The organism is Vreelandella malpeensis (assembly GCF_020622355.1).
Lineage (GTDB): Bacteria > Pseudomonadota > Gammaproteobacteria > Pseudomonadales > Halomonadaceae > Vreelandella > Vreelandella malpeensis.
Genome location: NZ_WHVL01000001.1, coordinates 738,899 through 854,241, shown reverse-complemented (window position 1 = coordinate 854,241; position 115,343 = coordinate 738,899). Strand labels below are relative to the sequence as shown.

General features: G+C 62.9%; 102 protein-coding genes and 1 pseudogene (2 of these 103 running past the window's edge). 58 read left to right on the top strand and 45 right to left on the bottom strand.

Going from position 1 to position 115,343, the window contains the following annotated elements; genetic code table 11:
• Nucleotides 1-116: the end of a molybdopterin molybdotransferase MoeA gene (locus tag GEV37_RS03870; protein WP_227388867.1), read on the top strand. 1,090 nt of this gene lie to the left of the window's left edge; 116 of the gene's 1,206 nt are visible here — the last part of the coding sequence; its start codon lies off the left edge, out of view; the stop codon is at nt 114-116.
• Here the strand turns inward: GEV37_RS03870 and GEV37_RS03865 are convergent.
• The 8 genes from GEV37_RS03865 to GEV37_RS03830 are packed head-to-tail and all read right to left on the bottom strand — an operon-like array spanning nt 106 to nt 9,608.
• The gene (locus GEV37_RS03865; protein ID WP_227388866.1) at nt 106-468 is read right to left on the bottom strand and encodes a hypothetical protein; all 363 of its coding nucleotides are present in this window, start codon (nt 466-468) and stop codon (nt 106-108) included. The two genes, GEV37_RS03870 and GEV37_RS03865, sit on opposite strands and share 11 nt — an antisense overlap.
• A gap of 2 nt (nt 469-470) precedes the next feature.
• A complete protein-coding gene (locus GEV37_RS03860) occupies nt 471-989 on the bottom strand; it encodes a chemotaxis protein CheW (RefSeq protein ID WP_227388865.1) in 519 nt (172 codons plus the stop codon).
• Nucleotides 982-2,661, bottom strand: a complete 1,680-nt coding sequence (locus GEV37_RS03855) for a GGDEF domain-containing response regulator (RefSeq protein ID WP_227388863.1) — start codon at nt 2,659-2,661, stop codon at nt 982-984. The genes GEV37_RS03860 and GEV37_RS03855 overlap by 8 nt, the downstream gene beginning before the upstream one ends.
• Before the next feature lie 32 nt (nt 2,662-2,693).
• On the bottom strand, nt 2,694-3,050 hold the full coding sequence (locus GEV37_RS03850) for a response regulator (protein ID WP_227388862.1): 357 nt from the start codon (nt 3,048-3,050) through the stop codon (nt 2,694-2,696).
• Nucleotides 3,051-3,076: 26 nt separating this feature from the next.
• Entirely contained in the window at nt 3,077-5,173 is a 2,097-nt protein-coding gene (locus GEV37_RS03845; RefSeq protein WP_227388861.1) for a hybrid sensor histidine kinase/response regulator, read from the bottom strand.
• Nucleotides 5,163-6,530, bottom strand: a complete 1,368-nt coding sequence (locus GEV37_RS03840; RefSeq protein WP_227388860.1) for a CheR family methyltransferase — start codon at nt 6,528-6,530, stop codon at nt 5,163-5,165. The genes GEV37_RS03845 and GEV37_RS03840 overlap by 11 nt, the downstream gene beginning before the upstream one ends.
• Nucleotides 6,527-7,576, bottom strand: a complete 1,050-nt coding sequence (cheB, locus tag GEV37_RS03835) for a chemotaxis-specific protein-glutamate methyltransferase CheB (protein WP_338035103.1) — start codon at nt 7,574-7,576, stop codon at nt 6,527-6,529. The genes GEV37_RS03840 and cheB overlap by 4 nt, the downstream gene beginning before the upstream one ends.
• Nucleotides 7,577-7,592: 16 nt before the next feature.
• Nucleotides 7,593-9,608 (bottom strand): methyl-accepting chemotaxis protein, encoded by a 2,016-nt coding sequence (locus tag GEV37_RS03830; protein ID WP_227388859.1) that lies wholly within the window; start codon nt 9,606-9,608, stop codon nt 7,593-7,595.
• Between the two features lie 343 nt (nt 9,609-9,951).
• Here GEV37_RS03830 and GEV37_RS03825 point away from each other — a divergent pair, with 343 nt between their 5' ends.
• On the top strand, nt 9,952-10,893 hold the full coding sequence (locus tag GEV37_RS03825) for a hypothetical protein (protein ID WP_227388858.1): 942 nt from the start codon (nt 9,952-9,954) through the stop codon (nt 10,891-10,893).
• A gap of 7 nt (nt 10,894-10,900) precedes the next feature.
• Here GEV37_RS03825 and GEV37_RS03820 read toward each other — a convergent pair whose 3' ends face one another.
• From GEV37_RS03820 to GEV37_RS03795, 6 genes are all read right to left on the bottom strand, one after another.
• On the bottom strand, nt 10,901-12,067 hold the full coding sequence (locus GEV37_RS03820; RefSeq protein ID WP_227388857.1) for a glutathionylspermidine synthase family protein: 1,167 nt from the start codon (nt 12,065-12,067) through the stop codon (nt 10,901-10,903).
• Nucleotides 12,068-12,074: 7 nt separating this feature from the next.
• The gene (locus GEV37_RS03815) at nt 12,075-12,686 is read right to left on the bottom strand and encodes a DUF1190 domain-containing protein (protein WP_227388856.1); all 612 of its coding nucleotides are present in this window, start codon (nt 12,684-12,686) and stop codon (nt 12,075-12,077) included.
• A gap of 10 nt (nt 12,687-12,696) precedes the next feature.
• Nucleotides 12,697-13,107 carry a DUF350 domain-containing protein gene (locus tag GEV37_RS03810; protein ID WP_227388855.1) on the bottom strand — a complete coding sequence of 137 codons (411 nt, stop codon included), beginning with the start codon at nt 13,105-13,107 and terminating at the stop codon, nt 12,697-12,699.
• Between the two features lie 59 nt (nt 13,108-13,166).
• Nucleotides 13,167-13,889 (bottom strand): DUF2491 family protein, encoded by a 723-nt coding sequence (locus GEV37_RS03805; protein ID WP_227388853.1) that lies wholly within the window; start codon nt 13,887-13,889, stop codon nt 13,167-13,169.
• A 69-nt stretch (nt 13,890-13,958) separates the two neighbouring features.
• Nucleotides 13,959-14,648 carry a PspA/IM30 family protein gene (locus GEV37_RS03800; protein ID WP_227388852.1) on the bottom strand — a complete coding sequence of 230 codons (690 nt, stop codon included), beginning with the start codon at nt 14,646-14,648 and terminating at the stop codon, nt 13,959-13,961.
• Nucleotides 14,649-14,663: 15 nt separating this feature from the next.
• Nucleotides 14,664-15,122 carry a DUF2170 family protein gene (locus GEV37_RS03795; protein WP_227388851.1) on the bottom strand — a complete coding sequence of 153 codons (459 nt, stop codon included), beginning with the start codon at nt 15,120-15,122 and terminating at the stop codon, nt 14,664-14,666.
• Between the two features lie 187 nt (nt 15,123-15,309).
• Here GEV37_RS03795 and GEV37_RS03790 point away from each other — a divergent pair, with 187 nt between their 5' ends.
• Nucleotides 15,310-15,921: a cyclodeaminase/cyclohydrolase family protein gene (locus tag GEV37_RS03790; RefSeq protein ID WP_227388850.1), complete on the top strand. Its 612-nt coding sequence runs from the start codon at nt 15,310-15,312 to the stop codon at nt 15,919-15,921.
• Between the two features lie 20 nt (nt 15,922-15,941).
• A complete protein-coding gene (locus GEV37_RS03785) occupies nt 15,942-17,099 on the top strand; it encodes an MFS transporter (RefSeq protein ID WP_227388849.1) in 1,158 nt (385 codons plus the stop codon).
• Here GEV37_RS03785 and GEV37_RS03780 read toward each other — a convergent pair.
• From GEV37_RS03780 to GEV37_RS03770, 3 genes are read right to left on the bottom strand one after another with little or no spacing between them, the layout of a single operon-like run.
• Nucleotides 17,096-18,139: an ABC transporter ATP-binding protein gene (locus GEV37_RS03780; RefSeq protein WP_227388848.1), complete on the bottom strand. Its 1,044-nt coding sequence runs from the start codon at nt 18,137-18,139 to the stop codon at nt 17,096-17,098. The genes GEV37_RS03785 and GEV37_RS03780 overlap by 4 nt on opposite strands.
• A complete protein-coding gene (locus GEV37_RS03775) occupies nt 18,127-19,830 on the bottom strand; it encodes an ABC transporter permease (RefSeq protein ID WP_227388847.1) in 1,704 nt (567 codons plus the stop codon). The genes GEV37_RS03780 and GEV37_RS03775 overlap by 13 nt, the downstream gene beginning before the upstream one ends.
• A complete protein-coding gene (locus tag GEV37_RS03770) occupies nt 19,830-20,807 on the bottom strand; it encodes an ABC transporter substrate-binding protein (RefSeq protein ID WP_227388846.1) in 978 nt (325 codons plus the stop codon). The genes GEV37_RS03775 and GEV37_RS03770 overlap by 1 nt, the downstream gene beginning before the upstream one ends.
• A 206-nt stretch (nt 20,808-21,013) precedes the next feature.
• On the opposite strand from GEV37_RS03770, the gene GEV37_RS03765 reads away from it, so the two are divergent.
• The 4 genes from GEV37_RS03765 to GEV37_RS03750 are packed head-to-tail and all read left to right on the top strand — an operon-like array spanning nt 21,014 to nt 24,591.
• Complete coding sequence (locus GEV37_RS03765; RefSeq protein WP_227388845.1) at nt 21,014-21,880, top strand: putative selenate ABC transporter substrate-binding protein; 867 nt, start codon at nt 21,014-21,016, stop codon at nt 21,878-21,880.
• A 2-nt stretch (nt 21,881-21,882) separates the two neighbouring features.
• Nucleotides 21,883-22,536, top strand: a complete 654-nt coding sequence (locus GEV37_RS03760) for an ATP-binding cassette domain-containing protein (RefSeq protein ID WP_227388844.1) — start codon at nt 21,883-21,885, stop codon at nt 22,534-22,536.
• On the top strand, nt 22,536-24,011 hold the full coding sequence (locus GEV37_RS03755; protein WP_227388843.1) for a PhnE/PtxC family ABC transporter permease: 1,476 nt from the start codon (nt 22,536-22,538) through the stop codon (nt 24,009-24,011). The genes GEV37_RS03760 and GEV37_RS03755 overlap by 1 nt, the downstream gene beginning before the upstream one ends.
• A gap of 37 nt (nt 24,012-24,048) precedes the next feature.
• Nucleotides 24,049-24,591, top strand: coding sequence for a YgjV family protein (locus GEV37_RS03750; protein WP_227388842.1), 543 nt, complete (start codon nt 24,049-24,051; stop codon nt 24,589-24,591).
• On the opposite strand, the gene GEV37_RS17015 is transcribed toward GEV37_RS03750, so the two are convergent.
• Complete coding sequence (locus GEV37_RS17015) at nt 24,592-24,699, bottom strand: hypothetical protein (protein WP_338035101.1); 108 nt, start codon at nt 24,697-24,699, stop codon at nt 24,592-24,594.
• A 26-nt stretch (nt 24,700-24,725) separates the two neighbouring features.
• Nucleotides 24,726-26,663: a sigma 54-interacting transcriptional regulator gene (locus GEV37_RS03745; RefSeq protein ID WP_386111269.1), complete on the bottom strand. Its 1,938-nt coding sequence runs from the start codon at nt 26,661-26,663 to the stop codon at nt 24,726-24,728.
• A gap of 308 nt (nt 26,664-26,971) precedes the next feature.
• Between GEV37_RS03745 and GEV37_RS03740 the strand changes: the two genes are divergently transcribed.
• The 4 genes from GEV37_RS03740 to cynS are packed head-to-tail and all read left to right on the top strand — an operon-like array spanning nt 26,972 to nt 30,653.
• Nucleotides 26,972-28,393, top strand: coding sequence for a CmpA/NrtA family ABC transporter substrate-binding protein (locus tag GEV37_RS03740; RefSeq protein ID WP_227388839.1), 1,422 nt, complete (start codon nt 26,972-26,974; stop codon nt 28,391-28,393).
• A gap of 2 nt (nt 28,394-28,395) precedes the next feature.
• Nucleotides 28,396-29,253: a nitrate ABC transporter permease gene (gene ntrB / locus GEV37_RS03735; RefSeq protein ID WP_227388838.1), complete on the top strand. Its 858-nt coding sequence runs from the start codon at nt 28,396-28,398 to the stop codon at nt 29,251-29,253.
• A 10-nt stretch (nt 29,254-29,263) separates the two neighbouring features.
• Complete coding sequence (locus tag GEV37_RS03730) at nt 29,264-30,220, top strand: ABC transporter ATP-binding protein (RefSeq protein ID WP_227388837.1); 957 nt, start codon at nt 29,264-29,266, stop codon at nt 30,218-30,220.
• Nucleotides 30,213-30,653: a cyanase gene (gene cynS, locus GEV37_RS03725; protein ID WP_227388835.1), complete on the top strand. Its 441-nt coding sequence runs from the start codon at nt 30,213-30,215 to the stop codon at nt 30,651-30,653. Before GEV37_RS03730 ends, cynS begins: the two co-directional genes overlap by 8 nt.
• Nucleotides 30,654-30,779: 126 nt before the next feature.
• On the opposite strand, the gene recQ is transcribed toward cynS, so the two are convergent.
• Genes recQ through GEV37_RS03700 form a run of 5 tightly spaced genes read right to left on the bottom strand, consistent with a single transcriptional unit; the run spans nt 30,780 to nt 37,183 of the window.
• Complete coding sequence (gene recQ, locus GEV37_RS03720; RefSeq protein ID WP_227388833.1) at nt 30,780-32,909, bottom strand: DNA helicase RecQ; 2,130 nt, start codon at nt 32,907-32,909, stop codon at nt 30,780-30,782.
• 55 nt (nt 32,910-32,964) lie between these two features.
• Nucleotides 32,965-33,804, bottom strand: coding sequence for a carbohydrate ABC transporter permease (locus GEV37_RS03715; RefSeq protein WP_227388832.1), 840 nt, complete (start codon nt 33,802-33,804; stop codon nt 32,965-32,967).
• Between the two features lie 13 nt (nt 33,805-33,817).
• Entirely contained in the window at nt 33,818-34,696 is an 879-nt protein-coding gene (locus GEV37_RS03710) for a carbohydrate ABC transporter permease (RefSeq protein WP_227388831.1), read from the bottom strand.
• A gap of 55 nt (nt 34,697-34,751) precedes the next feature.
• Nucleotides 34,752-36,023 (bottom strand): ABC transporter substrate-binding protein, encoded by a 1,272-nt coding sequence (locus tag GEV37_RS03705; RefSeq protein WP_227388830.1) that lies wholly within the window; start codon nt 36,021-36,023, stop codon nt 34,752-34,754.
• A 35-nt stretch (nt 36,024-36,058) separates the two neighbouring features.
• On the bottom strand, nt 36,059-37,183 hold the full coding sequence (locus tag GEV37_RS03700) for an ABC transporter ATP-binding protein (RefSeq protein WP_227388827.1): 1,125 nt from the start codon (nt 37,181-37,183) through the stop codon (nt 36,059-36,061).
• A 232-nt stretch (nt 37,184-37,415) separates the two neighbouring features.
• Here GEV37_RS03700 and GEV37_RS03695 point away from each other — a divergent pair, with 232 nt between their 5' ends.
• From GEV37_RS03695 to GEV37_RS03665, 7 genes are all read left to right on the top strand, one after another.
• Nucleotides 37,416-38,009: a restriction endonuclease subunit S domain-containing protein gene (locus tag GEV37_RS03695; RefSeq protein WP_227388826.1), complete on the top strand. Its 594-nt coding sequence runs from the start codon at nt 37,416-37,418 to the stop codon at nt 38,007-38,009.
• Nucleotides 38,006-39,523, top strand: a complete 1,518-nt coding sequence (locus GEV37_RS03690) for a type I restriction-modification system subunit M (RefSeq protein ID WP_227388825.1) — start codon at nt 38,006-38,008, stop codon at nt 39,521-39,523. Before GEV37_RS03695 ends, GEV37_RS03690 begins: the two co-directional genes overlap by 4 nt.
• Nucleotides 39,516-40,541, top strand: coding sequence for a virulence RhuM family protein (locus GEV37_RS03685; protein WP_227388824.1), 1,026 nt, complete (start codon nt 39,516-39,518; stop codon nt 40,539-40,541). The genes GEV37_RS03690 and GEV37_RS03685 overlap by 8 nt, the downstream gene beginning before the upstream one ends.
• Nucleotides 40,542-40,639: 98 nt before the next feature.
• Nucleotides 40,640-41,842, top strand: coding sequence for a restriction endonuclease subunit S (locus GEV37_RS03680; protein ID WP_227388823.1), 1,203 nt, complete (start codon nt 40,640-40,642; stop codon nt 41,840-41,842).
• 1 nt (nt 41,843) lies between these two features.
• Complete coding sequence (locus GEV37_RS03675; protein ID WP_227388822.1) at nt 41,844-43,550, top strand: TIGR04141 family sporadically distributed protein; 1,707 nt, start codon at nt 41,844-41,846, stop codon at nt 43,548-43,550.
• Nucleotides 43,547-46,861, top strand: a complete 3,315-nt coding sequence (locus GEV37_RS03670; protein WP_227388821.1) for a type I restriction endonuclease subunit R — start codon at nt 43,547-43,549, stop codon at nt 46,859-46,861. Before GEV37_RS03675 ends, GEV37_RS03670 begins: the two co-directional genes overlap by 4 nt.
• On the top strand, nt 46,858-47,574 hold the full coding sequence (locus GEV37_RS03665; protein WP_227388820.1) for a M48 family metallopeptidase: 717 nt from the start codon (nt 46,858-46,860) through the stop codon (nt 47,572-47,574). Before GEV37_RS03670 ends, GEV37_RS03665 begins: the two co-directional genes overlap by 4 nt.
• A gap of 54 nt (nt 47,575-47,628) precedes the next feature.
• Here GEV37_RS03665 and GEV37_RS03660 read toward each other — a convergent pair whose 3' ends face one another.
• Nucleotides 47,629-49,026 (bottom strand): sigma-54 interaction domain-containing protein, encoded by a 1,398-nt coding sequence (locus tag GEV37_RS03660; protein WP_227388819.1) that lies wholly within the window; start codon nt 49,024-49,026, stop codon nt 47,629-47,631.
• A 198-nt stretch (nt 49,027-49,224) separates the two neighbouring features.
• On the opposite strand from GEV37_RS03660, the gene speB reads away from it, so the two are divergent.
• The 4 genes from speB (at nt 49,225) to GEV37_RS03640 (ending at nt 54,770) form a co-directional block, all read left to right on the top strand.
• Entirely contained in the window at nt 49,225-50,175 is a 951-nt protein-coding gene (speB, locus tag GEV37_RS03655) for an agmatinase (protein ID WP_227388818.1), read from the top strand.
• Nucleotides 50,176-50,301: 126 nt separating this feature from the next.
• On the top strand, nt 50,302-51,684 hold the full coding sequence (locus tag GEV37_RS03650) for a YjiH family protein (RefSeq protein WP_227388817.1): 1,383 nt from the start codon (nt 50,302-50,304) through the stop codon (nt 51,682-51,684).
• A 9-nt stretch (nt 51,685-51,693) separates the two neighbouring features.
• Complete coding sequence (locus tag GEV37_RS03645; protein ID WP_227388816.1) at nt 51,694-53,328, top strand: 5-guanidino-2-oxopentanoate decarboxylase; 1,635 nt, start codon at nt 51,694-51,696, stop codon at nt 53,326-53,328.
• The gene (locus tag GEV37_RS03640) at nt 53,325-54,770 is read left to right on the top strand and encodes an aldehyde dehydrogenase family protein (protein WP_227388814.1); all 1,446 of its coding nucleotides are present in this window, start codon (nt 53,325-53,327) and stop codon (nt 54,768-54,770) included. The genes GEV37_RS03645 and GEV37_RS03640 overlap by 4 nt, the downstream gene beginning before the upstream one ends.
• Here the strand turns inward: GEV37_RS03640 and GEV37_RS03635 are convergent.
• Nucleotides 54,767-55,702, bottom strand: coding sequence for a hydroxymethylglutaryl-CoA lyase (locus GEV37_RS03635; protein ID WP_227388812.1), 936 nt, complete (start codon nt 55,700-55,702; stop codon nt 54,767-54,769). The genes GEV37_RS03640 and GEV37_RS03635 overlap by 4 nt on opposite strands.
• 10 nt (nt 55,703-55,712) lie before the next feature.
• Nucleotides 55,713-56,915 (bottom strand): CaiB/BaiF CoA transferase family protein, encoded by a 1,203-nt coding sequence (locus tag GEV37_RS03630; RefSeq protein ID WP_227388811.1) that lies wholly within the window; start codon nt 56,913-56,915, stop codon nt 55,713-55,715.
• A 191-nt stretch (nt 56,916-57,106) separates the two neighbouring features.
• Between GEV37_RS03630 and GEV37_RS03625 the strand changes: the two genes are divergently transcribed.
• From GEV37_RS03625 to GEV37_RS03610, 4 genes are all read left to right on the top strand, one after another.
• A complete protein-coding gene (locus GEV37_RS03625) occupies nt 57,107-58,015 on the top strand; it encodes a LysR family transcriptional regulator (protein WP_227388810.1) in 909 nt (302 codons plus the stop codon).
• Between the two features lie 122 nt (nt 58,016-58,137).
• Nucleotides 58,138-59,124, top strand: a complete 987-nt coding sequence (locus GEV37_RS03620) for a TRAP transporter substrate-binding protein (protein WP_227388809.1) — start codon at nt 58,138-58,140, stop codon at nt 59,122-59,124.
• 84 nt (nt 59,125-59,208) lie between these two features.
• Nucleotides 59,209-59,745 carry a TRAP transporter small permease gene (locus GEV37_RS03615; RefSeq protein WP_227388807.1) on the top strand — a complete coding sequence of 179 codons (537 nt, stop codon included), beginning with the start codon at nt 59,209-59,211 and terminating at the stop codon, nt 59,743-59,745.
• Nucleotides 59,742-61,037: a TRAP transporter large permease gene (locus GEV37_RS03610; protein WP_227388806.1), complete on the top strand. Its 1,296-nt coding sequence runs from the start codon at nt 59,742-59,744 to the stop codon at nt 61,035-61,037. The genes GEV37_RS03615 and GEV37_RS03610 overlap by 4 nt, the downstream gene beginning before the upstream one ends.
• 79 nt (nt 61,038-61,116) lie before the next feature.
• Here the strand turns inward: GEV37_RS03610 and GEV37_RS03605 are convergent, their stop codons facing one another.
• From GEV37_RS03605 to GEV37_RS03595, 3 genes are read right to left on the bottom strand one after another with little or no spacing between them, the layout of a single operon-like run.
• The gene (locus tag GEV37_RS03605) at nt 61,117-62,538 is read right to left on the bottom strand and encodes an FAD-binding oxidoreductase (RefSeq protein ID WP_227388805.1); all 1,422 of its coding nucleotides are present in this window, start codon (nt 62,536-62,538) and stop codon (nt 61,117-61,119) included.
• A complete protein-coding gene (locus GEV37_RS03600; RefSeq protein WP_227388803.1) occupies nt 62,531-63,838 on the bottom strand; it encodes an L-fuconate dehydratase in 1,308 nt (435 codons plus the stop codon). Before GEV37_RS03600 ends, GEV37_RS03605 begins: the two co-directional genes overlap by 8 nt.
• 18 nt (nt 63,839-63,856) lie before the next feature.
• Nucleotides 63,857-65,044: a fumarylacetoacetate hydrolase family protein gene (locus GEV37_RS03595; RefSeq protein ID WP_227388802.1), complete on the bottom strand. Its 1,188-nt coding sequence runs from the start codon at nt 65,042-65,044 to the stop codon at nt 63,857-63,859.
• Between the two features lie 351 nt (nt 65,045-65,395).
• On the opposite strand from GEV37_RS03595, the gene GEV37_RS03590 reads away from it, so the two are divergent.
• From GEV37_RS03590 to nanR, 5 genes are all read left to right on the top strand, one after another.
• Nucleotides 65,396-66,388 carry a sialic acid TRAP transporter substrate-binding protein SiaP gene (locus GEV37_RS03590; protein ID WP_227388801.1) on the top strand — a complete coding sequence of 331 codons (993 nt, stop codon included), beginning with the start codon at nt 65,396-65,398 and terminating at the stop codon, nt 66,386-66,388.
• 63 nt (nt 66,389-66,451) lie between these two features.
• Nucleotides 66,452-66,994, top strand: coding sequence for a TRAP transporter small permease (locus GEV37_RS03585; RefSeq protein WP_227388800.1), 543 nt, complete (start codon nt 66,452-66,454; stop codon nt 66,992-66,994).
• Nucleotides 66,995-67,032: 38 nt separating this feature from the next.
• Nucleotides 67,033-68,412, top strand: a complete 1,380-nt coding sequence (locus GEV37_RS03580; protein WP_227388799.1) for a TRAP transporter large permease — start codon at nt 67,033-67,035, stop codon at nt 68,410-68,412.
• A 33-nt stretch (nt 68,413-68,445) separates the two neighbouring features.
• Nucleotides 68,446-69,534 (top strand): Ldh family oxidoreductase, encoded by a 1,089-nt coding sequence (locus GEV37_RS03575; RefSeq protein WP_227388798.1) that lies wholly within the window; start codon nt 68,446-68,448, stop codon nt 69,532-69,534.
• Between the two features lie 80 nt (nt 69,535-69,614).
• Nucleotides 69,615-70,340 carry a transcriptional regulator NanR gene (gene nanR, locus GEV37_RS03570; RefSeq protein WP_227388797.1) on the top strand — a complete coding sequence of 242 codons (726 nt, stop codon included), beginning with the start codon at nt 69,615-69,617 and terminating at the stop codon, nt 70,338-70,340.
• A gap of 26 nt (nt 70,341-70,366) precedes the next feature.
• On the opposite strand, the gene GEV37_RS03565 is transcribed toward nanR, so the two are convergent.
• From GEV37_RS03565 to GEV37_RS03545, 5 genes are all read right to left on the bottom strand, one after another.
• Nucleotides 70,367-71,227: a fumarylacetoacetate hydrolase family protein gene (locus GEV37_RS03565; protein ID WP_227388796.1), complete on the bottom strand. Its 861-nt coding sequence runs from the start codon at nt 71,225-71,227 to the stop codon at nt 70,367-70,369.
• A gap of 87 nt (nt 71,228-71,314) precedes the next feature.
• On the bottom strand, nt 71,315-72,064 hold the full coding sequence (locus GEV37_RS03560; protein WP_227388795.1) for an SDR family oxidoreductase: 750 nt from the start codon (nt 72,062-72,064) through the stop codon (nt 71,315-71,317).
• 164 nt (nt 72,065-72,228) lie between these two features.
• A complete protein-coding gene (locus tag GEV37_RS03555; protein WP_227388793.1) occupies nt 72,229-73,512 on the bottom strand; it encodes a TRAP transporter large permease in 1,284 nt (427 codons plus the stop codon).
• 2 nt (nt 73,513-73,514) lie between these two features.
• Complete coding sequence (locus tag GEV37_RS03550; RefSeq protein ID WP_227388792.1) at nt 73,515-74,111, bottom strand: TRAP transporter small permease; 597 nt, start codon at nt 74,109-74,111, stop codon at nt 73,515-73,517.
• A gap of 89 nt (nt 74,112-74,200) precedes the next feature.
• Nucleotides 74,201-75,277, bottom strand: a complete 1,077-nt coding sequence (locus tag GEV37_RS03545; protein ID WP_227388790.1) for a TRAP transporter substrate-binding protein — start codon at nt 75,275-75,277, stop codon at nt 74,201-74,203.
• A gap of 258 nt (nt 75,278-75,535) precedes the next feature.
• Here GEV37_RS03545 and GEV37_RS03540 point away from each other — a divergent pair, with 258 nt between their 5' ends.
• From GEV37_RS03540 to GEV37_RS03530, 3 genes are all read left to right on the top strand, one after another.
• Nucleotides 75,536-77,338, top strand: coding sequence for an IlvD/Edd family dehydratase (locus GEV37_RS03540; protein ID WP_227388789.1), 1,803 nt, complete (start codon nt 75,536-75,538; stop codon nt 77,336-77,338).
• Between the two features lie 82 nt (nt 77,339-77,420).
• Nucleotides 77,421-78,197, top strand: coding sequence for a FadR/GntR family transcriptional regulator (locus GEV37_RS03535; RefSeq protein WP_227388788.1), 777 nt, complete (start codon nt 77,421-77,423; stop codon nt 78,195-78,197).
• Between the two features lie 43 nt (nt 78,198-78,240).
• A complete protein-coding gene (locus GEV37_RS03530) occupies nt 78,241-79,167 on the top strand; it encodes a Gfo/Idh/MocA family protein (RefSeq protein WP_227388787.1) in 927 nt (308 codons plus the stop codon).
• Nucleotides 79,168-79,185: 18 nt separating this feature from the next.
• Here the strand turns inward: GEV37_RS03530 and GEV37_RS17010 are convergent, their stop codons facing one another.
• The 6 genes and pseudogenes from GEV37_RS17010 to GEV37_RS03505 all read right to left on the bottom strand — a co-directional run bounded on the left by GEV37_RS17010 (nt 79,186) and on the right by GEV37_RS03505 (nt 84,713).
• Nucleotides 79,186-79,584 carry an NAD-binding protein gene (locus GEV37_RS17010; protein WP_338035106.1) on the bottom strand — a complete coding sequence of 133 codons (399 nt, stop codon included), beginning with the start codon at nt 79,582-79,584 and terminating at the stop codon, nt 79,186-79,188.
• Nucleotides 79,582-80,073: pseudogene (locus tag GEV37_RS17005) on the bottom strand (NAD(P)-dependent oxidoreductase); the annotation flags it as partial. The pseudogene GEV37_RS17005 and the gene GEV37_RS17010, both read right to left, overlap by 3 nt.
• Nucleotides 80,074-80,137: 64 nt before the next feature.
• Nucleotides 80,138-81,205: an Ldh family oxidoreductase gene (locus tag GEV37_RS03520; RefSeq protein WP_227388785.1), complete on the bottom strand. Its 1,068-nt coding sequence runs from the start codon at nt 81,203-81,205 to the stop codon at nt 80,138-80,140.
• A 32-nt stretch (nt 81,206-81,237) separates the two neighbouring features.
• Entirely contained in the window at nt 81,238-82,191 is a 954-nt protein-coding gene (locus GEV37_RS03515) for an NAD(P)-dependent oxidoreductase (protein ID WP_338035100.1), read from the bottom strand.
• On the bottom strand, nt 82,188-83,156 hold the full coding sequence (locus GEV37_RS03510; RefSeq protein WP_227388782.1) for a GntR family transcriptional regulator: 969 nt from the start codon (nt 83,154-83,156) through the stop codon (nt 82,188-82,190). The genes GEV37_RS03515 and GEV37_RS03510 overlap by 4 nt, the downstream gene beginning before the upstream one ends.
• 27 nt (nt 83,157-83,183) lie before the next feature.
• Entirely contained in the window at nt 83,184-84,713 is a 1,530-nt protein-coding gene (locus GEV37_RS03505) for a UxaA family hydrolase (RefSeq protein WP_227388781.1), read from the bottom strand.
• A gap of 303 nt (nt 84,714-85,016) precedes the next feature.
• On the opposite strand from GEV37_RS03505, the gene GEV37_RS03500 reads away from it, so the two are divergent.
• The 6 genes from GEV37_RS03500 (at nt 85,017) to GEV37_RS03475 (ending at nt 91,094) form a co-directional block, all read left to right on the top strand.
• Nucleotides 85,017-86,150, top strand: a complete 1,134-nt coding sequence (locus GEV37_RS03500; RefSeq protein WP_227388780.1) for an iron-containing alcohol dehydrogenase — start codon at nt 85,017-85,019, stop codon at nt 86,148-86,150.
• 106 nt (nt 86,151-86,256) lie between these two features.
• The gene (locus GEV37_RS03495) at nt 86,257-87,243 is read left to right on the top strand and encodes a Bug family tripartite tricarboxylate transporter substrate binding protein (RefSeq protein WP_227388779.1); all 987 of its coding nucleotides are present in this window, start codon (nt 86,257-86,259) and stop codon (nt 87,241-87,243) included.
• A 34-nt stretch (nt 87,244-87,277) separates the two neighbouring features.
• Complete coding sequence (locus GEV37_RS03490) at nt 87,278-88,075, top strand: HpcH/HpaI aldolase family protein (protein ID WP_227388778.1); 798 nt, start codon at nt 87,278-87,280, stop codon at nt 88,073-88,075.
• Between the two features lie 47 nt (nt 88,076-88,122).
• Complete coding sequence (locus GEV37_RS03485) at nt 88,123-89,103, top strand: tripartite tricarboxylate transporter substrate binding protein (RefSeq protein ID WP_227388777.1); 981 nt, start codon at nt 88,123-88,125, stop codon at nt 89,101-89,103.
• Nucleotides 89,104-89,112: 9 nt separating this feature from the next.
• Nucleotides 89,113-89,601 carry a tripartite tricarboxylate transporter TctB family protein gene (locus GEV37_RS03480; RefSeq protein ID WP_227388776.1) on the top strand — a complete coding sequence of 163 codons (489 nt, stop codon included), beginning with the start codon at nt 89,113-89,115 and terminating at the stop codon, nt 89,599-89,601.
• Nucleotides 89,589-91,094: a tripartite tricarboxylate transporter permease gene (locus GEV37_RS03475; RefSeq protein WP_227388775.1), complete on the top strand. Its 1,506-nt coding sequence runs from the start codon at nt 89,589-89,591 to the stop codon at nt 91,092-91,094. Before GEV37_RS03480 ends, GEV37_RS03475 begins: the two co-directional genes overlap by 13 nt.
• 82 nt (nt 91,095-91,176) lie before the next feature.
• Here the strand turns inward: GEV37_RS03475 and araD1 are convergent, their stop codons facing one another.
• Nucleotides 91,177-92,169: an AraD1 family protein gene (gene araD1, locus GEV37_RS03470; protein WP_227388773.1), complete on the bottom strand. Its 993-nt coding sequence runs from the start codon at nt 92,167-92,169 to the stop codon at nt 91,177-91,179.
• Between the two features lie 188 nt (nt 92,170-92,357).
• Nucleotides 92,358-93,302 (bottom strand): LysR family transcriptional regulator, encoded by a 945-nt coding sequence (locus GEV37_RS03465; RefSeq protein ID WP_227388772.1) that lies wholly within the window; start codon nt 93,300-93,302, stop codon nt 92,358-92,360.
• A gap of 152 nt (nt 93,303-93,454) precedes the next feature.
• Here GEV37_RS03465 and GEV37_RS03460 point away from each other — a divergent pair, with 152 nt between their 5' ends.
• The 13 genes from GEV37_RS03460 (at nt 93,455) to GEV37_RS03400 (ending at nt 106,932) form a co-directional block, all read left to right on the top strand.
• Nucleotides 93,455-94,681 (top strand): aldose epimerase family protein, encoded by a 1,227-nt coding sequence (locus GEV37_RS03460; protein WP_227388771.1) that lies wholly within the window; start codon nt 93,455-93,457, stop codon nt 94,679-94,681.
• A 96-nt stretch (nt 94,682-94,777) separates the two neighbouring features.
• Nucleotides 94,778-95,773 carry an arabinose ABC transporter substrate-binding protein gene (locus GEV37_RS03455; protein WP_227388770.1) on the top strand — a complete coding sequence of 332 codons (996 nt, stop codon included), beginning with the start codon at nt 94,778-94,780 and terminating at the stop codon, nt 95,771-95,773.
• A gap of 26 nt (nt 95,774-95,799) precedes the next feature.
• Complete coding sequence (araG, locus tag GEV37_RS03450) at nt 95,800-97,293, top strand: L-arabinose ABC transporter ATP-binding protein AraG (protein ID WP_227388768.1); 1,494 nt, start codon at nt 95,800-95,802, stop codon at nt 97,291-97,293.
• 25 nt (nt 97,294-97,318) lie between these two features.
• Nucleotides 97,319-98,335, top strand: a complete 1,017-nt coding sequence (araH, locus tag GEV37_RS03445; RefSeq protein WP_227388767.1) for an L-arabinose ABC transporter permease AraH — start codon at nt 97,319-97,321, stop codon at nt 98,333-98,335.
• A gap of 55 nt (nt 98,336-98,390) precedes the next feature.
• Nucleotides 98,391-100,136 (top strand): IlvD/Edd family dehydratase, encoded by a 1,746-nt coding sequence (locus GEV37_RS03440; RefSeq protein WP_227388766.1) that lies wholly within the window; start codon nt 98,391-98,393, stop codon nt 100,134-100,136.
• 310 nt (nt 100,137-100,446) lie between these two features.
• On the top strand, nt 100,447-100,764 hold the full coding sequence (locus GEV37_RS03435) for a hypothetical protein (RefSeq protein WP_227388765.1): 318 nt from the start codon (nt 100,447-100,449) through the stop codon (nt 100,762-100,764).
• A 194-nt stretch (nt 100,765-100,958) separates the two neighbouring features.
• Nucleotides 100,959-102,065, top strand: a complete 1,107-nt coding sequence (locus GEV37_RS03430; protein WP_227388764.1) for an acyltransferase family protein — start codon at nt 100,959-100,961, stop codon at nt 102,063-102,065.
• Nucleotides 102,066-102,081: 16 nt separating this feature from the next.
• Nucleotides 102,082-103,197 carry a serine hydrolase gene (locus GEV37_RS03425; RefSeq protein ID WP_227388763.1) on the top strand — a complete coding sequence of 372 codons (1,116 nt, stop codon included), beginning with the start codon at nt 102,082-102,084 and terminating at the stop codon, nt 103,195-103,197.
• Between the two features lie 19 nt (nt 103,198-103,216).
• Complete coding sequence (locus GEV37_RS03420; protein WP_479694302.1) at nt 103,217-103,531, top strand: peptidylprolyl isomerase; 315 nt, start codon at nt 103,217-103,219, stop codon at nt 103,529-103,531.
• An 81-nt stretch (nt 103,532-103,612) separates the two neighbouring features.
• Nucleotides 103,613-104,548 (top strand): ABC transporter ATP-binding protein, encoded by a 936-nt coding sequence (locus GEV37_RS03415; RefSeq protein WP_227388761.1) that lies wholly within the window; start codon nt 103,613-103,615, stop codon nt 104,546-104,548.
• Complete coding sequence (locus GEV37_RS03410) at nt 104,545-105,306, top strand: ABC transporter permease (RefSeq protein WP_227388760.1); 762 nt, start codon at nt 104,545-104,547, stop codon at nt 105,304-105,306. The genes GEV37_RS03415 and GEV37_RS03410 overlap by 4 nt, the downstream gene beginning before the upstream one ends.
• 75 nt (nt 105,307-105,381) lie before the next feature.
• Nucleotides 105,382-106,389, top strand: a complete 1,008-nt coding sequence (locus tag GEV37_RS03405) for a nucleoid-associated protein (RefSeq protein WP_227388759.1) — start codon at nt 105,382-105,384, stop codon at nt 106,387-106,389.
• Nucleotides 106,390-106,473: 84 nt separating this feature from the next.
• On the top strand, nt 106,474-106,932 hold the full coding sequence (locus GEV37_RS03400) for a tellurite resistance TerB family protein (RefSeq protein ID WP_227388758.1): 459 nt from the start codon (nt 106,474-106,476) through the stop codon (nt 106,930-106,932).
• Here GEV37_RS03400 and GEV37_RS03395 read toward each other — a convergent pair whose 3' ends face one another.
• Together GEV37_RS03395 and GEV37_RS03390 are read right to left on the bottom strand one after the other, a co-directional pair.
• Nucleotides 106,933-107,949, bottom strand: coding sequence for a serine hydrolase domain-containing protein (locus GEV37_RS03395; protein WP_227388757.1), 1,017 nt, complete (start codon nt 107,947-107,949; stop codon nt 106,933-106,935).
• 321 nt (nt 107,950-108,270) lie between these two features.
• Nucleotides 108,271-108,585 (bottom strand): hypothetical protein, encoded by a 315-nt coding sequence (locus tag GEV37_RS03390; protein WP_227388756.1) that lies wholly within the window; start codon nt 108,583-108,585, stop codon nt 108,271-108,273.
• A 325-nt stretch (nt 108,586-108,910) separates the two neighbouring features.
• On the opposite strand from GEV37_RS03390, the gene fliD reads away from it, so the two are divergent.
• From fliD to GEV37_RS03370, 4 genes are all read left to right on the top strand, one after another.
• Nucleotides 108,911-110,251, top strand: a complete 1,341-nt coding sequence (gene fliD / locus GEV37_RS03385; RefSeq protein ID WP_227388755.1) for a flagellar filament capping protein FliD — start codon at nt 108,911-108,913, stop codon at nt 110,249-110,251.
• Nucleotides 110,252-110,388: 137 nt separating this feature from the next.
• Nucleotides 110,389-111,249 carry a flagellin N-terminal helical domain-containing protein gene (locus GEV37_RS03380; protein ID WP_227388754.1) on the top strand — a complete coding sequence of 287 codons (861 nt, stop codon included), beginning with the start codon at nt 110,389-110,391 and terminating at the stop codon, nt 111,247-111,249.
• A 179-nt stretch (nt 111,250-111,428) separates the two neighbouring features.
• Nucleotides 111,429-112,283 (top strand): flagellin N-terminal helical domain-containing protein, encoded by an 855-nt coding sequence (locus tag GEV37_RS03375; RefSeq protein WP_227388753.1) that lies wholly within the window; start codon nt 111,429-111,431, stop codon nt 112,281-112,283.
• A gap of 237 nt (nt 112,284-112,520) precedes the next feature.
• On the top strand, nt 112,521-115,343 hold the 5' portion of the coding sequence (locus tag GEV37_RS03370; RefSeq protein WP_227388752.1) for a glycosyltransferase. It continues 249 nt past the right edge of the window; only the first 2,823 of its 3,072 coding nucleotides appear in the window; it begins with the start codon at nt 112,521-112,523; its stop codon lies off the right edge, out of view.

Here is a 115,343-nt window from a genome sequence, read left to right as displayed (position 1 = left end):
ATCAGGACTCCTCGGTGCTCTCCTCCTGCGTGCACGCCGATGCCCTGGCGATCGTTGACCCGCACCGGCGCGTGGCGCCGGGCGATCCGCTGGCGTGCTTGTGGCTCACGGCGTGAGCCGGTCTGCCGCCAGCAGCCAGCAGGGGGTGTGCTGTCGCTCGAAGGCGATACCGATCAGCGCCGGATGCACGCTAGCGCGTACGAGCACGAGCTCGGACAAGGGATAGAGGGCGGGGGCGGGCCAGTCGATAAGCTTGGTACTGCCCGCCACTCCCAGCTCCCACGCGCCTTCGCCATCGACGAGAGTGAGCCAGCGGCTCGCCGGGGCGCTGCCTTCGAGGTTCAAAAGGCGTGCAAGGTGCGCGGTGCGCGTGTGGCTCGGGGTACTGGAGAGTCGGCGTACCCGGCTCGCTTCCAGGGCGAAGCGGTGCTGGCCCGCCTCGAAGACCACCAGCGAGACGTGATCCATCCTCAGCCCTGGCCCGCCTGGAAGGCGCCGAGCAGGGCGTCGGCATCGAGCAGCGCAATCGCCTCGCGTGCGTCGCGATGGATCAGCGCGGTGACGAAGGGCGCGAGCGTGTCGTTCAGCGCCTCCGGCGGCTTGAGGGTGCTCTCGCCGACCTCGCAGACGTCCTCGAGTGCTTCGATGCGCACGCCGGTGCGAATGCCGGCCGCGTGGACCAGCAGCAGCATGCCGGCCCCCGGCGGGGGGGCCGGAAGGTCGAGCAGGCGCTCGAGGGTGATCACCGACTCGATGGCGCCGCGCAGATGGATCACCCCTTCGATGCCGTCGGGAACCCCGGGAACGAAGTAGACGCTCTGCTGGCCGTCGAGAATTTCGCGCACCGCGCTTCCCGGCAGTGCAAAACGCTGGCCGCCCAAGCGAAACAGCACCAATTGACGGGCGGGTTCGTCGACGTCGACGCGGGTGTGTGCCTCGCCCTGGCGGGCCAGCGCCTCGCCGAGGCCGAGCGCGGAGGGGTCACTCATCGTCGGCGCCGTCATCAGATTCGTCCGGATTGATCGCGACGCGATTGCGACCGCGATTCTTGGCGCGGTAGAGCGCGCGGTCGGCGCTGACCCGCAGCGCTTCGGTGGAGGGATGATGGGGGAAGGCGCTGATGCCGGCGCTGAAGGTGCAGTTGAAGCGTGCGCTTCCCGCATTGAAGTCCACCTGCTCGAAATCCTGGCGCAGCTCCTCGATCAGTGCGGCGGCGGTATCGGCGCTGACGCCTTTGAGCAGCACCACGAACTCCTCGCCGCCGTAGCGGCCGATGATGTCGGAGACGCGCAGGCGGGTCTTCAGCATGCGCGCCAGGGTGATGATGACCTGGTCGCCGGCCAGGTGCCCGTGGGTATCGTTGACGTCCTTGAAGTGGTCGATGTCGATCATCGCCATGGCGTGCTGTGCATCGTCGCGATACGCCTGCACCAGGGCGCGTGAGATCAGATCGGTGGTGGTGCTGTGGTTGTAGAGCCCGGTCATGCTGTCCTGGGTCATCAGCGAGCGCAGGTGGCGCAGGCGCTCGGCGCGCAGCCGCACCGCCGACACCAGCTCCTCCGGCGCCACCGGCTTGGTGATGAAGCCCTCGACGCCGGCGTTCATGGCGGTCAGCTGCTTCTGGCGGTCGGTCTCGGAGGAAAGGTAGAGGATCGGCAGCCCCACGTACTCGGTCTGCTGGCGCACGATGGTGGCAAGCTCCTCGCCGGAGCAGACCGGCATGTACATGTCCACCAGCATCAGGTCGGGGCTGAAGTAGTCGAGCGCCTCGAAGGCCTCGGCAGGATGATGAGCGCGTTTGACGGTCATGCCGGCCTGTTCGAGCACCAGCGCGTGGTAGTCCGCCGCCGCCGGGTCGTCGTCCACCACCAACACGCGCAGCGGCTCATCGTCCAGGGGCGTGGTCAGCTCGTCCAGGGCGAGCATCAGGTCCAGCGGCTTGACGGGCTTGGTGAAATAGCCGCTGCAACCCGCCCTGACGGCGCTCAGGCGCGAATTGAAGTCACCGTGAGCGGAGAGCACGATGGCGGGCAGGCGCTCGCCGGTGAGCCGGTTGAGGCTGGTCAGGGTTTCGGTACCGGCGGTGTTTCCCTGGGGAAACTGGACGTCCATGATGATAGCGTCGGGGCGCCGCGACAGCACGGCGTTGAAGAACGCCTGGGTATCGGCGAAATGGATCACCTCGTGGCCAAAGCAGCGCAAGTGGTGCAGCAGCTGGGTGACCTGCTCCGGCTCGTCGTCGCACAGGTAGATCAGCCGCTGGCGACTGTTGCGCTGACCGGCGCCGAACTCGACGGCGTTGAAGGAGGCGGGCAGCGTCGCCTGGCTTCTGTGTTGTTCGAGGTAGGCCTGCTCCTGGACCAGCGCCTCCAGCAGCCGCTCGATGGTGCGATCGATGTGGGCGGGCACCGGCAGCGCCGTCAGTGCCTCTTCGCCCTGATGCGCCAGAGCCGACAGCCGCTCGAAACCCAGCGACCGGCCGGTGCCTTTCAAGCTGTGAAAGAAGCGGTGAAGCTCCGGGGCGAGCTGCGCGCGTGCCTCGGTCGAGCCGGCACTTTGCTGCCATTGGTTGATGGTGGCATCGATGCGCGTGGAGAGTTGCGCGATGAAGCGCAACCGCAGCTCGTTGAGTTTCTCTTGCAGCGTCGAGGGAGTCGACATCGGCTTACCTGTTGAAGTGGGCGGGCATGGCGTCATTCCCTCAGCGCCCGATCGACGGTCCGGACGAGGGTGTGTGCCAGGTCCGCTTCCTTCTGCAGGCAGGCGGTCAGGCCTGGCGTCGCGGTGAGCGCGGCGGTCGGCGTGTCGCCGGTCAGCAGGACGAACGGCAGCATCACGCCCTGTTCTCTGAGCGTGGCGCAGAGCTCGATGCCATCGATCAACGGCATGTACAGATCGCTCACGATCAGGGCGATGTCCGGGTGGGCCTCTAGCTGCGTGATCGCCTCCATCGCATCGTGAGCCATGACGGGGATGTACTGCTGCCCCGCCAGGATGGCGGCGGTCATTTCGGCCGACAGCGTGTCGTCGTCAACGACTAGAATCCGCATGCTGTTCCTCTTCTAAAACGCGTCCACTAGCCAAGCAGGGCCTTCAGGGTGTCCACGAGATTGTTCTGATCAAAGCTTCCCTTGACGATGTAGGCATCCGCCCCAGCTTCGATGCCGCGCTGGCGATCGGCTTCCTTCTCGCGCGAGGTGATGATGATGATCGGTATATCACGGTAGCGCTCATTTTCGCGTAGCCGCATGGTGAGTGCAAAGCCGTCCATGACCGGCATTTCCACATCCGTCAGGACCGCGTCGAAGGGCTCGGCCAGCGCCTTGTTCAGGCCGTCGCGACCGTTCTCGGCCAGCACCACGCGATAGCCCCAGGCCTCGAGCACGTCCTTCTCGATCTCGCGGGTGTTGAGCGAGTCGTCGACGATCAAAATTCGATGAGGTGCTTTAGCAATAAGTTCCGAAGAAGCAGGGCGGCGAGGTGCACGTTTAATGTGAGTTAATAATGCCGGGACGTGGAGGAGGCTGGCAAGCGCGTTCTGGCCCACAGTGACCATGCCCGACACCAGCGGCAGGTGGCAAAGGTGCGAAGGCAACGGCTTGATCACCATGTCGCGCTCGTCGACCAGGGCATCGACGTGCAGCGCGAGCTTCTGCTGACCCTGCTGGACGACCAGCAGCAGCACGCGCTCGCCGGACGGCGCCTGCTCGAGTCCCAGCAGGGCGGCCAGGGAGGCCACCGGGATGAACTCGTCGCGCAGCACCAGCGTTGGCTGGCCGGCGGTGTCGATGAAGGTCGCAGGCGACGTCTCGAGAAGCTCCATGACGTAGGGCGCGGTCACCCCCAGGATCTGGCCGTCGACCCGCACCAGCAGCACCCGCATCATGGCAAGCGAAAGCGGCAGGCGCAGGGTGAACACGCACCCCTTTCCCGGTTGGCTTGCCACGCGCAGGTCGCCGCTGAGCTCGTCCACGACGGTACGCTTGACCACGTCCATGCCAACCCCACGCCCGGAGACGTCGGTGATCATGGGTTTGGTCGAGAACCCGGGCAGGAAGATCAGCTCCAGGGTCTCCTGCTCGCTGAGCGTGGCAAGCTGCTCCTCACCGATCAGCCGCCGGGCGAGCGCCTTGCGCTGCACCGCTTCGAGGTCGATCCCCGCGCCGTCGTCGCCAAGCTCGATGACCACCCAGCCGCCGTCCTGCCACGCCTCGAGACGAATTCGCCCCTGAGGCGGCTTTCCGAGCGCGCGCCGCGCCTCGGGCGGCTCGAGGCCATGGTCGAGGGCGTTGCGCAGCAGGTGCACCAGCGGCTCGGAGAGCTGGTCGATCATCTGCCGGTCCAGCTCGATCTCGCTGCCCTGCAGGCGGCAGACGGCCTCCTTGCCGAGCGCCCGGGCCAGGTCCCGGGTCATCTGGGCAAGCGGGTCGAAGACGATGCCGAGCGGCAGCATGCGCATCGCCAGCGCCCGGTCGTGCAGATCACCCATCAGGGTGTCCTGACCCCGCACGCTCTCCTTGAGCTCGCGCGCGAAGGCGCGCACGTCGCGCTGTTGCGCCTCGGGCAGGGTAGCGCCGAGCGCCTGCGCCCGGTCCACCAGGCCGTGCAAGTGATGATGCTTGGAAAGCACCTCGCCCATCAGACGAATCACGTCGTCCAGGCGCTCCAGGCGTACTCGCACGGTATCGCTCAGGCGAAGGCGCTGGGAGAGCGCGTCGTTCGACGACGTCGCAAGCGCCGGGCTCGGGGCGGCGGGCGCTACCTCGGGCGGCGCCTGCGTGGCCGGTGCCGTCCCCTCCATGGCGTGGCAAAGCGCCGAGTCCGCCGGGGTCAGGGTGTCCGGCGCCTGGCCTCGGGCCAGTTCGTCGACCTGGAGGTCGAGCGCGTCGGCGGCGCGGGTGAGAAGCGCGATGGCGGCCGCGTCGATCGGCCGGGTGCCGTCGCGCAGGGCGCTCAGAAGCTCTTCCGCGCTGTGGGTCAGCGTCGTGATCGCCTCCAGGCGCAGCATGCGCGACGACCCCTTGAGGGTATGCAGCGAGCGAAACAGCGCGTTGACCTGCTCGGCGTGATCGCCGTCGCGCGCCAGCGCCTCGATGCCCTCGCGCAGGCGCGGCAGGTGATCACGGGCCTCCTCCACAAAGCGCGCGAGAAAGCGTGACAGATCAAAGGCCATCGTCTGCCTCCCGAGTTTGCGCGCCGGTGACGAGATGGCGCTTGGCAAGAAACCGCGCGTCGCCCGGCGGAATGGGCGAGGCGATGATCGTTAATCCGCCGGTGGCGTGGGGGCTCGCCTCGAGCAGGCGCAAAACCGCCGCGTAGCCGCGCATGGGCTGGCCCGGTATGCCTTCGAGCTCACCGGCACGCACCAGCTCGGCCTGGTAGAAGTGCGCCGGCCAGCACTCCGGGGCGACGTAGAGGGCGCGCTTGAAGTGCTTCTGGGCCTGCTCGGGGCGCTGTTGCCAGCGTGCCACCAGTCCCGCCAGAAGGCGCGCGTCGACGCTCCAGGGCTGTTCGTCGAGAAGCGTGGCCAGCAGCGCTTCGGCGTCGTCGAAGCGGTTGTCGTTCAGGTGCGCCTGCGCCTCTTGTACGCGCTGGGCGAAGCTCTCCGCGGCAGCAGGCATCACTGCCGGGAGCGGCGTGGCGGCGCGCACCGGTGCGGCGATGCACTCCGGTTTCGGCATCGCCGTCGACGCGGGAGCGGGCAGCGGGCGCGATGCGGCGGCCTGGTGCGTCGGGCGCCGGAAATGGAACACGCCCTCGCGCTGGGTGAGCTCCAGCACGCCAAGATCGTTGCCCAGGGTTTCGGAGACGCCGCACACCAGGATGCCTTCCGGCGCCAGACGCTCGAGCAGGCGCTTCTGGATGGCGATGCGCTTTTGCTCGTCGAAGTAGATCGACACGTTGCGAAACAGGATCAGATCGAATGGGCCGCCGTCCTCGCTATCGCCTGAGGGCTCGAGCACGTTGAGCGCTTGAAAGCGTACCCAGTCGCGTAGCGTATTGTCGATGGCGAACTGGTGACCGCGCGGCGTGAAGTAGCGCGTCTTGAGTGCCCCCGGCAGGGCGCGAAACGCCATGCCGGCGTAGATCCCTCGCCTGGCCTTGGCGAGAACCCGGTGGTCGACGTCGCCGCCGATGATACGAAAGAGCGTTGGCGCGCGCGCGCCGAAGCGCTCCAGAAGTGCCATACCCAAGCTGTAGGGCTCCTCGCCGGAGGAGCAGCCAGCGCTCAGGATACGCAGCGGCCCCGCCCCGCGCGCCAGACGCTCGGGCAGGTAGTGCTCGGCAAGCCAGGCGAGCGCCTCGGGCTCGCGATAGAAGTAGGTCTCGTTGATCGTCAGCTGGCTGATGAAATCGTCGAGCAGGGCGGCATCGCGCCTCAGCCGCTTGACGAGCACCCCCGGGTCGCGCGTCCCGGTGGCATCGAGCAGAGCATCGACCGCCCTGACCAGCCGTGGTTCGGCCAGGCCCTCCAGGTCCAGACCGTAACGCTCGTAGATCAGCTGCTTGAACGGTGCGTAGGATTTCATGACGACGACCGGGACAGCGACCGGACGCACAGGGTATGCAGCAGTAGCTCAGGCAGCTCGTCGAGCGAGACCACACGCTGCACGACCCCGGCGTTCACCGCCTCCTGGTTCATGCCGTAGATCACCGAGCTCTCCTCGTCCTGGGCCAAGGTCGCGCCGCCGGCCTGACGGATCGCGCGCATTCCCTGCACGCCGTCGCGCCCCATGCCGGTCATGATCACGCCGATGGCGTCGCTGCCGTAGACCTCGGCCACGCTGCACAGCAGCGTATCGCAGCTCGGGTGGTACAGCGCCCCGACGGGACTCGGGGTCAGCTTGAAACGGTGGTCGAAGGTGACCTCCAGGTTGCTCTCCGAGGGCGACAGGTAGACCGCGCCGGGCTTCAGGAACTCACCCGCCCGGGCCACGCTCACCGGCAGGTGGCAGATCGAGGCGAGCCACTGCGCCATGCCGTCGATGAAGCCGTGGCTGATGTGCTGGGCGATGACCACCGGTGGCAGGAAATCCGCCGGCAGGCGGCTGAGAAGGCGCGCCAGCGCCTGGGGGCCGCCGGTGGAGCAGGCGATGGCGACGATACGCCGAAACGCACGCGGCGGGGGCTGGTAGGCGCTCGGCGGCGGGGAGCAGGGCAGGGCGCTGCGTCGCCGCAGGCGGGTGATGACCGCCACCCCCGCCAGCAGGCGAACCCGCTCGAGCAGCCGTGTGGCGTCGGTATCGGCGAGGGTGGGCTTGCCGATCACCTCGAGCGCTCCCAGCTCCAGGGCGCGATAGGCCGTCGGCGCCTCGAAGCGCTCGCTGACCACCAGAATCGGCAGCGCCTTGGTATGCATGATCTCGTCGATCGCCGCGAGCCCGTCCATCACCGGCATGGTCAGGTCCATGGTCACCAGCTGCGGCACCAGCCGCCGGGCCAGCGCCACCGCCTCGCGCCCGTTGCAGGCCTCGCCCACTACCTCGATGTCACCCTCGCGGGTGAGCAGGTGGCGCAGCACCTCCCTGGCCACGGGGCTGTCGTCGGCGATCATTACCCGTATTGGACTCATCATGTCATTCCTGGCCGCGCTACTGATCGTCCGCGTGCTGTGAATGGAGCGTGAATTCCTGGACCAGCGCGTTGAGCTGGGCCGACATGTGGATCATCTCCTGGCTGATCTCGGTGATATGGCGCACCGACTGGGCGTTGCGGGCGCTGGCCGTGTCGATATCGCGAAGCGCCGTCACCACCTGGCTGCTGGCGGTCTTCTGCTGCTGGGTCGAGAGCGATATCTGCTGGGCGGCGCTGCTGGTCTGGCTGGCTGCCTTGAGCACCGCCTCCAGATCCTGGGCGGTGGTGAAGCTCACCTCGACGCCTTTCTCGATCGAGGTGGCCCCCTTTTCGGATGCGACCACCAGGCGGCTGATCGAGTGCTGGATGTCCTCGGTATGGCCTTCGATCTCCTGAGTCGAGTCGGTCACGCTGTCGGCCAGGCGGCGGATCTCGCCGGCCACGACCGAGAAGCGCCGGCCGGACTCGCCGGCGCTCGACGCTTCGAGGGCGGCGTTGAAGGCGATCAGCTTGGTCTGGGCGGCCAGCGAGTTGATCAGCTCCATCACCTTGCTGATCTGCTTGGACTTGGCGCCCAGGGCGACGATCTCCGCCAGGCTCTGCTCGCTGTCGCTGCGGATGTCCTGCATCTTGGCCTGCAAGAGCTCCATGGCGCTGGAGCCCTTGCGGCTGCGCTCCAGGGTCTGGTTGGCAACATCCACCACCGACTGGGAGTGATCGGCGATCTGGGTAGAGGAGGTGGAAAGCTCCTCCATGGTGGAGGTGATCTCCGCCACCGACGAGGCCATCTCCTCGACCGCCGCCGCCATGGTCTGGTCGGCCTCGAGGCCCAGGTCGCCGCGCTGCAGGCCCGACAGCCCCGCGGTTCGAGCGAGTCGGTCGGCCACGCTGTTGAGCGCCTGGGCATTGCTGGAGACCGCAGTCATGGCGCGGGCCAAACGCGCCAGCAGTTCGTTGGTCTGATCCGCCAGGTCACCCAGCTCCGCCCGGTCGTCGGTGCTCACCCGGCGGGTGAGATCGAGACTCAGGGTGATCTCCTTGAGCTGGCGTTGAAGGCGCGACAAGGGGCGCACCAGGCTTGCGGTGAGCGGATAGAGAAGTATCAGGGCGGCCAGCAGGATCGCCAGCCCCCAGCCGGTGGAGGCCAGGAAACGGTGCTGCGAGGCCGCCGTGTACTCGCCCTTGTCGACCTCGATCATCAGGTAGCGCTGCAGCTCCGGCAGCCAGCGCGTGGCGACCAGGTAGGTGGTGCCGGCGCGATTGAGCTCGTTGACCTGGGTGGCGCTGCGCTCGAGCGCCTGCTCGGGCAGCGTTTCGAACAGTCGTTCCAGCGCGCCTTCGTCGCTGTGTACCATCAACTCGCCTTCGGCGTTGAGCAGCGCCGCGCGGCCGGTCTGGCCCAGCGAGAAGTCCTCGATGAGCTGGGCCATCTGGTTCAGATTCAGGCCGGCACCGGCCACCACCAGCGGGCGGGCGTTGGTGGCACGCTCATCGCTTCTAAAATTGAGAAAGACGAAGGAGTCGCCCGGCGTGAAGGTGTCGCTGTCGAGGTTGAGGTTGTAGGGGGCGTCGCTGTCGGTGAACTCGAAATACCAGCTGTCCTCACTGGTCGGGCCCTGCAGAGGGCGTTCCAGAAGTGCCCCGTCGCGATACTGGTAGTAGTAGGCACCTACCGGCGACTGCACGGCGAGAAACAGAAGCTCCGTATCGAGCTGTTCGGCCATGCGGGCGAGATAGCCCGTCAGCGCCGGCTCCTCTGCCTCCGGCAGCCCATCCAGTACCCACTGCTCCAGCACGTAGCTGTTGGCGAGGTTCTCGGAGATCGCAAGCGAGGGGCTCAGGCGCAGCAGCAGGCGGGTGGCGAGGCCCTCCACCTGCTGGGGAAGCTCGTCCTCGATAAGGTCGCCCAGGCGCGCCTGGCTCTGGGTGCGGGCCTGAAGGTAAAGCGCCAGTAGCATGGTGAGCGCAAAAGCCGTTCCGAAACAGAGGAACAGCCTCAGTCTGAGGGGCAGGGACTTCCAACGCGCCGTCATGATGGCTAGTGCTCCAGGTAACCGGTGAGAATGGTGATTCGTTAGCAGAATCATACTGCCAATCAACCTTTGGGTTATAGAACGATGTGCATCGCTGTGGTAGCTCGGCTTTCAACGTTGCATGCAAGAGCGCTGCGCCAACATGGATTAAAAGTTGTACAGGAAAACCTCACGCTTTTGAGGTTCAGGCGTATTTGCTTGTCCGATCAACATAAATACTTAAATTCGCTGATGATTCAAAAGCGTAATAGTTGTGCGGCGTGCGTTAATTTTTTTGACAAGAGTGATACAAGGGCGTAATGTTGCGGTCAATCAGGTAGACACCATTGCAAAGGACGCAACCATGTTGTCACTCACCCACGAGACCATTCTGAGCGTTCTTCGCGCAGTGGCAACTCAACACGGAAAGGCAAAGCATACGGAGATGCTGCCAAGCGCCGGCACCCCCGAGCGTACCGGGTTGATCAACGCCGTTTCCCATCTGTTCGGTGCGCGCAGCGTAGCGCTTCCGGACACCTCGATCACGCTCGGTGAATGGGCGCAGGCGCTCATCGACCATACCGACATCGAGTATCTCAATCTGCATGACACCACCAGCAGCGCGTTCTGCGACCGCCTTCAGCGCTGCTACCGCCACACGGCCGCTACCTTGAACCAGGAGGCAAAAGCGCTGCAGGCGATGCTGGCGCTTCCCGAGGCCCAGGAGCGGCGACTGATCAGCTGGTTGTCACTGCAGAGCGTCTCCGGTTTCGTGCTCGGGGCGCTGCTGCCCCAGGAAGCGGGCTGGCAGGCGCGTTCGCTGTTCGACAACGCCAATGCGCTGTGGGAACTCACTACCGGCGACGTCATCGCCACCGACAGCCAGCGCTGGCGCCAGCTCGCGGCGCGCCTGCCGGCGCTGCCCGACGGTATCACCGCGATCACCACCACGCCGCTCGACGCTGCGACCCGCCAGACGCTCGAGCAGAAAGGCGTGGCCGATATCGTCGAACTCTACAGCGAGCCGGCGCTGGGCGTGATTGCCGCCCGGCGCTCGCCGGATGCGCCGTTCGAGCTGTTGACGCACTGGCACCCGACCGAAAGCCACAACTACCTGCTGCGCCTGGCGCCGGGCAGCGCCATGCAGGAGGTCAAGCTGGCCGAGCCGCTCGAGTGGGTCGGGGCGCGCAGTTTCGAACGCTCGGGTGCCGGCTCCCTGTGGCCCGGTTGCGCGTCGATCCAGGCGTCGAGCCAGTCTTCGCGCCGCTATCCCGCCGGATCTGCCCATAACGTCAGCGCCGCCTGACGCGGGCTCAAACGATCGCGTGGGGCACGAAGCAGGAGGAATCCTTGGTGATTCGCCCCACGTCCTCGCGAATACCCATCCCGCAGGCGCGATCTCCCACCATCCAGCTCCCCACCAAGGCGTGAAAGTCGCCAAAGCGCGGCATGGGATGATACGCCTGTCGAATCCAGGGGCTATCCACGTAGGGCCCGGCCACGCTCTCGAACGCGCCGTCGTTGGTCGTGAGCTCGACGTTGCTCCCTTCGCGTGAAAAAAACGGTTTGCGCACCCAGCCCGGTGGCAGGGCCTTCTCGCCGGGTTTTTCGAAGTACGCGGGCAGCAGGTTGGGGTGATCCGGATACTCTTCCCACAGAAGCGGTAGAATCCCCTTGTTGGAGAGCACCGCCTTCCAGGGCGGCTCGAACCAGTGGGTATTGAGCCTGGGAATGAGTTGACCGAACGTTTCCTGGGCCAGCTCCTCCCAGGGGTAGAGCTTGAACAGCGCGTGAATCGGCGCATCGTCCAGGTCGACGAAGTAATCGCCGCCTTGCAAGACGCCGATATCCTCGGTGTGGATGAACGGCGCTTTCAGCCCGGCCTGCACGGCGATGTCCTGCAGGTAGTGAACCGTGGCGCGCTCCTCGGCGTTGTTCTTGATACACGAGAAGTGCAGCGTGTTATCGCGCAGGCGCTGACCGATGTGGGCAAGCGCGCCCATCAGCTTTTCCTGGATCGAGTTGAACTGATCCGCGTGGCGCGGGACGAGCCCCTGCTCGATCGCTTGCTCGAGCCACACCCACTGGAAGAGCCCCGCCTCGTAGAGCGAGGTGGGCGTGTCGTAGTTAAGCTCCAGAAGCTTGGCCGGGCCGTCACCTGAGTAGGCGAAGTCCATGCGTCCGTAGAGGTGCGGCTGGCCGGCGCGCCAGGAGTCGAAGATGGTGTCCCACATGAACTCCGGGATCGCCAAACGCTGGAGCAGAGCGTTGGAGTGGCACACCTTGTCCACAAGCTGCATGCACATCTCGTGAAGCTCTTCGGAGGGCGCTTCGATGTCGCGCTCGACCTGCTCGAGGGTGAACTGGTAGTAGGCGCTCTCTTTCCAGTAGGGCTCGCCGTCGATGGTATGAAAATGAAACCCCAGCTCCTCGGCCAGGGTTTTCCAGTTCGGCCTTTCGGCGATATCGACTCTCAGCATGGAGGGCTCAGGATCCCCAGCCGCCGCGCGCGGAGGAGCGCGAGCCGAAGCCGCTGCGCTGGGTGGCCTGGCGGTTCTGGGTGGCGACATTGCGCATCGTCTGCTGGCGCTGGCTGACCCGCTGGCTCGCCTGGTTGGTGGCCGCGTTCCAGTTGCCCTGGTTCTGGCGGTTGCGGTAGACCGGCTCCTGGTAGAGCCCCTGGCGTGTCGCGCCACGGCTGGTGCGCGACATCATGTTGCCCACCATGTAGCCCATCAGCGCCGGCATGAACCAGCTGCCGCCGCTTGTGCCGGTGGCCGCCTGGGCCTGCTCCTCGGTGGGCGCGACGCAGGCGCCTTCGCCATGCTCGGCTTCGCAGGCCTCCAGCGAGTCGAAGCGCGGTACTTCCTTGATGGAGGCCTGGTACGCCTCTTCACAGGCACTCTCAGTGTAGACGTTGGCCGCCACGCACTCCTCGACGCTCTGGAAGCTCTTGGGGCTATCGAAACTGACGTCGGTCACTTCCTCGGACTGGCCGCAGCCAGTGAGCGTGAAGGCGCCGGCACCCATCAATGCAAGTGACAGCCGCAGGCTGCGCTTGCGGTGGGGCAGGTGAGAGAGTTGATCGTCTCGGGTCATGATGCGCTCCTTACCAGGTCATCGAGGCGGCGTTGAGCAGGCCGACCGCGATGCAGATACTGCCGACGAGAATGCCGTAGGCCATGTGGCCTTCGCTGATATGGGTGGAGAGGCTCTCTCCCTGGCTCTTGAGCATCACTTTCAGGCCAAAGAAGGTGGCCAGCTGCACGCCGAAGGCGATGACGCCCCACAGCAGGAAATCGATGAAGCTGATCGAGTTCGCCATGGCGCTGTAGAGCGGCAGCGTGAAGCCGAGAATCGAGCCGCCGTAGGCGGTCGCCGCCGCCGCGTTGCCCTGGCGAATCAGCAGCCACTCCTTGTGCGGGGTGATGCGGCTGTAGCAGTACATGAAGGCGCCCAGCAGGATCAGTGCGCCGATCAGGTAGCCCAGAAAATGAGGCAGGCCTTGCAGGTAGTTCATGGTCGCGTCTTCCTTGTTCGAAATGGGGCGCTTGGCGGCCTAGAGTAAAGGCTCGACGGTCAAATAGCATCAATGTCGATCGAGGCGACGTCAACGCCCAGGTTCTCCACCAGCATGAAGCTGCCTTCCTCGTCGCTTTCGCCGCTCATCAGGACGTACTCCATGCGCTCGGAGTCCGCGATCGAGCGCTCGAAGAGCATGGCATGATGGACCACCTGGCGACCGGTGACGCTTTCCGACGTCGTCACGCGCTCCTCGAACTGCACCGGCGGCGACCAGTCGCTGGCCGGGTCGCCCCATACTCGGATGAATTCACGCGGGCCTTGACCGCCGGTCGACTCGATCGTGAGCTGCCGGGTACCCAGCGGGCGCGACGCCGAGGCGCCTGGATCGAGCAGCGCATCGAACTCGTCGTTCGAGAGGTGGCTCACGCGGTAGAAGTCGAACAGCTTGTACTCGATGACCCGCCGATTCTCCACGTTGGCTTGAAGCCAGGTATCGTTATCGAGGTAGAAGCGCACCAGATGCGCTCCCTGGCCAAGCTCTACGTGGCCGACGGCGGCGATGTGGTAATCGCGGTCGCTCTCCCAGGTGAACAGCGTGTCGGGAAAGGCGGCCAGCTCGCTCAGGTTCAGGCGCACCCGGCCATCCAGGCGCAGTCCGGCGAAGTCCTCCGCGGTCATGCCGATCGGAAGGCCCAGGGCGAAGCCCGCCGGCGACGCCGCCTGCGGGGCTTGCTCCTCGCCTGGCTTGCCGAGCAGCGCTTTCAGTGTCTTGAGCATGTCGTCTTCTCCCGGGGAGGCCGCGAATTGCCGGGCCCCCCTGCGCGACGCGATGGAATGGGGGCCTGCTCAGGAGGCGCTCTTTCTGGCCTTGATCCGCGCCAGCACATCGTCCGCCTTGCGGTCGCTGGCGCCGATGCCGGCGGCCTTCAGGCGCGTTTCGAGCTCGCTGCCGCTCTCCTCGGCGGAGAGCTGCTCGGCGGCCTTCATCTGCGCCGAATCCAGCGCCTGACGCTCGCGAATGCGCTCCAGCGACTCCATGGCGCTGCCCATGGCGCTGTTCTGGCCCGAGTGACGCGCCGCCACGGCGGACTGCGCCCGCTGGGCGGACTCGGTCGCCTTGACCACGCTGACCTGCTGCTTGAGTTGACGCAGCTGGTTCTCGGTATTGCGGATCGCGCTGCGCAGGCTCTCGATGCTGGTGTCGAACTCGGCGACGATGTGCTGCTCGGCATCCAGCGCCTCGCTCAGCGCAACGATGCGCTCGGCCACTTCCAGCGCCAGCTGCTCTTCGCCCTTCTCCAGGGCGGCAGCGGCGCTCTGTTCGAGCTCGTCGATCTTCTTCTCGAGAGTAGCGGCCTTGTCGCTGTTGATCTGGCGCTGGCCCATCAGGCGGGCGAGCTCGGTCTTGGAGGCCTTCAGATGCTGCTCGGCGTCACGAATCTCCTGGTCCAGGATGCGCAGCGCCTGGGAATCCACGACGGCCTGTCCGGTCTCGTGGGCTTTGCCGCGAAGGGCGGTCATGATCTTGTTCAGCATGGGAGCTCCTGGAAATCAACGAATCGGGTTGACGAAATGATCCTGAATCAGCCGCGCCACTTCCACGGCGGCGCTTGCCGTGGCATGAAGCTCGGCGCAGATGGAGGCCAGGCGCGAATCACCGAACAGCTGGACGAACGCGACGTAGTAGTCACGCTCGTCGAAGGTGACGATGCCGATCGAGGCCAGCGGCAACAACACGCCCTGGCGCAGCAGCTCCTCGTTCAGCGTGGCCTGATCGGCGATGCGCTCGACCGGGATGATGGGGGTCATCGCCACCCACTCCTCGTCGCTGCGCGACAGCGTCAGCGTCAGGTTGCCGTAGTCGTGCAGGGTGAAGACCAGGGTGTCGTTGGCCGCGTCGAGCTGCACGTCAGCCTCGGGCCAGACGAGCCCGTCGGACCCGTCGGCGGCCATGATGCGCTCGTAGAGTTCGGTCGCCGTGGCGGCGGGGGTGTCGTTAAGCGTCGTCAAGAGCGAAACTCCTTGTAGGCAAATGGCATGAAAACGTCCATGAAAAACGGTCAAGCGTGCACCTGTCCTTCGATACTACCGCAATCGTTGCCTGTTCGGGGCATAAATGAATTAACCTGAAATCAACCTTTTTCGACCCCTCTTCCCGGCGCGAGTTCGTCGCGCCGGCCGGCTTCAAGGAACCGTCATGACTCAGCAAGCAGACCAACCAGGTATCTGGCAGACGCCGCTCGATACGTTTCGCGATGCCCTGGCTCACGACCCGATGCCCGGCTGTGGCGCAGCGGCGACGGTGACCGCTGGTTGCGGCCTCGCGCTGATGCTCAAGGGCCTCCACCTTGGCCAGCGCCATGCGCCGAGGGCGCCGCGCGCCGCGCTCATCGAACGCGGCGAAGCGCTCGAGCAGGCGCTGGTACCGCTGGCCGACGCCGACGTTGCCGCCTTCCAGGCCATGATGGCCGCGCTCGATCGACCGCAGCAGACCGACGAACAGCGCGCTTCGCGCGCCGAAGCCCTTCACCGCGCCGCACGTGACGCCGTCGAGGTGCCGCTGGCCACCGCCCGGCGCTGCCTCGAGGCGCTGGCGCTCGGCGAGGAGATACTGGCGAACATCGAGACGCAGTTTGAAAGCGACGCCCGCGCCGGCGGGTATCTCCTGAGCGCGGCGGTCGACAGCGTGCTGCTCAACGTCGAGGCCAACCTCGCGGCGCTCGACGAGCAGGATCGACGCTACGCCCTCAAGGAGCGCGATACGCTGGCCATCGAGCTTGGCGCCGCGCGCGCGGCGCTGGGGGTATGATGAGGGCGGTCGGCCCCGCCATGCCGCTATCCGTATGGCTGCTTTCCCTGTGTCAGGCGCTGCTGGTCAGCGGCAACATCCTGCTCATCGCCGTCTCGCCGCTGGTGGGCGCCGCGCTTGCGCCCGGCCCCGCCTTCGCAACGCTGCCGGTGGCGGTGCAGTGGCTGGGGCTGATGGGCGCGACGATCCCCGCCTCGCTGATCATGGGTCGGCTCGGGCGCAAGCGTGGCTTCGTGCTGGGCAACCTGATCGGTCTCGCCGGGACCTTCGTGGCCATGCGGGCGCTGTCACTGGGCCACTTCGGGCTGTTTCTGCTGGCAACCCTTCTGATCGGCGCAGGCATCGGCTTTGGCCAGCTCTACCGCTTCGCCGCGCTGGAGGCCGCCGAGGAGCGCCACCGCGAGCGCGCGTTGGGACTCGTCATGGGCGGGGGCTTGCTGGCCGCCTTCGCCGGGCCCTGGCTTGCCCGGTTCAGCCGCGAGCTCTCCGAGGTGCCGTTTCTGGCGAGCCTCGCGGGACTCGCCGTGCTCTACGTGCTCGCGCTCGGGTTGCTGCTCGTCACCCGGCTACCCAGGGCGTTCGTCGAGCCGCAGGTCGGCGAGCAGCGCCCGCTGGGCGAGATCCTGCGAGCGCCGGCGTTTATTACCGCGGTCGTCTCGGCGATGGTCGGCTATGCGGTGATGAACCTGGCGATGACGGCCACGCCCCTGGCCATGTCTCATGCCGGCCACGGCTTCGACCACGTGGCGACCACCATCCAGTGGCACGTGGTGGCGATGTTCGCGCCGTCGTTCTTCACCGGGCCGTTGATCGCCCGCGTAGGGGCGAAGGCGGTCATCGTGGCGGGCTGTCTGCTGCTGGCGGCGAGCACGCTGGCCGCGCAGCTTTCGCTCACCTTTGCCGGTTTCAACCTGGCGCTGGTGCTTCTGGGCCTTGGCTGGAACTTCACCTTTTTGCCCGCCACCGGGCTTGCGGCCAAGGCGCACCGCCCGGCGGAGAAGGCGCGGGTGCAGGCGGCCAACGAGTTTCTGGTGTTCGGCGCCGTGGCGGTGTCGGCACTCGCGGCAGGGCCGCTGGTCAGCACGCTCGGCTGGGCAGCACTCAATGCGTGTCTGCTGCCGGTGTCACTGGTGCCGATCGTGCTGCTTGCGTGGCAGCGCCGGCTCGACGAGCGTTAATCCCGCTCCAGGCACCAGCCTTCGCTCAGCGTCAGCGCGACCGTCTGGCCGACGTCGAGCGCGTGCGGGTGATAGGCCATGAGCGCGGCACCGTGGGCGAGACGCAGGTGCAGCTCGAAGCGCTCGCCGCGAAAGGTCTGGTGCTCGACGCGGGCGGTGAGATGCCGGGCAGTGGGCGTCTCGGCGCTCACGCGAACGTGCTCCGGGCGCACCAGCACGGGTTGGGTTCGCGATGTGAGCGGGGCGTTCAGGCCCTGCATCAAGGCGGCCTCGTCAAGACGCTGGCCAGGGGCGCCGGTAGCTATTTGCAGCTCGCTGCCCTGGCCGATGAAGCCCGCGACCCACTGGTTTCGGGGTTCGCGGTAGAGCGTCTCGGGCGTAGCCCACTGAACCAGGCGGCCGTCGCGCATCACCGCGATGCGATCCGCCAGCGCCATCGCCTCGCTTTGGTCGTGGGTCACGTAGACCATGGTGGCGCGTGCGCGGCGGTGAAAGTCACGAAAGCTCTGCTCCATGGCGGCGCGCAGGTGTCGGTCCAGGTTCGCCAGCGGCTCGTCGAGCAGCACTACTTCCGGGTCCACCACCAGGCAGCGTGCCAGCGCCACCCGTTGGCGCTGGCCACCGGAAAGCTCCTGAGGCGTGCGGCTGGCGTACGCCTCGAGTGCGACCAGAGAAAGCGCTCGCTGAACGCGTTCGTGGTAGGCCGCACCGCGCACTTTCCGGAGCTTGAGTGGATAGCCGACGTTGTCCGCCACGCTCATGTGCGGCCACAGCGCGTAGGATTGAAATACCATCGCCATGTGGCGCTGCTCCGGCGGCAGGTGGTGCCCGGGGCTTGCCAGCAGCGTCTCACCGAGGCGAATTTCGCCGCGCGAGGCTTCCTCGAAGCCCGCCAGCAGGCGCAGCATGGTGGTTTTGCCGCAGCCGCTGGGGCCAAGAAGCGCCACGAACTCGCCGGGCTCCACAGTGAGCGAGAGCCCATCAACGGCGGCGTGTTCGCCGAAAAACTTGCTCACGCCTTCGATGCTCAGCGCTGCCATGGCACGACTCCTCTGGGCAGACGAGGCGCCAAGAGGCTCAAGGCGAGCATCAGCGCGGCGACCATCGCGACCACCAGTACCGATACCGCCGAGGCCAGCACGCTCTCGCCGCCCTCGTCCAGGTTGAAGATCAGAACGCCGAGGGTCTCGTTGCCGGCGCTCCACAAAAGCGCCGAGACCGTCAGCTCGTTGACCGCGAGCAGAAACACTAAAAGCCCCCCGGCGAACAGCGCCGGCGCCACCAGCGGCAGCACGATCGTCGCCATCCGCCGCCAGGGCCCGGCGCCGGCGAGCTGCGCCGCCTCTTCAAGAGAGGGGTCGAGCTGGGCAAGGCTCGCCGCCACCGGCTTCAGGCACACCACCAGAAAGCGCGCCAGATAGGCGATGAAAATCAGCGTGAGCGTGCCGTAGAGCGCCTCATCGATGAGCGGAAGCGGGCGCACGAACAGCAGGATGCAGGCGATGGCGAGCACCACGCCGGGCAGCGCGTAGGGCAGCTCCACCGCGCCGAGGGCCAGGTTCTGAAGCCTGGGTGGCAGGCGCTGGAGGCGGTAGGCGAGCGGCAGGCTCGCCGCCATCAAGACAAGCGAGGCACCGCCAGCGAGCCATAGGCTGTTGTTCACCGCCCGCCAGGTGGCGCCCTGGCGGCTCAGCACCTCTTCAAACGCGGAAAGCGTGGCGGTCGTGGTGTTGAGCGGCACGCCCATGGCGGGCACCAATGAGCTGACCACCAGGGCGGCAAGCGGGGCGACGAGAATCGCCAGCAGCACCGCCGCCAGCAGCGCCGTGACGGGCACCTGCAAGCGCCCCAGGGTGAAGTCGTGGGCGCGGCCGCTGTGGCCGGTGAGCCCGAAGCGGCTGCGGCTCAGGGCGCGCTGCTGAAGCGCCACGCCGATAAGCGCAATGACACCGATCAAAAGCGACAGCGACGCCATCTCCGGAAGCACCCCGGTGCCGAAGCTCGCCATGCGCTGGTAGATCAGCGTGGGCAGCACGTAAACCCCGGCGGGAATGCCAAGCATCGCGGGAATGCCGAAGTTGCCGAGACTCGAGATGAATGCCATCGCCGCTCCGGCCACCAGCCCACCCCGTGTGACCGGCAGAATGATGTGGCCCCACACCTGAGACTGGCGAGCGCCGCTGATGCGCGCGGCCTCGACCAGCTCCCGGGGCAGCGACAAGAGCGAGGTGCGCAGCGCCAGAAACACCAGCGGTGCCGCCTGAATACCGAGCAGCAGCGCAATGCCCTCGGCGGAATAGAGCGGCTGGGGGCTACCCAGCGCCGGCGCGAAGCCGAGGCTCTTCAACAGCGGGCTCGCCGGGCCGAAAAGCTGCAGCCAGGCAAGTGCGGTCACCTGGGGCGGAATCATCATCGGCAGCATGAAGCAGAACACCCAGGCGGCCTTGGCGCGCAGGTCGGTCAGGGTGATGACGAAGGCGAAGAGGCTTCCGAGCACAAGTGCGAGCAGCATGCCGAGCCCGGCGGTATAGACGCTGTACCACAGCGCCCGCCAGGTAGAGGCGGCGCCGAGCACCCGCCACAGCGGCGCGTTTGCCCCCTGGGCGAGATCCCCCAGCGCCTCGACCAGAAGCCTCGCGCTCGGCGCCAGGCTCAACAGGACGATCGTCACTGTCAAAAGCGACAGTAGCCAGCGGTGCTGGCGGCCCGCCGCCGTGCAGGGCATCACCATCAGCCGCCGAACAGCTCGCTGAAACGTGCCTTGAGCGCTTCTTCCTGCTCGAGGGTGCGGCCGATATCGACCGGCATCAGGTCGATAGTGTCACGAGCCGGGAAGCCTTCCGGGGGCGCCACCCCGCTGCGAGCGGGCAGATACCCCTGGCGGCTGACCAGCTCCTGACCCTCTTGAGACAGAACGAAATCGACGAACTTCCGGGCTGCCTCGACGTTTTCCGCACCTTCCATGATCGCCACCGGCTCGGTGACCGCGCTCACGCCCTCTTCGGGAAACACGAATTCGACCGGCGAGCCCTTGGCTGCTTCACGAATGGGCAGAAAATCCACCACGATGCCGTAGGCCTTGGTGCCCGCCGCTACCGCGTTGAACACGCCGCCGTTGCCGCTCTGTGCCTCGACTCGGTTATCGCGAAGGCCTTCAAAATAGTCCTCGCCAAGTGCAGGGTGGTCGGTGATCGCCGCCATGTGGATCAGCGCCGCACCGGAGTAGAGCGGGCTTGGCATGGCTATCAGGCCTTCGTAGTCGGGCGTGAGCAGGTCCTGCCAGCTCGACGGCTGATGCTCGGCGCCGGTGTTGTAGACGATACCGGTGGTGATCAGCTTGGTGCCGTAGTAGTAACCCTCGGGGTCGAACACGTCCTCATCGAACGCCTCGCGCGCCGGGCTTTGGTAGGGCTGCAGGTTGCCGTCGCGCTTGAGCGACTCCATGGTGGTGCTATCGGCGATCAACAGCACGTCCGGGTTGCTCACGCCCGCGGCGAGCTCCGAGCGCAGCCGCGTCATCAACCGCGTGGTGCCGTCGCGCACCCACTCCACCTCGATCTCCGGGTAGGCGGCCATGAAGGCATCCACGGTCTGCTGGGCGTCGCTCTGGGGCTGGCTGGTGTAGAGCGTGAGCGTCTCGGCGGCACTGGTGCCGGCAAGCGTGAGAGTCGACAGGGCAACGGCAAGACAGAGTGGACGCTTTAACATGGGAGTCTCCGGATGAGGGGCGCCGCCCAGCGTAGGACGAAGACCTTACAGCTTTGTGACAGCGGCGCGGCGAGGGGTGCCCGGCGCAGAAAGGTCGAAAACGGGCGGTGTGTTGAAGGCTTTCGAGCGAAGAGCTGGTATGCTTTCCTGAGGTCTGCTTCGGCGTGCTCGGCGCCGGTTTCTCTCATGCTCGAAAGGATATTTCCATGTCTCGCCAACCGTTTCTGGCCCGTGCGGCCGTTCTGTTTGCGCTGGTGTCGCCACTCGTCGCCGCCGACACCTTGGTGTTCACCGCCATTCCCGACGAGGACGAAACGCGCCTGCAGCAGCGCTTCCAGTCGGTGGCGGACTACCTTTCCGACGAGCTCGACGTCGATGTGCGCTTCATTCCCGTGACGTCCTACGCCGCCTCGGTCACCGCCTTTCGCAACAACCAGGTGCAGCTGGCCTGGTTCGGTGGCTTCACCGGCGTGCAGGCGCGCGAGCTTGTTCCAGGCTCCCAGGCGATCGCCCAGGGCATCGAGGACCCGGAGTACAAGAGCTACTTCATCGCCAACGCCTCCACCGGCATCGAGCCGGTCGAATCCGACACCGCCCCGGAGGCGCTCAAGGGCCTGACCTTCACCTTCGGCTCGCAGAGCTCGACCTCCGGACGGCTGCTGCCGGAGTACTTCCTGACCCGGGATCTCGGCGCCTCGCCTGACGAACTCTTTACCCGCGTGGGTTTCAGCGGCAACCACAGTCGTACCGTGTCGCTGGTGCAGTCCGGGGCCTACCAGGCGGGGGTATTGAGCTACACCGCCTGGGAGAACGAGGTGGAGCAGGGCAACGTCGACCCGGAGCGCGTCCAGGTGATCTGGGAATCGCCCTCCTACCCGGACTACCACTGGACCGTGCGCGGCGACGTGGACGAGCGCTTCGGCGAAGGCTTCACCGAGCGCCTTCAGCAGGCGCTGCTGGAAATGGACGACCCGGAACTTCTGGCGAGCTTCCCGCGCTCGGGCTTCATCCCCGCCTCCAACGAGGATTTCGAGCCGGTGCGTGACGTGGCCATCTCGCTGGATCTGCTCTGACGGTGACTCGCTTTACGCTGACGGACGCCGAGGCGTATTACGGCGCCACGCGGGTGCTCGGACCGCTGTCGCTTTCGGTGGGCGAGGGCGAGCACATCGCGCTGATCGGCAAGAGCGGGGCGGGCAAGTCGACGCTGCTCTCGCTGATGTATGATCGCTGGCGCGAGCAGCCGGTGGCGCTGATGCCTCAGGCGCTGGGGCTGGTGGATACGCTCTCGGTGTTTCACAACGTCTACATGGGGCGGCTCGACCGCCACCGGTGGTGGCGCAACCTGGTCACGCTGGCCAAACCCTGGCGGCGCGATATCAACGAGATCACAGCACTCTTGGAGGACGTGGGCATTGCCGAGAAACGCTGGACGCCCTGCGGCGAGCTCTCCGGTGGCCAACGCCAGCGGGTGGCGGCGGCGCGGGTGCTCTACCAGCAAGGCGAGTTGCTTCTGGCCGATGAACCAGTGTCGGCCCTCGACGGCCCCCAGGCGAGCGCGGTGATGGCAAAGCTCACCCAGGGCTACCCGCGCACGGTGCTGGCGATGCACGATCTGGAGCTGGCGCTTGCGTTCTGCACCCGCGTCGTCGGGCTCCAGGGCGGGGCGGTGGTGCTCGATGCGCCGAGCAAGACGTTGACCTCCGCCGCGCTTCAGGATCTCTACTGATGCCGCTTCGCGCCACCACCCGCGTCACGCTCGGGCTCGTTCTGCTGGCGCTCGTCTGCCTTGCGCTCGGCGACTTCGAAATCAGTGCCCACGACCCTTGGCAGTCGCTGGGTCAGCTCTTTCTAGGGCTCATTCAGCCGGACTTCACCCGCGTCGACTCTCTCGGCGAGGCGCTTTTGCGCACCGTGGCGTTCGCCTTCGTCGGGGTCGGGGTCGGCGCGCTTGCCGGCATGGCGCTGGCGCTCTGTTTCCACCGCTGGTGGGTGCGCACCTTCTGCGCCTTCATCCGCGCCATTCACGAGCTGTTCTGGGCGCTGATCTTTTTGCAGAGTTTCGGGCTACACCCCATTACCGGGGTGCTGGCGATCGCCATTCCCTACGCGGGGATCTTCGTCAAGGTGTACGCGGAGATTCTCGATGAGACCGACCCGCTGCCCGGGCAGGTGCTGCCACGTGGAGCCGGGCGGCTGTCGGCCCTGGTCTACGCGCGAGTGAGCCAAGCCTGGCCGCACCTGGTGAGCTATACCGCCTATCGGCTGGAGTGCGGGCTGCGCTCGAGCGCGGTGCTCGGCTTCGTCGGCATGCCGACCATCGGCTACCACCTGATGGCGGCCTTCGCCCAGGGGCACTACCCGACGGTCGGGGCGCTACTGCTGCTGTTCTATCTGCTGATCGGCACGCTCCGGTGGTGGGTGCGCCCGAAGATCCTGCCGCTCTACCTGGTGGTGGCGCCATTTCTGCTGGGCACCGGGCTTCCGATCATGTGGTCGAACGTGACGCGGTTCTTCACCGAGGACATCGTGCCCGCGCCATTAAGGCGAGGCGAAGGGTTCGAGGCGCTGTGGGAGTGGTTTACCCGGCTGTTTCTCGACCAGGCGCTGCCGGGCATCTGGAATACGCTCTTGCTCACCCAGATCGCGCTGGTGGCGACCGGGGCGCTGGCGCTGGCGCTTTTCCCGCTGATCTCGCGCCATTTCACCGGCCGTGCCGGGGGCGTGGCCGGCCACGTGATGCTGGTGGTGATGCGCTCGACGCCGGAGTACATGCTGGCGTTCATCCTGCTCCAGCTCTGGGGGCCCTCCATGCTGCCGGCGGCGGTGGCGCTGGCGCTGCACAACGGCGGCATCATCGCCCACCTCGTGGGGCGGCGCAGCAACGAAATCACACTGCGTCAGGACGCGCCGCATGGGGTGAACCGCTACGCCTTCGAGATGGTGCCACGCCTTTACGGGCCGTTTCTGGCGCTTTTGTTCTACCGCTGGGAGATCATCCTGCGCGAGACGGCGATTCTGGGAATCCTGGGGATCGCCACGCTTGGTTTCTACGTGGACAGCGCCATCCAGGAGATCCGCTTCGACCGCGCAATGGTGTTGATACTGATCACCGCGTTGATCAATATCGGGGTCGACGTGCTCGCCCGGCGCCTGCGCGGGTATCTACGCCTGCGTCATGGTATTGACCGCCAGCAGTGCTAGGCGATGCCGGCGTTGGTTCAGGTACTCGAGGAGTTCCATGGAAAGCATGAACCCGATGGCTCTGATGGGCCAGCTGTGTGGTTTCGTCGCGCTGGTAATGTGCGTGCTGGCCTTCGCCAACAAGAACGACGACAAACTGATGACGCTGCTCATTTCGGCCAACGTGGCTTTCATGCTGCAGTTCGTCTTCTTGAGCAGTTGGACGGCGGCGGTACTGACCGCGCTGGTGATCGTGCGTATTGCGCTTGCCCGGCGCTTTCCAGGCAGTCTCAAGGTCATGGCCGGGGTGCTCGGCGCGAGTGCCGTGGCGGCCATACTCACCTGGCAAAGCCCCGTTGATACGTTCGCCGTGCTGGCTGCAGCGCTGGGCACGCCGGCCATGTTCTTGTTGAAAGGAGTCATGCTGCGTGTCTTTCTGGGGCTCGCCGCCTTTTGCTGGATGATGAACAACCTGCTGATCGGCTCCATCGGCGGCACGCTCGCCGAAGCGCTGGTGGTGGTAACCAACGTGATCACCATCGTGCGCCTGATCCGAGCTCAACGGCGCTATCCCGGTGCGGCCGAGGAGCTCGAGCGTTGATCAGGCCTCCTGGTCGGTATCCGGCAGGCGCTTGAAGTAGATGAAGCGGTGAAGACGAATCAGGGGGCGAATCAACAGTTGCACGCTGCCCTCGTAGAAAAAACACACGCTGCCGATAACGAAACAGATCCCGATCAGGATATCGTTGCACCTGAAGTGTTCTTGCGGCCGTGCTTGCGAAACTGCCGAGGATTAATGCCCCATTTGTGTAATCGGGAGGCGAATGTTGTCGGTTTGACCCCTAGCATTTCGGCCGCACCTCCCGCGCCGTAAATCTTTCCATTGGCGGCCTCGAGAGCTTTCAAGGCGTTGCGGCGCTGGTATTGGTATAGCGCGTGTTCCGTCATGGGCTGATCAGGCGATTCGTCGGGGGCCTGAGTATCGGTACTTGACGGCACAGGGCCGGATGAAACGTCCGTTGGCGAAAGATCGGCAAAGGAGAGCTGCATGTCTTGCGTCACAATGACCTGCCTTTCGATCACGTTTTCGAGTTCGCGAATATTGCCAGGCCAAGGGTAGTGCATTAACGCCTCCAATTGCGCGGGAGCTATGCGTACTCCCGGTTTGTTGAACTTTAGACAGGCGCGATGCAAAAAATGGCGCGCCAAGAGGGGAACATCCTCTACACGTTTGCGAAGTGGAACGGAATCGATAGGAAAGACATTCAAGCGGAAGTAAAGATCTTCACGAAACTGGCCGGCGTCGATCATCTTTTTCAACCCACGGTTGGTCGCCGCGATGACCCGCACATCCACTTTGCGCGTACGGTTATCACCAACCCGCTCGAACTGCTGGTCCTGTAATACGCGAAGCAGCTTGCTTTGTAGCTCGAGTGGAATCTCACCCACTTCGTCAAGAAACAGCGTCCCTCCATGCGCGAGTTCAAAACGGCCAAGCCGGTCTTGAATCGCACCGGTAAACGCCCCTTTGACATGGCCAAAAAACTCGCTTTCGAACAAGTCACGAGGAATGGCCGCACAGTTCACGCGAATCAGCGGCCGGTCACTGCGGGTACTGCTGGTATGAATCGCCCGTGCGATGAGCTCCTTGCCAGTGCCGGACTCCCCGCTGATCAATACGTTGGCACTGGTGGGAGCCACCATGGCGATCTGCTGAATCAGCTTGTTGACCGCCGGACTATTGCCCACGATGTTGTGGTGGTTGACCTCCGCCTTTATCTCCTCCTGAAGGTATTGATTCTCGAGCTCCAGGCGACGCTTGAGCGACTCCACCTCCTCCAGTGCATTGCGCAGCTGTTGCTCGGCCCGTTTGCGCTCACGAATATCGCGGAACAATACGACGGCCCCTATTAGGCGGCCCATTTCAAAGATGGGTGTGCTGGTGTACTCCACGGGAATCGCTTCACCGTTTTTATGCCAGAACACCTCGTTTTCCACATGGTGTACTTGACCGTCGCTAAATGAGGCGTGGATGGGGCACTGATGCACCGGGAAATAACGGCCGTCGATATGTGAATGGTGAAACATCAAATGTGCATCGTGACCCACCATGTCTTCCGTACTCCAGCCGAGGATACGTTCGGCGGCAGGATTGGCGAAGGTAGTTTTGCCCTCCGTATCCAGGCCGTAGATGCCTTCCCCCGCGGCGCCAAGAATGAGCTGATTCTGTTTCTCGATGCGCTCGAACACCTGTTCGACTCGTTGCCAGCCTACTCCCCCTTGACGGTGCTGGCGGCTGAGTTCGGCTCTGGTGCGGCGCTGCTCGGCTTTATGCCGGTCGATCACTGTCAGCAGTAGCTGTGAGGTGTTGTCCAGGCGCCGGCCAAATACTTCTACCCGGCGAGGCTGGCGAATGCTATCCAGCAACACCAGATCATCCGACCAGCCCTGGCCGGTCGTGAGCACCTCATCGGAGAAGCTCACCCACAGTGCCAATGTGGCCCCCAAACGATGGCTAAAGGGCGTATCCAGAGCGTCATGGGTATCGATAAGCAGCAGTTGGCAGGCCGCCGCGTTCGCTTCGATGAGAGAGTCATTCAGCGGATCGATGATCATCATCGCCAGCGGCGTGTGGCTGGCCATCTGCATTAGGGGCGTTTTGACCACCGCCATCTTGGACATGGCGTGCATCATGAACTCCTTGGCTTTCAGAAAAAGGCCCCGATTTCCATACAAACGGTGGGCCAACCACGAATTTTCGTTATTTAAACAACGAAATATCGTTAACCACGAATTTTCGTTGTTTATGAGCTCTTTTCGGGATCGCTCTACCACTTTGTTAAGTGGCTGACAAATAATGATAAAAAAACTATGCAGCTGCACTGGCATGCAATTCGCCTTGTAGAAAGCAATACCTTGACGCCGTCACGCACCAGGACGGCGCAGATTTGAGCCTATTTGCTTCCATGAGGTGAGCGACCATGCAAAAGAACAACGACCACAGCGGTCTTGGCAACCCGTTCGATCATCGCCAATCACTGATTCATGGACGACAGTGTGATTGTCAGCAGTGCCTTTCCGACCCGCCCGGCGTTACGTTGGCCAAGCGCGCCCCCGCCGCGTCGGTGTCAGCTACTCCTGATAACGCCGACGAAATGATGGACCGCGTGGTAGAGAGCGCGCTGGTGCGCGGGATGTTCGGCCATAGTGATATGCACCGTCGCCAATTCATGAAGCTGGTGGGCGGCGGCACGGCCGCGGCGGCGCTGGCCAGCCTGTTTCCTCTGGATGCGATCAAGGCAGCTGTCAAGGAGGATCTGGGTCCGCTCGAAAAAACCCGGCTCAACGTGGGCTTCGTGCCGATCACCTGCGCTACCCCCATCATCATGGCGCACCCCATGGGATTTTATGAGCGCTACGGTCTCGATGTTTCGGTCATCAAGACGGCGGGCTGGGCCGTGGCCCGAGACAAGTCGCTCAACCGCGAATACGACGCCGCGCACATGCTCACGCCCATGCCACTGGCCATGACCCTCGGCGCGGGCTCCACGCCGGAGCCGTTCATCATGCCCGCGGTGGAAAACATCAACGGTCAGGCGATCGTGCTACACAACGACCACTTGGATAAACGCGATCCGCAGCAGTGGAGAGGATTCACCTTTGGCGTACCGTTCGAGTACTCCATGCACAACTTTCTACTGCGCTACTATGTGGCCGAGCACGGGCTGGACCCGGATCAGGACATTCAGATTCGTGTCATTCCGCCGCCCGAAATGGTGGCCAATTTGCGGGCCGGCAATATCGACGGCTTCCTGTCTCCCGATCCCTTCAATCAGCGCGCCGTGTTCGAGCGCATCGGCTTCATTCACCTGCTCACGAAAGAAATTTGGGACGGCCACCCCTGCTGCGCCTTCGCCACGAGCGCCCGCTTCGCGCGCGAGAACCCCAACACCTACGGCGCTCTGTTGCGAGCCATCATCGATGCAACCCAGTACTCCTCCGACCCCGGCAATCGTTCGGAGATCGCCGAAGCCATCGCCCCGACGAACTATCTGAATCAGCCGGTCACGGTGATCGAGCAGGTTCTCACCGGGCGTTTCGCCGATGGTCTGGGGGGCGTTCAGGACGTCCCGAATCGCATCGACTTCGACCCCTTTCCGTGGCACTCCATGGCGGTCTGGATTCTGACGCAGATGAAGCGCTGGGGGTATATCGAAGGCAGTGTGGATTATCAGCAGATTGCTCGTGACGTCTACCTGGCGACCGATGCCCAAGCCGTCATGCGTGAGCTTGGGTACGAGGCACCGGAAGAGACCGCTCGCAACTATCAGATCATGGGCAAAACCTTTGATTACACCCAGCCCGAAGCCTACATCGACAGCTTCGAGATTCGGAGGAGCTAACGATGAGCCGTGATGCTACCGCAGAGAAGTTGAGCTTGAATGTTCGCGCAGCGCTTCTCGCCATCGTCCTGCTGGTCGTGGGGCTGGGCGTTTGGGAAGGCGTGAACCACTCGCCGCTCATGGGTGGAAATGAAACGCTCAGCGAGTATGAGCAACTGCTCGCCGGGGCTGATGAGCGGGCCAGTGTGCCTCCGCCCTCCGAGATTGCCGCCAAAGCGTGGAAAGAGCTCTCCAACCCCTTTTACGATGCAGGACCCAACGACAAAGGCATTGGCATCCAGCTGGGTTACTCGCTTTATCGGGTGCTGAGCGGCTATCTGATGGCCGCGCTGGTGGCGATTCCCATTGGCTTTCTGATCGGCATGTCGCCGCTTGCGTACAAAGCGCTCAACCCTTTCATTCAGGTACTGCGGCCTATTTCGCCACTGGCCTGGATGCCGTTGGCGCTATTCATCATTCGCGACTCCGAAGCTTCCGCCATCTTCGTGATCTTCATCTGCTCCATCTGGCCGATGCTGCTTAATACCGCCTTTGGCGTGGCCGGGGTACGCAACGACTGGGTCAATGTGGCCCGGACCCACGAACTGACCTCGTTACAAACGGCTTTCAAAGTGATCTTGCCGGCTGCCGCGCCCACCATTTTGACCGGTATGCGCATTTCCATCGGTATTGCCTGGCTGGTCATCGTGGCCGCCGAGATGCTGGTGGGGGGCACCGGCATTGGCTATTACGTCTGGAACGAATGGAACAACTTAGACCTGACCAGCGTGATCTTCTCCATCCTGATGATTGGCGTGGTGGGCATGCTACTGGATATGGCGCTTGCCTATATAGCGCGCTTCGTCACCTACGCCGAATGAGGAGCCGGTCATGAGTCATGCTTTCGTAGAAGTACAAAACGCGACCAAGCGCTTCCCGGGGACGGGCAAGCACGCTTTGCCGCTGACGGTATTTGAGAACATCAGCTTCGGGCTCAACAAGGGCGAGTTCGTCTGCATCATCGGGCATTCCGGCTGTGGTAAATCGACCATCATGAACGCGCTGGCCGGGTTGGATCAGTTTTCCGAAGGCTCCATGGTCATGGAGAACAAGGAGATCAAAGGCCCGGGCCTCGAGCGTGGTGTCGTGTTTCAAAATTACAGCCTGCTGCCCTGGCTGACCGCGCTGGAAAACGTTCGTTTCGGCGTTCGCGCCCGCTGGAAAGCGTGGAGCGACCGGGAGGTCACCGAGCACAGCATGAAGTACTTGAAAATGGTCGGCCTGCAGGAGGTGGTGAACCGAAAACCTTCCCAACTCTCCGGCGGCATGCGCCAGCGGGTCAGCATCGCCCGCGCTTTTGCCACCAAACCCAAGCTGCTGCTGCTGGATGAGCCCTTTGGCGCACTGGATGCCCTGACCCGCGGCGTCATTCAGGACGAGTTGATCAAGATCTGGAGTCAGGATCAGCAAACCGTGTTCATGATCACCCACGATGTGGACGAAGCCATTTTGCTGGCCGATCGCATCTTCTTGATGACCAATGGCCCTCATGCACGAATCGCCGAAGCGGTAGAGATCGACCTGCCCAGGCCCCGCCAGCGGGCAAGCATCATCAAGCATCCGCACTTCTACACGATTCGTAACTACCTCGTCGATTTTCTGGTCAATCGCTCCAGCGAATTGCGTTCAGAAAAACCCAGCGGGCACGGGATGCTCTACCCGACACCGGTGGACCCGGTACGGCAATCGTCCCCCGAGTGCGCGACCGAAACCGCTTCGGCATCCCCGGACACCGAATCACACCAGAACCTGGTCAATTTCACTCCCAAGGAGACTCGTCATGGATAAACTTGAAATGCGCCACACGCTATTGGCGGCCAAAGCGCGTAAAAAAATGAGCTGGGACGACATCGCGAATGCGGTGGGTATGTCGCCGGTGTGGGTCGCATCCGCGTGTTACGGAATGAACAGCTCCAGCGCCGATGTGGCCCATAAGCTTTGTGACGTACTCGAGGTCGATAGCGACGTGGCCACAGCGCTCACGGCCTTCCCCACCAAGGCGTGGGATGAAGCCATTCCCCAGGACCCGTTCATCTACCGCCTGTACGAAGTGGTCGGCGTCTACGGCGAAACGCTCAAGGATGTGGTGCAGGAGAGATTCGGTGACGGCATCATGAGCGCTATCGATTTCACCATGGCGGTGGATAAAATCGAAGATCCCAAGGGCGATCGCGTATTGCTCACTTTGAACGGCAAGTTTCTTCCCTACAAATCCTGGTAATAGACCATCGAGCCGATCGGTTACCGGGTGGCCGATTTCATACTCACTCAAGCCTTGCCCACCAAATGATTCGGCGGGCAAGGCATCTAGAGAGGGTGGATGGTTGCCGCCGCGTTCTCCTTTCCATCACGAACTTCTCGCAGCGTTCATCGCGGCGCGCACGCAGGCCAACACGTTGTAGTCGATCTGGCCGTCGAGGGCGTCGAACACCGCGCGCATGCCGCCTGCCGCGTGTTCACGGATCGCGCTCTGAATGCGCTCTAACGCGGCGGGTTCCAGTGTGATCACCTCATCGAGAGTGAGTGCCCCGCCTTCGATCGCCTCGGCCAGGTGGCGGTAGATGGTGTTGACGGTGAAGCCGCGCCGGTTCGCGACCTCCTCGACGGTCAGGCCCGCCCTCACCATTTCGGCGGACTCCCGGGCGCTGTCGCCGACGCTTGCGGGTTGGGCGCTGCCCTTGTGCGCCGCGATCACTTCCAGAATCCCTTCACCGTAATCCTCGAGCTTGCGCGCGCCGATGCCGGTGACGCCACCCAGGGCGTCCAGGCTTTCAGGGCGGCGCTCGACGAGTTCATTGAGGGTGGCGTCGTTGAAGATCACGTAGGCCGGCACGCCCTGCTCGTCGGCAAGCGCCTTGCGGTGGCCGCGAAGCGCCTCCCACAGCGGGCCGTGGCCCTGGGCGGCGGGCGCGCCCCGGCTGCGGCGCCGGGCGGCGGGCTTGACCGGTTTGCGCAGGGTCAGCGCCTGTTCGCCGCGCAGCACGGGCTTGGCCTGAGCGGTCAGGTGAATGCCACCGTGGCCCTCCATATCCACGCTCAGGTAGCCGCTGGCGATCAGCTGACGATAAAGCGCCTTCCACTCGTTGGCGGAAAGCTCGGTCCCGATGCCGAAGGTGCTGACCCGGTCGTGGCCAAAGCGGGCGATGCGCTCGTTCGATTTGCCCAGCAGCACGTCGACCAGGTAGGTCACGCCGAAGCGCTGCTCGGTGCGAAAGACGCAGGACAGCGCCTTCTGCGCGGCGACGGTGGCGTCCCAGGTCTCCGGCGGGGTCAGGCAGTTGTCGCAGTTGCCGCAGGGTTTCTCCAGATGATCGCCAAAGTAGTGCAGAAGCGCCTGGCGGCGGCAGCTGATGATCTCGCACAGCCCCAGCATGGCGTCGAGCTTCTGCTGCTCGATGCGCTTTTGCTGGTCGCCCGCGCTCGAGTCCTGCTGCATCTGGCGCAGGGTGATCACGTCCTGCAGCCCGTAGGCCATCCAGGCATCCGCGGGCAGGCCGTCGCGCCCGGCGCGGCCGGTTTCCTGGTAGTAGGCCTCGATGCTCTTGGGCAGGTTCAAGTGCGCCACGAAGCGCACGTCCGGCTTGTCGATGCCCATGCCGAAGGCAATGGTCGCCACCACGATGACGCCGTCCTCGCGCAGAAAGCGGGTCTGGTTTTCCTGACGCTGCTCTGGCGGAAGTCCCGCGTGGTAGGGAAGGGCGGTCAATCCTTGGCGTTCGAGCCAGGCCGCGGTCTCCTCCACCTTCCTGCGCGACAGGCAGTAGACAATACCCGCCTCGCCGTCGTGGTTCTCGCGAATGAAGCGCAGCAGCGCCTCGCGCGTGTTGCCCTGATTTTCGGCGATGTGGTAGCGGATATTGGGCCGGTCGAAGCCGTTGTTGTAGAGCGCGGCGTTTTGAAGCTGCAGGTGCTCGATGATGTCGCCGCGGGTCGGCACGTCGGCGGTGGCAGTAAGCGCGATTCGGGGAACGTTTGGGAAGCGCTCGTGAAGCTGGGAGAGCTGACGGTACTCCGGGCGAAAGTCGTGCCCCCATTGGGAGACGCAGTGGGCTTCATCGATGGCGAACAGCGCAATCGGCACCTGATCCAGCAGTGCCTGCATGCGCGGCGTGGCCAGGCGCTCCGGGGCGACATAGAGAAGATCCAGCTCGCCTGCGCGCAGCTGGTTTTCCACCGCCATGGCGTCCTGAAAATCGAGGCTCGAGTTGAGGTAGGCCGCGCGCACGCCGTTTTGAACGAGGGCTGCCACCTGATCCTGCATCAGCGCGATCAGGGGTGAGACCACAATCGCCGTGCCCGCGCGCAGAAGCGCCGGAATCTGGTAGCACAGCGACTTGCCGCCGCCGGTGGGCATCAAGACCAGCGCGTCGCCGCCGGCGCTTACGTGCTCGATGATCGCCTGCTGCGGGCCGCGAAACTGATCGAAGCCGAAGACTTCCTGCAGCACCGACAGCGCCGGGTGGGGTTCGCCGTGCATCCTCGCTCTCTCCTCGCTGGTTTGCGTTGCGAGGATTGTCGCACGAAAGCGGGGGCTACCGGATGCCCGCGCGCAGAAACGACTGCACGAACTGGCTCTGAAAGAGCAGAAACGCCACTAAAAGCGGCGCGATGCTCAAGAGGGTGGCCGCGCTCACCGTCGCCCAGTTGACCCCGGTTTCCGGCGCGGAAAAGACGCCCAGGCCCACGGTCAGCGGGCGGCTCTCCACCGAGTTGGTCACCACCAAGGGCCACAGGAAGTTGTTCCAGTGATGGCTAATCGACACCAGCGCGTAGGCGAGATATGTCGGGCGGGCCAGCGGTACGTAGACTTTCCACAGAACGGCAAGCCAGCCGCAGCCTTCGATGCGCGCGGCGTCCTCGAGCTCGCGGGGGATGGTCTTGAAGGTCTGGCGCAGCAAAAAGATGCCGAAAGCGCTGGCCACGTAAGGCAGCCCCATGCCGGCGATGGTGTCAATCAAGCCCAGGCCGCTGGCGATACGGTAGTTCTCGACGATCAGCACCTCGGGAAATACGAACAGCTGGATCAGCACCAACAGAAACAGCGCGTTCTTGCCGGGTATGGGAAAGCGCGCAAACGCGAAGGCCGCCAGCGTGCATACCACGAACTGCGCCGCCACCACGCCGGAGACCAGTAAAAAGGTGTTGAGGTAGTAGCGCGCGAACGGCGCCTGGGCCCAGGCGGTCTTGAAGTTCTCCAGGCTCAATGGCGCGAAGAGCTCGAAGCGCACCATGAACGCCGGCGGGTGAAACGCCGCCCACACCGCGTAGAGCAGCGGAAAGATCCACACGATGGCCAGAAGCCAAGCGGCCAGGGTCTCGAGCGAAAGCGTTAGCGCCAAGCGGCGGGGAAGGGCGGCGGCGAGTGTGCTCATGGGAATGGAGTCGTCATTGGTAGTGGGTCCGGCGGTCGAGAAGCGTGAACTTGAGCGTCGCCACCGCCGCGAGCACCAGCAGGATCACCACGGTGAGGGTGGCCGCAGTGGTGCGATCAAAAAACGCGAAGGCGTTCTCGTAGACGTAGTAGAGCAGCAGGTTGGTGGCGTTGTTCGGCCCGCCCTTGGTGAGGATGAACAGGTGATCGACCACGCGCACGGCGTTGATCAGCGCGTTGATCAAAACGAACAGGGTGGTCGGCATCAGAAGCGGAAAGGTCACCCGCCAGAAAAAACGTGTACGGCTCGTGCCCTCGAGATCCGCCGCTTCCCTGAGCTCCGGTGGGATCGCCTGCAGGGCGGCCAGATAGAAGAGCATGAAAAAGCCCGCCTCCTTCCACACCGACATCACGATGATCGAGTAGAGCGCCACGCTCGGGTCGCCCAGCCAGTTCACGCCGGACAAGCCAAGTGTTGCGAGCAGCTTATTGAACAGCCCGATCTGCGGGGCGTAGAAGAACATCCAGATATTGGCCGCGGCGATCATCGGCAGAATCGTTGGCGTGAAATAGGCCATGCGCACAAGCCCCCGCCCGGGGAGCTTGCCGTTGACCAGCAGCGCCATGCCGAGCGCCAGCGCGATGGAGAGCGGAATGGTGCCGAGCGCATAGATCAGGTTGTTGCGCGCTACCTGCCAAAACTTGGGGTCCTCGAACAGAAACCGGTAGTTCTCGAGCCCGACGAATTCCGGCGGCGCGCCGCGAAAGCCGGGTAGATAAAGGCTCTGGATCACCGTGGTAACGGTGGGCAGATAGGCAAAGAGGCCCAGCAGCGCCGCCGCAGGCAGCAGCAGAAGCGCTCCTTGGAGCTTGCGATGGGCAGTCAGCGTCATGGCGAGGACTCTTGGAAGGGTGGGCGCCGAGGCAGGTCCCGGCGCCCGGATGAGCTTAGCGAGCGTAGCGGCGCAGGATGCGATCGGCCTCGGCTTGCGCTTGGGTCAGCGCTTGCTCTGGCGTCATCTGGCCGGTGAGCGCGGCCTGCACGGCGTTGTCGAGCGTGCGGCGAATGCGACCGCCCTCATGGGTGGCAAGTTCGGCGGTGCCGAATTCCAGCTGGTCGCGGGCCACCGCCGCCGGCGGGAATTCTTTCACGTAAGCCTGAAGTGTCTCGGTATCATACGCGGCGGGGCTCACGCCCATGTAGCCGGTTTCGATCGACCAGTCCGCGGCGCGCTCCGGGGCAGTCATCCAGCGGATGAAGGTCATTGCGGCGCGCTGCTCTTCGTCGCTGGTGTCGGCAAAGATGTAGAAGTTGCCGCCGCCGGTGGGGCTGCCGCGCTGAGTCTTGGCCGGCAGCATCGCCACGCCGAAATCGAAATCGGCGTCGCTCTTCACGGCACTCAGGTTGCCGGTGGTGTGCCACATCATCGCCGTGGACTGTTCGAGGAAGTTCTGGCGAAGCGTGCCCCACTCGATGGTGCCGCTCGGCATGACGCCATCTTCGGCAAGCGATACCCAGTACTCCAGCGCTTCCACCGCCGCCGGATCGTCGAAATAGACCTCGGTGCCGGCCTCGTTCATCAGCCGGTGGCCGTTCTGGTAAGCGAAGGCCTGAAACATCCAGTACGGGTAGCCGGTGGAGGGCACCATCACGCCCCACTGGTCGCCGTTTGCCTCGCGCAGGGTGGCGGCCATCTCGGCCATTTCGTTCCAGTTTGCAGGCGGCGTGTCCGGGTCGAGCCCCGCCGCCTCAAAGGCGTCCTTGTTCCAGAACAGCACGATGGTCGAGCGCTGGAACGGGATGCCGTAGGTCTTGCCGTCGAGCCGACCGTTATCCATCAGCCCGGGGTAGAAACCGTCCAGCCACGCACGCTCCTCGTCGGTCTCGACCAGGTCGTCGAAGGCGACGATGGCGCCTTGCTCGATCAGCTCGAACAGATCGATGGAGAACATCACCGAAAGCGCCGGGGTATCGCCAGCCTCGATGGCGGACATCGCGCGCACCCGGGTGTCGTCGTAGTTGCCGGCGTAGATTGCGTCCACCGAGATGTCCGGGTGCTCGCTTTCGAACTCCTCGACCAGTTCGTCGATCACGCCGGTCAGCGCGCCGCCCACGGAGACCGGGTAGTACATGGTGAGATCGACCTCGGCGCTGGCCTGGGTGGCGCTCAAGAGACCGACGGCCAGGGCAGTGAGGGCAAAGGGAAGACGAACAGACATGACGAACTCCTTGCAGGTGGCGAGTGGATGACGGATCAGTGCTGGAACGAGCCCACCGTCGGCGGGCGGGCAACGGTGCGCGCCGCAGAGGCGAAGGCGCTGGGCGTCAGGTGCTCGTGGCGCAGGCCGCCGGCGGCGAACAGGTGCGCCTTTGCCGGCACCCAGTAGAGGCGACAGGCGGCGCTGGCAAAATCGGGGCGACCCGCCACGCGTACGCGAAGGCTGTGATTGCCCACCGCCACGTGCACGACGGTATCAGCGCCCAAGTACTCCTCGCCGGTGATGCGCGCGGCCACGCCGGGCGCGTTTTCAAGGCGAAGCTCGATATCCTCGGGGCGAATGCCAAGCTTTCCGCCGGCGGCTTCCAACGGGGCGACCGGGGTAGTGTCGCCGTCGATCACGGCACCGGTAACACCGGCGACCAAAGGCAGTAGATTCATGGCGGGGCTTCCTATGAAGCTGGCGGCGAAGGCGCTCGCCGGGTGGTTATAGAGCTCACTCGGGGTGGCGTCCTGAACGATGCGGCCGTGCTGCATGAGAATCACCCGGTCGCCCATGCTCATGGCTTCCACCTGATCGTGAGTGACGTAGATCACCGTCATTCCGAGCCGGCTCTGCAGCGCCTTGATCTCGCGGCGCATGTCGGCTCTCAAGCGCGCGTCCAGGTTCGAGAGCGGCTCGTCCATCAAACAGATCGGATGTTCGGAAACGATGGCGCGGGCCAGCGCCACCCGCTGGCGCTGACCGCCGGAAAGATTCGCCGGCTTGCGGTCGAGGTAGGGCGAAAGGTCGACCAGCTCTGCCACGTGAGCCAAGCGTTGGTCGCGCTCGGGTTTGGGCACGCGGCGGCTCTTCAGGCCAAAGACGATGTTCTCGGCCACGCTCAGGTGGGGAAAGAGCGCGTAGGACTGAAACACCATGGAGAGGCCGCGGTCGCCGGGCGGTGAGCGCGTGACATCGCGCTCGCCGATGTGGATCGCGCCACTCAAGGCCTCTTCGAGCCCGGCGATCATGCGAAGCGTGGTCGATTTACCGCAGCCGGAAGGCCCCAGCAGAATGACGAACTGCCCCGGCGTCACCTCAAAAGAGATGTCATCGACGGCGGCGGTCGCGCCCCACTGCTTGGAGACGCCCGCCAGGCGGATACGTGATGGGCTCATGGCTTTCACCAAAGGTGGGTCGTGGCCAATCACTGTGGGTCAAGGACGTTGCCGTTGTGTGACGCTTGTGTGGCGAAAGGGTATCAGCTGTCCAAGTGGGGTGAGCCCATTGCATTTGATTTCAAATTTTACATGCTATTTTTAATCTCTGTAGAGGGAAAACTGCGATAATAATTGATAGTTTCTTTGTTTGTGTTTATATTGCTGTACATTGAACTATAGAGCTTTTGACATGCTTTTAGCGGATCTTTGCGATATCCATTCGGGTTACACGGCTCGCAGCAAGCTAGAGCCCGCCGACGAAGATGGCATTCCTGTACTCCAACTGCGCGATGTTGCCGCTGATGGAACCCCACCGACGCCGCCGTTTCAGCGCTATGCACTCAGCAAGCTTGCCGATCACTATTTCGTGACACATGGCGACGTCGTGTTTCGTTCCCGCGGAGTGCCTAGTACGGCATCTGCTATTGATGACGCCCTGAAAGAACCCGTGCTCGTCGTCAGCCCCCTCGTGATCCTGCACCCCGATACGAACTACCTGCTGCCGACCTACTTGGCTTGGGCCATCAATCAACCCGATGCCCAGCGCAGGCTTGGTGCCGAAGCTCAGGGCACTAGCCTGCGTATGATCCCAATGAAAGTGCTCGAACGGCTTGAGATTGCCGTGCCCGATCTTGCTACGCAACGACGCATCGTTGAGCTCGACGCTCTGGCTCGACAGGAAGGGCGCCTGCTGCGGGAACTCGCCACACACCGAGAACGCCTGTCGAGCCTCATTCTCGGCGAAGCCGCGATGGCCGCTGATCACAAGGAAATGGCCCCATGACCGACCAAATGACGCAACACCAGATCAACCAGACCGCCTGGGCCGCCTGTGACACCTTCCGAGGTGCCGTCGATGCCGGCCAGTACAAGGATTACATCCTGGTGATGCTGTTCCTGAAGTACATCTCGGATCTCTGGAACGATCACCTCAAGACCTACCGCGAGCAGTTCGACGGCGACGAGGCGCGCATTCGCCGCCGTCTGGAGCGCGAACGCTTCGTTCTGCCCGAGGGCGCGAGCTTCTATGACCTGCACGCACAGCGCAACGCGCCCAATATCGGCGAGCTGATCAATATCGCCCTCGAAAAGATCGAAGACGCCAACCGCAGCAAGCTGGAAGGGGTCTTTCGCAATATCGACTTCAACTCGGAAGCCAATCTTGGCCGCCCCAAGGACCGCAACCGCCGGCTCAAGAATCTGCTCGAGGATTTCGCCAAGCCCGCACTCGACCTGCGCCCCTCTCGGGTGACCGAGGACATCATCGGCGAGTGCTACATCTATCTCATCTCGCGCTTCGCTTCGGACGCCGGCAAGAAGGCAGGCGAGTTCTACACGCCCACGGCAGTCTCGCGCCTGCTGGCCAAGCTGGCCGCCCCCGAACCGGGTAGCACCATCTGCGATCCCGCCTGCGGCTCTGGCTCGCTGCTGATCCAGGCTTCTCAGGAGGTCGGCTCCGAAAACTTCGCCCTCTACGGCCAGGAGGTCAACGGTGCCACCTGGGCACTGGCACGCATGAACATGTTCCTGCACGCCAAGGATGCCGCGCGCATCGAGTGGTGTGACACCCTCAACAGCCCGGCGCTGGTAGAAAGCGACCATCTCATGCGCTTCGATGTGGTGCTGGCCAATCCGCCGTTCTCGCTGGATAAGTGGGGCGCAGAGAACGCCGGTGCCGATCCGTTCGCGCGCTTCTGGCGCGGTGTGCCGCCCAAATCGAAGGGCGACTACGCTTTCATCACCCACATGATCGAGATCGCCAAGCGCCAGTCTGGCCGGGTCGCGGTCATCGTGCCCCACGGGGTGCTGTTCCGCGCTGGCGCCGAGGGGCGCATTCGCCAGCAGTTGATTGAAGAGAATCTGCTCGACACCGTCGTCGGCTTGCCCGCCAACCTGTTCACCACCACGGGGATTCCGGTCGCCATCCTGATTTTCGACCGCTCGCGAGAGGAAGGGGGCGCCAACGAATCACGCCGCGACGTGTTGTTCATCGACGCCAGCAAGGCATTCACGCCGAGCAAGACCCAGAACGTGATGGACGACACCCATATCGGCAAGGTGCTGGAGACCTATCGCACCCGTGCCGAGATCGAACGCTACTCCCATCGCGCCAGCCCCGAGGAGCTTTTTGATAACGGCTACAACCTCAATATCCCTCGATACGTGGATACCTTCGAGCCGGAGGAAGAGATCGACGTGGCAGCCGTACAGCGCGACATCGAACGCATCGAAGGTGAGCTGGCCGAGGTTCGCGCAAAGATGGCCGGCTATTTGAAGGAGCTCGGTGTCGATGTCTGAAGGCGAAATCATCCTCTACACCACCGAGGACGGTCAGGCCGAGATTCAGCTGCGGGCCGTGGAGGGCACCGTATGGCTGACCCAGGGCCAGATGGCGGAGCTGTTCGCATCCAGCCCACAGGGCATCACCCAGCTCGTGCGGGCGATCTACGACGATGAAGAACTGACCGAGGCGGCAACCTGTAAGGAATTCTTACAAGTTCGCAGCGAGGGCAAGCGCCAGGTGCGCCGATCGCTCAAGCACTACAATCTCGAGCTGATTCTGGCGGTTGGCTATCGCGTCCGCAGCCCCCGCGGTGTGCAGTTCCGCCGCTGGGCCTCGGCGATCCTGAAGGAGTATCTCGTCAAGGGCTTCGTCATGCACGACGAACGCCTGAAGGATCCCGCCTGGGACTACTTCGACGAGCTGCTCGAGCGCATCCGCGATATCCGCGCCTCGGAAGCGCGCTTCTATCAGAAAGTGCGCGATATCCTGGCGCTCAGCGAGGATTACGACCCCAGCTCGTCGGCCGTGCCCACCTTCTACGCCACGATCCAGAACAAGATGCTCAACGCCGTGACCAGCCATACCGCCGGCGAGCTGATTCGAGCCCGCGCCAACCCCGATCAGCCCAATATGGGTCTGATGACGTGGAAAAATGCGGACAAAGGCCGGCCGCTGCGCAAGGCCGATGTGGGCACGGCGAAGAACTATCTCGCCGAAGCCGAAATCAAGGAACTCAACCTGATCGTCGAGACCTTCCTCAACACCGCCGAACTGCGCGCGACGCGACGGCAGACCATGCGGCTGGCGGAGTGGGAGCGCGTGCTCGACACCTTCCTGACTGCAAACGAACTGCCAAAGCTGGAGGGCGCGGGCTCCATCTCGGCGGAAGCCGCCAAGCGTATCGCCCACGAGCGCTACGACGCGTTCGATGCCAAACGCAAAGCCGCCCAGCAGAAGGCGGCGGATGAGGTAGGTGATATTGAGGAGCTGAAGCGCATTGCCGATGCCGCGAAGGCGAATGAGAGAGGATGATTTGAATAAGTTATATAAAAATAATCCAAAAATAGTCGAGGGCGATCTGGTCGAATTCTGGGTTAAGAGGCTCAAGTATCCGAAGGAGATATATGCCAATGCGTGATACAGTATCACGAGGCTTTCAGCAGGTGCGGCTGGGTGAAATATCGCGAGTGACTGGTGGCAAGCGGCTCCCAAAGGGTCGCAATCTTCAAAAAGAGCGTAGCCTATTCCCTTATATTAGAGTCGCAGACTTTCCCGGTGGGCAAATCGATCTCGACAGCGTTAAGTTTATTTCGCCAGACCTCGGAAAAGCGTTGAGCCGATACCGCGTCTCTAGTGGCGATTTGATCATCTCTGTTGCAGGTACCCTTGGTGTTGTTGCCATGGTTCCAGACAAACTTGATGGCGCAAACTTAACTGAGAATGCGGATCGTATTTCCGCGATCAAACAGGCACTTCCGGAGTTTCTTCTTGAAGCCCTACGATCTGATAATGTTCAAGCCGCGTTGCTGGCGGAGGCCACACAAAACGCGCAACCGAAGTTGGCATTAGAACGTATTCGAAATTTAAAATTTGGTCTCCCCCCTCTCACCGAACAACATGAAATCGTCAAGATACTGCGAACTTGGGACGAAGCTCTCGAGAAGCTCACTGTGCTTCGAGATAAGAAGACACAGCGCTTGGGCAGCCTAAGGGCGGCTCTAATTTTTGGCAGCCTCCGTCTGAACGGCCAACGAAGCCAGTGGACGCCGACGCGCATTGCGGCCGTCACCCATGAGCTGACCGAACGAAATGGAGTCAAAGGGCTATGCCGCGACTATGTCATGGGGGTAACCAAAGTCCAGGGTGTCGTACCGATGCGTGAACAGACCATCGCCGGTGATATCAGTCGCTATAAGCGCCTGCCGCCTCGAGCTTTCGCCTACAACCCGATGCGTATCAATGTCGGCTCCATCGCGATGAATCAACGCGATGAAGAGGTACTGGTCAGCCCTGATTACGTCGTCTTCGCCTGCAACGCCGACGGGCTCGATCCAGGCTACCTCGACCATCTGCGTAAAACGTCGTGGTGGGCTCACTACATCAATAGCGGTGGCTCGGGCAGTGTTCGCCAACGCACCTACTACGCTGATCTGGCAGCGCTGAAGCTGCCACTGCCCGAGCTCGACGAGCAGAAGGCGATTACAGAGGTGCTGGACACCGCAAGAGGTGATCTGGAAGCGACCGAACGCGAGATCAAAGCTGTTACACGGCAGAAGCGCGGGTTGATGCAGAAGCTGCTAACTGGCGAATGGCGAGTCGAAATGGAGGAATAAGATGACTGTGCGCACCCTCAACATACGTCTTTTACGTGAAGGCCGAGACATAGAAAGGGCCTTCACTGACACCTTCGCCCCAAACGCGGGTCGCGCTCTTCAGCGAGGGCCATGGGAGCTGATTGAGGGAGCAACAGTATTTGTCGGACAAATATATTCGAACCCTCCTAAATGGCGCTCCTTCATCGAAGAAGGATCTAATGAAATACCTGACGAAATATTTACAGGTGGCGCAGGTGCTGTGATTTTCGTCCCTATCGGGGCAAGATTCGCTGCCATCTGCTTCGGACACATTCATATCGCCCTCAACGACGATGCGTTTGAGCGACAGTTTGGATTGAAGGTCACGCTGAACTCTGTTCCGGGGAGCAATATACGTTCACTGGATTTGGCAACACCAGATGCGGTTACATTCCAAAAAAGAGTTCAGGCTAGCCGTGATAGCGATGTCAATGCCTTCGGCGTTGATCGATTGCGTGATGTCGCGAGGGTCGCAGGTGGTACGCCTAAAGATCCAAGTTTTGCACGCTTTGTTGCAGGTAAGGATTCTTTATCTATCACTTGTGAGCTAGATATTAATGATGTCCAGAAAAAATGTAATGAGATCTTTAAGGTTTACGAAAAAACAGACTATAAAACTGATTTTAAATGGGTTGATAACCTGCGACCCGTGATCGAAAAGGATCTCATCGAACAGCTGGACGAAAAGTTATTTGTAGATCTGGGTGAGTTGCGAAAGGGTAATCCGGTGGATCTTCACATGTCGCCACCGGAAGTGGCCAACTATATCGAAGGGAGTGAGCTTCACTACAATGGCTTTGGAAGTCATGGAGCCACATTTCACAGCTTGGCAATAACTGACTATATAAGTGAGCTGAACCGATGCAAATTCACCGGCGACATTAAAGAGATAAAGGAAAAACACCGAATTTCCGCGAAGCCGTCTGACAAAGATCAGTTCTCGGAAAAATGGAAAGTTTACGATTGCTTTATTCACGAGGCGTCTTTGACCTCGAAAACGGACACGCTTTATTTTATCCTTTTTGCTGGCAACTGGTTTCAGGTCGAAGCATTATTCAAGGATAGTGTGAACAAATTTTTTGATGAGATCGACACAGTCAATATTATTGGAAAGACCGTTGCACATAATGAGCAAGAACTCATCGCGAATCTGGTTGCGACTAGGGCAGCAGATCTTCTCAAGCTCGATAGGGAAAAAATCAACCCCGCCGGTGTGCGAAATGCAAACCTCGAGCCAGCGGACTTTTTGTCAGATAAAAAACACTTCATTCACTTGAAAGACGGCCACTCTTCCGGCCCCATAAGCCACCTTTGGTCACAGGGTATTGTCAGTGCAGAGGCTTTCGTAGGCGATAAAGAGTTTAGGAAAAAACTGCGTTCAATTGTTAAGTCTGAGAAGAAAGGTTTTGAAGTCCATTTGCCAAAATCAACCGAACGTGTTGTTCGCGAAAAATACACTATTGTTTACGGAATTATGCGCCAACCCTACGCCGACGGGACTTTGGGATTGCCATTTTTCAGTAAGGTAAGTTTGCAAGTTTCAGTTGAACGCCTCCGAAAATTGGGATTCGACGTTGCGATAGAACTGATCGAAAAGCCGGCGTCTTCGGCAGGGGTAAGAAGAGGACGTACCTCTTCGGTTGCAACGTCCGAAGAAGCAGGCGGCAAAGCTCTGGCAAAATCATGATGAACAAAGTTTTTAACGCCGCTGAAAAACACCAGTCCCAGATTCCCGCGCTACAGCTGCTGGTGGCGCTGGGCTTCACTCCGCTGTCGCAGGCGGAGGCGCTGCGCCTGCGCGGTGGGCGGCTCAAAAACGTGGTGCTGGACGATATCCTGATCGAGCAGTCGATGCGCCTCAACCGCTTCACCCATCGGGGGCGAGAGTACCCTTTCGATCTGCAGGATGCCCATGAGGCGCTGCGCCGGCTCAAGCCCACGCCGGACCGGCTGAAGGGGCTGCGCGGCACCAATCAGGAGATCTACGACACCCTGGTGCTCGGCACCACGATCACCAAATCCATCGATGGCGACTCCAGGAGCCACTCGTTTCGCTACATCGACTGGGAGACGCCCGAAAACAACGTTTTCCACGTCACCGCCGAATTCGCGGTGGAGCGGACGGCGTCTCGCCAGACCCGGCGCTGCGATATCGTCGCGTTCGTCAACGGCATTCCGTTCGTGGTGATCGAGAACAAGCGACCCACCGAAGACCTGAAGAAAGCCGATAGTCAGTTGATCGGCTATCAGCGCGAAGACGGTATTCCCCAGCTCTTCCACTTTGCGCAGTTGCTGATGACCATGAATCGGGTGGAGGCGCGTTATGCCACCGTCGGTGCCAAGGCGAAGTTCTGGCACGGTTGGCGGGAAGAGGATGATGCGGAGGAGGCCCTCTCCGTCATGGCGCGCGCGCTCCCCGCCACGGCAGCACCGGCCCCGGAGCAGATGGCCGAACTCGCCAGCGAGGACGAAGCCGAGCGACTGCTGGCGGCGGCCAACCAGCCGCTGAGCATCGCGGAAGCGCAGGCAATCTATGCCGGCCGCCTGGCGGATGCCCGCGACCATTTCCTGGCGCTACGGGAGGAAGGTGAGCGCGCCGTGACCGCGCAGGATCGAACGCTCTACGCGCTGTGTCGGCCGTCGCGGCTGCTCGATCTGGTCCGTCGCTTCACCGTGTTCGATGGCGGTGTGCGCAAGATTGCGCGTCATCAGCAGTTCTTTGGCATCCGGCGGGCGATCGAGACCATCAGCCAGCACGATACCCGCGGCGCGCGCAAGGGCGGCGTGATCTGGCACACACAGGGCTCGGGCAAGTCGCTGACCATGGTGATGCTGGGGCGTGCCCTGGCGCTGGAAAGCGGCATCGAGAACCCGCGCATCATCATCGTCACCGACCGCGACGATCTCGACCGGCAGATCAAGGGGACGTTCAAGTCCTGCGATCTGGAGCCGGTACGGGCGACGACCGGTGCGCATCTGCTCGAACTCGTGCGCGACAAGACGCCACTGATCACCACGATCATCAACAAGTTCGATACCGCGCTGAAGCACAACCAGCCGCCGGATGAGGATCCCAACGTCTTCGTACTGGTCGACGAAAGCCACCGTACACAGACCGGCCGCTACGGCGGGCATAGCCAGTTTGCCGCCAAGATGCGCCGGCTGCTGCCCCGCGCCTGCTATCTCGGCTTCACCGGTACGCCGCTACTGAAGAAAGAGAAGAACACGCTCCAGACCTTTAGCCGACTGATCCATCGCTATGGCATCGACGAAGCGGTGGCCGACGAATCCGTGGTGCCGCTGCTCTACGAGGGCAGGCTGGTCGAGCAGCAGGTCTCAGGGCAGGTGATCGACCGTTGGTTCGACAAGATCAGCGTTGGTTTGAGCGAGGATCAGCGCCGCGATCTCAAGCGCAAGTTCTCGCGCAAGGATGCACTGGCCAAGACAGAGCAAGCAATCCGCGCCAGGGCGTTCGACATCTCCGAACACTATCGCCAGCACTGGCAGGGGACCGGCTTCAAGGCACAGCTCGTCGCGCCCTCCAAGGCCGCCGCTGTCCGCTTCAAGACTGTGCTCGACGAGATCGGTCATGTCTCGAGCGCCATCGTCATCTCGCCACCGGACGACAACGAGGGGCACGAAGAGATCGACCAGGACGCCCGAGATCTCGTGCGTGATTTCTGGGCAAAGATGATGGCGCAGTACAAAACCGAGGAGGCCTACAATCGCGAGATCGTCGAGGCGTTCAAAGGCTCGGGCGACCCGGAAATCCTGATCGTGGTCTCCAAGCTGCTCACCGGCTTCGATGCACCGCGTAATACCGTGCTCTATGTCTGCAAGTCGCTCAAGGAGCACAATCTCCTGCAGGCCATCGCTCGCGTGAACCGACTCTTCGGGGAGGGGGATACGGAGAAGCAGTTCGGCTTCGTCATCGACTACGAAGGCCTGCTCGGCGAGCTCGACAGCGCGCTGACCAACTACAACGCCTTCGAGGGCTACGAAGCGGCGGATCTCGCCGGGACGGTGCACGATGTCCGCGAGGAGATCCGCAAGCTGCCTCAGCGTCACGATCAGCTCTGGGATCTGTTCAAGCCGGTGCGCAACAAGCGTGACATGGAGCAGTTCGAGCGCCATCTCGCCGACGAAGCGTGCCGCCAGGACTTCTATGCGCGCCTGAGCGCCTACAGCCGTTGCCTGCACATCGCGCTGTCGTCGGACAAGCTGCTCGACGTCTTCGACCAGAATAAAGTGGACGCCCTAAAGCGCGACTGGCAGCAGTTCTCGGAACTCAAGCGCTCGGTCCAGATCCGTTATCAGGAAACGGTCGATATCCGCGAGTTCGAGCCCAAAATCCAGAAGCTGCTCGACGACCATGTCGTGGCGATGCCCGCCGAGACGATCATCGATGTGGTCAACATCAACGACCCCGATGCGCTGAAGGCGGTGGTCGAGGAGACCGGGGTCTCGGAAGCCTCTAAGGCTGATCGCATCTCCAGTGCCACGCGGCGGGCGATCACCGAGAACATGGATGAGGACCCGACCTTTTACAAACGTTTCTCGGAGCTGCTCGAAGAGACGATTCGCGCCTATCGCGAGCAGCGGCTCTCCGAACGTGAGTACCTGCAGAGCGTGGTAAAGCTGGCAAGCCAGATAGCGCGCAAGGAGCGCGGCCATCACGTGCCGGAGCGCCTCAAAGGCGACGAGGATGGGCAGGCGTTCTTCGGTATCCTCGACGGCCAACTCCAGACCCGGGACGAGGCGACGGTGGCGGGCGACGAAGCGGCCATCATCTCTTTGGACATCATCGAGATCATCAAGTCACATCTGATCGTCGACCTGTGGTCGAACGAGATGGCGCAGAACGATCTACGCAACGCCATCGACGATTACTTCTTCGACGTCATCCGCGATCAGAAAGGCGTCGATCTGCCGGTCGAAGTGCTAGACGACCTGGAGCAGAAGATCATGAACCTCGCCCGCGCCAGGTTCACCACATGACTCGGGAACGGCACTGCCTGCGCTATGGCGCTCAGGAGATTCATTACGAGGTCAAACGCCGCCCCAGAAAGACGCTCGAAATCGCCGTCGAGCCGGACGCCTCGGTGATGATCGCAGCCCCCATGGAAACGCCGTTGGCGGCCATCGAAGCCAGGCTGCGCAAGCGCGCCGCCTGGGTGGTGCGGCAGCAGCGCTATTTCTCTCAGTTCCTGCCGCGGACACCCGAGCGGCAGTATCTCTCCGGTGAGACGCACCTCTACCTCGGACGGCAGTATCGCCTCAAAGTGATCCCGCATACGCACAAGCGTGTGACGCTGATCCGAGGCTTCATCGTCGTGCAGACCCCTCGCCCCCACAGCCCCGAGACGACACACGAACTGGTCGAGGCCTGGTATCGGGAGCGAGCTCATATCAAGTTCCCTGAGCGGCTCGAACACTGCCTGGCCCGCTTCGCGGTGCCGCAGTCATTTCGCCCGATCGGAATCATCGTGCGTCGAATTCAGCAGCGTTGGGGGTCCATGTCTCCCGCTGGCCGCCTGCTGCTCAATCGCCGCCTGGTTCAAGCACCGGTGGACGCCATCGACTATGTCATCACCCATGAACTCTGCCACCGCGCCGTGCCCCATCACGGCACGGCATTCTTCGAGCTATTGGAGCAGGTGATGCCGGACTGGGAGCGGCGCAAGCAGCGGCTGGAACGGGCCATGGCATGAGAGGGCAGTAGCCTGACCTTTTTATAATTATGCATGCCTCTTGCGTCACACGACCTAGCCGTGGGGAGCGCTCAGGCCGTGCTTGCGAAGTTTGCGCACCACGCTCGATTGGCTGATGCCCAGCCGTTTAGCGATGGCGTAAGTGCTGGGGTGCTGCTGGCACAGCTCGCGCAGCAGCCGCTGTTCGACGCGGGCTAGGTAAGCGGGCAGCGTTTCTTCGCGCGCGATTGATTCGTACGCTTCAAGCGTCGGCTCCGGGCGGGCAGTGGTGGGGGTGGCCTCGACGCTTTCGATTTGATCCGAGGCGCTCGAAAGCCAGGCGCGCTCCAGCCAGTTTTCGAGCTCGCGCACGTTGCCGGGCCAGTCGCTGCCCATCAGCGTCGACCAGACGTGGTTGTCGAGAAACTTCTGCCGTCCGTAGTGGGCGTTGAGCCGGGCAAGGCAGGCCTCTGCAAGCGCGGGGATGTCCTCGCGGCGCTCGCGAAGCGCAGGCAGCGTCACAGGGATTACGTTGAGGCGGTAGTAGAGATCCAGACGGAAAAGGCCTTCCTGCACGCGCGCCGCCAGGTCCTGGTTGGTGGCCACCACCAGTCGGAAATCGACCCGGCGCGGGCGAGTGTCGCCCAGGCGCGTCAGCTTGCCGTCCTGGATCACCTTCAGCAGTTTGGTCTGCATCAGAAGCGGAAGCTCGCCGATCTCGTCGAGAAACAGCGTGCCCCCTTCGGCCTGCTCCAGAAGCCCCGCCTTGCCCTGGCGGGCGGCGCCGCTGAAGGCGCCGGGCTGGTAGCCGAACATCTCGGACTCGAACAGATTCTCCGGAATGGCGCCGCAGTTGACCTCGACGAAGGGGCCGGCAGCGCGCTCGCTCCAGCGGTGAAGCTGGCGCGCAAACGCCGTCTTGCCCACGCCGGACTCCCCCAGCATCAGCACGCTGGCACCGGAAGGCGCGACGCGCTTCAGGAGGCTTGCGACTTCGCGCATCGCGTGGCTTCTCACCTGAAGATCTTCCAGGGCGCTGTCGAGCGCCGGGTCGTCGACCACGCTCTGGCCGCGCTTGACGTGCTCGTTGAAGCGCTTTTGCAGCAGCGCGTACTCATCCTGCAGAAGCTGCAGGTCGGTCATGTCCCGCGAGCGGCTGACGATACGCTCGAGCCTGCCGTTCACGAACACCGGGTGAGCCTCGGCGATCACCCGCCGCCCGGTGCCGGTGACCTGCATGAGCTGCGCCGGGCGATGGGTGCGCATGACCTCCAGACTGATGGAGGGCTTGAGCACGCCGTCTCGCTCAAGCGTACTGACGTTGCTGCCCAGAAGTGCCTCGCGCGCAAGCCCGTACACCGCTTCAACGCCGGGGCTGATATCCAGTATCTGGCCACCGCCACTAACGATGAAGAAGTGGTCATTGGCCGTCTCCACGATGGTCTTGAGCACGCTGCGATCGATCTCATCCACGCCGTTTTCCTCGAACCAATAATGACTCGTTGATGCATTAGTGACTCAATGCTACGCGATTTCGAGTCGATTTTGCATTAATCAGACGCTATGTAAGCCGATTTTCCGGGCGTAAAGCGCTTGGCACACTAAATGCAGTATCAGGGCAATCTTCGAGATCGAGCTGATGGCTCAAGCACAACCACAAGGAGAAACGCAGTGAGTGATTTCAACCAGCCGCTTGGCGGCAACAGCGTGCCGCGCTTTGGTGGGCCGGCGACCATGATGCGCTTGCCAGCGCAGGAGAGTGCCGAAGGACTCGACGTTGCCTTTATCGGTATCCCCATGGATATCGGCACCTCCAACCGGCCCGGCACGCGTATGGGCCCGCGTCAGATTCGCGACGAGTCGCGCATGCTTCGCCCCTACAACATGGCGACTCGCGCCGCGCCTTTCGAGCACCTGCAGGTGGCGGATATCGGCGATGTGCCGATCAATACCTTCCACCTGCCCAAGAGCGTGGACATCATCACCGCGTTTTTCGATGAGGTGCTGCGCCACGACTGCATCCCGCTGACGCTGGGCGGCGATCACACCATGACGCTGCCGATTCTGCGCGCCATGGCGAAAAAGCACGGCCCGGTGGGGTTGATCCATATCGACGCCCACGCCGACGTCAACGAGCACATGTTCGGCGAGGAGATCGCCCACGGCACCACCTTCCGCCGCGCTCAGGAAGAGGGGCTTCTGGCGAAAGACAAGGTGGTGCAGATCGGCCTGCGTGGCACCGGTTACGCCGCCGAGGACTTCGACTGGTGCCGCGACCAGGGTTTTCGCGTCGTTCAGGCAGAAGCCTGCTGGTACCGGTCGCTGGCGCCGCTGATGGAAGAGGTACGCGCGCAGATGGGCGACACGCCTGTGTACATCAGCTTCGACATCGATGGCCTCGACCCGTCGGTAGCGCCGGGCACCGGTACCGTCGAAATGGGCGGGCTGACCTCCCAGCAGGGGCTCGAAATCGTGCGGGGCACTGCGGGCCTCAACATCGTCGGGGGCGATCTCGTCGAGGTCTCGCCGCCTTATGACACCAGCGGCAACACCGCGCTGATGGGCGCCACACTGCTGTATGAAATGCTCTGCGTGTTGCCAGGAGTGAAGAAAGGCGAGTGATCGCTCGGGGCGCCGTCGTGGCGCCCGCATGAAAGAGATTTGGATACTACAAAAAAAGGAAGGTCGAGCCTTCCCTGCAAACGCCGCCAGCCCACCTTGAACAATCATATCCAACAGGTGACCATCATGTATGACTCTCAAACGTTACGCGCTGGGCGCGATGCGGACGGCCCCATCCCGCGTCGCCATCTGCTCAAGTTCCTGATTCCGTCGATCATCGGCGTGCTGCTGTTTCTGATACCGTTTCAAACCGGTGAGTCGGTCAATATCGGCATGGGGATGATGGCCAACGGCCTGCAGGCGCTACTCGGCGAGGCGCTGCCGCTGATCGCCATGGTGGTGCTGTGCGTGTCGGTCATCGTCACGCTCTACGTAAAAGCCGCGAACCCGGCCTGGGCCAAAGGCGGCCATTTTGGCGACATGTTTCAGGTCGGCTGGCTGTGGGTGGTGCTGCGCATTCTGGGCGCCATCTTCGTGGTGATGACCTACTTTCAGGTGGGGCCTGCCTTCGTCACCGCCTCGTTCACTGGTGGGGTGATGCTCAACGACCTTGCGCCTGTATTGCTGACGTTCTTCTTCTTCGCCGCCATTCTGCTGCCGTTTCTGGTGGAGTTCGGCTTCATGGAGTTCATCGGAAGCCTGGTGCGCAAGCCGTTTCGCCTCATCTTCAATCTGCCGGGGCGTAGCGCCATCGACGCCACCGCTTCCTGGATGGGCTCGGGCACCGTCGGCGTGCTGATCACCTCCCAGCAGTACGAGCAAGGCTTCTACAGCGGCCGAGAAGCCTCGGTGATCGCCACCAATTTCTCCGTGGCATCCATCGCCTTCAGCCTGCTGGTGATCAACTTCGTCGACTTGAATCATCTGTTCGTGCCGTTCTATTTCACCGTGGTGGTTTCCGGGCTGATCGCTGCGATCATCGTGTCGCGCATTCCGCCGCTGTCGCTCAAGGCCGATGATTACCATGAGTCGGTGGGCTGTCAGATCTGTGAAGAAAATACCGAGAAAGTGGGGCTTTTCCGCTACAGCCTGTTGCAGGCCACCCGCCGCGCTGCCGACGCGCCGGGGCCGGGCCAACTCACCAAACTGGCGCTGATCAACGTCATCGATATCTTTCTGACACTCTTACCGCTGGTGTTCGCCATCGGCACCGTGGCGCTGATTCTGGCCGAGTTCACGCCGCTCTTTACCTGGCTCTCCTACCCGATGGTGCCGGTGCTCGAACTATTACGTCTGCCCGAAGCTCAGGCCGCCGCGCCAGCGACGCTGGTGGGCTTTGCCGACATGTTCCTGCCGGCGGTGCTGGCGACCAATATCGACAGCGAGCTCACCCGCTTCGTGATCGCGTGTCTTTCGATGACGCAGCTCGTCTACATGTCGGAAATCGGCGCGCTGCTGCTGAAGTCGAAAATCCCCATCGCGCTGTGGGAGCTGGCGGCGGTGTTTCTTTTGCGCACCGCGATTACGCTGCCGATCATCGCCCTGATCGCGCATACCATCGTCTTTTAAGGAGCTTAGATGAAAGAGCACGACACGATGACCTGCGCGGAGCTGTTGATTCGCCTTTTACGCGATACCTACGGCGTGAATACCCTCTTCGGCATCCCCGGCGTTCACACGGTTGAGCTTTACCGGAGCCTCGAAGGCAGCGAGGTTCTCCACGTCACGCCGCGCCACGAGCAGGGCGCGGGCTTTATGGCCGATGGCTACGCTCGCGCGAGCGGCAAGCCAGGGGTCTGCCTGATCATCACCGGCCCCGGCATGACCAATATCGCCACCGCCATGGGGCAGGCGCTCGCCGACTCGATTCCGATGCTGGTGATCTCGAGCGTCAACCGCCGCGATACGCTGGGGCTGGGCCAGGGCCGGCTGCACGAACTGCCCAGCCAGCGGCAGTTGGTCAGTGGGGTAGCGCGCTTCAGCCACACGCTGCTCGACGCCGACACGCTGCCCGAGGTACTGGCCCGCGCCTTTGCGGTGTTTAGAGGCGCGCGGCCGGGGCCGGTGCATATCGAGATCCCGATCGATCTGTTCAACGCCCCGGCCACGCCGCCCCGGTGCTGGCAGGCGCCAAAACTTTACCGCGCCGCGCCGGACCCGGAAGGCCTTCGTGAAGCGGCCCAGCTTTTGAAAGCGGCGAAGCGCCCGCTGGTGCTGTTGGGCGGCGGCTGCGAAGACGCCTCTCAAGCCGCTCGTACGCTGATAGAGCGCCTCGACGCGCCAACGGTGACCACCATCAACGCCAAGGGGCTTCTGGGGCGAGGGCACCCGCTGGATCTTGGCGCCAACGCCGCGCTCCCTGCGGTAAGGCGGCTGGCCTCGAATGCCGACGTGATTCTCGCCGTGGGCACCGAGCTCGGCGAAACCGATGTTGACGTAGTGTTCGACGATGGCTTCGAGCTGACCGGCACGCTGATTCGCGTGGATATCGACCCCGAGCAGCTGGTGCGCAATCAAACGACCACGCTGGGCCTGGTGGGCGACGCCGGGCGTACGCTGGCGCTGCTCGCCGAGTATTTCCCCGAGCCGTTATCGCGCGGCGGCGCCGAGCGGGTCAGCAAGGCGCTAGCGGAACTCGATCTGGCAAACGATCCGGCGCTTGCCCCCTTCGTGCCGCTTTACGAAACCCTTGCCGAGCAGCTGCCCGAGGCGGTGCTAGTAGGCGACTCCACCGCGCCGGTCTACGCCGGTAATCACTTGGTCAGCCAGCCCGCGCCCCGGCGCTACTTCAACGCCTCGACCGGCTACGGGACGCTGGGTTACGGGTTGCCCGCCGCGCTCGGCGCAAAGCTCGCTCAACCGCCGCTTCCCGTGGTCGCGCTGGTGGGCGACGGTGGGGTGATGTTTACGCTCTCGGAACTCGCCACCGCCGTCGAAGAGCGGATTCCCGTGGTCATCCTGCTGTGGCACAACGCAGGGTACGAGGAGATCCGCCGTTACATGGATGACAACGGCGTCGCGCGACTCGGCGTGGATCTTCAGGCGCCGAATTTCATGACCCTGGCCGACGGCTTTGGCTGCCCGACCATTCATATCGAAAGCCCGGTTGAATTGGCGGCGGCGCTTGCCGAGCGCGATATTAGCCGCCCGCTTCTCATCGAAATCGACGCTAGCGCCTGGCAGCGCAGCGTTACACGAAAGGATGCCCCATGAAAATCCTCGATCAGCAGTTCATCGACAACCAGTGGGTGGCCTCCAGCGCGACTCGTACGCTCGATGTGATGGATCCCTATCGCGAGGAAGTAATTGCTCGGGCCACGGTAGGGGATTCGGCCGACGTCGACGCCGCCGTGGCGGCGGCTCGCGCCGCGCAGCCTGAGTGGCAGGCGCTGGGCGGCCAGGCGCGGTCGGAGTACCTCGAAGGCTTCGCGGACGCGCTGACGGCGCGCCGCGAGGCGCTGATCGAACTCAGTGCCACCAATAACGGCAAACCGCTGGCAGAGGCCGGCATCGATCTCGACGACGCAATCGCCTGCTACCGCTACTACGCCGGGCAGGCCCGCGCGCTGGGCGAGCGCCAGGGCGAGCGGGTCGAGGTCGGGATGGAAGGCGTCGAGGCGCGGGCCTACTTCGATCCTGCCGGCGTGGTCGGGCTGATCACACCCTGGAACTTTCCGCTGGTGACCAGCGCCTGGAAGCTGGCACCTGCGCTGGCCGCCGGCTGTACCGTGGTGCTCAAACCTTCCGAGATAGTACCGCTGCCAGAGCAAACGCTTGCAGAGATCGCGCTCGACATCAATCTGCCCGCCGGCGTGCTGAACCTCTTGAACGGCGACGGCGAGGGCATCGGCGCGCCGCTGGCAAGCCATGCAGACGTGGATAAAGTGTCGTTCACCGGCAGCAACCGGGTGGGTGAGGCGGTGATGAAGGCCGCCGCCGCCCGCACCGCCGGGGTATCGCTGGAGCTCGGCGGCAAGTCGCCGATCATCGTGATGGAGGACGCCGATCCTTCTCAGGCCGCCGACTGGGTCATGGCGGGCATTTACTTTAACGCCGGCCAGATCTGCTCGGCGACCTCGCGCCTTATCGTGCACGAAGCCGTGGCCGAGGCGCTCTTTGAGGCGCTCGCCACGCGAATGGACGCGCTCACTCTGGGCGACCCGCTGGTCGAGGGCACCGACTTAGGCCCGCTGACCAGCGCCAAACAGCGCGAGGCGGTCAACGCCTACCTGAAGATCGCCGAGCAGGAAGGGCTCGTGGCGGTGCGCGATCACACCCGCTACACCTTGCCCGAGCAGGGCTACTTCGCCGCCCCTACGCTCTACCGCGACGTGCCGGTAGAAAGCCGTTTGTGGCGCGAGGAAATCTTCGGCCCGGTGCTCTGCGCGCGCAGCGTCCGCAATGAGGCCGAGGCGATCGCGCTTGCCAACGACAGCGACTTTGGCCTCGCCGCCACGGTGGTGAGCGGCGACGTTGATCGCGCCAGGCGCATCGGCCGTCAACTCAAGGCCGGCAGCATCTGGTACAACTCCGAGCAGCTGGTACTACCGGAAACCGCCTGGGGCGGCTTCAAGCGAAGCGGCATCGGCCGCGAGCTGGGGCCCTGGGGGCTGAGTGCTTATCTGGAAGTGAAGCATGTGGTGGGGCCGGCCTAACGCGCCGGCACCGGATAACGCCGGTCCCACTTCCCCGCCTTGACCACCTGCCCGGGCACCTCATGCCCGACGAGCTCGGGTAGCGTGGCGGCCACTTCCAGCAGGGCGTCCAGATCCACGCCGGTATTCACCCCCATCGCTTCGAACATGTGCACCAGATCCTCGGTGCAGACGTTGCCCGTCGCCCCCGGGGCGAAGGGGCAGCCGCCGAGGCCCCCGAGGGCGGCATCGAAGCGGGTGATGCCCGCCTGCCAGGCGGCCAGGGCGTTGGCCAGGCCCATGCCACGGGTGTTGTGCACGTGCAGGGTGAAGGCGGTAGAGGGCCAGCGGGTGATGACCGCCTCGCACAGCGCCTTGACTTGGGCGGGGTTGGCCATGCCGGTGGTGTCGCACAGCGTCACCCCATCGATACCCAGTGCCACCAACTGCTCGATCAGTTCCAGTACGCGCGCCTGGGGTACCACGCCTTCGAAGGGGCAGCCAAAAGTAGTGGAGAGCGAGGCGTTGATGAACACGCCGCTTTCGCGCGCCATGCTTACGATCTCGGAAAAGCGTTCGATCGACTGTTGCGGCGTCATGCGCAGGTTGGCCAGGCCGTGGCTCGCGCTTGCCGACATCACCAGGTTGAGCTCGTCCACCCGGCAGGCGAGCGCGCGCTCGGTGCCCTTGAGGTTGGGCACCAGCACGGTGATTTCCACGCCGTCGCGGCGCTCTATGCCGTTCACCACGTCAGTAGCATCCGCCAGGTGGGGGATCGCCTTGGGCGAGGTGAAAGAGGTGGCTTCGATACGCGCAAGGCCGGTGGTCGAGAGCGCGTCGATCCAGCGGATCTTCTCCGCCGTGGGGATGAAGCGCTGCTCGATCTGCAGGCCGTCGCGGGGGCCGACTTCGTTGATCTCGATGGTGGCAGGGCAGGGGGCTTGGGGGATCATGGCGTGCTCCTCAAATGATGCCGGCGGCGCGCAGCTTGGCGCGGGTGTCCTGGTCGATGCCGAGTTCGTCGAGCACGTCCTCGGTGTGCTGGCCAAGCCGGGGGCCGCCGTTGCCCAGCCTCCCGGGAGTGGCGCTGAGCTTGGGCAGAACGCCCGGCACCTTGAGCGGCTCGCCGCTTTCGCGCGTGAAGGTCTGGATCATCTCGCGGGCGATGTAGTGCGGGTCACTTGCGATGTCCTTGGCGGTGTACGGGTAGCCTGCCGGTACCCGGGCGTCGTCCAGCGTCTTCAGGATGGCGTCGCGCGGGCGCGTCCTGGTCCAGGCTTCGATCGCGTCGTCGATCATCCGAGCCTGTCGGCTGCGCCCGTCGTTGTGGGCGAGTGCCGGGTCTTCGGCGAGATCCGGGCGGCCGATCACGCCCATCAGGCGCTTGAAAATGCTGTCGCCGTTGCCGGCGATCAGCACGTACTCATCGCCCTCGCAGCGGTAGGCGTTTGACGGCGTTATGCCGGGCAGGGCGCTGCCGCCGGGTTCGCGGATCTGGCCCGTGGCGTCGAATTCCGGCAAGAGGCTCTCCATCATGGCGAAGACCGATTCATGCAGCGCCACGTCGATCTCCTGGCCCAGGCCGCTCTTGTGGCGCTCTTGAAGCGCGAGCAGCGTGCCGATCACCGCGTAGAGCGCCGAGAGCGAATCGCCGATGCTCACCCCCACGCGCACCGAAGGCTCGCCGGGGTGCCCTGTCAGGTAGCGAAGCCCGCCCATCGCCTCGCCGATGACGCCGAAGCCGGGCTTGTCGCGGTAGGGGCCGGTCTGGCCGTAGCCTGAGACGTGCACCATGATCAGGCCCGGGTTGAGCGTTGAGAGCGTCTTCCAGCCGAGGTTCCAGCCGTCCAGCGTGCCGGGGCGGAAGTTCTCGACCACCACGTCGGCTTCGCTTGCCAACTGGCGCACCAGCGCCTGGCCCTCTGGGCTTCGCAGGTCGAGCGCCACGGAGCGCTTGTTGCGCGACTGCACGTGCCACCAGAGCGAGGTGCCCTCTTCGAGTATTCGCCACTTACGCAGCGGGTCGCCGGTGCCCGGTGGCTCGATCTTGATCACATCGGCGCCGAACTCGCCAAGCAGCTTGGTGGCGAAGGGGCCGGCGATGAGCTGGCCGAGCTCGAGCACCTTGAGGCCCTCCAGGGGTAGCGTGCGAGACGCATCGCTCATGACATCGCTCCTTGAAGAAATGACTGGCCGAGACGGCCGGCATGGCGGGCAGCATGCCCCCGCAAGGGGGCGGGAGACAATTAGGCAAAGGGCAAACCAGGTTTCGCCGGCGGCGAAGCATCGTCTTTTGTCACCGCCTTTGTCATAGTAGTGGCTCTCGGCTTTACGCCGTTCGTCATTCAGGGAATTCCATGCGCCGTTTCGACCTCGTCAGCCTCAAGCTTTTCATCTCCGTGGCGGACGAAGGGCGGCTGACCGCCGCCGCCCGGCGCGAGCACCTGGCGCTGGCGGCGGTCAGCAAGCGGATCAGCGATCTGGAAACGCTGGTCGGCACCACGCTGCTTTACCGGCGCCCGCGGGGCGTCGAGCTGACCCCGGCAGGCCAGGCCTTCTTGCACCACGCCCGGCGGATCATGGACGATATCGAACGCATGCAGGCGGAGCTCAGCGAGTATGGCGACGGCGTGCGTGGTCACGTGCGCCTTCACTCCAACACCTCGGCGATCATCGCCTTTCTGCCTCAGGATCTGAGCGCCTTCGCCCGCGCCTTTCCCCAGATCAAGCTCGACTTGCAGGAGCGGGTCAGCAGTGAGGTGATCGCGGCGCTGCGCGACGGGCTCACCGACGTGGGCATCTTTGCGCGCCACGTGGCGGCGCCCGATCTCGAGGTCATGGCGTATCGCCGTGACCGGCTGGTACTGGTCGTGCCCCGCGAGCATCCGCTGGCCGAACGCGAGAACCTGGCGTTTCTCGAAACCACGCGCCATGACTTCATCGGCCTGCAGCAGGACGCGTCGCTGCAGACGCTGCTGCACGAGCAGGCCAGCCGTGCCGGACAGACGCTGCGCATGCGCATCCAGGTGCGCAGCTTCGACGCCATCTGCCGCATGATCCATCATGGTATGGGGATTGGCATCCTGCCGGAAAGTACGCTCGACGGCCGCGATCTCGACGCGCTCCAGCTGATACGCATTCCGCTGAGCGACCCTTGGGCGCGCCGCGAGCTGGTGGTGGGCATGCGCCGCTACGCGACCCTGCCGGTCACGGCGCGACACTTGGTCGATCACCTGACCGGCGCCGACCGTCTCGATTTGAACTGAGTTCGTGAACCGCGAAGGCGTGCTTCATGAACGTCGATTTGAGCGCGTGCGCGGCTTGTTTCAAGATCGGGCGCGACACACGCCATTCTTCGCCATAACGATAAATTGAGAGAACCCATCTCATGCAAAAGACACTGCTGGCCACCCTGACGACTCTCGGCATGCTGGCGGCGGCGCCCTTCGCGCTCGCCCAACCGATCGAGATCCAAGTCAACAACACCATGAGCGAGGGCGGCTCGGAAAGTGCCGCCATCGAACGCTTCGCCGAGTACCTTGAAGAGCAGGCCCCCGGACGCTTCAACGTGCGCCCGTTCCTGGCCGGCTCGCTGGGCGGCGAGGATTCGGTGCTTGAGCTGCTCAACCTGGGGCAGACGCAGCTGGCGCTGACCGGCGGCAACTGGCGCCAGCAGTACGCGCCGGACTACGATGCCATGACCGTCCCCTTTCTCTTCACCACCTGGGAGGAGGTGGACCACTACCTCGAAAGCCCGTCGGGGCAGACCCTGATCGAGCGGGCCGGCAGCCGTGGCGGGCTGACTTTTCTGGGCCTTCAGCATCGCGGGCCGCGCCACATGACGGCGAACAAGGAAATCCACTCCCCGGCGGATCTGCAGGGTTTTCGCCTGCGCATGCCGTCGCTGCCCATCTGGCTCGAGGTATGGCAGGAAATCGGCGCGCAGGTGGTCAACGTTCCGGCGCCGGAGATCTATCTTGCGATGCAGACTCGCCAGGTGGATGGCCACGAGAACTCGCTCTCCTCGCCCTACACACGCAGGCTCTGGGAGGTGCAGGACTATCTCATCATGACCAGCCACGTCCAGTTCCCCTGGAGCTGGGTCGCCAGCACCCGCTGGTGGGAGGGTCTCGATGAAGAGGACCAGGTGCTGATCGGCGAGGCCGTGGACGTGGCGCGCGCTTACGGCAACGAGCAGGAGCTCGAGCTCGACGTCTTCTATCGCGATGCGCTCGAGGAGGAGGGCATGATGGTGATCGAGCCCGATATCGCTGCTTTCCGCGAAGCGGCGCAGCCGGCCATCGACCGCGTGTTGTCGAACATGGCGGACGGTGTGCGTGACGACGCCCTCGCTGCCGGTCGGGTCGACGACTGAGCATCAGCCTTTCCTGACGGCGGGGCGGCGTGGCCGCCCCGTGTCGTCGCCGCTTTGCGTACGTACCATTCAAGGAGTCGTTTCGTGGACGAAGCCAAGTCGCCCGCTCGAGGCGCAGACCGCTTTGCCTTTCATGCCCTGCGCACCGTCACCCGCTGCTGCGACGCCATCGGCGTGGCGCTTCTGGTCGGCGTGCTGGGACTCATCGTCAGTGCCGTCGTGACCCGCGACCTGCTGGGCTGGGGAATGCCCTGGTCCGAGGAAGTGGTGTCGCTGCTGGCGGTGTACGCCGTCGCCTTCGGCGCCATTTCCGCCTGGGTGCGCAGCGACCACCTGGTCGTGGATCTATTCAGCCACCGCCTGGGGGCGCTCGGGCGCCAGTGCCAGTACCGGCTCACGGCGGCCATCTCGGCGCTGTTCTTCGCGCTTGCGGGGTGGGGCGCCTGGACCATGTCCTACATGAGTGCCCATAACAATACGGTGTCGCTGGGCATCAGTTTCTCCTTTCTCTACTACGCCATCCTGTTCAGCTTCGCCGCCATGGCACTGATCGCGCTGTGGCAGACCCTGCGCGGACCGGTGGCCTGGCTGGCGCCTGCTTCCGAGGGGGTGGCGTCATGATGGAACTGGCAATATTCGTGGGTGGCCTGCTGGCGCTGATGATGATCGGCCTGCCGGTGGTCGTGGCCATCGGCGTGACGTCGTTCACGGCGCTGGCCGTCACCGGGGCGGGCGGGCTTCCGGTCGAGCTTCTGTCGCTGCGCATGATCCAGACGCTCAACAACTTCACCCTGCTGGCGATTCCGCTGTTCATCCTGGCGGCCAACATCATGAACCAGGGCTCGACGACCACGCGCATCTTCGACTTCGCCACCGCTCTGGTGGGCTTCACCCGGGGCGGGCTCGGTCACGCCAACGTGGTGGCAAGTTCGATATTTGCCACCATGTCGGGCACGGCAGTGGCGGATGCCGCCGGGCTTGGCAGCATCGAGATCAAGGCGATGAAGGAGCGCGGTTACGCGCTCGATTACAGCACCGGGATCACCGCCGCTTCGAGCGTTGTCGGCCCGATTTTGCCGCCGAGCATCGCGCTGGTGGTGTACGGGTGGCTGGCCAACGTCAGCATCGGCGGGCTGTTCATGGCCGGGATCGTCCCCGGCATCCTGATGGCGCTGCTGCTCATGGGCATGACGGCCTACCTCGGCGCGACCGGCAAGGTGCAGATGCCCGAGCCCACGCCCTTCGATAGCCGTGAAGTGCTGCGTACCGGCAAGCGGGCGGTGCTGCCGCTGGTGATGCCGGCGATCATCGTCGGCGGGATCTGGGGCGGTTTCTTCACGCCCACCGAAGCCGGCGCCATCGCCTCGCTCTACGCCATCGTTCTCGGCGGGCTGATCTATCGCGACCTGAGTCTGAAGAGCCTTTTTGATGCCTTTCGCCGCACGCTGATGTTCAGCGCGGTGATCCTTTTGATCATCGCGGTGTCGAGCTTCTACGGCTGGATCCTGGTGCGCATGGGCATTCCCCAGGCGCTGGCCGGACAGGTGGCGACCGTCGAGATGCCGACTATCCTGCTGCTGGTCTGCTTCGCGCTGTTCTTTTTGTTGATCGGCTGCTTCATGTCGGTGATCGAGAGCATCCTGATCTTCACCCCGATCGTGGTGCCCGCCGCGCTCACCGCCGGGCTCGACCCGGTGCACTTCGGCATCGTGATGGTGATCACGCTCTCGATCGGCGTCATCACGCCGCCCTTCGGCACGGTGCTGTTCATGATGGTCGGCATCACCAAGCTTCGCTACGGGCAGGTGGTCAAGGCGGTGCTGCCGTTTCTGATACCGGTGCTGCTCGCCATCCTGCTGCTGATCGCCATTCCGGGGCTTGCGACCTGGCTTCCGGATCTGATGGGGTATTAAGATAGGGTATTGAAATAGGGGATTAAAATAGGGGATTGAACGATCGCCCCGAGGGGAAACCCACGGGGCGCTTATTTTTCTAGCGCGGTGGCAGGATACGCCCGGGATTCATCAAGCCTTTGGGGTCGAAGAGTGTCTTGATACCTTCCAGCAGTTCGCGCTCGGTAGGCGCGAGCCGCTCGAGGTAGGCTTCTCGTTTGGTGCGTCCGATACCGTGCTCGGCGCTGATACTGCCGTCGAAGCCGTCGAGCACCTCGAATAGTCGCGTTTCGAGGGCATGCAGGTAGGCCTTCTTCTTCTCGTTTGCCATGGTGGGCGGTGGAAGAAGGTTGAAGTGCAGGTTGCCGTCGCCCACGTGACCGTACGCGATGATCTCGCACTCGGCGTCGAGGGCCTTGATCGCATCGCTTGCCTCGCTCACGAAGGCGGGAATTTTCGAAATCGGCACGGACAGATCGGTGCGCAGATGTTCGCCGCGTCGGCGCTGCCCTTCCAGCATGCTTTCACGGAACTGCCAGAGCTGAGCCGCCTGGGCGTCGCTTGCCGCCAGCGCACCGTCCAGCACCAGCTCGCGCTCCAGGCCCGCCTCCAGAAGCTGCTCCAGCAGGGCGCTGAGATCGATCGGCCCGGTCGCGGCGACTTCCATCAGCACGTACCAGGGGTAGGGCTGATCCATAGGGTCAATAAGCGATGGTGTGGCCTCCATGGCGAGCTCGATGCAGCGCCTTGGAATCAGTTCGAAGGCGGTCAGCAGGTCGCAGCAGTCGCGCCGAGCGAGGCTGTAAAGATCGACCACCGCCTGCACCGAGGGCATGCCCAGAAGCGCCGAGCGGCTTTGGGTCGGTCGGGGCGAGAGTTTCAATACCGCGCCGGTCACGATGCCCAGGGTGCCTTCGCTGCCCATGAAAAGCTGCTGCAGGGCGTAGCCGCGGTTGTCCTTGTGGAGTGCGGTCAGGTTCTGCCAGAGCCGGCCGTCGGGCAGCACTACCTCGAGCCCCAGCACCAGCTCACGCATCATGCCGTGGCGCAGCACGTTCAACCCGCCGGCGTTGGTGGCGATGTTACCACCGATCTGGCAGCTTCCCTGGGCGCCCAGGGAAAGCGGGAAATCGCAGTCGTGCTCCCAGGCGGCGCGCTTGACGTTTTCGAGAATGCAGCCGGCATCCACGGTCATGGTGAAGTTGATCGGGTCGATGTCGCGCACGCGGTCGAGCCGCTCCAGGCTGATCACCAGCTCCTGACCGTCCCGAGCAGGCAGAGCACCGGCAACCAGACCGCTATGGCCGCCTTGGGGCGTCATGGCGATACCCCGAACATTACAGCGTCGCACGACTTCGGCGACGTCTTCGACGCTTGCGGGTCGAGCCACGGCCAGCGGCGCGCCCAGCGACTCTCCGGCCCAGTCGCTCACGTAGCGTGCCATGGCATCGCTGTCGCGAAGAAGGCCAGGCTTGCCGAGCAGCGCTTCGAGCTCGTCCAGAAACGTGTCTGTATCACTCATGGCCACTCTCCTGCCAGGCCGGGCCGTCGGGAAAGCGGTGCTGCGCCCGGACGTCGGGGTGCATGGTGATGCTGTAGCCGGGCGCCTCGGGCACCTGGTAGCGGCCGCGGCGGACCACGACCGGGTCGATGAAGTGCTCGTGTAGGTGATCGACGTACTCCAGCACCCGCCCCTCTAGGTCGGCGGAGACGGCGATGTAATCGAACAGGGCGATGTGCTGGGTGTATTCGCAGAGCCCGACGCCGCCGCCGTGGGGGCAGACCGGCACGCCGAACTTGGCCGCCATCAGCACCACCAGAACGACCTCGTTGAGTCCGCCTAGGCGGGCGGCATCGAGCTGGCAGTAATCGAGCGCTTCGGCTTGGAAGAACTGCTTGAACATCACCTTGTTGTGGCAGTGCTCGCCGGTCGCCACGCCAATCGGGGCGACGCGATGGCGGATTTCCGCGTGGCCAAGGATATCGTCGGGGCTGGTGGGCTCCTCGATCCAGAGCGGGTCGAACTCGGCCAGCCGGCGCATCTTGTGCACCGTCTCATCGACCTCCCACACCTGGTTGGCGTCCATCATCAGCACGTTGTCCCAGCCGATCTCCTCGCGCAGCAGCGCCGCGCGGCGAGCGTCCTCGTCGATGTCGCCGCCGATCTTCTGCTTGAAGTGGGTCCAACCGTCGGCCAGCGCGTCGCGTGCAAGGCCGCGCACCTTGTCGTCACTGTAGCCGAGCCAGCCCGCCGAGGTGGTGTAGCCCGGATAGCCGTCGCGGCGCATGTGTGCCTCGCGCTCGGCCTTGCCGGGTGCCTGGCGGCGCAACAGGCAAATCGCCTCTTCCGGCGTCAACGCGTCGGTGACGAAGCGAAAATCCAGGCAGCGCACCAACTGCTCCGGGCTCATGTCCACCAGCAGCTTCCACACCGGCTTGCCTTCGCGCTTCGCCCACATGTCCCACAGCGCGTTGACGATGGCGGCGGTCGCCAGATGGATTGCGCCCTTGTCCGGGCCGATCCAGCGCAGTTGGCTGTCGCCGGTGAACTCGCGCCAGAACGCGCCCATGTTATCGGTGATCGAGTCGAGCGTGCGTCCCTGAATTAGCGGTGTCAGGGAGTGCAGGGCCGTGATCACGATTTCATTGCCGCGACCGATCGTGAACGTCAGCCCATGGCCTTCGAGCGCCCCGTCATCGGTGTGCAGAACGACGTAGGCGGCGGAGTAGTCCGGTGCGGCGTTCATGGCATCGGAGCCGTCGAGCGAGCGCGAGGTGGGAAAGCGGATGTCCTGAACGTCGACGTGAGTGATCGTTGTCATTGTTGTCTCCTCGAAGATTTAGCGGCGTGCCAGATGACGCATCAGTTCCCGGATGCCGAAGGTCCAGGGTGGCAGCTTGTCGCTTTGCCCCACGGAATTGACGAGCGTGCCGAGCGATGGCGTCGCGATGGACACCCGGTCCTCGAGATGGTGGGTAAAGCCCTGGCCTTCGCCATCGCGATCCTCGATGGGGGAGAACATGGTGCCCAGAAACAGCATGAAGCCATCGGGGTATTGATGGTGCGCGCCGACGGTCTGGCGCACCAGATCCAGCGGGTCGCGGCTTATTTCGCGCATGTCGCTCGTACCCTCGAGTACGAAACCGTCGCTGGCGCCTTCGATGCGAAGCGATACCTGGCTGGCGCGAACCGTGTCGATGTCGAAATGCTCGTCGAACACGCGAATGAACGGGCCCAGCGAGCAGGACGCGTTGTTGTCCTTTGCCTTGCCCAGCAGCAGGGCGCTGCGACCCTCGACGTCGCGCAGGTTGACGTCGTTGCCAAGCGTCGCGCCACGCACACGACCTTGACTGTCAACGGCCAGCACGATTTCCGGCTCGGGGTTGTTCCATTTCGAGCTTGGATGCAGGCCCACGGTAGTGCCGAACCCTACCGACGAGAGCGGCTGCGCCTTGGTGAAGACCTCGGCGTCGGGACCGATACCCACTTCCATGTACTGCGACCAGCCGCCTTTCTCCTGAAGCGCTCGCTTGAGCGCGGTGGCCTCCTCGGAGCCGGGTACGATTCGAGAAAGATCGGTGCCGATCACTGCTTGCAGGTCATCGCGGAGGGCCTTGGCCCGCGCCGGGTCACCGCCAGCCTGCTCCTCGATGACGCGCTCCAGAAGGCTGACGGCGAAGGTGACGCCGCAAGCCTTGACCGCCTGCACATCGCAGGGGGCAAGCAGGTAGGGGGCCTTGGCCGGCACGGTTTGAGAGTTGGCCACCAGGGTGTCGATATGGCCAAGCGATGAACCCCTGGCGTTCTGTACCACGTCGCGCAGATCATCGCGCTCGAGAAGATCCGCCATGGTGGGGCCGAATTCGGTGATATCGATCACTTGGCCACGGCGAACCGTGACCAGTACGGGGCCCGGGTGCTCGCCTTCCTGCCAAACGCGGCCGACCAGCAGCGCGCGGTCGGCATCCCGGGGGAGAACATCTTTCGAAGAGAGCGGTTGCGAGAGCGCTTGTGAAAGTGATTGCACGCGTACCTCCGTCAATGATGGATTCGAGTATCGGTGGCGGATCTTGTCACTCTGCGAGCTTTGTATGACAGGTATGCCAGCTGATGATCGACTTTAGCGCAGCGTCAAGAGCCGGGTCGATACGCCAATGGCATGAGACGCCAGCGCGGATAGTGTGCACCGGCACTTTTTATGGACCACGACTAAAGTTCGAAGACGTAGGGTTGTCGGGAAGCAAGCGAGCGTCTAGTTTTGAAAAAAGTGGTATGACACGTATACAGACTGAGCGTCTGTTTCGGATGGCGTTACCGCTCGTACACTGACCGACAGCAACTGACCAATAACAAGTCCAAGGGTTGTGAGGAGTCTCTCATGCGCAATAACCGCTACACGCGTGTTCGTTTTTCCTGTTTTCTGGGTGCTGCGCTATTCACGGCAAGCGTCGGCGTTGCCGGCGCGGCGGAGAACCTGCGTTTTGCCCATGTCTACGAAACCACCGAACCGTATCACGAGTGGGCCCTGTGGGCCGCCGACCAGATCGAAGAGCGTACCGACGGGCGCTATACCATGGAGGTGTACCCGGCGGCGTCGCTGGGCAAGGAGGAGGATATCAACGAAGGGCTCGAGCTCGGCACGGTCGATGTCATCTATACCGGTACGCAGTTCGCCGGGCGGGCCTATGGGCCGATCGGCATCGCCGGGGCGGCGTACATGTTCCGCGACTTCGATCATTGGCAAGCCTTCGCCGACAGCGAACTGTTCGACGAGATCGCTCAAGGGTATCAGGAGCAGACCGGCAGCGTGCCGGTTGCGCTCAACTACTACGGTGAGCGTCACGTCACCTCCAACAAGCCGATCAACGAACCCGAGGACATGCAGGGCCTCAAGATCCGCGTGCCCAATGCCCCCATGTACATGATGATGCCCCGGGCCGTGGGCGCCAACCCGACGCCGATCGCCTTCGACGAGGTGTATCTGGCGCTCCAGCAGGGGGTGGTCGACGCTCAGGAAAACCCGCTGCCGACGATCAAGGCCAAGGCCTTTTACGAGGTGCAGGACTACATCAACCTGACCGGCCATATCACCGATTCGCTGATCACTATCGTGGGCGGGCCGCGTTGGAACCAGCTCTCCGAAGAGGACCAGGCGATATTTCGCGAGGTGTTCCAGGAAGCAGCGGTGAACAACACCCGCGACATTCAGCAGGCCGAGGCCGAACTCGTCGCCTGGTTCGAGGAGCAGGGCAATACCATCAACGAGGTGGATCGCGAGCGCTTTCGCGAGGCGGTGCTACCCGCTCACCACGGCAGTGCCGCGACCTGGGACGAGCAGACCTACGAGCGCCTCCAGGCTATCGGCCAGTAAACCACGCCCGCTTTTTTCTGACCGACGCCCCGCTGACCGGCGGGGCGCAAGGAGCCCGCTGCCATGAACGATAGGCAAGACAGCGTATCGCCCCAAGGCGACCCGATGGTCGATTTCGAGGCCGCGTTCGACGACGCCCCTTTCAGGTGGAAGGATTACGCCGTCGAGGACTTCGTTACCTTGCTCGTGTTCTGGGCCTTGATTCTGGTCGTCTTTGCTCAGTTCTTCAGCCGCTACGTGCTGGGCAACTCGATCGGCTGGACCGAGGAGGTCGCCCGGTACCTGCTGATCGTGGTGGGATTTCTGGGCAGCGCCATGGCGGCGCGCAACGGCAGCCATATTCTGGTGGAGTTTTTCTATCACTATATGCCGAGCTGGCAGGCACGGCTGCTCGAGCGCCTGATGGGACTGGCAAGCCTGGCGTTCTTCGTGGCGATGGCCTGGATCACTTATCAGTTGGCGGCGCGTACCAGTAGCCTGATGGTCTCCATCGACCTTCCCAAGAGCCTGATCTACTACACCGTATGCGTGGCGTTCGTATTGATGGCCCTTCGCACTCTTCAGCGGTTCTACGTCACGTACCGACAACACCGCGACGCGATCTAGGCATTGACCCTGGTTCCCTTTCACTCGTGAGGCCTGGTATGTCTCGACTCTCCTTGATGCGCTGGCAAAGGCCGCTGATTTCGCCGCTACTGGCGGCACTGGCGATACTGGGCTGCGTTATTCTGCCCCTGATGGGCCATGACCTGGCCTTTCTTTTCTTCGCTCTGTTCACGCTTTTGGTGCTGGGCGCGCCGATCGCGATCAGCCTGGCCGGAGCATGTCTGATGTTCGTGCTGATCACTGGTCAGGTACCCAACATCGTCGTTGCTCACCGCATGATCAACGGCATCGATAGTTTCCCGCTGTTGGCTATCCCGTTTTTCATCTTCGCCGGCAGCCTGATGAATAATGGCGGTATCACCGAGCGCATCTTCAATTTCGCCAAGGCCCTGATGGGCTGGATGCGCGGTGGGCTGGGTCACGTCAACGTCGGTGCCAGCATCGTGTTTTCCGGCATGTCCGGCGCGGCGGTAGCGGACGCCGGCGGGCTTGGCATGATCGAGGTCAAGGCGATGAAGGATGCCGGCTACGACGAGGAGTTCGCGGTGGGCATCACCGCCGCCTCCTCGACCATCGGCCCGATCATTCCACCGAGCCTGCCGATGGTCATCTATGGCGTGATGGCGTCAGCCTCGGTGGGGCAGCTGTTCGCCGCCGGGCTGATACCGGGGCTGTTGATGGGGGTGATGCTGATGCTGATGATCTTTCTGATCTCGCGCCGGCGTGGCTACCAGCGCGATGCGGTCTTCTCGCTGCGCGTACTCGGTCATACCTTCAAGCGCGCGTTCTTGTCGTTGATGACCCCGATCATCATCGTTGGCGGTATCATCACCGGGGCCTTCACGCCCACCGAGGCGGCGGTGGCGGCGGTTTTCTACGCCTTGGCGCTGGGCGGGATCGTCTACCGCACCCTGACCTGGAAAAAACTGCTCAAGGTGAGCATGGAAACCATCGAGACCACGGCGGTCATTCTCTTCATCGTCTCCGCTGCCTCGATTTTTGCCTGGATTTTGACCAGCAATCAGGTGACCCAGAACGTCATTGCTCTGATGGGCAACTTCGCCGACAGCAAACTGGCGGTACTGATGATGGCCAATATCGTGCTGATCATCGTTGGTTGCTTCATGGAGACCATCGCCGCTATTACCATTCTGGTGCCCGTACTGCTGCCCATGGCCGTGGCGGTAGGGGTGGACCCGGTGCACTTTGGCGTCATCATGGTGCTCAATCTGATGATCGGTCTGCTGACACCGCCGGTCGGCATGGTGCTTTATGTGCTCTCGCGCGTTTCCAACGTGAGCTTCGAGCGCTGCATGCGCGGAACCCTGCCATTTCTTGTGCCGCTGGTCATCTCGCTCTTGCTGGTGACGTTCGTTCCCGCCATCTCCATGTGGCTGCCTTCACTGATCTATCGTTAAACGTGCCGCCAAGGCGGACAGGAGTATCGGTTCATGCCCATCTCATTCGACTCTGAGTCCTTTGATGTTCGCGTGACGCGCGAAGACCTGACCCGCTTCATGCAGCAGGCGCTCGCGGCGGCAGGCGCCGATCAAGCCTCAGGGCACGCTGTCTCCCGCGCGCTGGTCACGGCGTCGCGTATGGGCACCGACAGCCACGGGCTCAGGTTGCTGCCGCACTACTTGAAGGCGCTGGAAGGCGGGCGCGTCAATGCTACCCCCAGCATGCGCTTCGATCAGCGCCTGGCAGCCACGGGCTTTCTCGATGCCGACAACGGTCTTGGCCATCTGGCGGGCTACACGGCCATGGAGCATGCCATCGAGATGGCGCAAAAGACCGGGCTGGGCGCCGTTGCGGTGGGTCACTCTTCTCACTTCGGCGCGGCGGGCTGCTATGCGCTGGCGGCAGCAGAGCACGGCTATATCGGCATGGCGTTTTGCAACTCCGACCCGTTCGTGAAGCTTCACGACGGCGCAGGTGCGTTTCATGGTACCAATCCCATCGCCTTCGCGGCGCCGGTGGCGGGTGAGTTACCCTACCTTCTTGACATGGCGACCAGCTCGATTCCCTGGAACCGGGTGCAACAGTTCGGCGCGATCGGTCGTGAGCTCCCCGGTCAGGTCGCCGCCCGCGCCGATGGCCAGACGAGCACCGACCCGAAAGCGGTCGCATCGCTACTGCCGCTCGGAGGGAGCGATTTCGGCTTCAAGGGGGCGGGGCTCGGTGGCATGGTCGAGATTCTGAGCTCGGCACTTTCCGGTATGCAGCACGGCTTTCGCTTGTTGCCGATGAACGGGCCCGATATGGCGACCCCGCGCGGGGTCGGCCACTTCTTCCTCGCCCTGCACCCGGACGCCTTCGCCCAGGAGGGAAGCTTTGCGCGCGGGCTGGAGGCGTATCTGGCCGACCTGCGGCGCCAGCCGGCAACGCCGGGGGCGCAGGTCATGGCGCCGGGAGATCGTGAGTGGCGTTGTCAGGCAGAGCGCGACACACGCGGTATTCCGCTGGATAGTGCCAACCAGAGCGCCTATGCCGAGATTGCGACTCGCTACCGGATCGAGGCGCTGTCGGCGCTGGCGTAACGCGCTCGCGCCCAACGTGCGGGCGTAAAAATACAGTAGAGTAGCGCCTGAATCATTGTAATCAGCCAGGACGAGTCTTCATGAGTAAATACCGGATCGAGCGCAAGACGCTCTCCGTGCAGGTCGCCGAGCAGCTCGAGGCGGAAATCCTCGAAGGACGACTGAGCGAGAACGACCGGCTCCCCTCGGAGCGTGAGCTGATGGAGCAGTTCGGCGTCGGGCGTCCGGCCGTGCGCGAAGCGCTTTTTCATTTGCAGCAGCTGGGGTTGATCGCGATCAACAGCGGCACTCGTGCCCGCGTGATTCGCCCTACGGCGGAGGCCGTCATGGCGCGCCTTTCCGGCGTCACGCGGCAACTTCTTTCCCAGCCGGACGGGCAGCAGCATTTTCAAGAGGCGCGAGCGGCGTTCGAGATCTCGCTGGCACGCTACGCCGCGTGCAACGCAAGCGATGAGGATCTGGCGCGGCTGCGCCAGGCGCTGGCGGACAATCGCGAGGCGATCGGCGACGAGGCGCGCTTCAAACGTTCAGACAACGATTTCCACGGCGTGCTGGCGAGTATCGGGCGCAACCCGATCTTCGATGCCATTCACGTTGCGCTATCGGAGTGGCTCGATGACCGGCGCGCCCACGTGCTGCAGCAAAAAGGCGAGGATCAGGCCGCCACTAAGGCACATACCGACATCGTCGAGGCGATCGCCTCCGGCGATGCGGACGCGGCGGAAGCCGCCATGCGCCGCCATCTCGAGCGTCACTACGGCACCTACCGCCAGCTAAAGCAGCGCCTGGCGCCAGCATCGGAGTAGACGCCAGCGCCGACACGTCATATCGCTCAGCGCGGACGGTCGTTGGACTCGGCGACAACCGTCTGGGTCTGTTCGCCCAGCCCCTGGATCCCCAGGCGCATACGCTGGCCGGGCTTGAGGTAGACCTGGGGCTGCTGCCCCATGCCAACACCGGGCGGCGTACCGGTGGAGATTACATCGCCTGGCTGAAGGCTCATGAATTGGCTCAGGTAGCTGATCAAATAGGGAATCTGGTACACCATGGTGCGGGTGTTGCCGTTCTGGTAGCGCTTGCCGTCGACCTCGAGCCACATGTCGAGCTGGTGCGGATCCACGATCTCGTCGGGTGTCACAAGCCAGGGGCCCAGCGGGCCGAAGGTGTCGCACCCCTTGCCCTTGTCCCAGGTACCGCTGCGTTCGAGCTGGAACTCGCGCTCGGAGACATCGTTCACCACGCAGAACCCGGCAACGTGCTCCATGGCGCTCGCTTCATCGACATAGCGGGCGGTCTTGCCGATCACTACGCCAAGCTCTACTTCCCAATCGGTTTTTTGTGAGTTGCGCGGGATCACGACGTTGTCGTTGGGCCCACAGATGGCGCTGGTCCACTTGTTGAAAATGACCGGCTCCGGCGGTACCTCGGCGCCGGTTTCGGCGGCGTGGTCGGAGTAGTTCAAGCCAATGCAGATGAACTTGCCCACGCCCGCCACGCAAGGTCCCAAACGCGTGTCGGCGGCGACTTCGGGTAGCGTCGAGGTGTCGATCGCCGCGAGCCGCTCGAGCGCGGCGCGATCAAGATGCTCGCCGCCGAGGTCGGGTAGGTGCGCAGAGAGATCGCGAATCGTGCCGTTCGCGTCCACGATACCGGGTTTTTCCTGCCCGGGGGCGCCAAAACGTAACAGTTTCATTTGTGTAGTTCCTTTGGGATTGGCCAACCGAGGCTCGCGGGCCCTGCGGTTTGGCGTGAAAGAGTCAGCGTGGTGAGCCCTACGGCGTCAAACGAGCCAGCCGCCATCGATGATCTGCGCTGTGCCGGTGGTATAGGCGGACTCGTCGGCGGCAAGATAGGTGGCAAGCGCGGCGATTTCCTCCGGAGTGCCCAGCCGGCCCTGGGGTTGGCGAGCGATGAAGTCGGCGTAGACGTCGTCGCGCGGACGCCCTTGCTGCAGGGCCTGCTCGTCGATGCGCTGGCGCAGCGACGGCGAATCCACGGTGCCGGGGCAGATCGCGTTGCAGCGAATGCCGCGGCCAATGTAGTCGCTGGCGATCGACTTGGTCAGCCCCAGTACCGCCGCCTTCGAGGTGCCGTAGGCGCAGCGGTTGGGCACCCCCTTGAGGCTCGAGGCAACGGAGGCCATGTTGATGATGCTGCCGCCGCCCTGATCGAGCATGGCCGGTAGAAAGGCACGGGTCATGCGTACCATGGCCATGACGTTGAGCGACAGCGAAAGCTCCCAGTCTGCGTCAGTACCGTCCAGAAGCGACCCGCTGGCGACAAACCCCGCGCAATTGAACAGGATATCGATGGCACCGACTTTCTCAGCCAGTTCATTGATCGCCGCCGGGTCCAGGACGTCGAGGGTCAGTGTCGTAATACCGGGCGTGGAGGAGAGCGCCTCGAGGCTCGCGGGGTTGATGTCGGTGGCGACGACCTGCGCGCCTTCCGCCGCGAAGCGAAGCGCCGTGGCGCGGCCGATACCTTGGCCCGCTGCGGTGATGAGCGCTTTCTTACGTTCGAGTCTCATTTGAAAATATCCGGTTCGATTGTTATTGAGATTGTTGTCGAGATAGCTGTTGAGATTGTTGTTGAACCCGCCGTGATGCGCCGTGAGTGCTCCTGTCATAGGGTATGACAGGTTGGCGGCGTGCTCTGTTCGACTTTATGCCAACAGCGCACGCCAAGCGTTATCTAATTGCCACGAACCGAGGTCAATTCCGGCAGCCAGGTCACGATACCGGGGAACGCGATCAACACTACCAGCACGACCAGAAGCGCTGCGTAGTAGGGCAGCATCGCCTTGACCAGTTGCTCCATGGAGACCTTGCCCACGCCACACCCCACGTAGAGACAGGTGCCCACCGGCGGCGTCAGCAGGCCAATGCCCAGAATGAACGCCATGAGCACACCGAAGTAGACCGGATCGACCCCTACCGAGGTGACGATCGGCGTCAGCATGGGCGCCATGATCACCATGGCCGGTGTCAGGTCCATGACCAAACCGACCAGCAACAAAAGTCCTGCCACGATCAACAGCAGCAGGAAGGGGTCCTGGGTAATCGCCTGTACTTGGGTCACCAGAGTTTGCGGCACCATGTTGATGGTCAGAAACCAGGCGATGACGGTGGCAAAGGCGAGCAGCAGCAACACCATGCCGGTGAGGCGAGCGGTGCGGATCAGCATGCCCCAAAGCTCGGTGATCCTGAATTCGCGGTAGACCACTAGCGAAATGAGCAGCGAATAGAGCAAGGCGGCCACGGCGGCTTCGGTGGCGGTGAACACGCCGCCGATGATGCCGCCGATCACGATCACCGGCAGGACCAGCGCAAGCCAGGCCGCCTTGAAGGCGGCCCAGAGCGGCGCGAGACGAAAGCGTCGCGTCTGTCCGGCATGACCGATGGTGGCCATGATGAAGGTGGTCGCCATCAACGCCAGACCAATCAGAATGCCCGGTACGATACCGGCGATGAACAGTCGGCTGATCGAGGTTTCGGTCACGATGCCGTAGAGAATCAGGGGAATCGAGGGCGGAATGATGATGCCGATGACCGAAGAGACGGTATTGATCGCCGTGGCCTGGGGGGCGCTGTAGCCCTGTTTGGTCATCGACGGGATCATCATTGCCCCGGTGGCGGCGGTGTCCGCGACCGCCGAGCCACTGATACCACCGAAGAACATCGAGCCGGTGATCGCGACTTGGCCAAGCCCGCCGCGTATGAAGCCCACCAAGGCGCCTGCCAGATCCATGAGTCGGCGCGCGATACCGCCCTGGCTCATCACCTCACCGACGAGAATGAAAAACGGGATCGCCAGCAGTGGAAAACTGTTGACCCCACGAATCGACTGCTCGATCAGTACCGACAGCGGAATATCCGAAATGAATGCCATCACCACGGCGGCGATACCGAGCCCGAAGGCGATCGGAAGGCCCAGTGCCAGCGAAGCGAACAGGATGCCCAGAAATATCCACAGCATGGTCAGCGGCCTTCGTTGAGAGGTGGCGCCGTGTCCGGCGAGAGTATGAAAAGAATGCTCTGGTAGGCCCGCCACAGCGCAACGGCGGCGATGAAGCCCGCGCAGAGAATCAGCGAGGAATTGATCAGGTTCCAGGGCACGCTGAGAATCGCGGTGCGGCTGGAGGCGCGAGCGACGACCAGCGCGCCGCCCCACACGATGATGCCCATGAGTCCGAGGATGACGAGGTGCTGAAACAGATAGAGGGCGTGGGCGGCGCGCGGCTTCAAGCGCTGCACCAGAATGTCGACCGCGATATGCTCGTAACGCGCGAAGGCCGCGGCGGCACCCAGAAAGATGAGCCATATGAAGAGCATGCGGGCAAGTTCATCGGCCCAAGGGAGCGAGTGATTGAGCACGGCGCGCCCGACCACGTTGGCGGACACCGACACGATCAAAGCGACTAGCAGCGCGGCGATCGTATGCTCCATGGCGAGCGTCAGCCAGCGAAAAAGCGCGGGCCCGCGGCCAAGCTCGGGCTCGATCTCGAGCGGGTGGCGCGTGGGGTCATCGAAGAGCGCGGCGGTATCGGGGATTCGGTCGTCCGGTGGCGTATCCATGGTATCTCACTAGGCTGATAGCGCGAAGGCAAGAGGCGTGCGCCTCTTGCCGGGTGGGGCGACGGCGCGGTGCCGTCGTCGGTCAGCGCTTATTGGCTCATCGAAGACTCTGCGATGCGCTGGAACTCGGCGACCAGGTCTTCACCGATACGCGGGGCCCATTCGTCGTAGACCGGCTGTACGGCTTGCTGGAAGGCGGCGATCTGTTCGTCGTCCAGGCGGGTGACCTGCATGCCGCGCTCCTCGAGCTGATCGCGTGCCCAGTCGTCGTATTCGCTGGCCAGTTGAATCTCGTAATCCGCCGCCTGAAGCGCCGCTTCCTGTACCAGCTCCTGGTATTCCGGGTCGAGACGGTCCCAAGCGCGCTGGGAAATCATCTTGATGAACGGCGTATAGACGTGGCGAGTTTCGGAGCCGTACTCCTGCACTTCATAGAAGTTGGAGGTCAGAATCGTGCTCCAAGGATTCTCCTGACCGTCGACCACGCCCTGCTCCATCGCCGAGAAGAGCTCACCGAACGCCATGGGCGTCGGGTTGGCGCCAAGCGTCTGCCAGATCGCCAGGTGAACCGGGTTCTCCATGGTGCGCACCGATAGACCGCGAACGTCCAGTCCAGCGACATCCTCCGGCGAGGCGATGGGGCGAGCGCTGTTGGTCAACTGGCGAAAGCCGTTTTCCGAGAAGGCCAGCGCCTTGATGCCCGTACCGTCGAAAGCGTCGAGCATTTCCTGGGCGGCATCGCTGCGCATCGCTTCGATGGCGGCTTCGCGGGTAGGCAGCAAAAAGGGCAGATCGAACACCGCCAGCTCGCTCACGTAGCCCGTGGCCGGGGAGGTCGAGGGGTAGGTCATGTCGAGCGTACCGGTCTGCAGCATCTCCATCATCTGAACGTCATCGCCGAGCTGGCTGTTGGGGAAGATATTGACGCTGATGCGGCCTTCGCTGCGCTGGTCGAGAATGTCGGCAAAGTACTGGCTGGAGAGATACTGCGGGGACGTCTCGGCAAGCCCTAGCCCCATTCTTAGCGTCACGCTGCCGTGGTCGCCCACGGTCGCTCCCTCGATGTCCGGCGGGTCGGAAAGCGCTGGCGTCTGGGCGTGGGCAGCGCCGGTGCCGAGCAGCGCGGCGCCGGTGATCAATAGTGTGCGTTTGAAAAACGGGTGCATAGTGCGTTGCTCCTTGCCCACCGCCATCGTCTGAGGTCACTGCCTGAGGCAAACCTGTCGACGAGTGGCTGCGTGGTTGATGTTGTTGTTGTAAGCCAGCGATGACTCGGTTTGCAGCGAGTGATCGCGCCTGCAAGGAATGTCTTACTTTTCGCCACTATGTTCAACATAGACTTTTGTATGTATCGACGAGATCCTCGAGGGGGCGTACCGTCGGTGCAAGATTTCGTCCTTGTTCATTCAACGTGGAATGTCGCCATGGTCAACGCTCATCGCCTTGCTCCGGAGCAGCTACGCTCACGCTACTGGTTCGACAACCCCGACCATCCCGGCACCACGGCGCTGTGCATCGAGCGCTTTCTCAACTATGGCATCACCCTCGAGGAGCTCGTCGGCGGCAAACCCATCATCGGTATTTGCCAGTCCGGCTCGGACCTGACGCCCTGTAACCGCCACCACATCGAGCTGGTCCAGCGCGTCAAGGAGGGCATCCGTGCAAGCGGCGGGGTGCCGTTCGAGTTTCCCATGCACCCCATCCACGAAAACGTGCGCCGGCCCACAGCGGCGCTGGATCGCAATCTCGCCTACTTGGGCATTGTCGAGGTGCTCCACGGCTATCCGCTGGATGGCGTGGTGCTGACCACCGGTTGCGACAAGACCACGCCGGCGGCGCTGATGGCCGCAGCAACGGTCAATATTCCCGCCATCGTGCTCTCCGGCGGGCCGATGCTCAACGGCTGGCGGGGGCGCGAACGGGTCGGCTCGGGCACGATCATCTGGGAGCTGCGCAAGCGCCTGGCCGCCGGCGACATCGACTACCCGGAGTTTCTATCGCGCGCGAGCGACTCGGCGCCGTCGATCGGCCACTGCAACACCATGGGTACCGCCTCGACCATGAACGCGATGGCGGAAGTGCTGGGCATGAGCCTGCCGGGCTCCTCGGTGATTCCCGCGCCTTACAAGGAGCGTGCGATGGTGGCTTACGCGACCGGCGAACGCATCGTCGATATGGTCTGGGAAGATCTGCGCCCGCTGGATATCCTGACCCGCCCGGCCTTCGAGAACGCGGTCGTTGCCTGCTCGGCGTTGGGCGGCTCGTCCAACGCGCCGATTCACGTCAATGCCATCGCCCGCCACGCCGGGGTCGAGCTCGACAACGACGACTGGCAGCGGCTGGGTCACGAGATTCCGCTACTGGCCAACGTGATGCCCGCCGGCGCTTTCTTGTGTGAAGAGTTCTATCGCGCCGGCGGTGTACCCGCGGTGCTTAGTGAGCTGCGCGATGCAGGAAGACTCCATACCGAGGTACCCACGGTGAGTGGGCATACGCTGGGCGAGACGCTCGAAGGCGTCACCATCGAGGACGAAGAGGTCATTCATCGCTACGCCGACCCGCTGGTAGCCCACGCCGGATTTCTCAACTTGAAGGGCAACCTGTTCGACTCGGCGCTGATGAAGACCAGCGTGATTTCCCGGGATTTTCGAAAGCGCTTTCTCAGCGATCCAGACGATCCGGAAGCCTTCGAGGGGAGGGTGGTGGTCTTCGACGGCTCGGAGGACTATCACGCGCGTATCGAGGATCCCGCGCTTGGGGTCGATGCGCGCACCATTCTGGTGATGCGCGGCGCCGGGCCAGTGGGGCACCCCGGCGGCGCCGAAGTGGTCAACATGCAGCCGCCGGCGGCACTCATTAAGCAGGGCATCGAATCGCTGCCCTGTCTGGGCGATGGGCGTCAATCCGGCACGTCCGGGTCGCCTTCCATCCTCAACGCCTCACCGGAGGCGGCCACCGGCGGTGGCCTGGCGCTACTCGAAGACGGCGACCAACTGAGAGTGGACCTTCGAAAAGGACTGGTGCAGCTTTTGATCGATAGCGCCGAGCTTGATGCGCGCAGGGCGCGACTGGCAAGCCAGGGCGGATATCGCTATCCCGGCCATCAAACGCCTTGGCAGGAGATTCAGCGCACGCTGGTGGAGCCGCTCGATCGCGGCATGACGCTTGCGCCTGCGACCAATTACCGGGATGTGGCACGCAGGCACACTCCGCGTGACAACCACTGAGCGAAGCGGGCGTCTGGCCAAGTGCGCTATGATGAGCGATCAATGAAACAGGGTCTGTTTAGTGCCAGTGTCCAAAAAAACCGTGTCCAGTAAAGCCGCGCCCCGCGAGCGTATCGACGAGTACCTCGTCAAGGATATCTTCGGCGGGCGCTACCGCCCAGGCGACCTGGTGCCTCGTGAAATCGATCTCTGCGAGCGCTTCGCGATCAACCGCTCGGCGGTGCGCAGCGACCTGCTTCAGCTGGTGAATGCAGGCATTCTCGAGCGTATATCGGGGCACGGCTCTCGAGTGCGCGAGTACGCCGAATGGCGCATTCTCGACCCCCAGGTCACCGAGTGGCTGACGCGATATGCGCCGCCCAATCCTCTCATCCTCAAGGAGATTCTCGCCTTTCGACTGGATGTCGAGCCTTACGTTGCGATGACCGCGGCCAAACGCGCCACGGCGCGCGACCTGCTCGCGATCGAGGAAGCCTTCGACGGTATGGGGCAGAACCTGAGAAACGCCGCCGGTGCAGACGAGCGCCGGCTTCACAGCGAATGTGATATCGCCTTTCACGAAGCGATCTTCAAGGCAACGCACAACATCGTGTGGGCCCAGCTTTCGCACATTCTGCGCCCCTCCATCTTCATGCTGGTGTCGATGTCGAACCAGTGTGCCATGGATCCCGAAGAGAGCCTCGAGCGCCACCGCGCGCTCATGGATAGCATTCGTCTGCGTCGTCCTCGAGAGGCCTTTCAGGCGGCTGAAGCCGTACTGGCAGGAACCGGCGCCGCGCTGGGGCTCGAGCATAGTGCTACTTCGCTGGGGCGAAGCGTCGAGCTTCCGACATCACCGCCGGCCGCTTTCGACGAGTAAGCGCCGGTTTCGATCCAATCTGCAAGGGAAAGGAGGCAAGCGAATGTCCAGGTTCAAGCTCGGCCTGATCGGCGCCGGCAAGATCGTTCGCGACCAGCACCTGCCGGCCCTCCGGCAAACGCCGGCCTTGCAACTGGCTGCCACCGCGGACCCCTACGCGTCGCTTGACGGCGTGCCCGGCTTTCACGACATGGACGCGATGCTCGACGCCCATCCGGACATCGAGGCGGTATCGATCTGCACGCCTAGCGCGCTGCGCTTCGAGACGGCGCGGGCCGCGCTCTTGCGGGGGCGTCACGTGCTGCTGGAAAAGCCCCCGGGCGCGACCTTGAGCGAAGTGGAAGCGTTGACCGAGCTGGCGCGCCATCAGCGGGTGAGCCTGTTCGCCGCCTGGCACTCTCGTTTCGCGCCGGGAGTGGCGCGGGCGAAGGCCTGGCTTGCGAACCGTCGTATCGACCGGGTTCATATCGAGTGGAAAGAGGACGTACGCGTCTGGCACCCGGGGCAGGCATGGATTTGGCAGCCCGGCGGCATGGGCGTTTTCGACCCGGGCATCAACGCGCTTTCGATTGCCACGGCGATACTGCCCGCGCCGTTTTTTTTGCGCCACGCCCGGCTGTGGGTACCCGAGAACGTGCAGGCGCCCATCGCGGCGAAGCTTGACTTCGTCGATACCCAAGGGGGCGCGATCGCCGCCGACTTCGACTTTCGCCAGACCGGCGCGCAGACCTGGGACATTCACGTCGAAAGCGATGGCCACTCTCTGAGCTTGACCCAAGGCGGCTGTCGGCTTGCGATCGACGGCGAGATGGTGCTGGGCGAGAAGGAGCAGGAGTATCGCGGCCTGTATCGCCACTTCGCCGAGCTGATCGAGACCGAACGCAGCGAGGTCGATATTGCCCCGCTGCGCCATGTGGCCGATGCGTTCCTGTACGGCTACCGCGAGATGACCGAGGCGTTCATCGAGTAGCCAGACGCCACCGGCGGCTCATTTTTGCACGCAGCTGTCGTAGGCGGTGGGAACGAAACTCTCGTCTCCCTGGTCCTCTTTCGCGCGGGTGAGAAATGCGCACAGCGGTGGCAGCATCGCCGAGCGCGCCTGATAGGTGGCCAGGGTCTCGGTCAGATAGTTCATGTCCTTCTCGGCGTTGCCGAGGCTGAACTTGAGCTTCGTGCATTCGCGCTCGAGTACCCACTCCATGACCGGGGCGAGCATGGCGCTGTTGGCGCCACCCTGGGAGCAAATATCCAGCAGCTTCTGCTGGGAGACGTCCAGCGTCGCGGCCATGCTGGCCGCTTCGGCAGCCAGCGCCGCCGCCCCGAGCGAAAGGAAGTTGTTGATCAACTTGAGCTTGTGGGCCGAGCCGGTAGGGCCGACGTGAAACACGTTCTCGGCAAAGCTGTGGATGATCGGCGTGAGTCGGGTAACGACATCGTTTTCCCCACCGATCATCACGTTGAGCCGTCCTTCACGTGCCTCTCTGGGCGTTCGCGCCAGCGGCGCATCGATCAGCGTGACACCCTGGGGCGCCAAGGCAGCGGCGAGCTGCTCGGTGATGTCCGGGCGTGCCGTCGAGCAGTCGACGATGACGAGCCCCGGGCGCGCGCCGGCCAGCAGGCCATCCTGGCGCTTGATGATATCGCTCACCTGCTCGGAGGTCTTGACGCAGATGAATACGATATCGCTCTGAGCGGCCATGTCGGCCGGCGTTTTCGCTTCCTGGGCGCCGTCGCGACATAGCGCTTCGAGGGGCTCACGGCGGCGGTGCGCCATGACCGTGAGCGGATATCCCTTGTGCAACAGATGACGAGCCATCTCCTTGCCCATCAGGCCCAGTCCGATAAAGCCGATGCGTTCCTGTTTCATGGTGGTTCCTCGTGGAAAACGTTGTTGTTATTGGTGTTATTGGTATTGTTGTTGTTGTTGTTGGGCCGCCAGATCAGCGTGGATTCGACGCCCTGGCAGCGGGAAAGGGCACGTCCAGCCGCTCGGCCCACTCCTGCAGCGCCTGGGGCACGCCGTCGGGGAGCGGCACGCCGTCACGCGAGTAGCGCTCGTGCAGTGCCAGGCCGCGCTCGCCGGGGGTGCGCACCGCCGAGCAGCCTTCCGCCACCGGATTGGTGCGGCAGGCGTCGACCAGCGCGCCGGTCTCCTGCTTGAAGGCGTCGAGCCCGCCGAAGGCGGCTGGGTCGATGATCTGTACCATCACGGCCGCGCCCCATTGGGTAGGCGCCTGTACGCGCCCGAACCCGCCAAGCCCCGAGGTCAGCGCTTCGACCATGAGACCCAGCGCGTAACCCTTATGGCCGTGATCCAGCCCGCCGATCGGCATGATGCTGCCCTTGGGCTCCTGAAACAGCGCGCCCGGATCGTCGGTGGCGTGGCCCTGGGCGTCCTTGAGCCAGGAATGAGGAAAACGCCCTTGCTGCTTGTTGAGCCGCCCGGCCATGCCGTTGGTGGTGATCGACGTGCTGACGTCGAGCAGCACCGGCCCGGAGTGGGTCGGGTAGCCCACGGCAATCGGGTTGGGGGTGTGGGTGGCGCGAAGTCCGCCGTGGGGCGAGACCGACGCGGTGGCCGGGTCCGAGGACTCGATGACCACCACCAGGTCCTGGTCCGTGGCGCGTTTCAGGTAGGCGGCCAGGCAGGCGATATGGTGGGAGCGGCGAATCACTACCGTGCCCGTACCGCAGTTTCTCGCCATGGTGGTAGCCGCGTTCATCGCCTCGACGATCAACCAAGGACCGGGCAGGTAGCGCCCGTCCCAGGTTTGCACCGCCGCGCGCTCGGCGACCACCTCGACCTCACCGGTCGCGCACATGCGCCCGGCCTGAAGCTCACCGAGATAAGGCGCGAGAAGCTGCAAACCGTGGGTGGTATGGCCCATCAGGTCGCCTTCGACGAGCACTTCGGCCACGGTGCGCGCCTTGTCGCTATCAAGGCCCGCCGCCTCGAGCAGGCGAGTGCTGAACCGGGTGATGGCGTTCGCTTCAAAGGTATCGGTCATTGTCGTTGTTCTCCGTATTTTTGAGTGCGTGTTCAGGCGTTCTGTTGCTCTTCGTGATGGCGACTATTATGGCGACGAAGCTGCTGGATGAGAGCGCTATGATCCAGGTCGCCACCGCCGCTCTCCACCAACTCTTCGAAAAGCGAGTCGACCAGTGAGGAGACCGGAAGTGAAAGCTCGAGCGTTCGGGCAAGCGCCATGGCGGTCTGGGTATCCTTCAATTGCCACTTGGCCGGCCCGCCGGGAGTGAAGTTCTCAGCCACCATGCGCTGACCGTGAAGACGCAGAACGGTCGAATCGGCGAAGCCGCCTTGAAGCGCTTCGAGCATGCGTTTGGGGTCGGCGCCGCCGCGCTCGGCGAGCAGAATGGCTTCCGCCACGGTGGCGATGGTATTGGCCACGATCATCTGATTGGCGAGCTTGGCAAGCTCGCCGCTGCCGGCCGGGCCGATGTGTGTCGGCCGACCCAGCACGCGCAGCACCGGCGCCACCGCGTCGAAATGCGCGGCGTCCCCGCCGGCCATGATCGCAAGCGTACCGTCGATCGCGCCCTGCTCGCCGCCGGACACCGGCGCGTCCAGGTAGCGAATGCCTCGCCTGGCCGCTTCATCGGCCTGACGCTGGGCGGTCTCGACCGGTATCGAACTCATCACGATCAGCGTGGACTCACGCGCCATGGCGTCGAGCAGGCTGTTCTCCAGCAGAAGCGCATCGCAGACCGGCCCCGAGCTGAGCATGACGATCACGATTTCGCACTGGGCCACGGCGGCCTGCGGGGTTTTTTCGATACTCACCCCCAGCGGCGCGAGCCTTTCGGCTTTGTCTGACGTTCGATTCCAGGCGCTGACTCGGTGGCCGGCCTCTGCCAGGCGCCCCGCCATGGGGGCGCCCATGAGGCCGGTACCGATGAAGCCGATCCTGCGCGGTGTCGTCATTGTTGTTTTCTCCTTTCGCGGGGGGCGGCCCGGCGGTTCGCCCGATCTCATCGAAGGTAGGCGGGGATATCGATATCGCCCGATTCACGGAAATTGATCAAACGCTCGAGTACCTTGGACTCCGAGTGCTCGAGGTGCGAGGTCAGCGCCTTGCGCGCCTGGTCGGGGGCCTCTCGGCGCAGGCTTTCGAATACCCGAAGGTGCTCCTCGAAAAAAGGATCTTGATCGGGGAGCTTAAGAACGCGGCCCAGCAGATGCTTGCTGATCAGCAGAATCGGATGGGTGCGGCGCAGCATGTTCATGATCTCCGCGTTAGCGCCCCAACTGACGGCGGTGTGGTGAAGGTCGTTTTCCAGCTCGTCGAGCAGGGCACCGGTGAGATGAGGGTAATTACCGGCGGCGCGCTCGAGCCGTGCGATGCAGGTGTCTACGGCGTCTCGGGGCAGCTGGCGCGCCGCCTGGGCGATCATGTAGGGCTCGAGCTGGCGTCGCGCTGCATAGAGGTTGTGCAGGCGCTGGTCATCGAGCGGCACGACGCGCCAGCTGTTGTATTTGATCTTCTCGACCAGACCCAGAGAGTGCAGATGAAACAGCAGTGGGTGGGTCACCGTGCGGCTGACGCTCAGTGACCTGGCCAGTTGAACCTCGTTGAGCTCGAACGCGCCCTTGATCGAGCACAGGACGATCGCATGCTCGACGCCATCGAGATGCGCTCGCCAGGCGAGGGTGCGATCGACTTTCGGGGCCTGGTGGCCCGGCGGCTGGACGTCGGCGGCCGAGAGCGTGCGCCGCACCGGCTCGACGGGCGAGGCGCCCACCAGGTAGCCGCGCCCTTCGAAACGGCAGATCAGGCGCTCCTCGCACAGGCGGCTCAACGTCTGGCGCACCGGCGAGCGGCTGATACCGAACAGCATCGCGATATGGCCCTCCAGCAGTACCAGACCTTCTTCGAGGCATTGATCGTGAATGCTTTTCTTGAGCGCGTGGTAAAGCTGGTCGCGAAGCGGTTGCGTCATAAGGAATCCGTGGCTCTTGTCGGTCGATCAGGTGACGGCGCCGACCATCCACGGAACGAACTCGTTGTTGCCGTAGCCGAGCGATTCGCTGGCGCTGGGTTCGCCGGAGGCGATCGCGATGATCCGCTCGAAGATCCGCTCGCCCACGCGCTCCACGCTGTCGGTTCCATCGACGATCACGCCGCAGTTGATGTCCATGTCTTCCTGCATTTTCTCATACATGGTGGTGTTGGTGGCGAGCTTGAGACACGGGGCCGGCTTGAATCCGGATACCGAGCCGCGCCCGGTGGTAAAGCAGACCACGTTGGAGCCCGAGGCGATCTGGCCGGTCACGGACACCGGGTCGTAGCCGGGACTATCCATGAAATTGAATCCCCGCTGGGTTCTTTTTTCCGCGTACAGCAACACATCGTTGAGACTCGATGTGCCACCCTTGGCAACGGCGCCCAGAGACTTCTCGAGTATCGTCGAGAGTCCGCCGGCCTTGTTGCCGGGAGAGGGGTTGTTATTGAGCTCGGCTCCGTTGATCTCGGTGTAGTGTTTCCACCAGTCGATGCGGTCGAGCAGTTTCTGCGCGACGCCTTGATCGATCGAGCGCTCGATCAAAAGGTTTTCGGCGCCGTAGATTTCCGGCGTTTCGGCCAGAATGACGCTTCCCCCGTGAGCCACGATAAGATCCGCGGCGTGACCCAGCGCCGGGTTGGCGGTGATGCCGGAGTAACCGTCCGAGCCGCCGCACTGAAGGGCCACGACCAGATGTTCGAGCGGCACCGCCGTACGCTGTGCACCCTTGTGCGCTTCGGCCAGGTGCATGATCTGGTCGCAGGCGGTCTTGATACTGGTGCGCGTACCGCCGGCGTCCTGAATGTTGAAGTAGGCAAGGCGGGATGCGTTCTCCAGCCCTTTTTTCTGAACCAGCGTTTTGACCTGGTTGGTTTCGCAGCCAAGGCCAATCATCAGCACGAAGGCGAAATTGGGGTGCTGGGCGTAGCCGGCCACCACCCGTTCAAGAAACGCGAACCCTTCCGACTCCGTGTTCATGGCGCAGCCGGAGCCGTGGGTGATCGGGACCACGCCATCGAACCCCATGCGTGTCAGCTCCCCTGACTGGTTCAGCTCCTCGGCGGCGGCCCTGGCCACGGTGGCCGAGCAGTTCACCGTTGAAAGAATGCCGATGTAATTGCGCGTCCCGACGCTTTTATCCTCGCGCTCGAAGCCCTGAAAGGTGCGGGTTTGATCGGTCGTGGCGGTTCGGGCGTGGGGCGTGAAGTGATCGAGCGACGAGTCGACTTCGATCATCTCGAGGTTATGGGTATGCACGTGTTCGCCAGGGGCGATATCACGCGCAGCGAGCCCGATCAACTGGCCATATTTGAAGATCGCCGCGCCTTTCTCGATGCCGACGAGCGCCACCTTGTGGCCCGCGTCGATGTTTTCCAGCGCGGGTGTGCCAGCCGCGTCGATGGGGATGCCTTGGGGAACGGGGCTCGAGGCAACGCCGACGTTGTCGCGAGCGTTGAGATGAATGATCACGGACGGCGAATTGATAAGGTTCATTGCGGCCTCATGCTTTTAGCAGCTCTCCAAGCGAGTCAAGGGAGCGTTTATTGTTCCTGCACTCTAGCAAGCCCTTTCAAAGCGTCGATTAGACTATCGTTCTACATAATGCTCATTGAACGCAATGTTCGTTTGATCTAGGTTGCTCTTGACGTCTCGATTGAAAAGCATTTGACGATGAGCGTTTCTCAATTGAGGTGGTGCCGCCGAATGTTGAACGAAAGCAGTGGTTGCTAAGGGTATGACGGTATGACACCTTTATTTTCGGTAGTCGATCGCATTCAATAATAAAGAGAATTCTTGATGCCCTATCTTATTAACTACCTCACTAAAGTACAGTTTGGCGAAGGCGCGATCACCGAGCTTTCCAATGAGCTCGAGACTCTCGGTATTACACGGCCTTTGTTCGTAACGGACAAAGGGCTGGTCGCGACTGGTCTCATCAATGAGGTGATCGCTGCCGCCCATCTGGACGGGCGCGCCCACCTGTTCGACGACACACCCTCCAACCCCACCGAAGCGGCCGTGGAACAAGCGCTGGCATTTTCAAGCGCGCATCAGTGCGATGGCATCGTGGCGGTCGGCGGCGGCTCGAGTATCGATCTGGCCAAGGCCGTGGCGCTGATGGCCCGCCACCCGGCGCCGCTTCGTCAGTACGCCGCCATTGAAGGCGGAGCGGCGAAAATCACCGCAGATGTATTGCCGCTGATCGCTATTCCCACCACGGCGGGGACCGGCAGTGAAGTCGGCAGAGCCTCGCTGATCACGATGAAGGACAGCCGCAAGCTCGGTTTTCTATCGCCGCATCTGATCCCTTCGGTGGCCATTTGCGACCCCAACCTGACGCTCGGCCTGCCGCCTTTTCTGACCGCTGCCACGGGCATGGATGCGATCGCCCACTGCGTCGAAACCTTTTTGAGTCCTAAAACGAACCCGCCTGCCGAGGCCATCGCGCTGGATGGGCTCACGCGCGCCAGCGCCCACCTGGTCGAGGCGGTCGAGTACGGCGATCGTCTGAACGCGAGAAGCGAGATGATGATGGCCGCGCTGGAAGGCGCCATGGCCTTTCAAAAAGGCCTCGGTGCGGTGCATTCGCTTTCCCACGCTCTGGGTGGGCTGATGGAGCTCAAGCTTCACCACGGCACGCTCAACGCCGTGCTGATGCCCACCGTGCTGCGCTTCAACCAGCCTTCCTGCGAGGAGAAATTCGAGCGTCTCAAGCAGGCGATGGGCCTTGCGCCCGAAGAGGATCTGGCCGCCGCTTTTGAAGCGCTCAACGCGCGGCTGGGAATGCCCAAGGGGCTTGAGGCGATGGGCGTCGAGAAGCATCACTTCAATGATATCGCTCAATGGGCGCTGGAAGACCACTCCACGGCCACCAATCCACGTACACCCTCGAAAGAGGACTTCCAACGCATGCTTGAAGACGCTTTCTAGTCAGCATTTTCGATCGCGCCGCACGCTTTGCAAGGCGCGAGGTAGGGCCCAGCCGTTTCACACAACAACCACAACAACGCCAACTTCATCGAAAAGGATACCTGCCATGACCACGCCAAACCGTCCCTTTAGCGTACTGATCGCTTCCTCGCTCGCCGTCGCCATGGCGGCGGCTTCCGGCTCGGCGCTCGCGGATTATCCGGAGCGCCCGCTCACGCTGATCGTTCCCTGGGCCGCCGGGGGCGGTACCGACGCCACGGCGCGCACCATCGCACGCGCCCTGGAAGAGCAGCTGGGGCAGAACGTCAACGTGGTCAATCGAACCGGGGGTAGCGGCGTGGTGGGTCACACTACCATGATCAACGCCCGCCCGGACGGCTACACCATTGGCCTGGCCACCGGCGAGGTCAACATGATGCACTGGCAGGGCCTGACTAATCTGACGTTCGAGGACTTTACCCCGATCGCCCAGATCAACTATGACTTCCCGGGCATTCAGGTCGCCGCCGACTCCCCCTATGACACGCTCGAGGCGCTGCTCGAGGCGATCCGCACCGAGCCCAAGGGCACCTTTACCGCTTCGGGCACCGGTCAGGGCGGCGTGTGGCACCTGGCGTTCGCCGGCTTCTTGATGGACCAGGGGATCGACGCGGATCAGGTGACGTGGATTCCCAGTGAAGGCGCGGCACCGGCGATGACTGAGCTGGTCTCCGGTGGTATCGACATTGTGCCGAGTTCGGTACCCGAGGCGCGCTCGATGATCGAGGCGGGCCGCGTCAAGAGCTTCGCGGTCATGTCGCCCGAGCGCATTCCGAGCTTCCCCGATATCCCCACCACTCAGGAGCTGATCGGCAGTAACTACCAGGTGGGCGAGTGGCGCGGTATTGCCGGGCCCAAGGGCATGGACCCGGACATCGTTGCGACCCTCGAGGCCGCGCTCGAAGCCGCCTACCAAAGCGATACCTATCAGGAGTTCATGCAGCAGCAAGGCTTCGGGACCGAGTGGCGCGACGCCGAGGCGTTCGGCCAGTTGATGCAAGAGATGGATGGCGTGTTCGGCGATATCGTCGAGCAGGTGGGCTTGGCCAACTGATTGAACGGCCGAGGGCCAGGTAAGGAGCGTTGCTATGCAAATACCCACGAACACCTTCAAGCGTGCGCTGGAAAGCGAATCCCCCCTCTGGGGGTGCTGGGCCGGCTTTGCCAGCGGCTACGCCACGGAAATCATGGCCGGTACGGGCTTTGACTGGCTGCTGATCGATGGCGAGCATGCGCCCAATACGCTGACCACCATTCTGTCCCAGCTGCAGGCTGTTGCCCCCTACCCGACGGCGCCGGTAGTGCGCAGCGTCAACCACGACCCGGCGCTGATCAAGCAGCTTCTGGACATCGGCGCGCAGACGTTGATGGTTCCCATGGTCGAAAGCGCCGAGCAGGCGGCGGCGCTGGTGCGCGCCACCCGTTACCCACCTCACGGTATTCGTGGGGTCGGGGGCGGCGTGGTGCGCGCCACCCGCTGGGATGGCGTGGACGATTACCTGAACAAGGCCGCCAACTCGCTTTGCCTGATCGTTCAGGTCGAGTCGCCCAAGGGCGTCGAGCAGGTCGAAGCGATCGCCGCGACCGACGGTGTGGATGCGGTGTTCGTCGGCCCGGCGGATCTTTCGGTGGGCATGGGGCACCCCGGCAACCCGGGCCACCCGGAGGTCCAGGAGGCGATTCGCCATGTCATCGAGACGGTCAAGGCGGCGGGCAAGCCGGTAGGCATTCTGGCCCCCGTGGAAGAGGATGCGCGGCGCTACCAGGCGCTTGGCTGCCAGTTCATCGCCGTTGGCATCGACATCAGTCTGATGCGCCAGGGCGCGCTTTCCACCATCGGCTTGTACAAGGAGCGGTCCGCCGAGCGCCCCTCGAGAACCTACTGATACTCATACCCATAATCATCAACAACAAGACGGTACAGGAGTTCGCAATGAAAAAGCTCACCATTGGACGCAAGGCGCTGTGCTCGTCGGTAGTACTGACGGCGCTGCTGGCCACCACGGCCCAGGCGGATTATCCGGAGCGGCCGCTGACCCTGATCGTTCCCTGGGCGGCCGGGGGCGGCACCGACGCCACGGCGCGCACCATCGCACGTGCGCTCGAAGAGGAGCTTGGCCAGAACGTCAACGTGGTCAATCGCACCGGTGGTAGCGGTGTGGTCGGCCACACTGCCATGATCAACGCGGCACCGGATGGCTATACGCTGGGGCTGGCAACCGTCGAAGTGAACACCATGCACTGGCTGGGCCTGACGAATCTCACCCATGAGGACTTCACGCCGATCGGCCAGATCAACTACGACCCGCCCGGTATTCAGGTCGCCGCCGACGCGCCCTACGAGGATCTTGGCGATCTGCTCGAGGCGATTCGCAGCGCCCCTCAGGGCGGCTTCACGACCTCGGGCACGGGGCAGGGCGGCATCTGGCATCTCGCCTTCACGGGGTTTTTGCTGGATCAGGATATTCCCGTCGACCAGATCGTCTGGATTCCCAGCGAAGGCTCGGCGCCGGCAATGACGGAGCTGGCCTCCGGTGGTATCGAGGCGGTGTCGACCTCGGTGCCCGAAGCGCGTTCGATGATCGAGGCCGGTCGGGTGAAAAGCCTTGCGGTCATGGCGCCAGAGCGACTCGCGGCCTTTCCCGATATCCCCACCACGCGTGAGCTGGTGGACAGCACTTATCAGGTTGGCGCGTGGCGCGGCATCGTCGGTCCCCAGGGTATGGACGAGGAGGTTGTGGCCACGCTCGAGGCCGCGCTTGAAGCCGCTTACCAGAGCGACACCTATCAGGACTTCATGTCCCAACGCGGCTTCGGCACCGAGTGGCGCGACGCCGAGGCGTTCGGCCAGATGATGCAGGAGATGGATGGCGTGCTGGGTGAGATCGTCGAGCAGGTTGGCCTGGCCAACTAAGGAGGCCGCATGCGGGACTTGTTTGCCGGGCTGGCGTTTTTCGCCGCTGGCGTCGCCACCATCATGATGGCCCGGCAGTTTCCTACCCTGCCAAGCCTGCAGTATGGGCCATCGCTGTTCCCTACCATCGTGGGCGTGGGTTTTTGCCTCGGCGGGGCGGCACTGGCCGTCAATGCGCTGCTGGCCAGACGACAACTTGCGCTGGCGCGCGGGACTGACAACGCGCCAGCGCCTGCCACGCAGAGAATGAGGCCGACCATGGTGTTGCCGCCATTGGCGGTACTTTTCTATATCTTGGCCAGCGACTATCTGGGCGCGGCACTCACCATGGCGATGATCATGCTCGTACTGATGCTCGTTCGAAAGACCGCTGTCGTGGTGGCGGTGATTGCCTCGGTCGTCGTGGCGCTGGCGATCTACTTCGTGTTCTCGCGCTACCTGCTCATTCCATTGCCCCAGGGCGTCTTGTTCGAAGGGGGATTGCCGTGGATATTCTGATCAATGGCATCGGTCTGGTGCTCAATATCGAGACCTTGCTGGTCATCTTTCTAGCATCACTATTCGGTATCTTTGTCGGCGCCGTACCCGGGTTGACCGCGACCATGGCGGTAGCACTGCTGGTACCGCTGACCTTCTACATGGATACCATTCCGGCTATCGCCGCGATCGTGACGACCTCGGCTATGGCGATCTTCGCCGGTGACATCCCGGGTACCTATCTCAATATCCCGGGTACGCCGGCCTCGGCGGCCTATGTGGGCGAGTCTTACGCGCTGGCCAAGAAGGGCCGGGCGAGAGAGGCGCTGGGGATCAACCTGGTATGCTCGGTATTCGGCGGTATCTTCGGCACGATCATCCTGATCGTGGTGGCTCAGTCGCTGGCAGAAGTAGCGCTGCAATTCAGCGCCTTCGAGTACTTCTGGCTGGCGGTACTGGGCCTGAGCTGCTCCATCTTCATTTCGGTCGGGTCGCGGATCAAGGCGTTTCTGTCGCTGCTGTTCGGCGTACTGCTGTCGACCGTCGGGCTCGACATGATGAGCGGCGCGCCGCGCTTCACCTTCGGCGTGCCGGATCTGATGGCCGGGATCAACTTCATTCCGGTGATGATCGGCATGTTCGCGCTCAACGAACTGATCAGCTACTACGGCTCACGTTCGGAGAAGAAGAACATCGGCATCGACGACAGCGACAGCGTCTTTCGCCAGGTGCCCAACCACTTGAAGCGCTACTGGCGTAACATGGTGCGCGGAAGCTCCATCGGCACCCTGATCGGCGCGCTGCCCGGGGCTGGTGCGGACATCGCCGCCTGGATCTCCTATGGGGTCGGCAAGGGGCGCTCGAAAGAGAAGGAGAAGTACGGCACCGGCAACGTCGAGGGGATCGTCGACGCCAGCTCCGCGAACAACTCCGGTATCAGCGGCGCCTGGGTGCCTGCGCTGGTGTTCGGCATTCCGGGTGATTCGATCACCGCGATCGTGATTGGCGTGCTCTACATGAAGGGCATGAACCCGGGGCCCACCATCTTCATGGACAGCACCGGCATGATCTACGCGCTGTTTCTGGTGTTCATCGTCGCCAACCTGATGATGCTGCCGGTGGGTTATGCCGCCATTCGCCTGTCGAAGCTTTTCATCCTCACGCCCAGCCGCATCCTCATGCCGGCCATTCTGTGCTTTTGTATCGTGGGTGCCTTCGCCATCAATAACAGCGTCGTCGATATCTGGCTGATGCTGATCGTGGGTCTGGTGGCGTATCTTCTGGCGGTGAACGACTTTCCCATGGCGCCGGCCATCCTGGGGCTGGTGCTGGGCAAGGTGGTGGAGAACAACTTCATGAGCGCGATGCTGCGCACCGGCGGTGATCTGACCAGTTTCTTTGCCAGGCCGATCAGTGCCGGGCTTGGCGTTGCCGTGATTCTGTTGTGGTGCTCGCCGCTGCTGCTCAGAGCCTATCGTCGTTATCGGGCGAACCGCGCCGCCATCGCGCCATGAAAGCCACCTATCAACGCGCCGCGAGTGCATGACTCGCGGCGCGTTGGTTTTCAGCGGTGCCCCGATGGACGCCGAGGTGCCATCACAGGGGGCGCACGTTGATCGCTGGTGTCTGCGTTTCCAGCGCCAGGGTATTGCGCAGCGCTCTGCCGAATGCAGGAATACCGATCTCGAAACGGTCTCCCTCGCGCGCCTCGATGCTATCGGCAAAGCTCAGCGTCGCTGTACCGAAAAAGTGTACATGCACGTCGCCCGGGCGGCGAAAACCGGGGTACTTGAAGTGATGGTATTCCAGGTTGGACAGGCTGTGGGCCATATTGGCCTCACCGGTCACGAACGGCTTTTCCCATAGCGTGCTGCCTTGTCGCACGATGCGGCTGACTCCCTCGAGGTGGGCGGGCAGTTCGCCGACCAGTATTTCGGGACCGAAGCTGCAGGCGCGAAGCTTCGAATGGGCCAGCCACAGGTAGTTGAAACGCTCGGTAACGTGATCTGAGAACTCGTTGCCCAGTGCGTAGCCAACCCGACAGGGGTGTCCGTCGTCATCAATGATGTACAGGCCGGCAAGCTCGGGCTCCTCGCCCGCGTCCTGAGCGAAGCTGGGGGAGGCGATGACTTGCTCGGGAGCAACGACGCACTGACCGTCGCCTTTGTAGAACCATTCTGGCTGGGCGCCTGTATGGCCCTGTCGAGGCTTGCCGCCCTCCACGCCAAGCTTGAACATGCGCATGGAGTCGGTCAGCTCCTCCTCGCTGACCTGGGTCTTGGCATGCATGGCCGAACGTGTATCGGCGCTGCCCAGGTGGGTCAGTCCAGTTCCTGTGACCAGGCAATGCGCCGGGTCGGGATGGGTCAGGGGCGGCAGTAGTCGGCGCTCGTCCACCAGCCGCTGGTAATCGATGCGGTCCTCGCTTCTGCGTGACTGAACGGCTTGCTCGAGCGGTACTCCTTCCGCGATGGCGGCGCGTGCCAGAGCATAGGTACCGCCCTCGATGTTCACCACTCGAACGCTTTTCTCGTTCTCCACTTCGGCTACCCGTAAGCAGTTGTGCTCGATGAACTGAATCAGCCGCATGATCGTTTATCCTTGTTGGTTTATTGGCGACGTAGTTTGATCAACTTGTCAGCACGCGTATGCTGCGATCGACCAAACTATATGTCTAACATAAGTGCTGCTATGTCGCAGGTAAAGTATGTCGCAGGTAAAGGCAGGGTCGACCTATGTATCAGGCTTATGGCTTGGCATGAAACATGGTCGATGCTTCAAACGCTGTCCTCGATCATCAGGGCCCGCAGCTCGCTCATCAGCGCCGCCGCCCCCGGCGACAGCCGGCGGTTTCGCAGGCTGACCAGCCCGTAGGGCTGCACGCGGAGGGTTTCGTGAAAGGGGAGCTGGCGAAAGCGCTGCGGCGCACAAAGCAGATCCGCGGTTTCCCGGGTGATGACGGTCAGGGTGTCGGACTTCGAGACCAGCGCCAGCGATACCAGCAGGTCGGCGGTATCGACGACCTGGCGGGGCGGCGCGACCTGGTGGTTGAGAAAGAGAGCATCGACCCGCTGGCGCATCAAGGCGCCCGGTGGCTGAAGCGCCCAGGGGAAGGCGGCCATATCCAGAAGCGCCGGCGCCGCCACCTGCGCCAGCGGATGCCCTTCCCGGCAGATGAAGCAGAGCTCCTCCTCGCCGATCTCCTCGAACACGAAGTGCTCGATGTCGCTACCTGCGGGGATGCGGGTGATGGCGAAATCGAGCTCGCCCTCCAGCAGGCGCGGCACCAGCGCCTTGCTCACATCCACCTCGACGCTGATCTTGAGTGTCGGGCGGTCGCGGTGGATACGCTCGATGGCGCTGGTCAGAAGCGTCACCGCCGGCGCCATTACCGTGCCAACGGCCACCGTCCCTAAATGGCCTCGGCCGAGCGCATCGAGCTCCTCGCCGGTATGGCGCAGCGTCGAGAGCAGACTATGGGCCTGGCGAATCATCACCTCGCCGTACCAGTTGGGCACGAGCCCGCGGGGCTTGCGATCGAAAAGCCGCAGGCCCAGGTGAGCCTCGAGATCCCCGAGCAGCTTCGAGGCGGCGGGCTGGCTGATCCCCAGTGCCCGGGCCGCCCGGTGCAGGTTGCGGTGCTCGTCGATCGCCAGAAACAGCTGAAAATGGCGCAACTTTAGTCGAGCGCCGAGAAACCAGTCGTCGTCGCGAATGCCCATGGATCAAGCCTTCCGAGGTGATGCATAACCATTTGAATATCGTTTTCAGGGGATTTTCATATTGGTTGGTTATATCGACCTTGTCTAGCATAGGGATTTGATTGGCGGCGGCTGGCCGCTGAATAACAATAACGAACGACGGGAGGAGAGCCATGCCTCTGACCCATGCCAGACCCGCCCGCTGGAAGCGCTCCGCCTCGAAGGCCGGGCTGATCGCAAGCCTGCTGTGCGCTACCGCCCACGCGAGCCAGGAAGCGCCCCGCACGACGGACGACGCCGTGTTCGAGAACGTCGAGCGCTCGACGTTCGGCCGCCTGCCCGACGGCCGCGAGGTCGAGCGTTACAGGATCACCAACGTCAACGGCCTCGTGCTGTCGGTCATCACCTACGGCGGCATCATCACGGCGCTTGAGGTACCGGATGCCGACGGTCGACTCGACGACATCGTGCTGGGGTTCGACACGCTCGACGGATACCTCTCGGATACCTATCGGCAGGTCAATCCCTACTTCGGGGCGCTCATCGGCCGCTACGGCAACCGCATCGCCGGCGGGCGGTTCTCTCTGGATGGGGAGAACTACACGCTCGCCACCAACGATGGCGACAATCACCTGCACGGCGGAGAGCAAGGCTTCGACCGGGTGCTGTGGGAGGCGGACCCCTTCGACAGCGACGGTGGTTCGGGCGTGGTGCTGCGCTATACCAGCGCTGACGGGGAGCAGGGGTATCCTGGCGAACTGCGCGTGGCCGTCACCTACATGCTCACCGACGATGACGAACTCGTCGTCGACTACCAGGCCGAGACCGACCAGCCCACCCCGGTCAACCTGACCCAGCACAGCTACTTCAATCTCGAAGGTGAAGGCAGCGGCCGCATTGCCGACCACCGCCTCATGCTTGCGGCCTCCACCTTCACCCCGGTGGACGCAACGCTGATTCCCACCGGCGAGCGACGCGCCGTGGCGGGCACGCCCTTCGATTTTACCCAGCCCAGGGCCATCGGCGAGCGCATCGACGAGGACAACGAGCAGTTGGCCTTCGGCCAGGGGTATGACCACAACTTCGTGCTCGACCGGGGGAACGCAGGCGACGACGAGCCGGTGCTGGCGGCGCGCGTATGGGCGCCCGCCACCGGCCGGGTGCTGGAGATCGAGACCACCGAGCCCGGTATACAGTTCTACTCCGGCAATTTTCTGGACGGCGAGCTGACCGGCAAGCGCGGCGAACCCTACGCGCACCGCTCGGGATTTGCGCTTGAGACCCAGCACTTTCCCGACTCGCCCAACCAGGCCGGCTTTCCGAGCACGATCCTTTCGCCCGGCGAGCACTACCAATCGCGTACCGTGATGCGCTTCTCGACCCGCCCTCGGCCCGACTGACCCGCGCTCGAGCCTATAACGACCATCGAACCTATAACGACAACCGAACCCATAACGACAACCGAACCCATAACGACAATCATCCAGGAGTTCACCATGCCCTCGTTGCCCTCACTCACGCGCCTTGCGCTGTGCGCCTCCCTGGCCCTGGCACCGCTGGCCGCCGCCCAGGCGCAGACCGATACCGTCAAGATCGGCTTCATCGTCAAGAAACCCGAGCAGGCCTGGTTCATCAATGAGCAGCAGGCGGCCACCGATGCCGGCGAGGAGCTGGGGTTTCAGGTAGTGCGTCTCGGCGGTGAAGATGGCCAGGAGGTGCTCAGCGCCATCGACAACCTCTACGCCCAAGGAGCGCAGGGTTTCGTCATCTGCCCGCCGGACGTGCGCCTGGGGCCGGCGATCATGAACCGCGCCGAGCAGTACGGCATGAAGGTGATCACCGTGGACGATCAGTTCGTGACGTCCAGCGGCGAGCCGATGGAGGGCGTGCCGCACCTGGGGATGTCCGGCACCAGAATCGGCATGCAGGTGGGCGAGGCGATCGCCGCCGAGATGCAGGCCCGCGGCTGGAACATGGACGAGGTCGCGGCGCTGCGCATCACCAACAACGAGTTGCCCACGGCGGTGGAGCGCACCGACGGCGCCACCCAGGCGCTGCTGGCGGCGGGCTTTCCCGAGGCCAACATCTTCGATGCGCCTCAGCAGAGCACCGATACCAGCGGGGCGTTTTCCGCCGCCTCGCCGGTGCTCTCCCAGCGCGGCGGTTTCGAGCATTGGGTGATCTACGCCTTGAACGAGGAGAGCGTGCTGGGCGGCGTGCGCGCCACCGAGCAGTACGGCCTGGCGCCCGACAACGTGATCGGCGTGGGCATCAACGGCTCCGGCGCGGCCTTCGCCGAGTTCTCGCGGAGCAACCCGACCGGTTTCCACGGCACCGTGGCGGTGAGCTCCACCATGCACGGTCGTCAGACCGCCGAGGACCTCTACCGCTGGATCGCCGAGGACGAACAGCCGCCGGCCAATACCGAGACCACCGGCACCCTGATGACCCGCGACAACTGGCAGGACGTACGCGAGGAACTGGGCCTTTGAGCGCCGATGGCGCAAAGGAGATCGACATGGCGCAGCCGTACCTGCGTTTCGAGAAGATCAGCGTGGTGTTCCCTGGTGTGCGGGCGCTCGACAAGGTGAGCTTCGCCGCCCACGCCGGGCAGGTCCACGCGCTGATGGGCGAGAACGGTGCCGGCAAGTCGACGCTGTTGAAAGTGCTCAGCGGCGTCAACCGCACTACCGAAGGAGCGCTCTGGGTCGACGGCCAGCGTCACGTCTTCGCCAACGCCCGCGAGGCGCTGCGCGAAGGGGTGGCGATCATCTACCAGGAGCTGACGCTGTCGCCGAACATGTCGGTGGCGGAGAACCTGCTGCTGGGGCAGCTACCCACGCGCGGCGGGTTCGTGGATCGCCGTCGGCTGAAGGAGCGGGCGCTTACGATCCTACAAGATCTGGGCGAAGGGGCGATCCACCCCTCGACCAAGGTGCGCGAGCTTTCGATCGGCCAGCAGCAAATGATCGAGATCGGACGGGCGCTTCTGCGCGATGCCCGGGTAATCGCCTTCGACGAGCCCACCAGCAGCCTGTCGGTGCAGGAGACGCGCCAGCTCAAGCGCATCGTGGCGCGCCTGCGCGACGAAGGGCGCGTGGTGCTCTACGTGACTCACCGCATGGAGGAGGTGTTCGAGATGTGCGACGCGGTGACCATCTTTCGCGACGGTCGCCACATCCGCACCCACGAGCAGATGGCAACGCTCACCCAGGACCAGCTGGTCAGCGAGATGGTCGGCCGCGACATCGACGACGTCTACGGCTATCGCCCTCGCGAGACCGGCGAGATCGCGCTGCAGGTGGACGCGATCGAGGGGCGTGGTGTCAGTACACCGGTCAGCTTCGCGGTGAAAAAAGGCGAAGTGTTCGGCCTGTTCGGGCTGGTCGGCGCCGGGCGCAGCGAGCTGCTGCGCCTGGTGTGCGGGGTCGAGACGCCGAAGGCGGGCAGCGTCACCTTCAACGGGATCACCCGGCGCTTCAAGAGTCCGGGCGAGGCGATCCGCGCCGGCATCGCCATGTGCCCGGAGGATCGCAAGTCCCAGGGCATCTTTCCCGTGGCGAGCGTGGCGGACAACCTGAACATCAGCTGCCGGCGCTTTTTCAAGCGGTTGGGCGTGTTTCGCCACCCCGGGCGCGAGCGGCGCAACGCCCAGGACTATATCCAGAAACTCAGCGTCAAGACGCCGAGTCATCGCGCGCCGATCGGCAAGCTCTCCGGCGGCAACCAGCAGAAGGTGATCCTCGCTCGCTGGCTCGCTGAGGAGATCGACCTGTTCGTGATGGACGAACCGACTCGCGGCATCGACGTGGGCGCGCGGCGCGACATCTACGGACTGCTTTACGCGCTCGCCGAGCGCGGCAAGAGCGTGGTGGTGATCTCGAGCGATCTGGCCGAGGTGAGTTCGATCTGCGACCGCATCGCGGTGATGCGCGACGGCGCGCTGGTCGAGGTGGTCGAGCGCGACGAGGCGACGCCCGAACGCTTGCTGGGGTTGGCGCTACCAGCCTGAACCGATCTTTTCAAAGGGCTCGACAATGACGACGAACAAGGTTGCGACCTACAACGATCCCAAGGTCCCGGCGCGTCCCGCCGGTCGCCAGGGCTTGATCAAGCCGCTGCGCACGCTGCTCGATACCTCCGGGCTGATCGCCATTTTTCTCTTGCTGTTCGTGGCGCTGGCGGTGTTCATCCCGGACTTTCTCACCGGCCGCAACATGGTGGGACTGCTGCTCTCGATCACCCTGATCGGCAGCCTCGCCACCACCATGATGCTGGTGCTGGCACTGGGCGAGGTCGACCTGTCCGTCGCCTCTATCGTGGCCTTCGCCGGTGTGGTCGCGGCGGTGGTGACGTCGACCTCCGGCAGCGTGCTGGTCGGCGTGCTCGGCGGAGTAGTGGCTGGCGGGGCGGTCGGGGTGTTCAACGGCCTGGTGATCGCTCGCTTCGGTATCAACTCGCTGATCGCCACGCTCGCGGCCATGGAGTTCGTGCGGGGGCTTGCCTACATCACCTCCGGGGGAGACGCGGTGATGATCACCGTGCCGGGCTTTTTCGATCTGGGTAGCGCCGCGTTTCTGGGGCTGACGCTGCCGGTGTGGACCATGCTGGCCTGTTTTCTGATCTTCGGCGTAGTGCTCAACATGACCGCCTTCGGGCGCAACGTGCTGGCCACCGGCGGTAATTCGGAAGCGGCGGCCTTGGCCGGGGTGAACGTGCGGCGCCTCAAGATCATCGTCTTCGGGCTGCAGGGCGTGGTGGCCGGCGTGGTCGGGGTGCTGCTCGCCTCGCGCATGGGCCTTGGCGACCCCAACACCTCCATGGGGCTCGAGCTTGCGGTCATTTCCGCCTGCGTGCTGGGGGGCGTGGCGCTCTCCGGCGGGGTGGCGACGATCACCGGCGTGGTGGTCGGGGTGCTGATCATGGGCTGCGTGCAGAACGCCATGGGGCTTCTCAACGTGCCCACTTTTTATCAGTACCTGGTGCGCGGCGCGATCCTGCTGCTGGCCGTGATGTTCGACCGCTGGAAGCAGACCCGCCGACAGCGCGCCTGACCCACCTCTTTTCTCGTTTCACCGCCTTTCACCGATGGCTTACGGAGAGCTTCCCATGTCCACAGGAAAAACATCGCTGCGCTCGGCCCAGTGGTTCGGCACTGCCGACAAGAATGGCTTCATGTACCGAAGCTGGATGAAGAATCAGGGCATTCCCGATCATGAATTCCAGGGCAAGCCGATCATCGGCATCTGCAACACCTGGTCGGAGCTTACCCCCTGCAACGCCCATTTCCGCAAGCTCGCCGAGCACGTCAAGAAGGGCGTGCTCGAGGCCGGCGGCTACCCGGTCGAGTTCCCGGTTTTCTCCAGCGGCGAGTCCAACCTGCGTCCCACGGCAATGTTCACCCGCAACCTCGCGAGCATGGACGTCGAGGAGGCGATCCGCGGCAACCCGATCGATGCCGTGGTGTTGCTGGTGGGCTGCGACAAGACCACCCCGGCGCTGCTGATGGGTGCGGCGAGCTGCGATATCCCTACCATCGTGGTCACCGGCGGGCCGATGCTCAACGGCAAGCATGAAGGCCGCGACATCGGCTCCGGCACCGTGGTCTGGAAGCTCTCCGAGCAGGTCAAGGCCGGCGAAATCTCGCTGCACGACTTCATGGCCGCCGAAGCGGGCATGTCGCGCTCGGCGGGCACCTGTAACACTATGGGCACTGCTTCGACCATGGCCTGCATGGCGGAATCATTAGGCGTCTCGCTGCCCCACAACGCCGCCATTCCGGCGGTGGATTCGCGTCGCTACGTGCTGGCGCACCTGTCGGGCAACCGCATCGTCGAGATGGTCCACGAGGATCTGCGGCTCTCGAAGGTGCTCACGAAGGAGGCCTTCGACAACGCCATTCGCACCAACGCGGCGATCGGCGGCTCGACCAACGCGGTCATTCACCTGAAGGCGATTGCCGGGCGCATCGGCGTGGAGTTGTCGCTCGACGACTGGAGCCGGGTCGGGCGCGGCACACCCACGCTGGTCGATCTGCAGCCCTCCGGGCGCTTTCTGATGGAGGAGTTCTACTACGCCGGCGGGCTGCCCGCGGTGCTCAGGCGCCTGGGCGAGGTGGACCGGCTGCCGTTCAAGAACGCACTCACCGTCAACGGCAAGACCCTCTGGGAAAACGTGCAGGACGCGCCGCTCTACAACGACGCGGTGATCCGCCCGCTGGACAATCCGCTGACCCGAGACGGCGGCATCTGCATCCTGCGCGGCAACCTCGCCCCCGACGGCGCGGTACTCAAGCCTTCGGCGGCCACACCGGAGCTCATGCAGCATCGCGGGCGGGCGGTGGTGTTCGAGGACTTCGACGATTACAAGGCACGCATCAACGACCCTGACCTGGATGTGGAGGCAAGCGACATTCTGGTGATGAAGCACTGCGGCCCGCGGGGGTACCACGGCATGGCCGAGGTCGGCAACATGGGGCTGCCGCCGAAGATCCTTGCCCAAGGCGTGACCGACATGGTGCGGATATCGGATGCGCGCATGAGCGGTACCGCCTACGGCACGGTGGTGCTGCACGTCGCGCCGGAAGCGGCGGCGGGTGGGCCGCTCGCTGCGGTTCAAAACGGCGACTGGATCGAGCTCGACTGCGAAAGCGGTCGGCTGCACCTGGAAGTCGACGAGCAGGAGATCGCTCGGCGGCTGGCTGAGTGCGATGCCCTGGCGGCCTCGACGCTGATCGCCCGCCAGGGCGGCTACCGTCAGCTCTACATCGAGCGGGTACTGCAGGCCGACCAAGGGTGCGACTTCGATTTTCTGGTGGGCTGCCGGGGGGCGGAAGTGCCACGGCATTCTCATTGAACCAGGCTTGTCTAACCGCGATTGACATGGCCCGCCGGGGCCCATGTGTCAGCCTTAAACACCAATGGCATTGATTATTGTTATTAAGAAGAGCGTATTGGCATTCTTTGAGTGTTTGTAAAGCACTGTTTTAAAGTGTATTTTAATTTTTTGCCAAAAAGTTGGTACGCCCACTGCAACTGGGTTGGCAAGAGCGAATTGGCCGGAAGGCGGCGCTCTTGAAGGAAAACTCAACGTACCATTTTCAGATGGGGCTGCCTTACCGGCCCTGGATGAAGCAGGAAAGCAAAGCCAAACAGGAGGCATGATCATGAATAAGGACGCTCTCAAAAAGCTGGGTATTCTGGGTGTATCTTTCGGTCTGATGGCGAGCCCGCTGGCGTTTGCCGGCATGGAAGAGGGCACCGCGCCGCAGGAGCCGACGCCGCACGAAGACACCATGCAAGATGATCAAGGCACCTACCAGAGCTACGAAACGGATCAGCAGCCGGGTGCTACCACCGAGTACGAAGAGGAAGAGCAAGAGTTTACCTACGAAGAGGAAGAGGAAGAGCAGGAATTCACCTACGAAGAAGAGGAAGAGGAGCAAGAGTGGGATACCGACTCTGACACCGATAGCGATTCGTAGTGGTAATTGACCCATTGCGAAAGGAATGGCCGCTTCACCGGCTCATGGACGAGCCACGAAATGCCCCGCCGACTGCGGGGCATTTTGCGTTTAAAGCCCCCGGCGTGGCGGGGCGGGGGATAGGCTAAAGTGGTAGGCATGCCTGTCATCGCCCGAGCGTCTTTCCGGGCGCTTCATACAAGGAAGTGGGTCACGTGCCGAATTTCAAGGAAGTCCCCGTTCTGCCGCGGCTCGAGCGCCGCATCGAAGCCATCGATCTCGCCCGCGGCATCGCCATCGCGCTGATGATCCTGAGCCACACCGTTAGCGGCCTGGTCGGCATCCCCAACGTGCCGGAGTGGGGCATGGTGCCGGTGCACCTGCTCACCAAGTTCTCCTCGTCGCTGTTCATCCTGGTATTCGGGGTGGCGCTGGCGGTGGCATTTCTGCCACGTACCCGGGACGAGGATTGGCCCCGTCGGCGGCTGAAGCTCTGGTTGCGTGCCCTGGAAGTGTGGTTCTGGTACAAGGCGCTGACCATCGTCGAGATGCTGCCCTTCAACGCGCCGGCGGACATCGTCAACACGCTGCTCTACGGCAACTTCGCCATCTGGGTGGAGATCCTCGGCTTCTACGCCATCGCGCTGTTGTGGGTGCCGCTGGTACTGCCGTTCTGGGCGCGGGCGCCGCTGTGGTCGCGCTTGGCGGCCATCGTGCTGCTCGCGGCCCTTTCCGCCTGGCTCCAGGGGTTCGATTTCGGTGGCAACGCCATTCTCAAGGCGCTGCTGGTCGATCACGAAGACTACTACACCTGGGGGCAACTGAGCCGTGCGCCGCTGGTGTTGACCGGCCTCTTGATCGGCGAGGCGGCGCTGCGCTGCGCCAGCGAGCGTGCCGACCGGCGCCGGCTGGTGCTGGCGCTCCTGGCACTCGGCGCGGTAATGGTCGGCGCCTTCTTCGCCCTGGCCGCTGTTAACGGCGACGTTCACGCCGCCATGCTGGCGGTGGCCAACAACGTCGGCAAGCACCCGCCGGGGCTCGCCTTCATGCTGTTCAGCGTGGGGGGCGCTTTCGTGCTGCTGGGCCTTGCGCTGGCGGGCGGGGCCACGGCGGCCAAGGCACTTTTGCCGCTTACCCTGGTCGGAAGCGATGCGCTCAAGGCGTTCATCTTTCATATCGTGATGATCTTTCTGGTGCTGCGCTTTCTGCTGGAGCGCAACGGCGTCTACACCTACGCAGAGACGCTGGGTGTGGGAGCTCTTTTGATCCTGGGCGCGGCGCTATGGATCTGGCTCACCCGGTGGATTGCGGCGCGCCGTTGAACGAAGAGGTAACGAAGTGCGACGTTTAAAACGCTGGCTGCTTGGCGCAGCGCTTTTGGTAGCGCTGCCCGTTCAGGCCGACTGGTATTTCGAGGTCGACAAGCGAAGCCCCTGGCAGACGAGCCTGAGTACCCGCATCGCCGCCATCGAGGAGGCGCTCAACGGCGAGGTGGGGGTCTACGTGCAGGATCTCCAAAGCGGCGAGGCGTTCTCCTGGAAGGCCGAAGCGCCCTGGTATCTCGCCTCGCTGGTCAAGGTGCCGGTAGCTGCCGAGATTCTTGCCCGGCGTCAGGCCGGTGAGCTCGCCCTCGACGAGCGCCTCACGCTGACCCCGCGCCACTTCGTCGACGGCGCCGGGCCGGTGAACTGGCACGATCCGGGTACGCCGATTTCCATCGGCTACCTGCTCGAGCAGATGATCACCGTCAGCGATAACACCGCCTCGGACATGCTGATCGAGCGCGCCGGGCTCGACGCGGTGAACGCCCGTGCCCGGGCCATGATCGCCGCTGCCGGCGGCGACCCGACCAGGCTTGGGCCGATCACTACGCTGGTCGGCGTACGTCAGGGCGTGTACGGCGAAATGCACCCGCAGGCGCGCGAGCTCACGGGCACCGACTTCATGGCACTGCGCCAGCACCGCCTGTCCGAGCGTCCGGCGGCGCTGGCAAGCCGCCTGGGCGTGGCTCGGCAGAGCCTGGCGGCGGCGGATTACGACGCCGCGTTCGAGGCCTACGAGCAGGGCGGCGAGAACACCGCCCCCCTGACGGTCTACGGCGACCTGCTGGCCACGCTTAACGCCGGCGGGCTTGCGGATCTGGACGCTGCCGAGCGCCAGGCGTTGATCGAGATGATGATGCGCACTCGCTCCGGCGAGGCGCGGCTCAAGCGCGGGCTGGGCGAGGGATTTCGCTTCGCCCACAAGACCGGCACCCAGCACCGGCGAAGCTGCGATGCGGGGCTCGCGTTTGCGTCATCAAGTGTCGCCTCATCGAGCGCAGGGCCTTGGGTAGTCGTCGCCTGCACCCGCGGGCCAGTAGCGCTCGCCCCCCACGAACAGGCGCTGGCTCGTGTCGGCGAGGCGCTGGTGGTCACCAGGGCGCTTGGCCACACCACGAGCGGCGAGCCGTGATAAACTAGCGCCCCTTCGCATCCCGCTTCAGAAATCCAACCTCAGGAGAGTTTCCATGGCCAGCGCCAACGCCCGTCATATTCTGGTAAGCAGTGAAGAGCAGTGCCTCGCCCTCAAGCAGGAGATCGAGAACGGCCGTGATTTCGCGGACGTGGCCAAGCAACACTCGAGCTGCCCGTCCGGCCGCCAGGGCGGTGACCTGGGCAGCTTCGGCCCGGGCCAGATGGTGCCGGAGTTCGACAAGGTGGTGTTCAGCGGCGAGCTCAACAAGGTGCACGGCCCGGTCAAGACCCAGTTCGGCTACCACCTGCTCGAGATCACTCGCCGCAGCTAATTCGCCGCTCGGCGTCGGCGCTTGCGCCGACGCCCCTGGTTGTCAGGCACCGCGCGCCGAACGCGGTGTGAGGAGTACGCCTTGCACGACCCGATCATTTCCATCCAGGGCCTGAATAAAACCTATGAGGGCGGCTTTCAGGCGCTCAAGCATGTGGATCTGTCCATTCAGCGTGGCGAAATATTCGCCCTGCTCGGCCCCAATGGCGCGGGTAAGACCACGCTGATCAGCCTGGTGTGCGGGTTGGTCAACCCCACGAACGGCCGCATCACCGTCGACGGCTTCGACAACGTCAAGCAGTACCGGCAAGCGCGCGAGCGCATCGGCCTGGTGCCCCAGGAGCTCACCAACGAGGCCTTCGAGACGGTATGGAACACGGTGAGCTTCAGCCGCGGCCTGTTCGGCAAGCCGCCGAATCCTGCCCACATCGAGAAGGTGCTCACGTCGCTGGCGCTGTGGGACAAGCGCGACAACCGGCTGATCACGCTTTCCGGCGGCATGAAGCGGCGCGTCTTGATCGCCAAGGCGCTCTCCCACGAGCCGCGCATCCTGTTTCTCGACGAGCCCACCGCCGGTGTCGACGTGGCGCTGCGTCGTGACATGTGGGAGGTGGTACGCCGGCTTCGCGACGATGGTGTCACCATCATTCTCACCACCCACTACATCGAGGAAGCCGAGGAGATGGCCGATCGCATCGGCGTGATCAACGGCGGCGAAGTGGTGCTGGTGGAGGAGAAGACCGCGCTGATGAAAAAGCTCGGCAGCAAGCAGCTCACTCTCGAGCTTCACACGCCGCTTTCGGCGCTGCCGGCGCGGCTTCAGGTCGATACGCTCACCCTGAGCGACGACGGCCGCTCGCTCGTGTACACCTACGACGGCCACCAGGAAGAGCAGGGGCGCGGCGTCTCGGCGCTCTTGAGCGTGCTCAACGAAGAGGAAATTCTGGTGAAGGACGTGCACACCCGGCAGAGCTCGCTGGAGGATATTTTCGTCGACCTGGTCAAGGAGCGCTCATGAACCTCTATCCCGTCCGCTCGATCTACATGGCGGAGATGGCGCGCACTCGGCGAACGCTGTTGCAAAGCATCGTCTCGCCGGTGATCTCCACCTCGCTCTACTTCGTGGTGTTCGGCGCGGCGATCGGCTCGCGCATCAGCGAAATCAACGGGGTGAGCTACGGCGCCTTTATCGTGCCCGGGCTGATCATGCTGATGCTCTTGACCCAGAGCGTCTCGAACGCCTCCTTCGGCATCTTCTTTCCCAAGTTCTCCGGCAGCATCTACGAGATTCTCTCCGCGCCCATCTCGTATCTCGAGGTGGTGGTGGGCTACGTGGGGGCGGCGGCATCGAAATCGATTCTCCTGGGCTTGATCATCCTGGGCACCTCGAGCTTCTTCGTGCCGCTCGAGATCGCCCATCCGTTCTGGATGCTCACCTTTCTGGTGCTCACCGCCGTCACCTTCAGCCTGCTGGGGTTCATCATCGGTATCTGGGCCGACGGCTTCGACAAGCTGCAGATCGTGCCGCTTCTGATCATCACCCCGCTGACCTTTCTGGGCGGCAGCTTCTACTCCATCGACATGCTGCCGCCGTTCTGGCAGAGCGTGACGCTCGCCAACCCGGTGGTGTATCTGGTCAGCGGCTTTCGCTGGAGCTTCTACGGCGTCAGCGACGTCAGCCTGTGGGCGAGTGTCGGCATGATCACGCTCTTTCTGGCGGCAAGCCTTGCCACCATAGGCTGGATCTTCCGCACCGGCTATCGGCTGAAACCCTGAGAGCGTTTCTCCTCGAACGTTTCCCGTCGACCGTTTCACGGCGACCGCTTCATCGTTTAAAAGGCTTCTCTTCATATGCCGCTTCTGCAAAGCATCGTGCATCGCCTGGAACCCACCCTCGACGGCGAGCGCCTGACCGTGACCCCCGCGCCCGCTGCCAGTGCGCCGGAAGATGCGCACATGACGAGCCTCGTCGGCAAGCTCGGGGATGCCTACAACACCAAGGCCAAGGGCTGGGGGCGCTTTGCCCTCGAGGGCGACCAGGCCGGGCCGCTGGTGGCCTGGCTCGAGGCCTACCTCGCCGGCGAGCAGGATTTCCTGACCTTCACCACGGCGCTCACCGAGCGCCTGGCCTCGGAGCTCAAGGAGGCGCTGTCGGTGAGCGGCTACCTGGTCGTCGCCCACCAGCGCCAGGGCGATACCGAAACGCTGTTCTTCGCCCTGGTGCATCAGCGCGAAGGCATCGGCATCGATGACGCCCATCAGGCCGTGCCCGCCGCCCAGCTCAATACCCAGCAGTTGACGCTTGCGGCGCGGGTCAATATCACCCAGTGGCGGCAGAATGAGGGCAGCCAGCAGTACGTCTCGTTTCTGAAGGATCGCGGTGCCAAGAAGCTCGCCGACGGGGTCGCGGCGGTGCTCGGCATGGAGGAGGGAGTCGATGCCCCGACGGAAACCCGCACGCTGCTCAAGGCGTTCAGCGACTACGTCGAAAAGGAGGACTTCGACGAAGACACCAGTCGCGAGAAGACCGATACGCTGGTGGAGTACGCCAGCGAGCAGATGCGCCGCGGCGAGCCGATGACGTTGGAGGAGCTCTCGGAGCTGGTCGATGATCAAGCGCCCAAGGCGTTTTATGATCACATCCGCAACGCCGACTACGGCCTCTCGCCGGAAATTCCGCCGGACAAGAAGACCTTGAGCCAGTTTCGCCGCTTTACTGGCCGCGCCGGGGGTGTCTCGATCAGCTTCGACTCCCACCTTCTGGGCTCGAGCATCGAGTACGACGAGGGCCAGGATCGCCTGATCATCAAGCAGGTGCCCAAGCAGCTCAAGGAGCAACTTTCCAAGCGTAAGGGGTGAGTCGTTGGTGTTGAGTGTTAGTGGTGAGTAGTGAATCGGGAGTCGTGATGGATGATTTGATCTTTAGGCAGCGAGGAGACGGCGATGCTCGATGCAATTCGTGATTTTTTCCATGAGGCGCTGGCACAGCCCGAGCGGCGAGAGCGCCCGCACCTGACCCTGGAGCTCGCCTCGGCGGCGCTACTTTGCGAGGTGATACGCGCCGATTTCGAGCAAACCGATGCCGAACGTCGGGCGCTCAAACAAATGCTGATGGCGCGCTACTCCCTCAGTGAGGCGGACGTCACCGAGCTGATGGCGCTGGCGGATGCCGAGGTGGATCAGGCAGTGGATCACTACCAGTTCGTCAGCCTCATCAAGGAGCACTACGATTACGCCAGGCGCTGCGAACTGGTCGCTCTGATGTGGCAGCTCGCCTGGGCGGACGGTAGCATCGACCCGCTGGAGGAACACCGCATTCGCCGGCTGGCGGATCTGTTGCACGTCAGCCACAGCGACTTCATCCGGGCCAAGCTCGAGGCAGAAAAGTACCGCGATGCGTGATCACTTCGGCGTGTTGCCTTGGCCTGAATGCATCAACACATTGGCCACCAGCCGGTTCAACTGCTGCTGGAATTGTCCGCCCGGCGAGGGTGGATTGGGGTCGGAGGTGATCACCACCGTCATTGCCCGCTCGGGAATCACGTAAAGCGCCTGACCGCCGTAGCCGCGGCCGTAGTAGGCCGGCACGCCCGCCAGGGTGGTGACGAACCAGCCCAGCCCGTAGCCGTCGCCGGTCCAGGGCGAGCGTCCGCGTGGTGTCCATGAATCCTCGACGTAACCCTCCGGCAGAATGCGCTCTCCGTTCACCACGCCGTCATGGCGATAGAGCTCGCCGATGTCGACCAGCGCCCGAGGCGAGAGCTGCATGTCGTTGCCGCCGAAGTAGATACCTTGGGGATCGCGCGGCCAGCTGGGGATGGCGATATCGAGCGGCACGGCCAGCAGGCGCTGGGCGAGCGCATGGGTGGATTCACCGCTTGCCTCGGTAAGGGCCGCGGAGAGCAGGTGGCTCGAGCCCGTGGAGTAGAGCATTCGTCCGCCGGGCTCGTCGACGAAGGGCTGGCTCAGGGCGTAGGCCACCCAGTCGGGGCTCGCCACCCAGGCGCTGTAATGGGCGCCGGAGGTGCGTTCGAGCCCCGACTGCATGGCCAGCAGGTGCTCGAGAGTGATGTCCTCGACCTGCGGGTCGACGCCTTCGGGCACGCGGCTTCCCAGCAACTCGACCAGCGGCTGATCGAGCGTCTCGACCACGCCTGCTTCGAGCGCTGCCCCGGTAATCGCCGCCAGCACCGTCTTGGAAAGCGATTTCACGTTGGCCGGCACCGCTACACCCGGCCCGCCCTGGTGAATCTCATGCACAATCTCGCCGTTCACGGCGACCAACACCGTGTGCAGGCGCGAAAGGGCGCCTGCCTGCTCGTCGAGGGCGTGAAGCGCCTGACGTGAAGGCGTCTCGGCAAGCGCCTCTGACGACAGGCTTATCAACATCATCGCTCCCAGCAAGGCTATCGCACGCATCGGCTCTCCTCGTTCATGTTGGCGGTCACTCAAAAAGCGTAGAGCGTTCGGCACATTAGCGCATGCAAATTACGCAAAGAGCTCAAAAGCCTGCTAATCTGAGGGTGTTACCTTTAAGGGGTCAACAACCCCTTGATTTTTCTAAACGCAAAAAGCAAGGAGCGCCATTATGCGTAACATCATCTACATCGTGGGCCTGGTCGTGGTCGTACTGTTCATTCTTTCGATGCTTGGACTTCGCTGATCCAGGCCGCGCCGAACACAAACGCCCGCATTCGCGGGCGTTTTTCGTTGGGCCTTTCAAGGCTAGAGACTATAGGGCTAGGCGCAATCCGCCGCCCCTTGGCCGAACAAATCGAAGAGCACTTCCCTGCCCAAGGCGGTCAACACGAATCTGCCCTCAGGGTTGATTCCCGCCGCCGCGCTCGCCTCGAGCGTCTTGCGGCACACGCTCCACCCCGTTCCCCGCGCTTCCAGCGCCTTCATTTCCCGCTTCGCCAGCCCGCAGCTCGGCAGTGAAATCGTCTCCAGCACATGGCCGCCCTCGGCGAGCAGGTCGGCGACGGTCAGCAGGCAGCGGCGTAGCTGATGGCGCTCTGCAAGCCTCGGTTCGGCGGCGTTTGCCTCGAACGTCATGTGAAGCTCCAGTGGTGTTAAGATGTTCTCCATCATTGTAAATCAGTGACTGATGTTAGACCAAGGTCTAAAGTGACCGTCGGTGAACGACGTTGTCGTTTTGAATGTAATGGTGCGCCTTGCATCATGTAACTGTCAGATCAAGCGGCTAGATTGGGCGAATGGTAAAGAGCAGATGCAGCGGCTCCTCTTTTACCACTTCGCTTTGATGAAGGCAGCCGAAGCTGATTGTCACTGCTTTACGAACGTTGCGGCTAAAGTTTTTTTATGTGTGGCCGATAGCTGATTCAAGTGACTTTTACAATATTCAAGGAGGGCTTACCTCATGGCGTCAATTTCTGCACTTGGTGTGGGTTCTGGACTCAATTTGTCCGGCCTGATTGATCAGCTCAAGGCAGCTGAACAACAGAAACTCGTGCCGATACTCGAGCAGCAAAGCGCACAGAAGACCAAGATTTCAGCTTACGGCCGTCTTCAGTCTGCCATGGAGCGCGTTCAGACGTCGGTGGTAGCCCTTAATGAAGGCTCTACTTTCAAGCAGCAAAAAAGCTCCGTAACAGGGGAAGGGGTTCTGGCAACGGCCAAGGAGTCCGCCAGCCCTGGACGTTACGAGATATCCGTCACGCAGCTGGCGCGCGCCGGCAGTGTGGCCTCCAATAGCATGGCGCTTAATGACGTGTTGGCGGCAGATGCTTCGACGTTGACTTTGACGTTCGATACGGCGCTAAACGTGAATATCGACATTCCTGCAGGCAGCACCTTGGCGGATGTGCGCGACCAGATCAATGCTGACAAGGAGTCTGGCGTCAACGCATCTCTGATCAACGATGGCGCAGGCTATCGATTGGCGCTGAGTTCGAAAGAGACGGGCAAGGAAGCTGCCGTGACCGGTTTTTCCGGCCTCGGCTCGCTTGCCGTGGATAACACGACGCTAAGGGCGGGACGCGATGCCGAACTCGACGTCAACGGCATTGCCATCACCAGCAAGACCAATAAGGTAGAAGAGGCGATTCAGGGCGTCACGCTCGACCTGACAGCAGTATCCGAAAGTTCTATAACGCTGGTCATCGAGCGCGACCAGGATTCGCTGCGCGGTGCTATTGACGATTTCGTTAAAAATTTCAACGAGATGAAGTCTACAGTTGGACGCATGACACAATTCAATGGTGCAGGAGAAATTTCCGGTGAGCTGATCGGGGATCGTACAGTACGTACCATCGAGAATCGGCTGCGCCAGGATATCAGTGATAGTCTAGCCGGCGGGGATATCCAGCGGCTCTCGCAAATCGGTATCACGCTGGACCGGCAGGGGCGCCTCGAGATCGATGATGACAAGCTCAATGCGGCAATTGCGACCGGCCCGGAAGCCCTTTCCAGTTTCTTTGCCGGGGACTCGAAGGAAGCGGGATTTGCAGGACGCCTGACTACGACACTCAAGGAGATCACCAGCGAAGATGGATTGATCAGTAGCTCGATTAGCAGTGCTGAATTACGCGTCGACAGCCTCGATCAGCGCAAGCTTCGCATGGAAGGCAGCATCGAACGCAGCGTCGAGCGCTATCGCAAGCAGTTCGCCCAACTGGACGGCATGATCGCGCAAATGAATTCGATGAGCAGCTACCTAGGTCAGCAGTTCGACATGCTAAGCAATATGCAGAAGAAATGATCTTTGAGTTGCACTTCGTTACATAAAAAAGGGTGGTGTAGTTAAAGAAGTTTGCCTGGGGGCCGTTATCTATAGCATCGGCGACATAAACGCCGCAAACCGGCCCCTTGGCCAGTCAAACTTCGAGGAATATATCCATGTCCGTGATCAACACCAACATCACTTCCATGATCGGCCAGAACAACCTGCGTTCTTCCCAGAGCATGCTGGCCCAAGCGCAGGAGCGTCTGTCTTCCGGTCTGCGTATCAACAGCGCATCCGACGACGCTGCCGGTCAGGCCATCGCCAACAAGATGACCGCCCAGATCAAGGGTATGGACCAGGCCAGCCGCAACGCCAGCGACGGTATCTCTCTGGTGCAGACCATGGAAGGTGGCCTGGATCAGATCAACGACAACCTGCAGCGTATTCGTGAACTGGCGGTACAGGGTGCCAACGACACCAACACCGCCGACGACCGCGCCGCGATCGAAACCGAAATCAACGAGCGTCTGGCCGAGATCGACCGCGTTGCGGGCAGCAATAACTTCAACGGTACCAACCTGTTGAACGTTGCGAGCGGCGCCGATACTGCCCTCAATATTCAGGTCGGTTCCAACACCGACTCCGAAGACGTCATCACGGTCAATCGTATCGATGCAACCGTGACTGGCCTCGGTCTGTCTGGCGGCGGCATGTCCGGCTCTTCGTTCACAGCGGGTACCAGCGGAGCCCATGACAACTTCCAGAGCCTGATCGACTCCGTCGATACTGCCGTCAAGTCCCTGGACACCGACCGTGCCACCCTGGGCGCCACACTCAACCGCTTTGACTCGGTCATCGACAACCTGGCGACCACCAAGACCAACCTGTCCGAAGCGCGTTCACGCATCGAGGATGCCGACTACGCAGTGGAAGTCTCCAACATGACCCGCGCGAACATCCTGCAGCAGGCGGGTACATCCATGCTGGCCCAGGCAAACCAGACCCCGCAGTCCGTTCTTTCCCTGCTGGGCTAATACGTCACATCGTCCTTGGACGAACGACGATAGAGACGGGGCCGAAAGGCCCCGTTTTTTTAGTTAAAAAGACATGATCGGGCTAAAGAATTCCTTCGTGCGGCCGTTAATCATAATAACGGCGATGAAAGCGCCGCAAAGCCGGCCTCCAGGCCAGATAAACTTCGAGGAGCATTTCCATGTCCGTGATCAACACCAACATCACTTCCATGATCGGCCAGAACAACCTGCGTTCTTCCCAGAGCATGCTGGCCCAAGCGCAGGAGCGTCTGTCTTCCGGTCTGCGTATCAACAGCGCCTCCGACGACGCCGCCGGTCAGGCTATCGCTAACAAGATGACCGCCCAGATCAAGGGCATGGACCAGGCGAGCCGCAACGCCAGCGACGGTATCTCTCTGGTGCAGACCATGGAAGGCGGTCTGGATCAGATCAACGACAACCTGCAGCGCATTCGTGAACTGGCGGTACAAGGTGCCAACGACACCAATACCGCCGATGACCGCGCCGCGATCGAAACCGAAATCAACGAGCGTCTAGCCGAGATCGACCGCGTGGCGGGCAGTAACAACTTCAACGGTACCAACCTGTTGAATGTCAGCGGCGGTGGTGCCCTCAACATTCAAGTGGGCGCCAACACCGATTCCGAAGACGTCATCACTGTCAATCGTATCGATGCAACCGTGGCTGGCCTCGGTCTGTCTGGCGGCGGCATGTCAGGCTCTTCGTTCACAGCGGGTACCAGCGGTGCCCATGACAACTTCCAGAGCCTGATCGACTCCGTCGATACTGCCGTCAAGTCCCTGGATACCGACCGTGCCACCCTGGGTGCTACGCTCAACCGCTTCGATTCGGTCATCGACAACCTGGCGACCACCAAGACCAACCTGTCCGAAGCGCGTTCACGCATCGAGGATGCCGACTACGCGGTGGAAGTCTCCAACATGACCCGCGCGAACATCCTGCAGCAGGCGGGTACGTCCATGCTGGCCCAGGCAAACCAGACGCCGCAGTCCGTTCTTTCCCTGCTGGGCTAATACGTCGTATCGTCCTTAAACGAACGACGATAGAAACGGGGCCGAAAGGCCCCGTTTTTTGGTCGAAAGAATGACGTCCCGCGTTGCCGAGCATTACGGACGATCCCTCTATCCGATCATCCAATTCCTACGTCATTGCTAGAATACCTGCTCAAACATGAGCGCATTTACCCCTTTGGTCTTCGAGTCGACACAGTAAACTAACGGCATGATTATTGTCGCTACGTGAGTCGTTTAATGGCCAAGCAAAAAGCGGTACCGGTGATCGAGAAACGCAAACCTCGTCTGCTGTGGGCAAACCCCTTCTGTCTGCTGGATACATCGAGTGGTGCCAGCATGAGCGTGCGACAGATGCTGCAGCAACTGGCGGCCAACGGGTACGAAATACAGATACTGGGGGCGACGATTTTCGATAACCCCAAAGGCACTGGGCTGCTCAAAGAACAGTTTCCCGACTTGAATCAACACCTGCACCAGCTCATCGAGGTCAACGATGGACCGCTGATGCACCAAATGATCGTGAGCAACAGCTTCAACCGTAATCATTTAACGAGCCACGAGGAGAGTCTCTGGTACAGCCAGTACCTTTACATGCTCGATTCGTTCAAGCCCGACGTCGTATGGTTCTACGGAGGCCAGACGCTGGATCTTCTGATCGCCGATGAAGCGCGGGACCGAGGTATTGCCGTCGCGTTTTACCTGGCCAATGGAAGCTACCAGTCGCCACGCTGGTGTCGTGACGTGGATCTTATCGTCACTGACAGTCAGGCCACGGCAAAGATGTATCAAGACAAGATCGGCTTCGTCTCGAAGCCGGTAGGCAAGTTCATCGATTCTACCCATTTCGTTGCCGAGCGCCATGAACGGCGTCGCCTGCTTTTCGTCAATCCTAGCTGGCAGAAGGGAGTGAGCATCTTCGTTCAGCTGGCGGAGAAACTCGAGCGAGAACGACCGGATATCGAGCTCGAAGTCGTGGAAGCTCGAGCGGACTGGTCTGCGGTACTGCGAGAAGTTACGCAAAAGATGGGGGGCCAGCGAAGCGCATTGAAAAACGTTACCGTTACGCCCAATACCAGTGACATGCGAGGCCCTTACAGCCGTGCTCGCCTACTGGTGGCGCCCAGCCTTTGGTGGGAAAGCTCAGGTCGAGTGCTGGCGGAGGCCATGTTGAACGGCATTCCTGCCCTCATTACCAATCGCGGTGGCATGCCCGAGATGATCGGAGATGCCGGCATCGCCTTCGACTTTCCGTCACGTTGCTATGAGGAGCCTTACCAACAGCTACTCGAGGAAAGTGAGCTCCAGCCACTGTTTGAAGCCACCGTTGCCTTTTATGACGATGAGGTGCTCTATCAGGACTATGTAACCCGTGCGATAGAGATTGGCGAGCGAATGCATCATATGGATCGCGCGACCGAACGCCTGCTCCAGGCGTTCGATCCTTTGGTGCGCTTACGCTCGGGCAGCAAGGATTTTTTGATCACCCAGAAAAAACGGCATCGGCAACGTCTTGTCGGCAGGGCGACCAAGCCCACGCTGAAAGTGGATCGTTCCTGGGAGCAATGGATCGACAGCCGTACCACAGGCGGCCTGGATAGCGACGTTCTGACACCGAAGCTCCAGCTATCTGATGATTTTACCTGGCAGCTCAAGGGCAAGATCATCGTGCTCGACAATCGAGCCCGTTTGATCAAAAACGGCCTGGCCAGCCAGATGGCCTCGACAGGGGCCTTTGCCCTTGTGGCTTTCGACCCGGCCAGCGAAATAAAAGAGCCCAAGCAGTATGAGGGCAGTGATACGATTCAAGTGTTTCAGCATGCGCTGTTGGGTGATGGCCAGCCCACCACACTATACGCTTGCGTCGCACCCGAGATGAGCAGCACACTGGCGCCTCTTGCGATGGGAGAACTCCCCAAACGCCATCACTTGGGTATTCAGCAGATCGCGGAGCTTCCCATCAATACGGTGGCCCTTGATAGCATTACGGGCCTCGAGAGTCTCGATTGGCTCGTTCTGGATGAGCTGAGTGATGCCATGGCCGTGCTAGAAAACGGTGAGCGTTACTTGAAGGAAACATTGCTTATTCAAGCGCGTGTCCCTTTTCAGCTGACCCATGCAAGACAACCCAGTTTCGCCGAACTTCAGCACTGGGCGAGCCGACACGGGTTCCGCTTCTATCGTTTCCACAACGTACGTCATTACAGCCATCTTCCCGACAAACTGAATGAACGAACGCCTTGCGCCAGCGAACAGGAAAGTGCAGATATCCTGCTGTTGCCCGATGCAGAGCGCCTGGGAAGCATCAGTAACGAAAGAAAGGTCAAGCTCGCTTTCATCTTGAGCAGCGTGTTTGCTGCCCACGATATGGCCTTCGAGCTGTTATCCAAGGTGGACCAGGATAAAGCCTTGGCCTTTCTGGAAGCCCGATCGCTGCTTCCCAGATCATCAGAGCAGCGTAACCTCAAATCCGTCATGCCCCCGGCAGGCCCCGTCGTCCTCCCGGAAGAGCATCACAATGGCAAACCCTTGGTCAGTGTCTTTTGTGCGACTTACAACCACGTAGATTTTCTAGAGGAGGCCATCCAAGGGATCATTGCCCAAAGAACTCGTTTTCCATTTGAAGTGGTCATTCACGACGATGCTTCGACTGATGGCACGCAGGAGATCATCAGAAAATACGCATCCCAGTACCCAGACTTGATTAAGCCTATCTATCAACAGAAGAATTTATTTAGACAAGGTGTCAAGGTGACCGATTTCTGCTTTCCCAGACTGCAAGGGAAGTACGTTGCGCTATGTGAAGGGGATGACTACTGGACGGATCCCGAAAAACTCCAGAAGCAGTTCGATTTCATGGAAAATAATGAAGAGGTAGTCATTTGCCATCATGACGCTTTCATCTTCGACAAGAATGGAGAAGTGGCTTCATCGAAATTGAGAGATGAATTCAAGAGAAGCTATACTCGAGATGAAATGCTACGTAACAACTGTTTTATCTTAACGCTGACCATGTTTTTCAGAAAGAAGTTTACTCATTTTCCTGAAGAGAAATCTCACGTT

Coding starts and splice junctions, on each gene's coding strand:
- GEV37_RS03865 (WP_227388866.1), bottom strand. CDS start 468: ATGGATCACGTCTCGCTGGTGGTCTTCGAGGCGGGCCAGCACCGCTTC.
- GEV37_RS03860 (WP_227388865.1), bottom strand. CDS start 989: ATGAGTGACCCCTCCGCGCTCGGCCTCGGCGAGGCGCTGGCCCGCCAG.
- GEV37_RS03855 (WP_227388863.1), bottom strand. CDS start 2,661: ATGTCGACTCCCTCGACGCTGCAAGAGAAACTCAACGAGCTGCGGTTG.
- GEV37_RS03850 (WP_227388862.1), bottom strand. CDS start 3,050: ATGCGGATTCTAGTCGTTGACGACGACACGCTGTCGGCCGAAATGACC.
- GEV37_RS03845 (WP_227388861.1), bottom strand. CDS start 5,173: ATGGCCTTTGATCTGTCACGCTTTCTCGCGCGCTTTGTGGAGGAGGCC.
- GEV37_RS03840 (WP_227388860.1), bottom strand. CDS start 6,530: ATGAAATCCTACGCACCGTTCAAGCAGCTGATCTACGAGCGTTACGGT.
- cheB (WP_338035103.1), bottom strand. CDS start 7,576: ATGATGAGTCCAATACGGGTAATGATCGCCGACGACAGCCCCGTGGCC.
- GEV37_RS03830 (WP_227388859.1), bottom strand. CDS start 9,608: ATGACGGCGCGTTGGAAGTCCCTGCCCCTCAGACTGAGGCTGTTCCTC.
- GEV37_RS03825 (WP_227388858.1), top strand. CDS start 9,952: ATGTTGTCACTCACCCACGAGACCATTCTGAGCGTTCTTCGCGCAGTG.
- GEV37_RS03820 (WP_227388857.1), bottom strand. CDS start 12,067: ATGCTGAGAGTCGATATCGCCGAAAGGCCGAACTGGAAAACCCTGGCC.
- GEV37_RS03815 (WP_227388856.1), bottom strand. CDS start 12,686: ATGACCCGAGACGATCAACTCTCTCACCTGCCCCACCGCAAGCGCAGC.
- GEV37_RS03810 (WP_227388855.1), bottom strand. CDS start 13,107: ATGAACTACCTGCAAGGCCTGCCTCATTTTCTGGGCTACCTGATCGGC.
- GEV37_RS03805 (WP_227388853.1), bottom strand. CDS start 13,889: ATGCTCAAGACACTGAAAGCGCTGCTCGGCAAGCCAGGCGAGGAGCAA.
- GEV37_RS03800 (WP_227388852.1), bottom strand. CDS start 14,648: ATGCTGAACAAGATCATGACCGCCCTTCGCGGCAAAGCCCACGAGACC.
- GEV37_RS03790 (WP_227388850.1), top strand. CDS start 15,310: ATGACTCAGCAAGCAGACCAACCAGGTATCTGGCAGACGCCGCTCGAT.
- GEV37_RS03785 (WP_227388849.1), top strand. CDS start 15,942: ATGCCGCTATCCGTATGGCTGCTTTCCCTGTGTCAGGCGCTGCTGGTC.
- GEV37_RS03780 (WP_227388848.1), bottom strand. CDS start 18,139: ATGGCAGCGCTGAGCATCGAAGGCGTGAGCAAGTTTTTCGGCGAACAC.
- GEV37_RS03775 (WP_227388847.1), bottom strand. CDS start 19,830: ATGGTGATGCCCTGCACGGCGGCGGGCCGCCAGCACCGCTGGCTACTG.
- GEV37_RS03770 (WP_227388846.1), bottom strand. CDS start 20,807: ATGTTAAAGCGTCCACTCTGTCTTGCCGTTGCCCTGTCGACTCTCACG.
- GEV37_RS03765 (WP_227388845.1), top strand. CDS start 21,014: ATGTCTCGCCAACCGTTTCTGGCCCGTGCGGCCGTTCTGTTTGCGCTG.
- GEV37_RS03755 (WP_227388843.1), top strand. CDS start 22,536: ATGCCGCTTCGCGCCACCACCCGCGTCACGCTCGGGCTCGTTCTGCTG.
- GEV37_RS03750 (WP_227388842.1), top strand. CDS start 24,049: ATGGAAAGCATGAACCCGATGGCTCTGATGGGCCAGCTGTGTGGTTTC.
- GEV37_RS03745 (WP_386111269.1), bottom strand. CDS start 26,663: ATGGCGGTGGTCAAAACGCCCCTAATGCAGATGGCCAGCCACACGCCG.
- GEV37_RS03740 (WP_227388839.1), top strand. CDS start 26,972: ATGCAAAAGAACAACGACCACAGCGGTCTTGGCAACCCGTTCGATCAT.
- ntrB (WP_227388838.1), top strand. CDS start 28,396: ATGAGCCGTGATGCTACCGCAGAGAAGTTGAGCTTGAATGTTCGCGCA.
- GEV37_RS03730 (WP_227388837.1), top strand. CDS start 29,264: ATGAGTCATGCTTTCGTAGAAGTACAAAACGCGACCAAGCGCTTCCCG.
- cynS (WP_227388835.1), top strand. CDS start 30,213: ATGGATAAACTTGAAATGCGCCACACGCTATTGGCGGCCAAAGCGCGT.
- recQ (WP_227388833.1), bottom strand. CDS start 32,909: ATGCACGGCGAACCCCACCCGGCGCTGTCGGTGCTGCAGGAAGTCTTC.
- GEV37_RS03715 (WP_227388832.1), bottom strand. CDS start 33,804: ATGAGCACACTCGCCGCCGCCCTTCCCCGCCGCTTGGCGCTAACGCTT.
- GEV37_RS03710 (WP_227388831.1), bottom strand. CDS start 34,696: ATGACGCTGACTGCCCATCGCAAGCTCCAAGGAGCGCTTCTGCTGCTG.
- GEV37_RS03705 (WP_227388830.1), bottom strand. CDS start 36,023: ATGTCTGTTCGTCTTCCCTTTGCCCTCACTGCCCTGGCCGTCGGTCTC.
- GEV37_RS03700 (WP_227388827.1), bottom strand. CDS start 37,183: ATGAGCCCATCACGTATCCGCCTGGCGGGCGTCTCCAAGCAGTGGGGC.
- GEV37_RS03695 (WP_227388826.1), top strand. CDS start 37,416: ATGCTTTTAGCGGATCTTTGCGATATCCATTCGGGTTACACGGCTCGC.
- GEV37_RS03690 (WP_227388825.1), top strand. CDS start 38,006: ATGACCGACCAAATGACGCAACACCAGATCAACCAGACCGCCTGGGCC.
- GEV37_RS03685 (WP_227388824.1), top strand. CDS start 39,516: ATGTCTGAAGGCGAAATCATCCTCTACACCACCGAGGACGGTCAGGCC.
- GEV37_RS03680 (WP_227388823.1), top strand. CDS start 40,640: ATGCGTGATACAGTATCACGAGGCTTTCAGCAGGTGCGGCTGGGTGAA.
- GEV37_RS03675 (WP_227388822.1), top strand. CDS start 41,844: ATGACTGTGCGCACCCTCAACATACGTCTTTTACGTGAAGGCCGAGAC.
- GEV37_RS03670 (WP_227388821.1), top strand. CDS start 43,547: ATGATGAACAAAGTTTTTAACGCCGCTGAAAAACACCAGTCCCAGATT.
- GEV37_RS03665 (WP_227388820.1), top strand. CDS start 46,858: ATGACTCGGGAACGGCACTGCCTGCGCTATGGCGCTCAGGAGATTCAT.
- GEV37_RS03650 (WP_227388817.1), top strand. CDS start 50,302: ATGTATGACTCTCAAACGTTACGCGCTGGGCGCGATGCGGACGGCCCC.
- GEV37_RS03645 (WP_227388816.1), top strand. CDS start 51,694: ATGAAAGAGCACGACACGATGACCTGCGCGGAGCTGTTGATTCGCCTT.
- GEV37_RS03640 (WP_227388814.1), top strand. CDS start 53,325: ATGAAAATCCTCGATCAGCAGTTCATCGACAACCAGTGGGTGGCCTCC.
- GEV37_RS03635 (WP_227388812.1), bottom strand. CDS start 55,702: ATGATCCCCCAAGCCCCCTGCCCTGCCACCATCGAGATCAACGAAGTC.
- GEV37_RS03630 (WP_227388811.1), bottom strand. CDS start 56,915: ATGAGCGATGCGTCTCGCACGCTACCCCTGGAGGGCCTCAAGGTGCTC.
- GEV37_RS03625 (WP_227388810.1), top strand. CDS start 57,107: ATGCGCCGTTTCGACCTCGTCAGCCTCAAGCTTTTCATCTCCGTGGCG.
- GEV37_RS03620 (WP_227388809.1), top strand. CDS start 58,138: ATGCAAAAGACACTGCTGGCCACCCTGACGACTCTCGGCATGCTGGCG.
- GEV37_RS03610 (WP_227388806.1), top strand. CDS start 59,742: ATGATGGAACTGGCAATATTCGTGGGTGGCCTGCTGGCGCTGATGATG.
- GEV37_RS03605 (WP_227388805.1), bottom strand. CDS start 62,538: ATGAGTGATACAGACACGTTTCTGGACGAGCTCGAAGCGCTGCTCGGC.
- GEV37_RS03600 (WP_227388803.1), bottom strand. CDS start 63,838: ATGACAACGATCACTCACGTCGACGTTCAGGACATCCGCTTTCCCACC.
- GEV37_RS03590 (WP_227388801.1), top strand. CDS start 65,396: ATGCGCAATAACCGCTACACGCGTGTTCGTTTTTCCTGTTTTCTGGGT.
- GEV37_RS03585 (WP_227388800.1), top strand. CDS start 66,452: ATGAACGATAGGCAAGACAGCGTATCGCCCCAAGGCGACCCGATGGTC.
- GEV37_RS03580 (WP_227388799.1), top strand. CDS start 67,033: ATGTCTCGACTCTCCTTGATGCGCTGGCAAAGGCCGCTGATTTCGCCG.
- GEV37_RS03575 (WP_227388798.1), top strand. CDS start 68,446: ATGCCCATCTCATTCGACTCTGAGTCCTTTGATGTTCGCGTGACGCGC.
- nanR (WP_227388797.1), top strand. CDS start 69,615: ATGAGTAAATACCGGATCGAGCGCAAGACGCTCTCCGTGCAGGTCGCC.
- GEV37_RS03565 (WP_227388796.1), bottom strand. CDS start 71,227: ATGAAACTGTTACGTTTTGGCGCCCCCGGGCAGGAAAAACCCGGTATC.
- GEV37_RS03560 (WP_227388795.1), bottom strand. CDS start 72,064: ATGAGACTCGAACGTAAGAAAGCGCTCATCACCGCAGCGGGCCAAGGT.
- GEV37_RS03555 (WP_227388793.1), bottom strand. CDS start 73,512: ATGCTGTGGATATTTCTGGGCATCCTGTTCGCTTCGCTGGCACTGGGC.
- GEV37_RS03550 (WP_227388792.1), bottom strand. CDS start 74,111: ATGGATACGCCACCGGACGACCGAATCCCCGATACCGCCGCGCTCTTC.
- GEV37_RS03545 (WP_227388790.1), bottom strand. CDS start 75,277: ATGCACCCGTTTTTCAAACGCACACTATTGATCACCGGCGCCGCGCTG.
- GEV37_RS03540 (WP_227388789.1), top strand. CDS start 75,536: ATGGTCAACGCTCATCGCCTTGCTCCGGAGCAGCTACGCTCACGCTAC.
- GEV37_RS03530 (WP_227388787.1), top strand. CDS start 78,241: ATGTCCAGGTTCAAGCTCGGCCTGATCGGCGCCGGCAAGATCGTTCGC.
- GEV37_RS03520 (WP_227388785.1), bottom strand. CDS start 81,205: ATGACCGATACCTTTGAAGCGAACGCCATCACCCGGTTCAGCACTCGC.
- GEV37_RS03515 (WP_338035100.1), bottom strand. CDS start 82,191: ATGAGATCGGGCGAACCGCCGGGCCGCCCCCCGCGAAAGGAGAAAACA.
- GEV37_RS03510 (WP_227388782.1), bottom strand. CDS start 83,156: ATGACGCAACCGCTTCGCGACCAGCTTTACCACGCGCTCAAGAAAAGC.
- GEV37_RS03505 (WP_227388781.1), bottom strand. CDS start 84,713: ATGAACCTTATCAATTCGCCGTCCGTGATCATTCATCTCAACGCTCGC.
- GEV37_RS03500 (WP_227388780.1), top strand. CDS start 85,017: ATGCCCTATCTTATTAACTACCTCACTAAAGTACAGTTTGGCGAAGGC.
- GEV37_RS03495 (WP_227388779.1), top strand. CDS start 86,257: ATGACCACGCCAAACCGTCCCTTTAGCGTACTGATCGCTTCCTCGCTC.
- GEV37_RS03490 (WP_227388778.1), top strand. CDS start 87,278: ATGCAAATACCCACGAACACCTTCAAGCGTGCGCTGGAAAGCGAATCC.
- GEV37_RS03485 (WP_227388777.1), top strand. CDS start 88,123: ATGAAAAAGCTCACCATTGGACGCAAGGCGCTGTGCTCGTCGGTAGTA.
- GEV37_RS03480 (WP_227388776.1), top strand. CDS start 89,113: ATGCGGGACTTGTTTGCCGGGCTGGCGTTTTTCGCCGCTGGCGTCGCC.
- araD1 (WP_227388773.1), bottom strand. CDS start 92,169: ATGCGGCTGATTCAGTTCATCGAGCACAACTGCTTACGGGTAGCCGAA.
- GEV37_RS03465 (WP_227388772.1), bottom strand. CDS start 93,302: ATGGGCATTCGCGACGACGACTGGTTTCTCGGCGCTCGACTAAAGTTG.
- GEV37_RS03460 (WP_227388771.1), top strand. CDS start 93,455: ATGCCTCTGACCCATGCCAGACCCGCCCGCTGGAAGCGCTCCGCCTCG.
- GEV37_RS03455 (WP_227388770.1), top strand. CDS start 94,778: ATGCCCTCGTTGCCCTCACTCACGCGCCTTGCGCTGTGCGCCTCCCTG.
- araG (WP_227388768.1), top strand. CDS start 95,800: ATGGCGCAGCCGTACCTGCGTTTCGAGAAGATCAGCGTGGTGTTCCCT.
- araH (WP_227388767.1), top strand. CDS start 97,319: ATGACGACGAACAAGGTTGCGACCTACAACGATCCCAAGGTCCCGGCG.
- GEV37_RS03440 (WP_227388766.1), top strand. CDS start 98,391: ATGTCCACAGGAAAAACATCGCTGCGCTCGGCCCAGTGGTTCGGCACT.
- GEV37_RS03435 (WP_227388765.1), top strand. CDS start 100,447: ATGAATAAGGACGCTCTCAAAAAGCTGGGTATTCTGGGTGTATCTTTC.
- GEV37_RS03410 (WP_227388760.1), top strand. CDS start 104,545: ATGAACCTCTATCCCGTCCGCTCGATCTACATGGCGGAGATGGCGCGC.
- GEV37_RS03405 (WP_227388759.1), top strand. CDS start 105,382: ATGCCGCTTCTGCAAAGCATCGTGCATCGCCTGGAACCCACCCTCGAC.
- GEV37_RS03400 (WP_227388758.1), top strand. CDS start 106,474: ATGCTCGATGCAATTCGTGATTTTTTCCATGAGGCGCTGGCACAGCCC.
- GEV37_RS03395 (WP_227388757.1), bottom strand. CDS start 107,949: ATGCGTGCGATAGCCTTGCTGGGAGCGATGATGTTGATAAGCCTGTCG.
- GEV37_RS03390 (WP_227388756.1), bottom strand. CDS start 108,585: ATGACGTTCGAGGCAAACGCCGCCGAACCGAGGCTTGCAGAGCGCCAT.
- fliD (WP_227388755.1), top strand. CDS start 108,911: ATGGCGTCAATTTCTGCACTTGGTGTGGGTTCTGGACTCAATTTGTCC.
- GEV37_RS03380 (WP_227388754.1), top strand. CDS start 110,389: ATGTCCGTGATCAACACCAACATCACTTCCATGATCGGCCAGAACAAC.
- GEV37_RS03375 (WP_227388753.1), top strand. CDS start 111,429: ATGTCCGTGATCAACACCAACATCACTTCCATGATCGGCCAGAACAAC.